This window comes from Hymenobacter saemangeumensis, from assembly GCF_039541835.1.
In the GTDB taxonomy this organism is placed as follows: Bacteria; Bacteroidota; Bacteroidia; order Cytophagales; family Hymenobacteraceae; genus Hymenobacter; species Hymenobacter saemangeumensis.
This window is the reverse complement of the sequence record NZ_BAABGZ010000013.1, coordinates 115,344-230,686: the sequence shown is the minus strand read 5'-3', so window position 1 is coordinate 230,686 and position 115,343 is coordinate 115,344. Positions and strand designations below refer to the sequence as shown.

General features: G+C 61.3%; 90 protein-coding genes and 1 tRNA gene (2 of these 91 cut by a window edge). 24 read left to right on the top strand and 67 right to left on the bottom strand.

Features of this window, described 5'->3' with window-relative positions; translation table 11 throughout:
- A protein-coding gene (locus tag ABD919_RS05370) for a thiolase family protein (RefSeq protein ID WP_345234505.1) crosses the window boundary here: on the bottom strand, nt 1-1,148 show its 5' portion. 55 nt of this gene lie to the left of the window's left edge; the window shows 1,148 of its 1,203 coding nt (coding positions 1-1,148); the start codon lies at nt 1,146-1,148; its stop codon lies beyond the left edge, outside the window.
- A gap of 90 nt (nt 1,149-1,238) precedes the next feature.
- On the opposite strand from ABD919_RS05370, the gene ABD919_RS05365 reads away from it, so the two are divergent.
- Nucleotides 1,239-1,712, top strand: a complete 474-nt coding sequence (locus tag ABD919_RS05365; protein WP_345234504.1) for a DUF4293 family protein — start codon at nt 1,239-1,241, stop codon at nt 1,710-1,712.
- Nucleotides 1,713-1,797: 85 nt separating this feature from the next.
- Here ABD919_RS05365 and ABD919_RS05360 read toward each other — a convergent pair whose 3' ends face one another.
- From ABD919_RS05360 to ABD919_RS05340, 5 genes are all read right to left on the bottom strand, one after another.
- A complete protein-coding gene (locus tag ABD919_RS05360; protein WP_345234503.1) occupies nt 1,798-2,616 on the bottom strand; it encodes a proline and serine-rich protein 1 family protein in 819 nt (272 codons plus the stop codon).
- Nucleotides 2,617-2,786: 170 nt separating this feature from the next.
- Nucleotides 2,787-4,712, bottom strand: a complete 1,926-nt coding sequence (locus tag ABD919_RS05355) for a CHU_0125 family OmpA-like outer membrane integrity protein (RefSeq protein ID WP_345234502.1) — start codon at nt 4,710-4,712, stop codon at nt 2,787-2,789.
- A 93-nt stretch (nt 4,713-4,805) separates the two neighbouring features.
- Nucleotides 4,806-5,306 carry a hypothetical protein gene (locus ABD919_RS05350; protein ID WP_345234500.1) on the bottom strand — a complete coding sequence of 167 codons (501 nt, stop codon included), beginning with the start codon at nt 5,304-5,306 and terminating at the stop codon, nt 4,806-4,808.
- A 216-nt stretch (nt 5,307-5,522) separates the two neighbouring features.
- Entirely contained in the window at nt 5,523-6,374 is an 852-nt protein-coding gene (locus ABD919_RS05345) for a (Fe-S)-binding protein (protein WP_345235194.1), read from the bottom strand.
- A gap of 155 nt (nt 6,375-6,529) precedes the next feature.
- Nucleotides 6,530-7,891: a 4Fe-4S dicluster domain-containing protein gene (locus ABD919_RS05340; RefSeq protein WP_345234498.1), complete on the bottom strand. Its 1,362-nt coding sequence runs from the start codon at nt 7,889-7,891 to the stop codon at nt 6,530-6,532.
- Nucleotides 7,892-8,059: 168 nt separating this feature from the next.
- Here ABD919_RS05340 and ABD919_RS05335 point away from each other — a divergent pair.
- Nucleotides 8,060-8,132 (top strand) — tRNA-Phe (locus tag ABD919_RS05335).
- Nucleotides 8,133-8,193: 61 nt separating this feature from the next.
- On the opposite strand, the gene ABD919_RS05330 is transcribed toward ABD919_RS05335, so the two are convergent.
- The gene (locus tag ABD919_RS05330; protein WP_345234496.1) at nt 8,194-9,153 is read right to left on the bottom strand and encodes an inorganic phosphate transporter; all 960 of its coding nucleotides are present in this window, start codon (nt 9,151-9,153) and stop codon (nt 8,194-8,196) included.
- A 201-nt stretch (nt 9,154-9,354) separates the two neighbouring features.
- On the opposite strand from ABD919_RS05330, the gene ABD919_RS05325 reads away from it, so the two are divergent.
- Nucleotides 9,355-9,927, top strand: a complete 573-nt coding sequence (locus ABD919_RS05325; RefSeq protein WP_345234494.1) for a fasciclin domain-containing protein — start codon at nt 9,355-9,357, stop codon at nt 9,925-9,927.
- 133 nt (nt 9,928-10,060) lie between these two features.
- On the opposite strand, the gene ABD919_RS05320 is transcribed toward ABD919_RS05325, so the two are convergent.
- Nucleotides 10,061-11,212 carry a J domain-containing protein gene (locus ABD919_RS05320; protein ID WP_345234492.1) on the bottom strand — a complete coding sequence of 384 codons (1,152 nt, stop codon included), beginning with the start codon at nt 11,210-11,212 and terminating at the stop codon, nt 10,061-10,063.
- A 151-nt stretch (nt 11,213-11,363) separates the two neighbouring features.
- Between ABD919_RS05320 and ABD919_RS05315 the strand changes: the two genes are divergently transcribed.
- From ABD919_RS05315 to ABD919_RS05300, 4 genes are all read left to right on the top strand, one after another.
- Nucleotides 11,364-11,741, top strand: coding sequence for a phage holin family protein (locus tag ABD919_RS05315; protein WP_345234490.1), 378 nt, complete (start codon nt 11,364-11,366; stop codon nt 11,739-11,741).
- A 6-nt stretch (nt 11,742-11,747) separates the two neighbouring features.
- Entirely contained in the window at nt 11,748-12,584 is an 837-nt protein-coding gene (locus ABD919_RS05310) for a hypothetical protein (protein ID WP_345234488.1), read from the top strand.
- Nucleotides 12,556-13,401, top strand: a complete 846-nt coding sequence (locus ABD919_RS05305) for a geranylgeranylglyceryl/heptaprenylglyceryl phosphate synthase (RefSeq protein ID WP_345234487.1) — start codon at nt 12,556-12,558, stop codon at nt 13,399-13,401. The genes ABD919_RS05310 and ABD919_RS05305 overlap by 29 nt, the downstream gene beginning before the upstream one ends.
- Nucleotides 13,402-13,680: 279 nt before the next feature.
- Entirely contained in the window at nt 13,681-14,229 is a 549-nt protein-coding gene (locus ABD919_RS05300) for a Riean_0653 family protein (protein WP_345234485.1), read from the top strand.
- Between the two features lie 179 nt (nt 14,230-14,408).
- On the opposite strand, the gene ABD919_RS05295 is transcribed toward ABD919_RS05300, so the two are convergent.
- Together ABD919_RS05295 and ABD919_RS05290 are read right to left on the bottom strand one after the other, a co-directional pair.
- Nucleotides 14,409-15,335: a helix-turn-helix domain-containing protein gene (locus tag ABD919_RS05295; RefSeq protein ID WP_345234483.1), complete on the bottom strand. Its 927-nt coding sequence runs from the start codon at nt 15,333-15,335 to the stop codon at nt 14,409-14,411.
- 157 nt (nt 15,336-15,492) lie between these two features.
- Nucleotides 15,493-16,653 (bottom strand): acyl-CoA dehydrogenase, encoded by a 1,161-nt coding sequence (locus tag ABD919_RS05290; protein WP_345234481.1) that lies wholly within the window; start codon nt 16,651-16,653, stop codon nt 15,493-15,495.
- A 162-nt stretch (nt 16,654-16,815) separates the two neighbouring features.
- On the opposite strand from ABD919_RS05290, the gene ABD919_RS05285 reads away from it, so the two are divergent.
- The 5 genes from ABD919_RS05285 (at nt 16,816) to ABD919_RS05265 (ending at nt 25,754) form a co-directional block, all read left to right on the top strand.
- Nucleotides 16,816-20,415, top strand: a complete 3,600-nt coding sequence (locus ABD919_RS05285; RefSeq protein WP_345234479.1) for a S8 family serine peptidase — start codon at nt 16,816-16,818, stop codon at nt 20,413-20,415.
- 178 nt (nt 20,416-20,593) lie between these two features.
- The gene (locus ABD919_RS05280) at nt 20,594-20,848 is read left to right on the top strand and encodes a hypothetical protein (protein WP_345234477.1); all 255 of its coding nucleotides are present in this window, start codon (nt 20,594-20,596) and stop codon (nt 20,846-20,848) included.
- Nucleotides 20,778-23,657 (top strand): RCC1 domain-containing protein, encoded by a 2,880-nt coding sequence (locus ABD919_RS05275; RefSeq protein WP_345234476.1) that lies wholly within the window; start codon nt 20,778-20,780, stop codon nt 23,655-23,657. The genes ABD919_RS05280 and ABD919_RS05275 overlap by 71 nt, the downstream gene beginning before the upstream one ends.
- Nucleotides 23,657-25,240 carry a hypothetical protein gene (locus tag ABD919_RS05270; RefSeq protein ID WP_345234474.1) on the top strand — a complete coding sequence of 528 codons (1,584 nt, stop codon included), beginning with the start codon at nt 23,657-23,659 and terminating at the stop codon, nt 25,238-25,240. Before ABD919_RS05275 ends, ABD919_RS05270 begins: the two co-directional genes overlap by 1 nt.
- A gap of 151 nt (nt 25,241-25,391) precedes the next feature.
- The gene (locus tag ABD919_RS05265) at nt 25,392-25,754 is read left to right on the top strand and encodes a DoxX family protein (protein ID WP_345234472.1); all 363 of its coding nucleotides are present in this window, start codon (nt 25,392-25,394) and stop codon (nt 25,752-25,754) included.
- A 235-nt stretch (nt 25,755-25,989) separates the two neighbouring features.
- Here the strand turns inward: ABD919_RS05265 and recJ are convergent, their stop codons facing one another.
- The 12 genes from recJ to pdhA form a co-directional block, all read right to left on the bottom strand.
- Nucleotides 25,990-27,726, bottom strand: coding sequence for a single-stranded-DNA-specific exonuclease RecJ (gene recJ, locus ABD919_RS05260; protein WP_345234470.1), 1,737 nt, complete (start codon nt 27,724-27,726; stop codon nt 25,990-25,992).
- A gap of 419 nt (nt 27,727-28,145) precedes the next feature.
- Complete coding sequence (locus ABD919_RS05255; RefSeq protein WP_345234468.1) at nt 28,146-29,966, bottom strand: tetratricopeptide repeat protein; 1,821 nt, start codon at nt 29,964-29,966, stop codon at nt 28,146-28,148.
- A 231-nt stretch (nt 29,967-30,197) separates the two neighbouring features.
- Complete coding sequence (locus ABD919_RS05250; RefSeq protein ID WP_345234466.1) at nt 30,198-32,324, bottom strand: peptidylprolyl isomerase; 2,127 nt, start codon at nt 32,322-32,324, stop codon at nt 30,198-30,200.
- A 235-nt stretch (nt 32,325-32,559) separates the two neighbouring features.
- On the bottom strand, nt 32,560-32,826 hold the full coding sequence (locus ABD919_RS05245; RefSeq protein ID WP_345234465.1) for a hypothetical protein: 267 nt from the start codon (nt 32,824-32,826) through the stop codon (nt 32,560-32,562).
- Nucleotides 32,827-32,943: 117 nt separating this feature from the next.
- On the bottom strand, nt 32,944-33,519 hold the full coding sequence (gene lptC, locus ABD919_RS05240) for an LPS export ABC transporter periplasmic protein LptC (protein WP_345234464.1): 576 nt from the start codon (nt 33,517-33,519) through the stop codon (nt 32,944-32,946).
- Between the two features lie 4 nt (nt 33,520-33,523).
- Entirely contained in the window at nt 33,524-34,840 is a 1,317-nt protein-coding gene (gene bamG, locus ABD919_RS05235) for a BamG family beta-barrel-assembly machinery protein (RefSeq protein WP_345234462.1), read from the bottom strand.
- Complete coding sequence (locus ABD919_RS05230) at nt 34,827-35,567, bottom strand: type III pantothenate kinase (protein ID WP_345234460.1); 741 nt, start codon at nt 35,565-35,567, stop codon at nt 34,827-34,829. Before ABD919_RS05230 ends, bamG begins: the two co-directional genes overlap by 14 nt.
- A gap of 86 nt (nt 35,568-35,653) precedes the next feature.
- Complete coding sequence (locus ABD919_RS05225) at nt 35,654-37,429, bottom strand: pseudouridine synthase (RefSeq protein ID WP_345234458.1); 1,776 nt, start codon at nt 37,427-37,429, stop codon at nt 35,654-35,656.
- Nucleotides 37,430-37,707: 278 nt separating this feature from the next.
- Complete coding sequence (locus ABD919_RS05220) at nt 37,708-38,091, bottom strand: TraR/DksA family transcriptional regulator (protein ID WP_345234457.1); 384 nt, start codon at nt 38,089-38,091, stop codon at nt 37,708-37,710.
- 184 nt (nt 38,092-38,275) lie between these two features.
- Nucleotides 38,276-38,752, bottom strand: coding sequence for a 6,7-dimethyl-8-ribityllumazine synthase (gene ribH / locus ABD919_RS05215; protein WP_345234455.1), 477 nt, complete (start codon nt 38,750-38,752; stop codon nt 38,276-38,278).
- Between the two features lie 119 nt (nt 38,753-38,871).
- Entirely contained in the window at nt 38,872-39,648 is a 777-nt protein-coding gene (locus ABD919_RS05210; protein ID WP_345234453.1) for a tetratricopeptide repeat protein, read from the bottom strand.
- Between the two features lie 106 nt (nt 39,649-39,754).
- Nucleotides 39,755-40,918 carry a pyruvate dehydrogenase (acetyl-transferring) E1 component subunit alpha gene (gene pdhA / locus ABD919_RS05205; RefSeq protein WP_345234451.1) on the bottom strand — a complete coding sequence of 388 codons (1,164 nt, stop codon included), beginning with the start codon at nt 40,916-40,918 and terminating at the stop codon, nt 39,755-39,757.
- 66 nt (nt 40,919-40,984) lie between these two features.
- Between pdhA and recF the strand changes: the two genes are divergently transcribed.
- Both recF and ABD919_RS05195 read left to right on the top strand, forming a co-directional pair.
- On the top strand, nt 40,985-42,097 hold the full coding sequence (recF, locus tag ABD919_RS05200) for a DNA replication/repair protein RecF (RefSeq protein ID WP_345234449.1): 1,113 nt from the start codon (nt 40,985-40,987) through the stop codon (nt 42,095-42,097).
- 125 nt (nt 42,098-42,222) lie between these two features.
- Nucleotides 42,223-42,540 (top strand): DciA family protein, encoded by a 318-nt coding sequence (locus tag ABD919_RS05195; RefSeq protein ID WP_345234447.1) that lies wholly within the window; start codon nt 42,223-42,225, stop codon nt 42,538-42,540.
- A 509-nt stretch (nt 42,541-43,049) separates the two neighbouring features.
- On the opposite strand, the gene ABD919_RS05190 is transcribed toward ABD919_RS05195, so the two are convergent.
- Complete coding sequence (locus ABD919_RS05190) at nt 43,050-43,436, bottom strand: helix-turn-helix domain-containing protein (RefSeq protein ID WP_345234445.1); 387 nt, start codon at nt 43,434-43,436, stop codon at nt 43,050-43,052.
- A gap of 312 nt (nt 43,437-43,748) precedes the next feature.
- Nucleotides 43,749-44,606: a glycerophosphodiester phosphodiesterase family protein gene (locus ABD919_RS05185; protein WP_345234443.1), complete on the bottom strand. Its 858-nt coding sequence runs from the start codon at nt 44,604-44,606 to the stop codon at nt 43,749-43,751.
- Nucleotides 44,607-45,209: 603 nt separating this feature from the next.
- Here ABD919_RS05185 and ABD919_RS05180 point away from each other — a divergent pair.
- Complete coding sequence (locus tag ABD919_RS05180) at nt 45,210-45,830, top strand: hypothetical protein (RefSeq protein WP_345234441.1); 621 nt, start codon at nt 45,210-45,212, stop codon at nt 45,828-45,830.
- A 78-nt stretch (nt 45,831-45,908) separates the two neighbouring features.
- Here ABD919_RS05180 and ABD919_RS05175 read toward each other — a convergent pair whose 3' ends face one another.
- The 11 genes from ABD919_RS05175 to ABD919_RS05125 form a co-directional block, all read right to left on the bottom strand.
- Nucleotides 45,909-46,184 carry a PLD nuclease N-terminal domain-containing protein gene (locus ABD919_RS05175; RefSeq protein ID WP_345234439.1) on the bottom strand — a complete coding sequence of 92 codons (276 nt, stop codon included), beginning with the start codon at nt 46,182-46,184 and terminating at the stop codon, nt 45,909-45,911.
- A 94-nt stretch (nt 46,185-46,278) separates the two neighbouring features.
- Nucleotides 46,279-46,935 carry a rhomboid family intramembrane serine protease gene (locus ABD919_RS05170; protein WP_345234437.1) on the bottom strand — a complete coding sequence of 219 codons (657 nt, stop codon included), beginning with the start codon at nt 46,933-46,935 and terminating at the stop codon, nt 46,279-46,281.
- Nucleotides 46,936-47,126: 191 nt separating this feature from the next.
- On the bottom strand, nt 47,127-48,098 hold the full coding sequence (locus ABD919_RS05165) for a polyprenyl synthetase family protein (RefSeq protein WP_345234436.1): 972 nt from the start codon (nt 48,096-48,098) through the stop codon (nt 47,127-47,129).
- A gap of 269 nt (nt 48,099-48,367) precedes the next feature.
- Nucleotides 48,368-50,857 carry a ribonuclease R gene (gene rnr, locus ABD919_RS05160; protein ID WP_345234435.1) on the bottom strand — a complete coding sequence of 830 codons (2,490 nt, stop codon included), beginning with the start codon at nt 50,855-50,857 and terminating at the stop codon, nt 48,368-48,370.
- A gap of 194 nt (nt 50,858-51,051) precedes the next feature.
- On the bottom strand, nt 51,052-52,998 hold the full coding sequence (locus ABD919_RS05155) for an ABC transporter ATP-binding protein (RefSeq protein WP_345234434.1): 1,947 nt from the start codon (nt 52,996-52,998) through the stop codon (nt 51,052-51,054).
- A 76-nt stretch (nt 52,999-53,074) separates the two neighbouring features.
- The gene (locus ABD919_RS05150; RefSeq protein ID WP_345234433.1) at nt 53,075-53,488 is read right to left on the bottom strand and encodes an Imm50 family immunity protein; all 414 of its coding nucleotides are present in this window, start codon (nt 53,486-53,488) and stop codon (nt 53,075-53,077) included.
- A 100-nt stretch (nt 53,489-53,588) separates the two neighbouring features.
- Nucleotides 53,589-54,284 carry a lipoprotein signal peptidase gene (locus ABD919_RS05145; protein WP_345234431.1) on the bottom strand — a complete coding sequence of 232 codons (696 nt, stop codon included), beginning with the start codon at nt 54,282-54,284 and terminating at the stop codon, nt 53,589-53,591.
- Between the two features lie 157 nt (nt 54,285-54,441).
- Nucleotides 54,442-57,849 (bottom strand): isoleucine--tRNA ligase, encoded by a 3,408-nt coding sequence (ileS, locus tag ABD919_RS05140; RefSeq protein WP_345234429.1) that lies wholly within the window; start codon nt 57,847-57,849, stop codon nt 54,442-54,444.
- A 135-nt stretch (nt 57,850-57,984) separates the two neighbouring features.
- Nucleotides 57,985-60,435: an efflux RND transporter permease subunit gene (locus tag ABD919_RS05135; protein ID WP_345234427.1), complete on the bottom strand. Its 2,451-nt coding sequence runs from the start codon at nt 60,433-60,435 to the stop codon at nt 57,985-57,987.
- Nucleotides 60,436-60,574: 139 nt separating this feature from the next.
- A complete protein-coding gene (locus tag ABD919_RS05130) occupies nt 60,575-64,036 on the bottom strand; it encodes a DUF7948 domain-containing protein (RefSeq protein ID WP_345234425.1) in 3,462 nt (1,153 codons plus the stop codon).
- Nucleotides 64,037-64,200: 164 nt separating this feature from the next.
- Nucleotides 64,201-65,703 carry a glycine--tRNA ligase gene (locus ABD919_RS05125; protein WP_345234423.1) on the bottom strand — a complete coding sequence of 501 codons (1,503 nt, stop codon included), beginning with the start codon at nt 65,701-65,703 and terminating at the stop codon, nt 64,201-64,203.
- A 284-nt stretch (nt 65,704-65,987) separates the two neighbouring features.
- Between ABD919_RS05125 and ABD919_RS05120 the strand changes: the two genes are divergently transcribed.
- Nucleotides 65,988-67,391, top strand: a complete 1,404-nt coding sequence (locus tag ABD919_RS05120) for an inorganic phosphate transporter (RefSeq protein WP_345234421.1) — start codon at nt 65,988-65,990, stop codon at nt 67,389-67,391.
- Nucleotides 67,392-67,578: 187 nt separating this feature from the next.
- On the opposite strand, the gene ABD919_RS05115 is transcribed toward ABD919_RS05120, so the two are convergent.
- The 6 genes from ABD919_RS05115 to mnmG all read right to left on the bottom strand — a co-directional run bounded on the left by ABD919_RS05115 (nt 67,579) and on the right by mnmG (nt 74,582).
- Entirely contained in the window at nt 67,579-68,064 is a 486-nt protein-coding gene (locus ABD919_RS05115) for a hypothetical protein (RefSeq protein ID WP_345234419.1), read from the bottom strand.
- A 66-nt stretch (nt 68,065-68,130) separates the two neighbouring features.
- Complete coding sequence (locus ABD919_RS05110; protein ID WP_345234416.1) at nt 68,131-68,625, bottom strand: DUF4385 domain-containing protein; 495 nt, start codon at nt 68,623-68,625, stop codon at nt 68,131-68,133.
- 1,085 nt (nt 68,626-69,710) lie between these two features.
- Nucleotides 69,711-71,351, bottom strand: coding sequence for an Ig-like domain-containing domain (locus ABD919_RS05105; protein WP_345234414.1), 1,641 nt, complete (start codon nt 71,349-71,351; stop codon nt 69,711-69,713).
- Nucleotides 71,335-71,601 carry a hypothetical protein gene (locus ABD919_RS05100; protein ID WP_345234412.1) on the bottom strand — a complete coding sequence of 89 codons (267 nt, stop codon included), beginning with the start codon at nt 71,599-71,601 and terminating at the stop codon, nt 71,335-71,337. The genes ABD919_RS05105 and ABD919_RS05100 overlap by 17 nt, the downstream gene beginning before the upstream one ends.
- Nucleotides 71,601-72,518 carry a class I SAM-dependent methyltransferase gene (locus tag ABD919_RS05095; protein WP_345234410.1) on the bottom strand — a complete coding sequence of 306 codons (918 nt, stop codon included), beginning with the start codon at nt 72,516-72,518 and terminating at the stop codon, nt 71,601-71,603. The genes ABD919_RS05100 and ABD919_RS05095 overlap by 1 nt, the downstream gene beginning before the upstream one ends.
- Before the next feature lie 195 nt (nt 72,519-72,713).
- Nucleotides 72,714-74,582 (bottom strand): tRNA uridine-5-carboxymethylaminomethyl(34) synthesis enzyme MnmG, encoded by a 1,869-nt coding sequence (mnmG, locus tag ABD919_RS05090; RefSeq protein WP_345234408.1) that lies wholly within the window; start codon nt 74,580-74,582, stop codon nt 72,714-72,716.
- Between the two features lie 440 nt (nt 74,583-75,022).
- Here mnmG and ABD919_RS05085 point away from each other — a divergent pair, with 440 nt between their 5' ends.
- From ABD919_RS05085 to ABD919_RS05075, 3 genes are all read left to right on the top strand, one after another.
- On the top strand, nt 75,023-75,880 hold the full coding sequence (locus tag ABD919_RS05085; RefSeq protein WP_345234406.1) for a helix-turn-helix transcriptional regulator: 858 nt from the start codon (nt 75,023-75,025) through the stop codon (nt 75,878-75,880).
- Nucleotides 75,881-75,980: 100 nt separating this feature from the next.
- The gene (locus tag ABD919_RS05080) at nt 75,981-76,349 is read left to right on the top strand and encodes a hypothetical protein (RefSeq protein ID WP_345234404.1); all 369 of its coding nucleotides are present in this window, start codon (nt 75,981-75,983) and stop codon (nt 76,347-76,349) included.
- A 116-nt stretch (nt 76,350-76,465) separates the two neighbouring features.
- Nucleotides 76,466-76,822, top strand: a complete 357-nt coding sequence (locus tag ABD919_RS05075) for a DUF6713 family protein (protein WP_345234401.1) — start codon at nt 76,466-76,468, stop codon at nt 76,820-76,822.
- Nucleotides 76,823-76,931: 109 nt separating this feature from the next.
- On the opposite strand, the gene ABD919_RS05070 is transcribed toward ABD919_RS05075, so the two are convergent.
- The 7 genes from ABD919_RS05070 to ABD919_RS05040 form a co-directional block, all read right to left on the bottom strand.
- Nucleotides 76,932-77,660 (bottom strand): GNAT family N-acetyltransferase, encoded by a 729-nt coding sequence (locus ABD919_RS05070; RefSeq protein ID WP_345234400.1) that lies wholly within the window; start codon nt 77,658-77,660, stop codon nt 76,932-76,934.
- A gap of 114 nt (nt 77,661-77,774) precedes the next feature.
- Nucleotides 77,775-78,272: an rRNA maturation RNase YbeY gene (gene ybeY / locus ABD919_RS05065; RefSeq protein WP_345234398.1), complete on the bottom strand. Its 498-nt coding sequence runs from the start codon at nt 78,270-78,272 to the stop codon at nt 77,775-77,777.
- A complete protein-coding gene (locus ABD919_RS05060) occupies nt 78,269-78,715 on the bottom strand; it encodes an ATP-binding protein (protein WP_345234396.1) in 447 nt (148 codons plus the stop codon). The genes ybeY and ABD919_RS05060 overlap by 4 nt, the downstream gene beginning before the upstream one ends.
- Before the next feature lie 133 nt (nt 78,716-78,848).
- A complete protein-coding gene (locus ABD919_RS05055; protein ID WP_345234394.1) occupies nt 78,849-82,331 on the bottom strand; it encodes a DUF4175 family protein in 3,483 nt (1,160 codons plus the stop codon).
- A 209-nt stretch (nt 82,332-82,540) separates the two neighbouring features.
- Nucleotides 82,541-83,308 (bottom strand): exodeoxyribonuclease III, encoded by a 768-nt coding sequence (locus ABD919_RS05050; protein ID WP_345234392.1) that lies wholly within the window; start codon nt 83,306-83,308, stop codon nt 82,541-82,543.
- Between the two features lie 129 nt (nt 83,309-83,437).
- Nucleotides 83,438-83,809: a hypothetical protein gene (locus ABD919_RS05045; protein WP_425556398.1), complete on the bottom strand. Its 372-nt coding sequence runs from the start codon at nt 83,807-83,809 to the stop codon at nt 83,438-83,440.
- Entirely contained in the window at nt 83,806-84,186 is a 381-nt protein-coding gene (locus ABD919_RS05040; RefSeq protein WP_345234390.1) for a carboxymuconolactone decarboxylase family protein, read from the bottom strand. Before ABD919_RS05040 ends, ABD919_RS05045 begins: the two co-directional genes overlap by 4 nt.
- A 171-nt stretch (nt 84,187-84,357) precedes the next feature.
- On the opposite strand from ABD919_RS05040, the gene ABD919_RS05035 reads away from it, so the two are divergent.
- Complete coding sequence (locus ABD919_RS05035; RefSeq protein ID WP_345234389.1) at nt 84,358-85,059, top strand: ComF family protein; 702 nt, start codon at nt 84,358-84,360, stop codon at nt 85,057-85,059.
- A 144-nt stretch (nt 85,060-85,203) separates the two neighbouring features.
- On the opposite strand, the gene ABD919_RS05030 is transcribed toward ABD919_RS05035, so the two are convergent.
- Nucleotides 85,204-86,487, bottom strand: coding sequence for an SUMF1/EgtB/PvdO family nonheme iron enzyme (locus tag ABD919_RS05030; protein WP_345234387.1), 1,284 nt, complete (start codon nt 86,485-86,487; stop codon nt 85,204-85,206).
- A gap of 69 nt (nt 86,488-86,556) precedes the next feature.
- Nucleotides 86,557-87,588, bottom strand: coding sequence for a PorP/SprF family type IX secretion system membrane protein (locus ABD919_RS05025; protein ID WP_345234385.1), 1,032 nt, complete (start codon nt 87,586-87,588; stop codon nt 86,557-86,559).
- Nucleotides 87,589-87,893: 305 nt separating this feature from the next.
- On the opposite strand from ABD919_RS05025, the gene ABD919_RS05020 reads away from it, so the two are divergent.
- Both ABD919_RS05020 and ABD919_RS05015 read left to right on the top strand, forming a co-directional pair.
- Nucleotides 87,894-90,947 (top strand): AsmA family protein, encoded by a 3,054-nt coding sequence (locus ABD919_RS05020; protein ID WP_345234383.1) that lies wholly within the window; start codon nt 87,894-87,896, stop codon nt 90,945-90,947.
- 99 nt (nt 90,948-91,046) lie between these two features.
- Nucleotides 91,047-91,847 carry a DUF4382 domain-containing protein gene (locus tag ABD919_RS05015; protein WP_345234381.1) on the top strand — a complete coding sequence of 267 codons (801 nt, stop codon included), beginning with the start codon at nt 91,047-91,049 and terminating at the stop codon, nt 91,845-91,847.
- 84 nt (nt 91,848-91,931) lie between these two features.
- On the opposite strand, the gene ABD919_RS05010 is transcribed toward ABD919_RS05015, so the two are convergent.
- The 15 genes from ABD919_RS05010 to fumC form a co-directional block, all read right to left on the bottom strand.
- On the bottom strand, nt 91,932-93,677 hold the full coding sequence (locus ABD919_RS05010; protein WP_345234379.1) for a T9SS type B sorting domain-containing protein: 1,746 nt from the start codon (nt 93,675-93,677) through the stop codon (nt 91,932-91,934).
- A gap of 64 nt (nt 93,678-93,741) precedes the next feature.
- Nucleotides 93,742-95,961 carry a hypothetical protein gene (locus ABD919_RS05005; protein WP_345234377.1) on the bottom strand — a complete coding sequence of 740 codons (2,220 nt, stop codon included), beginning with the start codon at nt 95,959-95,961 and terminating at the stop codon, nt 93,742-93,744.
- Nucleotides 95,962-96,242: 281 nt separating this feature from the next.
- Entirely contained in the window at nt 96,243-96,731 is a 489-nt protein-coding gene (locus tag ABD919_RS05000) for a DinB family protein (RefSeq protein ID WP_345234375.1), read from the bottom strand.
- A 98-nt stretch (nt 96,732-96,829) separates the two neighbouring features.
- Nucleotides 96,830-97,432 (bottom strand): DUF6970 domain-containing protein, encoded by a 603-nt coding sequence (locus ABD919_RS04995; RefSeq protein WP_345234374.1) that lies wholly within the window; start codon nt 97,430-97,432, stop codon nt 96,830-96,832.
- Between the two features lie 56 nt (nt 97,433-97,488).
- Nucleotides 97,489-97,881, bottom strand: a complete 393-nt coding sequence (locus ABD919_RS04990) for a diacylglycerol kinase family protein (protein WP_345234372.1) — start codon at nt 97,879-97,881, stop codon at nt 97,489-97,491.
- Nucleotides 97,874-98,467, bottom strand: coding sequence for a GNAT family N-acetyltransferase (locus ABD919_RS04985; protein ID WP_345234370.1), 594 nt, complete (start codon nt 98,465-98,467; stop codon nt 97,874-97,876). Before ABD919_RS04985 ends, ABD919_RS04990 begins: the two co-directional genes overlap by 8 nt.
- Before the next feature lie 148 nt (nt 98,468-98,615).
- Nucleotides 98,616-99,104, bottom strand: a complete 489-nt coding sequence (locus ABD919_RS04980) for a hypothetical protein (protein WP_345234369.1) — start codon at nt 99,102-99,104, stop codon at nt 98,616-98,618.
- 137 nt (nt 99,105-99,241) lie between these two features.
- On the bottom strand, nt 99,242-99,364 hold the full coding sequence (locus ABD919_RS04975; RefSeq protein WP_345234367.1) for a DUF1569 domain-containing protein: 123 nt from the start codon (nt 99,362-99,364) through the stop codon (nt 99,242-99,244).
- Nucleotides 99,365-99,442: 78 nt separating this feature from the next.
- Nucleotides 99,443-99,721: a hypothetical protein gene (locus ABD919_RS04970; protein WP_345234365.1), complete on the bottom strand. Its 279-nt coding sequence runs from the start codon at nt 99,719-99,721 to the stop codon at nt 99,443-99,445.
- 3 nt (nt 99,722-99,724) lie between these two features.
- Nucleotides 99,725-100,540: an SDR family oxidoreductase gene (locus ABD919_RS04965; RefSeq protein WP_345234363.1), complete on the bottom strand. Its 816-nt coding sequence runs from the start codon at nt 100,538-100,540 to the stop codon at nt 99,725-99,727.
- Nucleotides 100,541-100,724: 184 nt separating this feature from the next.
- Nucleotides 100,725-101,342 (bottom strand): TetR/AcrR family transcriptional regulator, encoded by a 618-nt coding sequence (locus ABD919_RS04960; protein ID WP_345234361.1) that lies wholly within the window; start codon nt 101,340-101,342, stop codon nt 100,725-100,727.
- Between the two features lie 739 nt (nt 101,343-102,081).
- Nucleotides 102,082-102,846 carry a LytR/AlgR family response regulator transcription factor gene (locus ABD919_RS04955; protein WP_345234359.1) on the bottom strand — a complete coding sequence of 255 codons (765 nt, stop codon included), beginning with the start codon at nt 102,844-102,846 and terminating at the stop codon, nt 102,082-102,084.
- 47 nt (nt 102,847-102,893) lie between these two features.
- Nucleotides 102,894-104,858, bottom strand: a complete 1,965-nt coding sequence (locus ABD919_RS04950; RefSeq protein ID WP_345234357.1) for a sensor histidine kinase — start codon at nt 104,856-104,858, stop codon at nt 102,894-102,896.
- Between the two features lie 517 nt (nt 104,859-105,375).
- The gene (locus ABD919_RS04945) at nt 105,376-108,843 is read right to left on the bottom strand and encodes a LamG-like jellyroll fold domain-containing protein (protein WP_345234355.1); all 3,468 of its coding nucleotides are present in this window, start codon (nt 108,841-108,843) and stop codon (nt 105,376-105,378) included.
- Between the two features lie 783 nt (nt 108,844-109,626).
- Nucleotides 109,627-111,027, bottom strand: a complete 1,401-nt coding sequence (fumC, locus tag ABD919_RS04940; RefSeq protein WP_345234353.1) for a class II fumarate hydratase — start codon at nt 111,025-111,027, stop codon at nt 109,627-109,629.
- 205 nt (nt 111,028-111,232) lie between these two features.
- Here fumC and ABD919_RS04935 point away from each other — a divergent pair, with 205 nt between their 5' ends.
- Nucleotides 111,233-111,631 carry a dodecin family protein gene (locus ABD919_RS04935; RefSeq protein ID WP_345234351.1) on the top strand — a complete coding sequence of 133 codons (399 nt, stop codon included), beginning with the start codon at nt 111,233-111,235 and terminating at the stop codon, nt 111,629-111,631.
- A gap of 128 nt (nt 111,632-111,759) precedes the next feature.
- Here ABD919_RS04935 and ABD919_RS04930 read toward each other — a convergent pair whose 3' ends face one another.
- Nucleotides 111,760-113,001 carry a S8 family serine peptidase gene (locus ABD919_RS04930; protein WP_345234349.1) on the bottom strand — a complete coding sequence of 414 codons (1,242 nt, stop codon included), beginning with the start codon at nt 112,999-113,001 and terminating at the stop codon, nt 111,760-111,762.
- A 300-nt stretch (nt 113,002-113,301) separates the two neighbouring features.
- On the opposite strand from ABD919_RS04930, the gene ABD919_RS04925 reads away from it, so the two are divergent.
- Nucleotides 113,302-114,366, top strand: a complete 1,065-nt coding sequence (locus ABD919_RS04925; RefSeq protein ID WP_345234347.1) for a proline iminopeptidase-family hydrolase — start codon at nt 113,302-113,304, stop codon at nt 114,364-114,366.
- Nucleotides 114,367-114,432: 66 nt separating this feature from the next.
- On the opposite strand, the gene ABD919_RS04920 is transcribed toward ABD919_RS04925, so the two are convergent.
- Nucleotides 114,433-115,343 carry the 3' portion of a S8 family peptidase gene (locus tag ABD919_RS04920; RefSeq protein WP_345234346.1) on the bottom strand. The gene runs 313 nt beyond the window's last position, so only the last 911 of its 1,224 coding nucleotides appear in the window; its start codon lies beyond the right edge, outside the window; its stop codon occupies nt 114,433-114,435.

Below are 115,343 nucleotides of genomic sequence, written 5' to 3'. Positions count from 1 at the left end.
GCCAGGCCGTAGCGCACGCTGTCGCGGCGCTGCATCTCGTGCAGCAGCGTAGCCGAGATGCGCGAGCCCGACGAGCCCAGTGGGTGGCCCAGGGCAATGGAGCCGCCGTTCACGTTTACCTTGGCCGGGTCCAGGTCCAGGTCGCGCATGCAGGCAATGGCCTGCGCGGCGAAGGCCTCGTTCAGCTCAATCAGGTCGATGTCGGCCAGCTTCAGGCCAGCCCGCTCCAGCACCTTGCGGGTAGCCGGAATCGGGCCCAGGCCCATCACCGAGGGGTCGACGCCCGCCACGGCCGAGGCCACCACCCGGGCCATGGGCTTGAGGTTGTAGCGCGAAAGGGCCTCCTCGCTTACCATGAGCACGGCCGCGGCGCCATCATTAATCCCGGCCGAGTTGCCGGCCGTAACGGTGCCGTCGGCGGGCTGGAAGGCGGGCTTGAGCGTGGCCAGCTTCTCCAGCGAAGAAAAGCGCGGCTGCTCGTCGGTATCAAACAAGGCCGTATCGCCCTTGGGCTGGGGAATAAACACCGGCACTATCTCCTTGCGGAAGCGGCCTTTCTCGAACGCCCGGGCGTACTTACGCTGGCTTTCGAACGCAAAGGCGTCCTGCTCCTGCCGGGTGATGCCGTACTGCCTGGCCACGTTCTCGGCCGTCTGCCCCATGGTGAAGGGGTGGTGCATCTTCGACAGGCGCGGGTTCACGAAGCGCCAGCCCAGGGTGGTGTCGTGGGCCGTGAAGTCGCGGGCAAACGCCGTTTCCGACTTGGCCATCACAAACGGCGCCCGGGTCATGCTCTCCGAGCCGCCGGCCAGGTACACGTCGCCCTCGCCCGACTTAATGGCGCGCGAAGCATCCATGATACTTTGCAGGCCCGAAGCACAAAGGCGGTTGACGGTGTTGCCGGCCACCGACAGGGGCAGGCCCGCCAGCAAAGCAGCCATGCGGGCCACGTTGCGGTTGTCTTCGCCGGCCTGGTTGGCTGCGCCCATAATAACATCTTCCACAGCGCTTTTATCCACCGAAGGGTTGCGGCGCATCAGCTCGCGAAGCACGTGGGCCGCGAGGTCGTCGGGGCGGACGCTGCTGAGCGCGCCCCCAAATTTTCCAATCGGGGTACGCACCGCGTCCACGATATAAGCAGTTAACATCTGGGCTATGTATAGCGGCGCAAGCGCCGGTTAAGGACTAAATTTGCAGCCCCGCCGCAATTCGGGCGGGGTTTTCATTTAACAACAAAGATGATACAAAGAATCCAAAGCGTGTTTTTGCTTTTGCTGGCGCTGGCCATGCTGAGCGTGCTGGCCCTGCCGCTGTGGCACAAAATCGACCCGCAGTCGGGCCAGGAAATTGCCCTCACGGCCTTTAGCCTGGCTCCCACCTCGGCCCAAAGCAGCGTGCCGGCTACCGGCACCTGGCTTATCGCGGCCCTGGCCATCGCATCGGCCGCAGTAGCCCTGATTGAGATTTCCCAGTACCGCAGCCGCCTGAGCCAGCTCAAGCTGGGCATGCTCAACGTGCTGCTCATTACGGCTACGCTGGGCGCTGCTTTCTTTTACGCCAGCAAGGGCGAGCAGCTGCTCAACGTGAAGCTCACGGGCACCTACCTTATTGGCTTCTACCTCCCTACCCTGGCGTTGCTGCTCAACCTGCTGGCCAACCGCTTTATTCGTCGCGACGAGCAGCTGGTGCGCAGCATGGACCGCCTGCGCTAGATTCAGCCTTAGCATTGCGGTTTTACCGATAAAAAAGGCGGCTCCCAACTAGGGAGCCGCCTTTTTTATTGAATGCACCTTACAGCTACTGCCCGCCGCCTACCGCCCGCTGCACTTCGCGCACACTGGCGTCGAAGTCGAAGCCTTCGTACACCCGGTAGAAATTCTGGGGGTCGTACACGTGGGAGTGGGCGTACTTGGCCAGCTCCACCCGCGACGACTCAAAGTCGAAGCTGCGCAGCAGGCGCTTCAAGTCAACCGCGCTAAGGCTGCTTTGGCTGAGGGCATCCTTGGCCAGGCTGAGCTTGGCAGACTCAAAGGGCCGCTGCCTTACGGCCTGAATCAGGGCATCTACATCTTGCGGGGCCATGGACCGGTAGCTACTCACTGCCGAGCCGGGGTAATAGCCCGCGCCCCCGTTGCTGTAGCCGCCGTTGTTGTCGTAGTCATCATCATACTGCCCACCCTGAGCGTAGCCGCCGTTGTTATAGCCGCCCTGCCCGTAGGGGCCGGCACCGTTGTGGTATCCCCCGCCTGGGTAAGCCCCCGGGCCGGGGCCATATAGTGCCAGAGCGCCTATCTGCCGCAGAAACGGGGGCCGGCCGGGGCGCATCTGCAGCAGGAAGTTGGTTTCCAGGCCCGGCTCCAGCCATACGCGGCTGCGGAAGCGCACCACGCCGCCCCGCGGCGCGGGAATCGTGAAGTCGGCCCAGTGCAGGCCCGGCACCAGGCGGTCGACGTATACTTCCCGGGCCAGGCCCCGGGTAAGGGGGCGGCCATCGAGAACCAGGGTAAAAGCCAGGCCTCTTTCGCCCGAAAAGCTGGCATTTGCCAGGGGAGCCGCCAGGCCGGGGCTTAACACCGCAAAAAACAGAGACAGCGCGAGTAAAAAAGCCTTATTCATGGTGCAGATAGAAGGAGGGAGCCGAGGGGTTTCGGCTCTGCCAGCGCCATTCCAAAAGCTGTGCCAGCCCAGCCCGCTTTCTTTCGGGCTTCGTCGAATAAAAGCAAGCAGAACAGCATAAAAAAAGCCCCCGCAGGCTATGCGGGGGCTTTTTATTAGAAGCGGAGTCGCTACTGACTTATTCGCGTCACCTTGAACTCGGTGCGGCGGTTGCGCTGGTGCTCTTCTTCGGTTTTGGCGTCCTTCACAATGGGCTTGGTTTCGCCGTAGCCCTTGGCCGTGATGCGCGACTTGCTGATGCCTTTGCTGATGATGTAAGCTACGGCCGACTCGGCGCGCATCTGCGACAGCTTCAGGTTGTAGGCGTCCTTACCGCGGGCGTCGGTGTGTGAGCTCAGCTCGATGCTGATTTTGGGGTTGTCCACCAGCGTCTGCACCAGGGTGTCGAGGCGAATGGCCGCATCAGGCCGGATGTTGGCCTTGTTGTAGTCGTAGAAAATGTCTTTGACTTCGATGGCCACGTTCTTGATGAGCTTGTTCATCGTCAGCGTTACCGGCAGACGGATGTCGTTCATCTGGCTGGGCAGCTGGTCCTGGCTGGGCTTGCGGCCCACGGTAGTCAGCGTACCACGGGCGGCAAAGTCGCCCTCGTGCTCGGCCATCAGGGTGTAGCTCGTTACCGAGTCCAGCTTGGCCGAGAACTTCCCATCGGGGCCGCTCACCACCGTCTGACGCTGGCCGTTGCTGCCTTCAAGGGTAACGTTGGCATTCGCCAGGGGCGTCGTGGCGTTGGTGCGCGTGTCGCGCTCCAGCACAATGCCGTCGGCGTAGAAGGTAACCTGCTTCAGCGGCTTCTTCGTGTACTTATAGATGTCGTCGGAGCCTTTGCCACCGGCGCGGTTCGAGCTGAACAGGCCGGTTTCGTTGCTCATGGGCAGCGGGGCGAAGTCGTCGGCCGAGCTGTTCACGTCGGCGCCCATGTTTACGGCTTTGCCCCCCTTCACCATGAAGATGTCGAGCTTGCCGTAGCCGGGGCGTCCGTCCGAAGAGAAGTACAGCGTGCCGTCGGGTGCTACGCCGGGGAAGTTGTCGTTGCCTACCGAGTTGATGGATTCACCGAGGTTCTCGGCGGGCGAGAAGCGGCCATTGGTACCCAGGGTAGCTTTGTAGAGGTCGACGCCGCCCAGGCTGCCGGTCTTGCGGCCCGAAGCGAAGTACAGCGTGGTACCGTCGGGGGCAAATACCGGTGAAAAGTCGTCGGCGCTGCGGTCGTTGATGTTGGCCAGAATTGGCTCGCTCCACACCCCGCCCTTGTTAAAGGAAATCCAGAGGTCGACGCTGAGCAGGCCTTTCTTGCTACCGTCGTTGGAACGGGCAAACACCATGGTTTTGCCATCGGGCGTGTAAGTAGCGCTGGCTTCGTGCTGCTTATCGGTATTGAACGGGCCTTCCAGCTTACGCACGGTGCCCCCGCTCATCGAAGCGGCATCATCAAACTTGATGGCATACAGGCTGTTGAAGTTCTCGCCGTTGCCAAGGTACTTTTTTCCTTCCCGGCCCGAAGCGAACACCAGCTCGCCGGTTCCCGGCATCATGGCGCCACCGAAGTCGGCAGCAGCCGAGTTGAGGGCTTCCAGAGGCGTTACATCGTACTTGCTGGCTATGGCCGCAACGTCTTTGCTGGCCTTGGCATTGCGGGCATCAACCTCAGCCCGGGCGGCGAGGGTGCGGTCGCCCCCGCTGCTGGCATAAGTCGTGAACTGGGCTGCCGCCTCGTCGAACTTTCCGTTTGCTCTCAGTGCCTCTGCGTACCGGTAGCCGGCATCGCTCTTCTTCACATTCCCGTCTAGCGCTGCTTTGTAATACTGCTCGCTCTGCTCAATGCGGTTTGAGCGACGATAAGCTTCCCCAATCTGGTAGTTGGAGATGGCTGCGTTTTTGCCCTTGACAACGTCGGCTTTGTACAGTTCGATGGCAGGCTCGTATTCGCCGCGGGCGAAACGTTTATCGCCTTTACTCATGCCGCCCGAAGTGGCGCAGCCGCTTAGCAGCGCAGCAGAGCCAGCCGCGGCGCAAACGAATAATAGGTTCCTCATAGGTGGATTGGGGTGGAGGGGAGCGGGAAAATCCCGGTTAGGCGGTTTTGGGTTAGCAATAATACTAAGTTTAGCTAGGATTCACCTAAGAGGCTATTTTTTTTCTTGCCCCGTGAAGTAGCGCGCCAACCATGTTTTTTCCACCGGTGCCGGCCATTTTTCCGCCAGCTCACCCTTGGTAGCCACGGTGTTATCGAAATAGAAAGTGTCGGGCTGCACCCGGCCATCGGCAATGGCCGCCCGCAGCTCGCGGCGGTCTAAAAGCCATACTTTGCCTTCGTGCAGGAAACCTAAGTGTGACTTTTCCAGTAGTTGCGCCCCCAGCTGCTGTTCCAGCTGCCGGACGAAGTGCACCGAGGAATCGATAGAGCAGCCACTGGCTCCAGCCAGGCTTTCATCGAGCCCAATCACCAGAAACTGCCGGTGCAAAAACTCGGCCGAGGCCCGCAGGTGGCGCCCGTGGCTGGTCCACTCCTCGGCAAACTGTGCCAGCTGCGGCAGCACGGCAATCAGCTCCTCAGCCGCTAGCGGCCGGCTGGCCTGGTATATCCACACGCGGGCCTGGTCGGGCAGCTGGTCGAAGGCAACGTACATAAATCGCTGATTTGAATTGATTAACTTGATTTTGCTGATTGCAGCGGTCTGCCCCGGCTGACACTTTCGTGCTCACCGGGCCGCCAGAACCTTGTTCTCACACCCTACGGACTGCAAGAAAAACCAAAGGTTGCCCCTGAAGCCGGCTCCGACCAAGAGACGGTGCTTCTGCCGGCCGGAATCAGCTAAATCAATAAAATCAGCAGCAGTCAGCGCTTAGGCGTTGATTCCTTCGGCGGAAGCAATCAGCTCGGCCAGGTCAAACACCTGCACGGCGTGCTCCTGCTCCTTGTTTTTCACGCCGTCGTGCATCATGGTCATGCAGAAGGGGCAGGCCACGGCAATGATGCTGCCGTTGAGGTCGTGCCGGCCCGGGGCGGGGCGGTCGTTTTCTACGGCCAGCAGGCCTTCCAGGGCTTCGCCGCTGCCGCTCAGGGTAGCCAGGGCTTCTTCAGCGCGCTCCACGTTGATGTCCTTGCGGCCGGGCTCGGGCTCTTTCCACATCTGGGCACCGCCGGCGCCGCAGCACAGGCCATTGGCGCGGCTGCGCTTCATCTCCACCAGGTCGGCGTCGAGGGCCGCCAGCACTTCACGCGGCGCTTCGTAGATGTTGTTGGCGCGTCCCAGGTAGCAGGAGTCGTGGAAGGTAATGCGGCGCCCCTTGAAGCTTTCGCCCCCGGCTACGCCCACTTTGCCGTCGTTGATGAGCTGCTGCAGGTAGGTGCTGTGGTGAATGACTTCGTACTCGCCGCCCAGGGCCGGGTACTCGTTCTTAATGGTATTGAAGCAGTGCGGGCAGGCCGTCACGATTTTCTTGATGCCGTAGCCATTCAGCGTGGTGATGTTCTGCATGGCCTGCATCTGAAACAGAAACTCGTTGCCGGCGCGCTTGGCCGGGTCGCCGGTGCAGGACTCTTCCAGCCCCAGCACGGCGTACTTCACGCCCACATGGTCGAGGATGCGCACAAAGGCGCGGGTTACGCGCTTGTACCGGTCGTCGAAGGCGCCGGCGCAGCCTACCCAAAACAGAATTTCGGGCGACTCCTCGCGGGCAGCGAGGTCGGCCATAACGGGAACGGTGATGGGGCGCTTGGCAGTTTGGTCAGCCATGGTTTTTTAGTTGTCAGTTGTCAGTTGTTCGTTGTCAGTTGCCAGCTTTTCTAATTTATCATCTTTATCAGAACAACCTGACAACTGACAACGAACAACTGACAACTAAAAGGCTAGGCTTTCTCAGCTACATACAGCTCATCGGCCCAGTTGAACCGGTCGGAGGGCGAGAAGGCCCAGGGCGCGCCGTTGTTTTCGATGTTGGAGAACATCACGTTCAGCGAGTTGGGGGCGGCCGATTCTTCCAATACCAGGAAGCGGCGCATCTCGATGATGCTTTCCAGGGGGTTGATGTTGACCGGGCAGCTTTCCACACAGGCGTTGCAGGTAGTGCAGGCCCAGAGCTCTTCGGGCGTCACCTTGCCGCGCAGCAGGGTTTGCTCCTCGTCTACCTTCACGCGCTCGGTTTCGGGGTCGGTGCGGTAGTTATTGGGGCGGAAGATGAGCGGCGACTCGTACTTCTCCTCCATGCGGTCGCGCGTGTCCATGATGATTTTGCGCGGCGAGAGCAGCTTGCCGGTGATGTTGGCCGGGCACACCGAGGTGCAGCGGCCGCACTCGGTGCAGGAGTAAGCGTTCAGCAGGTTGGTCCAGGCCAGGTCTTCCACGTCCTTGGCGCCGAAGGAGGTAGGCGCGGCGGCCGAGCCGTCGGGGCCCACGGCCGGCTCGGGCACCTGGTAGCTGGGGTCCATCATGGCCTTCACCTCGTGGGTGATGCTGTCGATGTTGGAAAACTGGCCCTGGGGCACCAGGCGCGAGTACCACACGTTGGGGAAAGCCAGGATGATGTGGAAGTGCTTGGAGCTGGGCAGGTAGTTCAGGAAGAGGAAGATACCCACGATGTGCGCCCACCAGCCGGCCCGCTCCAGGAGATGCAGGGCTGAGGGGCTCTCGGGCAGCAGCCCGGTGAGGTGGGAGCTGATGGGGAAAGCCCCGGGCAGCGCATCGCCGTGCAGCTTCTGGTCGGCGGCGTTCATAATGAACAGGGCCGTCATCAGAATCAGCTCGATGTAGAGGATGACGTCGGCGTCCATGCGGGGCCAGGCGCGCATCTCCACGCCCTGGAAGCGGCGCACCTTTTTCACGTTGCGGCGCCAGAGCAGGGCAATGACGGCTACCACCACCAGCGCGCCCAGGACTTCGTTGGTGCCGGTGAGGGACGCGTACAGCGGCCCCATGAAGCCCAGCGCCCGGTGGGTGCCGAAGATGCCGTCAATCAGAATTTCGATTACCTCAATGTTGATGACGATGAAGCCCACGTACACCACCAGGTGCAGCAGCGCGGGAATCATGCGCTTGAACATTTTCTGCTGCCCGAAGGCCACGAGCAGGGTTTTGCGCAGCCGCTCGCTGGCGTGCCCGCTCATGTCGCGGTCGCGGCCTACGAGGATGTTGCGACGAACTTTGCGCACCTGCCACGCAAACAGGCCAAAGGCGGCCACGGCCACCAACAGGAAGAATAGTTGCTCCAACATGCGGGTAAAGGTAAGGAGGCGGGAACGTTTGCGGCTGCAATATACTCGGCATGCCGAATAGTTTTAAATCAAATAACAGCCCTCGCCAATTTTTTTTACTTGAAATCTTGCGACATGGTTTTGCTTTCTTACCTTTGCAGTCCCTTAGCCACCCGGCGAAAGGGAGCTGGCAACATAGCTCAGTTGGTAGAGCACAGCACTGAAAATGCTGGTGTCGTTGGTTCGATTCCAACTGTTGCCACGAAAAAGGCCCTAGCAGCATGCTGGGGCCTTTTTTATTTTCTCCTCTTTGGTGGAGTCCGTTATTGAAGCTGGCTTAGCAGAAAATACAGGACGGCGCTCGCTGCGGCTGCGATGGGCAGGGTTAGCACCCAGGAAAGCAAAATATTGCGAAACACCTTGGCATCCACTTTTCTGTTGGCCGCCGCAATTCCGAAAAGGGAGCCCACCGAGACGTGGGTGGTGGAAACCGGCAAGCCGCTGATACTGGCCGTGCTCACCAGCAGAGAGGTAATAAGGTTGGCGGTGAGGCCTTGCCCGTGGGTGAGCGGAGTTATTTTCCGGCTCATGGTTTCGGCAATCTTTTGGGAGTTGAGCCAGCCGCCCAGGGCCATGGCCAGGCCCACGGCTACAAAGCCCAGGCGCAGGTCGAGGGCCTGAATCAACACCAGCAGCCCCACAATCTTGGGCGCATCGTTCAGGGCGCGGGCAAAGCAGACGGCGCCGCCGCTGAGGATGTGCACGCTATTGGCTACCGGGCCCGGGCTGCTTTCTTCGGTAGTGAAGCGCCTGGCCCCGGAGTAAACGAGAAAAGCAGCTGCCGCCGACAGCAGGGGGCTGGCCAGCAGCGGCAGGAAAAACGATTTTCCAAGCTTATCCAGGTTGAGCTGCTCGCCTACGGCAATCAAACCCGCTCCTACCAGGGCGCCTACCAGGCCATGGGTGGTGGAAACCGGCATGCCGATGCGCGTAGCCAGCAGCACCGTGAGGGCAGCACCACCGGCCACGGCAATGGCAAAGGCGGGCTGCTGCAGCAAAGCATCCGGAACGAGGCCCTTGCCCGAGAAATTTTTTACCAGGGCCCCGGCCAGGAGTAAGGCAGCCAGGGCTCCGGCCAGGGTAGCGCCCGTCGACAGGTACACCGCTTGCCGGTAGCTGAGGGCACCGCTGCCGTAGAGCGTGGCCACCCCTTTGAAGTTGTCATTGGCTCCGTTGGAGTAAGCCAGGAAAAGGGTGGCAGCGAATATCAGCAGGTACAGCATGCGGGACAGGAAAGCGCGGAGGTTAACCGAGACAAACTAACGAGCCTTATCGCAGCTCAGATGCTTGCCGCCAAAACTCTTCTCATTCTTAAAGAGCCTTTCCCGGAGAGTCAATAAAAAAGTGAAAAGTAAAAATCCACTTGCCAATGCCGGGGCGTAGGTGGGTCATACTTTACAACATTCTTCCATTTCTCTATTAACATGAAAAAGTCTTTGTTCTCCCTCGGTCTGATTGCCCTGCTGGGCGTAACTGCCACCACCGCTTCGGCCCAGGCCTCGATGACGCCCGGCACCGTAATGGTGGGCGGTGAAGCCATGTTCCCGGCCAAAAACATTGTGGCCAACGCCGTCAACTCCAAGGACCACACCACGCTGGTAGCCGCGGTAAAAGCAGCCGGCCTCGTCGAAACCCTGCAGGGCAAAGGCCCCTTCACCGTGTTCGCCCCGGTAAATGACGCCTTCGAAAACCTGCCGGCCGGCACCGTCGAAACCCTGCTCAAGCCCGAAAACAAGGGCACCCTTACCAAGGTACTGACCTACCACGTAGTAGCCGGCAACATGACCGCCGAGAAAATCATGGCCGCCATCAAAGCCGGCAAGGGCAAGGCTACGCTGAAGACCGTAAGCGGCGGCACCCTCACCGCCATGATGAACGGCCCCCACAACGTGGTGCTTACGGATGAGTCGGGCAACACCTCGTCCATCTCCACCTACGACGTGACGCAGAGCAACGGCGTTATTCACGTAATCGACAAGGTGATGCTGCCCAAGTAAAGGTTTGACTCCCGCCTCCTAAAAAAGCAGCGCCCCGGACCATGGTCCGGGGCGCTGCTTTGCGTTCTGGCATCAGTTAAAAGTTAAAACCAGGACGCGCTTTTACCTTTTAACTCTCACCTTTTAACTCCTTTTACTGCCCCTCGCAGTGCTCCGTCCAGGAAGCAGCGGCGTACTCGTAGCCCAGCAGCAGGGCGCGGCGGATGAATTCGCAGGCCGCGGCGGAGTCGCCGGTGTGCTGGGCCAGGCGGCCCAGCAGGAAGTGGGTGCGGCCATCGCGGGGGTAAGCCTGCAGCACGCGGCGGTATTCATCACGGGCTTCATCGTAGCGCTCCAGAGCCGTGAGCGCCACACCCCGTACCTGCACAAAGTGCCAGGGTATTCCCCGGCCGGCCCGCCGCAGCTGAGTTAGCCCGTGGTTGAGGTCGGCCAGGGCCGGGGTGGGCTGGTGCAGGTCGAGCAGGCGGCCCTTGCCGCGGGCCAGGTAGGCCATGCTCAGGGCCGAGTCCAGCAGCAGCGCCCGGCAGTAGCTGAGCTCGGCCTGGGCGGGGCGGCCCAGCAAGGCTTCGCAGCGCCCCAGGCGATAGAGAATGTCGGCCGTGACACGGCGCGACTCCGGCTTCTGCAGCAGGGCTGCCTGGAAGTCGGCCCGCGCCGCCTCGGGGTCGTGGTTGATGTGCAGCTCCAGCTCGCCGCGGCGGCGCAGGGCGGGGCCGTAGTCGGGCCGGAAGTGCAGGCTTTCCTCAAAGTAGCTGTAGGCGGCGGCCCACTGGCCCCGGGCATAGGCTTTGAGGCCATCCTCGTAGGTGCTGCCGGCCGTGATGCGGTCCATGGTCACCTTCACGGCAAAGCTGAACAGCAGAATGCCCAGGAAAATCAGCAGCGTAAGGCCCCAGTCGCGGCGGTTGAAGCGCACGCGCTGGCGGGGTATGGTCTGGTAGTGCCGCTCGCGGCTGCCGGCGGGCCGGCGGGTGCGCAGGGGCTCGGGCGGGGGCATGGGCACGCCGTACACGTGCTGGCTGGCGGGGCGGTACTGCTGCTGGCGGCGGGCTTCCTCGGCCCGGCGCTCGGCCTGGCTTAGCTGGAAGTCGTAGGAAGCCCGGCGGCCGGGGTCGCTCAGCACGCGGTAGGCGGCGGCAATGGCTTTAAACTGTTCCTCGTAGCGGGGGTCGCCGCCGTGCTTGTCGGGGTGGTAGCGTACGACCAGCTTGCGGTAGGCCCGCTTGATTTCGGCCGCCGGGGCATTGGCGGCTACCCCGAGCACCTGGTAATGATTCTGGCTCACGCGATGGATACAAACACAAAGGACTGCACAAAAGTCAGACCTGCAACGGAAATTTTCGTAGAGACGGGGCAGCCCTGCGCCTATATATTTTTTGAAGGCAATGAGCTGTTCCTTTCCAACACCATTTTACGTCACCCAATTCCCGCGCCGTATGGTTACCGACGACGACACCTCCAAAACGCCCCGCAACGACAATCTTATCAGCAACCTCACCGGCTACCTCGATACCCGCATCGACCTGGTACGGCTGGAGCTGCAGGAAAAGGTTAAATCCATTCTCGTCAGCACGGTGCACGGCGTTATGCTGGCGCTGCTGGGGCTGTTCTTTCTCATCTTTCTAAGCATCTTTGCCGGCCTGGCTCTGAACGATGCGCTCGACAGCCATTTCTGGGGCTTCGGCATTGTGGCCGGGTTCTACCTGCTGCTGCTCGTGCTCGTGCTGCTGGGCGTCGACAAAGCCGCCTTCCAGGGCGTTGCCAACAACCTGATGAAAGACACCATCTACAAATCGGACAAACGCCAAGCCTAGCCTGTTATGACTGAGTTGCACAACCCCTTGTTTGAAGACGAAAAAGAGTTTCTGGAGCGTAAAAAGCTGGAGTACGAGCGCGCCCTGCGCGGCGACGTCGAGCACATCAAAGACCAGTCGGTGATGGTGGGCAAGGTGGCGCTGGTAGGTGCCGGCCTGGCCGGTGGCATCTGGCTTATCACCAAAGCCTTCAGCGGCAAGAAGCGCAAGCGCCGCTTTGCGGCGGAAGATGACGACGAGCTGGACGACGACTACGGGCAGTACTACACCAGCGGCCAGGGCAAGCGCTACCGCAGCAAGGTGTACCACCCCACGGCTCAGGACTCGGCCGCTGTGTTCATGGCTTCCTCCGAGGGCGACGTCGACGACTTTGGCTTTGGCGCCAGTGCCCCCACGCCGGAAGAATACACCGGCGACCTGTTTGCCGACACCACCCCCCATGGCTCGGCTTCGGCCTACAGCACAGCCGGGGAGGAGGAAGAGGACCCTTTCCAGGACCTGCCCTACGACGACAGCCGCCGCCTGCCTACTTCCCATGCCTTCGACGAGGACGGCTACGACCAGGCCCACGGCCAGATGAACGGCCAGGCACACCCCTCTACGACGAGCACGGTACTGAAAAGCTTTTTGCAGTCGGATACCGGCAAGGTTATCGTGGCCCAGGTGGCGGCGGTGGCGCTGGCTTTCGTGACGAAAAAGCTGAACGAGTTTTTCCCGGCCGCTAAAAATTCCGACCTTGCGACTTCCCCCGGCTATGGCCCGTCCGAAACCGGCTTTTCCCCCGTCGCTACGTCTGATTCCCTTGCTTCCCCGGATGCGTCCTTCTACCCCCAGCCTTCATGATGATTTGCAGGCCCGCCAACAGCAGGGGCGCAAGTCGTTGGCGGTATTGCTCGACCCCGACAACCTGACTGAGTCCGGCTTGTTGCAGCTGCTGCGCCTAAGCCAGCAGCATCCGGTGGATTACTTTTTCGTGGGGGGCAGCCTGGTGCTTGGTGCACAGCAGGCTGCCCTCATCACGTTAATCAAAGCCCACTCCCCGGTGCCGGTGCTGCTCTTTCCCAGCCATAGCCTGCACCTCGACGGCCCCGCCGACGGCATGCTGCTGCTCTCGCTTATCTCGGGCCGCAACCCTGACTTTCTTATTGGCCAGCACGTAGTGGCAGCCCCGCGCCTGCGGGCCAGCGGCCTGCAGCTGCTGCCCACCGGCTACATGCTGGTCGACTCGGGCCGGCAAACCACGGCCTCCTACGTGAGCGGCACCACGCCCCTGCCCCACGACAAGCCCAGCATCGCGGCTGCTACGGCCATGGCCGGCGAGCAGCTGGGCCTGAAGCTCATGTACCTCGACGGCGGCAGCGGCGCCCAGAACCCGGTGTCGGCCGCGATGATTAGCGCCGTGCGGCAAGCTGTGGACACGCCCATCATCGTGGGTGGCGGCCTGAACACTGCGGCGAAGCTGCAGGCTGCTCTGGCCGCCGGCGCCGACGTGGTGGTGGTAGGCAACCAGATTGAGGACGAGCCCGGCTTTCTGGCCGAGGCGGTAGCAGCTGTGCGGAACGCCACGCCGCTCCAGCAGCATTCAGCCGTCGACTCCTCCCCTGCCGTGGCACGCATGGTGAAGCAGCCCAAGGAAGGGCTGCCCCAGAAGATGCTATAGCTTCTGTTTACCGTTTTTGAAAGGGCCACTCACTGCAAGAGGAGTGGCCCTTTCGTTTTCAAAGGGAGAAAATCAGGGCAAAAGCAGCTCATCGGGTAGAGAGGCCATCGGTAGGAAATATCCTTTTCTTGCGGGACAAAACCCAGCTTGGAGAAGCTTTAGGCATGATTTGATGAGAAGCCAGGGTTGGCTGAAAAGTCTGAATGAGCTGAGTTTTGGTTTTTGGAGAACTAAAGGGAGCTATACTTTCGTCCCAAACTACTCTCCTATTCTACCATTATGAAACAGCTCCTACCTGCCCTGCTTGTGCTCACCCTACTAGCCGGCTGCAAGAAAGACGACCCCGAGGCCGATTTGCCACCTCCTACCCACGCCGGCCTTAATACAGGCGGTTGTCTGATTGACGGCAAGCGTTTCGTGGCCAAAACCTATGGTGGGAACTTGCTTTCAAGTCCCATCCAAGGTGTTAATGGTGGCTTTTACTTCGATAGCCTGTACTACCTGACCCTTAATGGCGGGCCCGGGGAGGGTACCGTGTCGCTGTTTTTACGCCGTCCCTCACCCCGCACCTACCTGCTCAACCAAACCACGCTGTACTACCCGCAGGGTGACCCGTTGTACTTACTGGACCATGCAATGGTCACTTATCCCGGTGGCCGGGGCGAAGTATACGTGACCGACGCCCAGCATCCCGGCTCGGTAACCCTGACCCATGCTGACATCAGAACATTGATATCGGCTGGCACTTTCGAGTTTACGGCAGTAAGCACCTTCGACCCAAGCAAGACAGTTCGCGTGACTAAGGGGCGTTTTGACAGCAAGCAGTAGGTACTCAGCGTATCAGTCAGAAACCAAACAGCCCCGCTGCTTCAGGCAACGGGGCTGTTTTATGCGATGTGAGTCATCCATTTAAATGTTCATCACTGACGGCGCTGGCGCGCGTCACAGACGCGGGGCCAGGAAGCACTCATCAGAGACGCGCGCTAGCACATTGGCAACCACTCAACCTAGATATTCATCGCCGACTCTCTCCGACGCATCTTGCCGGCGGGGATGCCGAACATCATCTTAAAGCGGCGGCAGAAGTAGGCGGTGTCTTTGTAGCCCACCTCTTTGCCGATGTCGCGGATGCTTTTCTTGGTGGTGCGCAGCAGGAACACGGCGCGCTCCATGCGCTGGTACTCGATGTAGTCCTGGGGGTTGATGTTGGTCAGCATCTTGAAGTACTGGCCAACGTAGTCTTCGCTGACGTTGGCCACGCCGCTCAGCACTTTGTTCGAGAGGTCGCCGCCCAGGTTTTCCTTGATGTAGTTGAACAGGTCAATCAGACGCGGGTCTTTGAAGTAGGTGCTGTTGGTGGCCAGCTGCTCCACAAACATGTTGTTGCGCAGCACGTAGCGCACCACTTCCACCACGATGTTCTCGGTGTAGATGGCGATGAGGCGCTCGCGGCCGGGCAGGTCCTGCAGGCTTTCCTCCACCACTTTAATCACCAGGTTGGCCAGCTTGCTTTGGCCGCTGATGAGGAAAGCCGGCACGTCGAGCGAGGCGAAGAAGTTCACCGAGTCGAACACCTTGGCTTCGAAGCTGATGAAGCTGTGGCTTTCCTCGGCCTCGCCGATGAGGTCCAGGTTTTCGTTGGAGGTAAAGTACTTGTCCTTGTTGGCAATCAGGTCGTCGTTGGAGATGACGCGGGGCTTGGGGTCGTCGCCATACGTTACGCGGGTGGCACGGCCGCCGGGGATGAACAGCATCTCGCCTTCTTCCACCACCATTTCTTCCTCGCCAAACGCAATGCGGCCCTTGTGCAGCAGAATGAGGTTGTTGCCGACGTCGTAAGAATTGCGTACCGTGAAGGGCTGATGCAAAACCAGGTTTTTGGCTTTGATGTAGCGCACCCCGAGTGACTCAATTACTTTGTTGTAATCTTCCATATTCCGTGGTCGGAGCCGACCATGTTTGTACTAGGTAAAGTTGAATTGTTAGCTACCGTAATGCAATACAACATAATAAAATTCACAAAAACTAAAAACCCAGCCAAAATTTGGCTGGGTTTTGTCCAAGCATTCTGAATTTAGGGCAATTCTGCCTCTATTTCAGGATTTCCCGAGAAATCACAATTTTTTGAATCTCCGAGGTGCCCTCGTAAATCTGGGTAATCTTGGCGTCGCGCATCAGGCGTTCCACGTGGTACTCTTTCACGAAGCCGTAGCCGCCGTGAATCTGCACGGCTTCCACGGCGCTGTCCATGGCCACTTTCGAGGCGAAGAGCTTGGCCATGGCGCCCGACTTGGCATAGTCGGCGTGGTTGTCTTTATCGGCGGCAGCCTGCAGGCAGAGCAGGCGGGCGGCGTCGATGTTGGTGGCCATGTCGGCCAGCTTGAACTGAATGGCCTGGTGCTGAGCGATGGGCACGCCGAAGGCCTTGCGCTCCTTGGCATACTTCAGGCTGAGCTCCAGCGAGCCGGAGGCAATGCCCAGGGCCTGGGCGGCAATGCCGATGCGGCCGCCGGCCAGCACCTGCATGGCGAACTTAAAGCCGAAGCCGTCCTCGCCGATGCGGTTTTCCTTGGGCACCTTCACGTCGTTGAACATCAGCGAGCAGGTGTCGGAGCCGCGGATGCCCAGCTTGTTTTCTTTGGGGCCCTGCACGAAGCCGTCCATGCCCTTTTCCACAATCAGCACGTTGATGCCGCGGTGCTTGAGCTCGGGGTTGGTTTGGGCTATCACCAGGTACACGCCGGCCGTGGTGCCGTTGGTAATCCAGTTCTTGGTGCCGTTCAGCAGGTAGTAGTCGCCTTTGTCTTCGGCGGTAGTGCGCTGGCTGGTGGCGTCGGAGCCGGCTTCGGGCTCGCTCAGGGCAAAGGCGCCAATCATCTCGCCGGAAGTGAGCTTGGGCAGGTACTTGCGCTTCTGCTCCTCGGAGCCGTACTTCTCGAGGCCCCAGCACACCAGGGAGTTGTTCACGGACATGATAACCGAGCAGGAAGCATCGACCTTGGAGATTTCCTCCATGGCCAGCACGTAGCTGACGGTGTCCATGCCGCCGCCGCCGTACTCGGGGCTCACCATCATGCCGAGGAAGCCCAGCTCGCCCATCTTCTTGATTTGCTCGGTGGGAAATTTCTGGTGCTCGTCGCGCTCGATGACGCCGGCCCACAATTCGTTCTGGGCAAAGTCGCGGGCGGCATCGCGCACGGCCAGCTGCTCTTCGGTCAGCTGATAGATATTAGAGGAAGTGGCAGTTAGCATGGGTGGGATATGGTCTTAAAGTGGGATAGCAAAAGTACGCCCCAGGCCGGGAGCGGGCAAGGCGGGCCGGTTTTAGCCAAAGGTAATCTGAGGCAGAATTGTTTAGCAGTGCCAGAAAGGCCGTATCTTTTAGCACTAATTCCCAACACTTTTTCATTTTCTATGAACAAATTGTACCGCTTGGGTCTGGCTGTGGCGTTGAGTTTACCTGTTCTGGACGCCGCAGCGCAGCCTATTGCCCCGGCAGCCAGCCCTTACTCCCTGCGCCTGGCTGTGGGCGACGTGACGCCGCCGGCCAACATTTCGGCCTGGCTGCGTGAGCCGGTCGGCGCGCCCGATGCCTGGCAGGGCCGGGTGTACCGGCTGCTGCAGTTCGACCGCCTGCCGACTGAGGCCCAAAAAGCCACGCTGCGCCGCCACGGAGTGGTACTCTACGACTACCTGCCGCTGAACGCCTGGACCGCCAGCCTGCCGGCCAGCCTGCCCCACGACCGGCTGGCCGGGCTGGGCCTGCGCAGCGTAACGGCCGTTCCCGCCCGCTGGAAGCTGGCCGGGCAGCTGGCCCAGGGAACGGTGCCGGCCCACGCCCGGCGCGCGGGCGGCCAGGTAGAAGTGGCGCTGAACTACTACTCCAGCCTCACCCCGGCCCAGGCCGCTGCGGCGCTGCAGAGCGCCGAGTTCCGCCTGACGGGCCAGGACGCCTTCTCGCACCAGCTGACCGTGACGCTGCCCGAAGCCGACATACCCCGCCTGGCCGGGCTGCCCTGGGTGAGCGCCGTGGAAGCCGTATCGGCCCCCGGCGTGCCCGAAAACAGCCGCGACCGCAGCACCCAGCGTGCCAACGCCATTGCCACCGACTATGGCGCCGGCCGCCACTACGACGGCCGCGGCGTGACCGTGGGCCACGGCGACGACGGCAGCATCGGGCCCCACATCGACTTCCAGGGCCGGGTGGACGTGAGCACCGCCGGCCCCAGCCAGGGCAACCACGGCGACCACGTAGCCGGCATCATCATGGGCGCCGGCAACATGGACCCGCGGGTGCGCGGCCAGGCCACCGGGGCGTTCAACTTTTACCAGAGCTACCCCAACAACTGGACGCAGGCCCCGGCCAACTACACCAATGCCACCCGCCGCGTGCGGGTAACCAACTCCAGCTACGGCGACGGCAACAACACGGGCTACACCACTAACACCCGCACCGTAGACCAGCAGATGCGCCAGCTGCCTTACCTGGTGCACGTCTTTTCGTCCGGCAACTCGGGCACCTCCAACTTCAACTACGGCGCCGGTGCCGGCTGGGGCAACATCACCGGCGGCCACAAGATGGGCAAAAACGTGCTGACCGTGGGCAACGTGCTTTACACCGACGCCCTGGCCGGCAGCAGCAGCCGCGGCCCGGCCACCGACGGCCGCATCAAGCCTGATGTGTGCGCTGTGGGCACCAACGTGAACTCGACCGTAGACCCCCATACCTATGCCGTATTCACCGGCACCAGCATGGCCTGCCCCGGCGTGGCCGGCGTAACGGCCCAGCTGGTAGGCGCCTACCGCAGCCTCAACAACAACGCCGAAGCACCCGGCGCCCTGCTCAAGGCCATTCTCATGAATACGGCCGAAGACCTGGGCAACCCCGGCCCCGACTTTAAGTTCGGCTACGGCCGCATCAATGCCCTGCGGGCCGTGCGTACGCTGGAAGGCCGGCACTACTTCCGCGACACCATCACCCAGGGCCAGAGCCGCACCTTTACCGTGCCGGCTACCACTGGGAAAAAGCAGCTGCGCGTACTGCTGCACTGGGCCGACTACGAGGCGGCCGTGAACGCCCGCCCGGCCCTGGTGAACGACCTGGAGCTGCGCGGCGCCAGCCTGGCGCAACCTGCTTCGCCGGTGCTGATGCCCTGGATTCTGGACCACCGCCCCACCGTAGCCCAGCTCGATGCCAACGCCGTGCGGGGCCGGGACTCCATCAACAACACCGAGCAGATTACCATCGACAACCCCAACTCGGCCTTGGGCTACACCTTCACGGTGAGCGGCCGCGCCGTGCCCCAGGGCCGCCAGGGCTTCTGGCTCACGTATAGCTTTATTGAGGACGGCGTGGAGCTGACCTACCCGCTGGGCGGCGAAGGCTTGGTGCCGGGCGAAATCGAGGTTATCCGCTGGGATGCGCCCGACAACACCCTGCCCTTCACGGTGGAGTACACCAGCGACGGCCGCATCTACACCCCTATTGCCACCAACGTACCCGGCACCCAGCGCTACTTCGAGTGGACCGTACCCGCCGGCATCAGCTCGGGCCGGGTGAAGGTGCGCGTGACGCGGGGCACTGCGCAGAGCGAGTCGCCGGCTAATCTCACCATTGCCCCCCTGCCCACCGCCCTGCGCGTGGAGTACACCTGCCCCACCGAAACCAAGCTTACCTGGACGGCCTCGGCCGGCGCTACCAGCTACACCGTGTACAAGCTGGGCACCATGTACATGGACTCGATAACGACCGTGACCACCACGTTTGCCGTGCTGCCCGGCGTGGGCAGCGGCTCCGAGCATTGGTTTAGCGTGTGCGCCCGGGGCGGCAACAACCTGCGCTCGCGCCGTACCCGGGCCCTGTACCGCGCCCCCGGCGTGCGCGACTGCCCCGGCCCCCCGCAGGTGGCCTTTACCGCCAATCAGTCCATCACCTGCGCCGGCGGTATTGTTACCCTGGGCGACAGCAGCCAGTCGTACCCCACCAGCTGGCAGTGGGCCATCTCGCCCAGCGCCGGCGTCACCTTCGTGAATGGCACCTCGGCTACTTCCCAGCACCCGCAGGTGCAGTTCAGCAGCACCGGCAGCTACTCGGTAAGCCTCACGGCGACGAATACCTACGGCCCGGCTACCGTTACGCAGGCCAACTTCGTAACCGTTACCAACGGCCTGCCACTGGCTTTCAGCGAAGACTTCAACGCCACGGCGCCGGCTTTCCCGCCGCCGGGCTGGCGCATCGAAAACCCCAGCTCCAACTGGACCTGGCAGCTGAGCACGGCCACGGTGATGGGCCCGGATAACGTACGCCGCCGCCTGCCCATGGTCAACAACTTCGACGACCAGCTGCGTGGGGCCGAGGACTACCTCATCACCCCGCCCCTGAACCTGGCCGGCAGCACCAGCCCTGAGCTGACCTTTGCCGTGGCCTACCAGCCCTACAGCGCCAACGAGCAGGACGGCCTGCGGGTGGATATCTCCACCGACTGCGGCCGCACCTTCCAGCCCACCAGCTACCTGAAGCGGGGCATTGGCCTGGCTACCGTGTCGACTTTCACCACGGCCCGCTTTGCTCCCGCGTCGGTGGCCCAGTGGCGCCAGGAGACCCTGGACATGCGCCCTTATTTGGTAGCGGGTGCTCCCGCCACCCAGCCCCAGACGGTGGTGCTGCGCTTCGCCAACCTCAACGACTACGGCAACAACGTGTACCTGTCCAACATCCGCCTGGCCGAGCGCACGGTGTCGGCTACGACGCGGGGCACTAACGCCAGCATCCTGCTCACGGCCATGCCCGTGCCCTTCGGCCCCCGCCTGCACGTGGGCCTGAACAGCAGTACCACTGGCCCCGCCACTCTGACCCTGACCGACGCCCTGGGCCGGCAGGTGCTGCAGCAGGCCCTGAGCCTGCGCGGCGGTGCCCAGCAGCTGGAGCTCAACACCGAGGCCCTGTCCAGCGGCGTGTACGTGCTGCGCCTGGCTACCAGCACCGGCAGCCAGCAGGTAAAGGTGGTGAAGTAAAACACCCGCTTGCGTTACTTGACAAAGCCCCGGCCAGACCTTCTGGCCGGGGCTTTTTGATTGGTGTTTTTTGGAGTTGGAGTTAGCTGAACATGTTATTTTTTAGGTTGGACGGGCGTCAAATTGGGTTTACCATATTTTATTCTCACCTTATCGACTCACTTCACTTATCCAGCATATGAAACGAGCTTTTACCATTCTCAAAGCCAGCTACCTGGTCAGCGCCTGCCTGCTAGCCCAGCCCGCCCGGGCGCAAACGGCTACGCCCGCACCATTAGGGGAGGCGGCCGACCCGCAGGGTGGCACCAGCGGTCACGAATTAGTACTGTGTACAGACGGCTCCGTAATGGGCTGGGGCTATAATGGGGGGGCAACTGGCCAGTCCTACGGCTGGCAGCACGATTGCCACACCTACTCAGATTTTATTGGCTAACCCAACGAGCGTGGTGCGGGTGGCTACAACTCATGGCTGCAGCTTCGCCATTGGAGCAGATGGGAGCCTCTGGGCCTGGGGTGACAACAGCTACGGCCAACTAGGGGTAGGAAGCAGTATTACTTCCACTTCCACCCCTACCCAGGTTTCGGGAATTACAAACGTCATAGCCGTAGCCGGTGGGTTTTTTCACTCCCTGGCCCTGTGCTCCGATGGCACGGTTTGGAGCTGGGGGCAGCGCAGTGGTGGTGCTCTGGGTACTGGCAGCACGGGCGCAGCTAATGTGTACGTCCCTCAGCAAGTAACGGGCCTGCCTGCTATTCGGGCCATTTCCAGTGGCGACCAGTTCAGCATGGCGCTGGATGCGAATGGCCGCATTTGGTCTTGGGGTGGTAATACCCAGGGTGAGCTTGGGACAGGTGCCCCGCAAAGTGCGGCTCAAATTCTGTATATACCTGTCATGATTACCGCCCTGAACAATGTGCGCCAGATAGACGCCGGCAACGTGCGGGCAGCCGCACTGCTTACCAATGGCACGGTTTACAACTGGGGCGCTAATACTGGGGGGCAGCTAGGCCTGGGTCATAACAATTACACCAGTTCTCCGGCGCAGGTTGGGGCCGGGGTGCTGACTGATATTGTCGGCCTGGCACTGAATACGGGGGCGACGATTGCCGTGCACCCCGACGGCACTACACATGTGTGGGGCAACAATAGCTACGGCGAGTTGGGCATCCCCTCTCCTAGCTATGCCTCTACCCCCACCCCCGGCCCAGCCTTCTCGGCGGGGGTACAAATCTCGGGGCAGCATTTTCAGTTCCTAAGCATTGAGCGCACCGGCACCATAAAAACCTGGGGTAGCCAGCCGTTGGGCTACACGCCGTCTTCTCCTACCCAATTTGGCGGCTCTTCCGTGCCCACTACTCCTGGTGGCGTATGCCAGGGGGTACCGAATGCCGACTTTCCGGCCTGCGGCCCCCAACGGGCCTACTTCCAGCGTCCAGGCGCTACCTACGTAGCGGCCCGGCACGGCTTCACCGTGTCGCCGGCCGAAATTGGCACCTATGGCACTACCACCACCATCGACGCCAGCCAGGCCCCTTACAATGGCGCGGTTATATTCGATGGCATCTATCACCTGCGGGGCAATGTGCGCTTTATTGGCGGGTCGTTTACCCTGGCACCCTTTACTCGGTTGTATGTCGATGGCGCCAGTGGGCAGGCGGGAAACTTCACTTCGTACAACCAGACAACCATCGAAGTCCAGAATGCCACGCTGACCCTGCGGGCAACCACGCTGCAGGCCAGCTGCCCGGCGCAGTGGGGCGGCATCGTGCTTAATGGTCAGGCCAGCATTTATACCTATGCGCAAGGCCAGCGCCAGCAGAACCGCTCGGTAATTCGCGATGCCTACCGCGGCATCGACAGCTACACACCAAATTTGAACTTCCCCAACACCAACCGCTACTACCTTACTTACACGGACTTTATCAACAACGGCACCGGTTTGTACGACTACGTAAAGGGCACCGCGCTGACGGGCGAGGGCGCCCGCTACTGCTCGTTCCGAGATGGGGAGATAGGCATCAATGTCGACCCGGCCGACAGCAGCCCCGGCAATGTATTCGGTGGCAACTACAGCAGCGCCCTGTTCGAGTTCAATACCTTCGACAACCTAAAGTGGGGCATGATAGGCGTACTAGGGCAAGGGCGCATCAACAATAATACGTTTACCAACAACTACTACTGTGCCCTGGCTACCGGGAGCACATCGGGCGGGCCCCTGGAAATTCGCAACAATACCATTACGGTGCCTTCGGTATGGCCGGCCGCCGTGCTGGCTACGCTGCCCAGTGGATACCCACCTACTTCTTATGGGATTCAGGGGGAACGGCTGGTGAGCATCAAAACCAACACCATTGCCGGGGCCAACCCCAATCCGACGGCTACCAACGTGGTGCAGATTGGCCTGGACTGGCCAGGCAGCTGCTCGGTCAGCGACGGGAACATCTTCCGCTACCTGGACCAGGCCATTAACATGTCGACCGACGCGTATAATGGCTCGACTCATTCCATTCTGAACAACACCTTCGCCGACAACGTGACCGGCCTGAGCTTCCTGCCGAGCTCAACGCTGACCGGGGCCCCGGTCAGCGTCACGCTGCGCTGCAATACGTTCAGCTCCACCGTGCCCGGCGCCGTCGGCGTCTGGGTCCAGGCCAACGCTATGTTTCCCAACCAACTGGGCAGCGCCAGCCAGCCCAACGGCAACAACTTCAGCGGCATTGCCACGGCAAACAAGCGCTTTGTCTATGATGGCAGCACTCTATTGACCTACTTCAGATATGCTTCTCCCCAAGAGGGTTTAGGTGGCCCAAACGGCAATACCATCTATAACATGGCTGGCAATAGTTCTACGGGTAGCGGTTCTAATCCCCTTGGCACTTCGGGGCTGAATGCCTGCGGCACTTCTTCGACTACGCCGGGGGTATATGCCCGCCCAACAGGTGGCGGCCAGCTGGGTGAGCCAATGCTGGGCCCAGCAACGGGCGACGCTGTACTGCGTGCCGCCTACCCCAACCCGGCCAGCGAAGCCGTAGGCTTCGCCTATATGCTGCCGGCAACCTGCCAGGGCGGCCGGCTGGTGCTACGCGACCTGCTGGGCCGTGCCGTTGCGACAGCCGTGCTGACCAGCCTTGAGGGCGAGGCCAGCGTACCGGTGCGCCACTTGCCGGCAGGCTTCTACACCGGCATGCTGGAAGCAGACGGCCGCGTCGTGGCTACTCAAAAACTAAGCGTGAAGCACTGATGCGCTCCACTCCCTTATTCTACCTAAGCATCCTTTTGCTGGGCTTTGGCTTTACAGCCCGGGCCCAGCAACTGGTCTGCGAGCGGGAGCTGCGAACGTTAGGTCCTGCCAGTATACGGCCATCCACCCTGTTGCGTCTGCAGCCCGATTCGCTACGTTTGCTGAGCGACTACAATCCTTCCGGCCCGAACCAGTTGCAGGTGCGCCTGCTCCGGGTGGGGGTCGGCCAGTGCGATACATTGACCACGCGCACGGCCACGCTGGGCATCAATGGCCCCAGCGACCTTATTACCCTGACGGCCACCAACCGGCGCGGGCAGGTGCTGCTTACGCAAAGCTTATTCCGGCCACAGGCGGCGGGGGCCTTTGACAGCATCCGGATTGTATTGCAGCTGCTGGACCGGGACGGCCGCCTGCGCTGGCGACGAGTTTTGACGCCCCAAGCACCCAGAGAGGGTATATCCGGTGTATTGGAAGCTCCCACTAATGGTTTTTTTCTGGTTGGTTCTGACTCCTCTCCCGGCCCAACCGGCCCCCCTATTAGCTATGACTTTGTCCTAAGAATCGACAGCACGGGCCGCGAACTTTGGCGCCGCCGCTACCGCCAGCTACCCAATGTGGGCCTCATAAACCCCGCTTATACCCTTAGCGGCCATTTCGTGTGCATCTCTGACTACTTTGCCCCGGGGCAGTTCCAAAGAATGACGATAAGGGAGTTCAATCAGCGCGGCGACTCGCTCAGTACCCGGCATATAATTATCCTGCCGCAACAATTGACGCGAGTACCTTTCTACAATGTCCCTAATTCCCTGATTCCGTTACGTGATGGCGGCTTTGCCTTGGTGGGCCAGGTTGATTCGGCCAACACCAGCTATTACCGACCCTTTCTATCCCGGCTTAGCCCTCAAGGCGCGGTGGTGTGGAGCTACGTGTATCGCCCCCAGGCCACGCAGTTCCTGCGGTTCGCCCAACCCCAGGAGCTAGCCGACGGCTCACTGGTAGTAGTAGCCAGCAACCAGCAAAGCGGGCGGGGCTACCCCTTTTGGTTATTTCGCTTCTCGGCCACGGGCACCCTGCAGCAGCGCTACCCCTTCGTCTCGCAGGTGCTTACTGCCAACACCAACGGCGGGCGCAACGGCTTCTTCGGCGTGGCCCAGGGCTTACAACCCCTCTCCGACTCCACGTTTATCGTCGCCGCCGGCAGCGCCGACAACATCTCTTCGCGCATTTACCTGGCCCATCTGCGCGTGCCGGGCCTGCCCCGCGTCATCGACTCGCACTACGTGCCCGCCGCCGACCCGCTCACCACGCGCGCCCCGGTTACGGCCTGGCCCGGCGCGGCGGCCTACCCCAACCCGGCCACCGACCAGCTTACCCTGCCCTACCGCCTGCCCCCCGGCGCCCGCACCGCCCGCCTGCTGGTACACGACGCGCTGGGCCGGGCCGTGCACGCCCAGGCCCTGGACCCGCGCCAGCCCCAGGCCGTGCTGCCCCTGGCCGGCTGGCCCCCCGGCCTCTACCTTTTCTCCCTGCTCGTCGACGGGCAGGTGCGCGGCCGCCAGCGCGTGGCCGTGGCCCACTAACCACTGGTCAGCTGAAGGTGGTGAAATAACCCCCTCTGGAGTTACTTGATAAATCCCCGGCCAGACCATCTGGCCGGGGATTTTTGCTTTCCCGGCCAGCCGTAACAGGTAGCATCTTTTGCTACCGGCCCGGCTTTTCCGTTTAATGTTCATGCTGCCGCTGCTCCGTCACTTGTCTCTCTACCTGTTGGCTATGCTGTTCGTGGGCGCAGGACTGCTGCACTTTCTGCGGCCCGGCATTTACCTGCGCATTATGCCGCCCACGCTGCCGGCCCCACTGGCGCTAGTGTACATCAGCGGTTTTTGCGAGGTTTTGGGCGGTCTGGGTCTGCTTTGGCCCCGCAGCCGGCGCTGGGCCGTCTGGGGGCTGCTGGCGCTGCTGGTGGCCGTATTTCCGGCCAATATCTACATGGCTTTGATTCACGAGCAGCTGGGCATCCCCGGCTGGCTGGCCTGGGGCCGGCTGCCGCTGCAAGGGGTGCTGCTGTGGTGGGTGTGGAAGGTGAGGAGGTGATGAGGTGATTTTTGGGTGATGAGGTGATGAGGTGATGAGGTGATGAGGATGGGAGGAAGTAAAAGAACGTCATGCTGAGCGAAGCGTAGCGCAGCCGAAGCATCTTGCCAGGGGAAGTAATTCCAATCAAAAGGATTTACTCTCGTGGTAAAGATGCTTAGCCTACGGCTGCGCCTCCGCTCAGCATGACGTTCTTCTTTTTACTTCCACACTCCATCACCTCATCACCCAAAAATCACCACTTCACGTCCAGCACCCGCAGCTGCACGTTGCGCTGGCCGCGGTACTCGTTTATCTCCACGGTGTAGCACACGCTGAAGGGCTGGCCTTCGCTGATGCGGGGCAGGTACTCGGCCAGGCCGAAGCCGATAGCATCGACGGCGGGGCCGCTTTCCTCGGCCGAGGCCAGGCGCAGCTTGAGGTGGCCCTGGCCCACGATGCGGGCGCTGCCGGGCACGGCCACCACGCGGTGGGAGGCGAATACCGGGTTGGGGTTGCCGGGGCCGAAAGGCTCCATGCGGCGGAGCTCGGCAAAAAATTCCTGCGTGACGCGGCTCAGGGGCAGCACCAGGGCAATGTCGACGGGCCGCACCAGGTGCTCGGAGGTAAGGGTATCGGCCACCACTTCCTCGAAGCGCCGCTGGAAGGCAGCTACGTTTTCCACTTTCAGGGTGAGGCCGGCCGCGGCGCGGTGCCCGCCAAACTGGTCGAGCAGCGGGGCGCAGGCTTCCAGGGCCTCGTGCACGTCGAATCCCGCCACCGAGCGGGCCGAGCCGGTGGCTTTGCCGTCGCGCTGCGTCAGGATGACGGTGGGGCGGTAGTACTGGTCGAGGCAGCGCGAGGCCACGATGCCGAGCACGCCCTGGTGCCAGTCGGGCTTGTACAGCACCGTAGCCCGGGCTTCGCGCAGGGTGGGGCTGCTGGCAATCATGTCCAGCGCCTCCTGAGTGGTTTGCTGGTCGGAGCCGCGGCGCTGCTGGTTCATCTGGTCTACTACCTCGGCGGTGTAGCGGGCTTCCTGCTGGTCGGGGGCCAGCAGCATGGCCACGGCGCGGCGGGCGTCGCCCATGCGGCCGGCCGCGTTGATGCGGGGCGCAAACCCAAAAATCAGGCTGCTGATGCCCAGCGGACCTTCCCGCAGGGTGGCCAGCTCGCGCAGAGCCGCCAGCCCCGGCCGCAGGTGGGCGCCGTCCTCGTTGAAGCAGCGCAGCCCGTAGGCCGCCAGCACCCGGTTTTCGCCGGTGATGGGCACGATGTCGGCCGCGATGCTCACGGTCACCAAATCGAGCAAGTCGTACAGCGGGGCATCATCCAGGCCTAAGTGCTGGCCTAGGGCCTGCATAAGCTTGAAGCCCACGCCGCAGCCCGACAGCTCCTTGTAGGGATAAGGGCAGTCGGGCCGCTTGGGGTCGAGCACGGCCACGGCCGCCGGCAGCTCTTCGCCGGGCAGGTGGTGGTCGCAGATAATAAAGTCAACGTTCTTGCTGGCTGCGTAGGCCACCTGCTCCACGGCTTTCACGCCGCAGTCGAGGGCGATGATGAGCGCAAAGCCGTTGGCAGCCGCAAAGTCGATGGCGGTGGGCGAGATGCCGTAGCCTTCGGTGTAGCGGTCAGGGATGTAGTCGCGCAGGCGCTCGGCGCCGAACAGCGGCTCGAGGTAGCTCATCACCATGGCTACGGAGGTGATGCCGTCCACGTCGTAGTCGCCCAACACCAGCACCTTCTCCCCCTCGTGCAGGGCCCGGGCCAGCCGGGCCACGGCCTGGTCCATGTCGCGCATAAGCAGGGGGTTGGGCAGGCGCCGCAGGTCGGGGTGGAAGAAGGCTGCGGCCGCTTCCGGGGTATCCACGCCACGCTGCACCAGCAAAGCCGCTACCTCCGCGCCGATAGGCAGCGCCTCAGTCAGCGCCCATACCCGGGATGGGTCGGCAGGGGGCAGTAAGTTCCAGCGCTTGGCCGCGGGTAATGACATTGAATTTCGACGGGAGTAGCCTCAAAAGTACGCATCAAACGCCGCGCCACCGCGCTTAGCGTACCTTTACAGGGTATTTTACTTACACGCTGACCTATGCGCAAGCTCCGGGAATTTTACCGCCGGTACCGGCAGTACATCCTCTCCGATGGGCTGATGTACGTGGTGTTTATCCTTGCGCTGGGCCTGATGTTCGTGTTTTTCGGGGATTAAGAAGGGATGGCCTAGAACGGCTGGCGTGGTGGCAGGGGAACGACGTGGTGCGACGAATTCCGCGTAGCGGTTCGTGGTACCACTAACAGGCGAACGAGGTGGTTGAACAAAACAGGCGTCATCGTTCAGGAATTAGTGGTACCACGAAGCCCTGCGGGCAATTCGTGGCACCACTACCAGCAGGCTTCGCGGAATAAAATTTCGCACTACTGCACGCCGTCGCCGCGCAGCTTGCGGAAGCGCTTGCGGGCTTCGGCCACGTAGATGCTGCCGGGGTACTTGGTCAGCACCTGGTTGTAGAGCTCCTGGGCTTTGGCTTTGTCCTTCACGTCTTCCTCCTGAATGCGGGCCAGCAGGAACAGGGCATCATCGCTGAGCACGTCGTACTTGGGGTTGAGGGTGATGCGCTCCAGGGTGGCGATGGCACCGGCGTGGTCGCCCATGCGGCGCTGCAGCTGGGCCTTGAGGTAGTAGCTGTCGTCGGACAGGGAGTGGCCGGGAAACTTCAGCAGCAGGGCATCGAGGCCGGTGATGGCTTCCTTAATCTTGTTCTGAAACACGAGCTGCTCCACGGCGGCAAAAGCCTTCAGGCCCAGGCCCAGGGTGTCTTCCACGGTGTTGTCCTGAATCAGCAGCGAGAGCTGCATGGCGTCGTTGCTGATTTCGCGGGTCGTGGCTTCCTTCAGAATGTCGAGGTGGCTCTGGGCCAGCTTGAAGTCGCCGGCGAAGTAGCTCAGGCGGGCGTTGCGCAGCTTGGCCTCGTAGCCCAGCGGGGCTTCCTTGTGCGACTTCTCCACCTGCGAGTACAGCAGCGTAGCCTCCCAGGGCTCGGCTTTCAGCAGGTACAGGTCGCCGAGGGTGATTTTGGCTTCGTCCACCACCTCGGCGCTGGCGCGGGGCATGGCCGTCACTTCTTCCAGCAGGCTCATGGCCTTGGGCTTGTCGTCGAGCTGAAAGGCGTAGAGGTTGGCCAGGTTGCGCAGCACCGGCGCCGTGTCGGGCGTGCGGCCCAGCTCGGCCAGCAGCTGCTCGTACTCCCCTACCAGGGCCCGCACCTTGGCCAGGTCCACGGGGTAGGTGTCGCGCACCTGGGCCTCGCGGGTCTGCAGGCGGCGCTGCCGGGCGGTGTTGTAGTAGGGGCCGCCGCGGTATTCCTTCATCACGTACTCGTAGCCCTCAATGGCGCTTTCGTAGTCTTTGTTCTGCTGGGCAATGGCGGCCAGGTCCATTACCCGGCTGCCCTGGCTGCGGCCGCGCCGGTCCAGGGCCCGGGCCTGAATCAGGGCGCCGGCGAAGTCGCGGCGCTGCACCTGCAGCCAGAGCAGCAGCTCGCTGTAGGCGGCCTGCTCGGGGTGCTGCTGGGTGGCGGCAATCAGCAGCTTCTCCAGGGCATCGAAGTCCTTTTCTTCCTGGAGCGCGTTCTGCAGCATGTTGCGCACAAAGGGCAGCTGCTTCTCATCCTGCTGCACCAGGCGCAGGGTTTCGGCCAGCAGCTTTTCCTGGTTCTGGGTCTGGGTGTAATGCTGAATCAGCTGGGGCGCATATTCGGTGTCGTTTTTGGCCAGCTCGCGGCCGCGCAGATAGGTGCGCTCCGTCCAGGCCGGCAGCTCGCGCCGGCTGAACTCGCTGGCCACGGCCTGCACCTGGGCCGGGGTAAGCTGACTCAGGAGCCTGGCCCACTGCTTTTCAGCGGCGGGCAGGTCGCCGGCGGCCTGGTACACGCCGCCCAGCGTTACGCCGTAGCCGCCCTCCTCGGGGTGCTGGCGAACGGCCTTTTTCGCCAGCTTTTCGGCTTCCTTATAGCGCTTCAGGGCCTGCAGCGAGGCTATGTAGTCCGGAAACACCACGGGGGCCGTCTGCTCATCGTTTTTGAGGCGCCCAAACAGGAACACGGCCTTTTCGTGCTCGCCGCGCCGGGCGTAGTCCCGGGCCAGGGTAGCGCCCTCCACCGGCACCCATTGCTTGGGAGCCTGGGCCTGGGCAGGAAGGGTGAAGGATAGGGCAGCGAGAAGCAATAACTGACGCATAAGACGCTTATTCAATTGGCAATAGATAGAACGCTGCAATGGCGGGGCTTTGTTCAATAGCCCTGGTCCAGTAGCGAAGCAGGCTCGTTCGACGTAGGCTCCCGCAGAAGACGCAGAGGCTTGCGCCGAGGACGCAGCGCGCGAAAGCCCAAACAAAAATCAGCTGCAGAAATCCACAAAAAAAGGGCCGCCCCCGAAGGTACGGCCCTTTTCTAGCTCGGTGCTTCTGGCTTAGAAGAATTTCGAGCGGTTGTCTTTCACGTTGGCGTGGGCTTTCACGGCCTCGTAAATCTTGCCGTCCTGCTGGCCGCTGCGCTGCTGGGTGAGCTGCTGGCGCACGGCTTTCAGGTCCACGGCGGCGTTGTCGGCCGGCACGATGGCCGTGGGCTCAATCACGAGAACGCCCTGCTCACCCTGGATGAGGCCCGACTTCTGGCCCGGCTTCAAGGCAAAGGCTTTGCCTACGGCCAGCGGCTCGAAGCCGATGTTGGGGATGCTGCCCTGGCCCAGCACGATGTTCTCGGCCGTGCCCACGATGGCCGTGGGGCCGTACTTGGCTGCCATTTCCTCCAGCGTGCCACCCTTGGGCAGCTTGGCCATGATTTGCTTGGCTTTCTCCTCGTTGCGCACCTGGGCACTCAGCTCCTGCTTGAGGCTGGCCACGTTGGCCGTGCCCTTGGTACGCTCCTCGGTGAGGGCGGCAATGACGTACTGGTCGCCCATCTCATACACTTCCGAGATGTCGCCAATCTTGGTCTCGCCGCCGTTGGGGTTCACCCCGTAGGCCCAGCGCACCAGGTCGCGGGCGTTCTGCAGGTTGTTTACGCTGCGGGCCGTGCGGTCGATGTTTTTGGCTTCCTGCTTCTGCAAGGTCTTGTCTTTGGTGGTGAGGGCGCGGAAGCTTTCCAGGCTGGTGGCGTCGCCCTTCAGCTGCTGGGCGCGGGCATACGCTGCTTCGCGGGTGGCGTCGCTGGGCGTAATGCTCTTCTTCACCTCGGCCACCTGGTAGGTCTGGTTGGTTTTGGGGGCCGTGATTTTGATGATGTGGTAGCCAAACGAGGTTTCCACCAGGTTGGGCAGTACGCCGGCCGAGCTGGCGCCGAACACGGCTTTCTCGAACTCGGGCACCATGCGGCCCTGGCCAAACCAGCCGAGGTCGCCACCCTGGTCCTTGGTGCCGTCGGTTCCAAACTGCCGGGCCATGGCCGCGAAGTCAGCCCCGCCCTTGATTTTGTTCAGCAGGTCCTGAGCTTTGGCCTTGGCAGCAGCCTTGGCTTCCGGCGTGGTGCCTTCGGGCTTGATGAGGATGTGGCTGGCGCGGGCTGCGCTCTGGGTGCCGGCCTTGGTGCCGGTTACTTTGTAGAGCGAGTAGGTGCCGCCTTCGGCAAAGGGGCCATACACGCGGCCGGCCGACAGGGGCAGCTGCTTGCGCAGCTCCTCGGGCAGGTCGGCGGGGCTGCGGAAGGCCCCGTTGTAGGGCTGGTCGGAGTTGAGCTTCACAAACAGCGAGTCCACGGGGGCCGAGGCAAACTGCGTAGCCAGGGTGCCCATGGTTTCGCGCACGGCGGCGCTGTCTTCCTGCGAGGCTACTACCGGGATGGAGATGTACTCGATGGAGCGGCCGTCTTCTACCTTGTACTTGCCCTTGTTGTTGTTGAGGTAAGCCTGCAGCTGGTCGTCGGTCACTTTCACGGCCGAGTCCGAAATCGTGCTGTAGGGCACGAACAGGTAGCGCAGGTTGAGCTTGGTGTTCTGGTTTTCGTTGTAGCGCTTGGCTTCGGCCGTGGTCACGTACACCGAGTTTTTCAGCAGGGCGTTGTACTTGTTGCCAAGACGCTCGAAGGGCAGGTTGGCTTCGAAGTTCTGCCAGGCCGCCTGGTTTTCGGGGGGCAGCTTGTCGAGGTTTTTCAGGTACTCAATGAGGCGGGCTTTGTCGAACTGACCGGTGGTCTTGTCGGTAAAAGCCTGCTTGAGGCCGGGGTTGATGTTCTCACCCTGCACCATGTCCACCAGCTCTTCGTCCGATACGGTCAGGCCCAGCTTGTCCCACTCTTTCTGGAAGGCCACCCGGAACATGGTCTGGTTCCAGGCCTGGTCGCGCAGGTAGCCCATGGTCTGCTCGTCGGGCTGGCGCTGCTGCTGAGCCACGAAAGCCTGCTTGGCTTGCTCCAGTGCGGCGTTGTAGGTGGGCAGGTCGATTTTCTCGCCCGCAACCTCGCCAACTACCTGGTCGTCGCCCCGGAACAGGTTGTTCTTGCCGCCAATCAGGTCGCCGCCCACGATAAACAGCAGCATACCGATGGCCACGGTACCTACCGCCCAGCCAGATTTTTCTCGAATCGTGTTAATTAAAGCCATCTATTAGGAAAAGAGTTGTCAATTGTTCGTGGTCAGTTGCCAGGGCCCGGGTGTCGCCTTCATCAGAAAGGTCTGAGAATCGACAATGAACCGCTGACAACCAGTCTATCTGGTCAAATGAGGCGCAAAATAACCAGAATTTAGCGGGTAATCAAAGTATTGGCGCCGTTTAAATGACTGATACACCTGCTAAAGCCCGGCTGGCAGCGAAATTTCGTTGGCAAAGCCCAGGGGCTTAGCGCCGCTTTTTCGACTGGCCAGCTGCTTTGCCGGGCTTGGCAGCAGCCTTGGCGGCTTTGGCCTTCTGCTCTTCAATTTTAGCCGCCAGCATCTCCTGCTGCCGCCAGTACAGCAGGGGCATCCAGCAGGTCATGGCCACCATGAAAAGCCAGTAGTTGCGGGCGATGTCGTTGTAGAAGATGGTCTGGTAGATGCCAATCACAACGGCCACCACGCCCACCGAAAACGGCACCGTGCGAAGCAGGGATTTGTCGAAAGTCATAATTCTGAATTGATGGGCTTGTTGGTAGTTGTCAGTTGCTAGTTGTCAGTTGTCAGTATCGTTCTACTGGCAGCTTCAGTAGAACGATACTGACAACGAACAACTGACAACTGACAACTAGAATCCCCCATTGCCTTTATCCGGCGGGGCAAAGCTGCCGGTGGGGTGTGCCAGCCGGTAGTAGGAAAAGTCCTGGTTAGCGGTAAAGCCGGTGCCGGTCAGCATCTCGAAGGGCGTGATAACCCGCACCTGCATTTCCGGCTTGGTATAAATTTTCTGCTTGGTTTTGTCGAAGAACAGCTCTTCGGTAAACATTTTCTGCTGCTTGGGCTCGTTCACCACGCGTACGTCGCCACGCATGATGTAGAGGCTGGTGGCTTTTTCCACCTTGCCGTATTTGGCGGTGAGCGTGTTCACTACCGTCTTGCCGTCGCGGTCATAAAACGTTACGACCATGCCCTTGGGGTAGAGCACGTCGCCGTTTTCGAATTGCTGCTCCAGCGGAGCCGTTAGCTTCAGCTTCAGCCGCGCCGAGTCGCTGAACAAGGTCAGCACGTTGGTGGTCTCCATCAGGGGGCCGGTATAAACCAGCTTGGGTCCCGTGCCGCTTTTCTTATCGCAGCTGGCCAGCAGCAATACCGCTGCCACCACTCCCATGCCTGACCTTGCCTTGCCCATACCGCTGCCAGCCACCTGATTATTGCAAGCGCCGCTTGATAAACCAGCGGTTGTTCAGCGTCACCCCCAGCTGCCCTTTGATGTAGGTTTCCTGCACGTTGCTGCTCCCGCTGCTCAGCCGGTCGGTGTTGCCGCGGATGCCATACGTAAAGGCCAGGCTGAGCGTGGTGGCCTCCAGCGGTGAGCCGGTAGGCAGGGGAAAGCCAAAGCCCCAGCTTACTGCGCGGTCGTACAGGGTTTGCCCGCCGGGGCGGTAGGGCAGCTGGGCCATGCTGATGCCGGCCCGGTAGCTTACCCGCCGGAAGTAATGCTCTACCGAGCCCGGGTCGGGCACTATCTCCGTGCCCAGGCCGGCGCGGAAGGTGTTGTCCAAGGCAAAATCACGGGCTCCAAAGCTTTGAAACTTCGACCACTCCTGCCGGGCCACATCCAGGCTGACACTCACGTTGCGGCCATTGTCGATGCTCAGGCCGGCCTGCCACAGCGACGGCAGCACGCTGCTGCCGGGGCCATTCACCGTTTCGATGGGCTGCCCCAGAATGGCGCCGTTTATATCCTGCCGCTCCTGGGTGGTGCGGCGGTCGCCGCGCAGATTTGTACCAAAAGAGTACACCCCGGCCGCATTCACGAACAGCTTTTCGTTGACCTTTTGGCGATAATGCGCCGCCGCCCGAAATGCGAAATCGGAGTAGCGCGTGTGGTCGCGCTCTACCACCTTGGTGCTCGTGCTGCCGCTGCCGGTCTGAATGGCCGTGCCCGTGGTTTCGTCAACGGTGCCAAAGATGTAGGACGCCGTGCCCCCAATGGCCAGGCTTTTGGTCAGCTGTATGCCCTGGGCAAAGTAGGCCTCCGACACGCCGCCAGTACCCTGGTACTGCTTCAGCACCTGGGCACCATCGGTGGCTCCTACCACCGCCTGCACCACGTTCGACTCGTAGTCGACGGCACTCAGGGGCTTCAGGCCAACCACGGCACCCCATTTTGTGCTCAGCGGCACGGCCAGGGCCATATACCCCAGGGTAGCACTGCCGGTCCGGTTCTGGGAAGAAGCGTTTTTCACGGTCTTATACTGCCCCGTATAGCCGGCTTCAAAACTCGTACGGCTGGTGAAGTACAGCATTGCCGGGTTCAACTCGTTCACATTCGTCGAGTTGGGGGCAGCCAGGCCAACGCCGCCCATGCCCATTTGGCGCACGCCGCCGGTGTTGGCATTGAACTCGCCCAGGCCCAAACGCGAGTAGGGTGAGTTGCCCAGGCCCTGGGCCTGCACGCCGCCTGCCAGCAGGCTGGAAACCGCCAGCAGCAGCACGCCTTTCACTTCCTTATTCTTCAACATTATACGCTAAAATCCGATTTAGCCCAAGCAGCACAAGCTCGGGAACGACAAAGATACGAGCCGACAGCCGGGGAGCCAGAAACCCGGCGTCGCCGCCGGTCAGCAGCACGCCCAGGCCGGGCTGCTGCCGGCGGTAGCTGGCCAGCAGGCCTTGGATTTCGGCCACGGCGCCGTTAACCACCCCGCTCAGCATGGCTCCCTGAGTGGAGTCGCCGGTAAGGGAAACCGTTGCATGGGGCGCCGGCAGCTCCAGCATCGGCAGGCGGCCCGTGAAATGATGCAGGGCCTTCAGCCGCAGCTGCAGGCCGGGCGCAATGCTGCCGCCGCGAAAGGTGCCGTCGGCGCTTACCAGGTCCAGCTTCAGGGCCGTGCCCGCATCCACGATAACCGTTGCCCGCCCCGGCCGCAGGTACCAGGCCCCTACCGCAGCGGCCAGCCGGTCGGCTCCCAGCGTGTGGGGCGTGGCGTAGGCATTTTGCAGCGGCAGGGCCGTGGTAGCTGGGTTAAAGGCCAGGATTCGGCCCGGCACCAGGGCCTGCAGCTCCTGCACCGTGAGTGCCGCCTCCTGCGCAACCGACGACACCACGACGTGCCTGGGCTGCCAATGCCTCACCAGGTCTACTACCTCGGCACCCGACAGCCCCGCTGCCATCTTCCGCAGGTGCGGGCCATCGAAGCAGCCGGCTTTTACGGCTGTATTCCCAATATCCAGGGCCAGGGTATGCATGCTTGCATTGATAAAGGCGAAAAGACGAATGAGGAATGAATACCTGCTGTGGCAGCTTTCATTCCTCATTCGTCTTTTTTCGCTCCCTACATGAAGTACTTCAGGCGAATTACCTCCTGCTCGGTCAGGAAGCGCCACTTGCCGCGGGGCAGGTCTTTCTTCGTGATGCCGGCGTACTGCACCCGGTCCAGGGCCACTACTTCGTAGCCCAGGTGCTCGAAGATGCGGCGCACAATGCGGTTGCGGCCAATGTGAATCTCAATGCCCACGAAGTGCGGGTTACCGGCCACTACGGCTACGTCGTCCACAACCGCCTTGCCGTCTTCCAGCTCCAGGCCCTCAGCAATCTGACGCAGGTGGTCTTCCGTGAGGGGCTTGCTGAGCTCCACCTGGTAGATTTTCTTGTTCATATGCGAAGGGTGCGACAGCTTCTGCGCCACTTCCCCATCGTTGGTGAACAGCAGCAGGCCGGTGGTGTTGCGGTCGAGGCGGCCCACCGGGAAGATGCGCTCCTTGGAAGCACCCGCCACCAGGTCCATCACCGTGCGGCGCCCTTCCGGGTCTTCGGTGGTGGTGATGAAGTCCTTGGGCTTGTTCAGCAGCACGTACACCAGCTTCTCACGGTTGAGGTTGGTTTTGCCGTACTGCACGGTGTCGGTGGGCTGCACTTTGTAGCCCATCTCGGTCACCACTTCGCCATTTACCCGGATTTCCCCGGCGGCAATCAGCGCGTCGGCTTCCCGGCGCGAGCAGATGCCCGCGTTGGCAATGTAGCGGTTCAGGCGCAGCTCGTCGCCGCCAAAATCGGCATCTTCCCGGCGGCGCTTGTTGCCGCGGGTTTTGTCGTTTTCGTAGTGCTTGAGGTTTTTGTAGTCGGGCGCCTCACCGGGTACCTCGCCGTAGCGGGGCTTGTCGGCGCGGTTGCTTTGCACCGGCGCTTTGTCGCGGGTGCCGCTGCCGTAGGCGGTGCCGGAGCGGCGCACGCTGCGCTCCTGGGCTTTCATGGCCTCCCGGCGCTCGGCAAAGCTGCCGGGAGCCGGCCGCTCGCGAGAGGTACGGCCGGTAGGCCGGTCCTCGCGGCTGCGGGGGTTGAAGCTTTCGCGCTTGCCAAAGGCCCCCGGCGTAAACTTGTGGCCGAAGGCCTCACGGTCTTCCTGGTCATCGCGGTTGAATCCACGACGCTCTTCGCGCGGCTGGGGCGGCTCGGCCGAGAACGGGCGTGCCGGGCGGATGGGCCGGCCGGGGCCGGTTTCGTCGCGGCGCTGGTAGTCGTTGGCCTCGCGGGGCGTGCTGCGGCCAAAGCCGTCGCCACCGCGGCTGCCAGTGCTTTCGTTGCGCTCGTTGGGGTTCTGCTTTTGAAACTTGCGGTTGCGCTCGCCCGGGTTGCCGCGCGGCACGGCCTTCTCGCCCTCGCGGCGGTACGGCTGGCCGGGCCAGTTTTCCTTGGGCTGGTACTCGCGGATGGGGCGCTCGTCGCGGGGCTCGAAGCTGCGACGCTCCGGCTGGCTGGTGCTACGGCCGTAGCTGGTACCCGTGCGCTGCTCCTTGCCTGGGCGGGGCCGGTCGTCGCGCCGCTCGTACGGGCGCTCAAACGAGCGGCCACCGCCTTGTTCACGGCCAGCGTAGCCGTCGGGGCGGGGGCCGCTAAAGCTGCGTTTCTCTCCCTGGCTTCCAAACTTCTTCCCGCCGCCATAGGGCCCGCTGGGCCGGCCGAAGGCGCCGTTGGTAGCCGGGCGTCCGGCTTCGGGCCGGGAGCCCGAGTAGCTGCCCCGGTCATTGTCGCGCCCAAAGCTGCCGGGGCCACCGGCGTTGCGACCGCCGCGACGGTCCGATTTATTATCTGAGAAATGCTTCTTGCCCATGGGGAGAGATGTTGCGTGCCGTATCGCTACGGTACTGGTGTTGGTTCTTGCTTGTTAAACTAGTAAGGGTGCGGCTGATGTAGCCAGTCCAGCTTGCGCCGAGAAAGTGATGGAGGCCTGCAAGCTAGCCGGCGATACAGCCCGGAGTGCTGGCCTCCTGTTTACACGCCGGCAGCCACTTTGGTTCTCGGCAGCCCGAAGAAACCAAAAGCCCGAACCCACCAGCCGGCTACCAAGGTGCCAGCCCGCAGGTTCGGGCTCCGAATCAGCCAGGGCGACTAGTCGCGACGAGCCATCTTGGCTTCGATGGAGTGCTGGGTGTGGGGCACGGCCCGCAGGCGCTCCTTGGGAATGAGCTTGCCCGTGCCGATGCACACGCCGTAGGTGCCGTTTTTGATGCGCACCTGAGCGTTTTCCAGCTGCTGGATAAACTTCATCTGGCGCGAGGCCAGCTGGTTCATGCTTTCCTTCTCGGCCGTATCGGCGCCATCTTCCAGCACCTTAGCCGACGAGGCAGTGGTGTCGGTACCCGACTCGCCGCTGCGGTTCAAGGTTTCTTTGATGAACGCCAGCTCCTTGCGGGCCGCCGCCAGTTTCTCCTGAATAATCTGGTCGAACTCGTTAAGGTCCTCCCGGGAATAGCGTACGTTTTCGTCGTTCATTGGATGGTGGGATACGTTAGTTGCGTTGAAGGGCGGCCGGCTGTCTCCAAAGAGTTGGGTAGCAATTTCTTCCCTGGAGCTTGCCTGCACAAAGGCAAATCAGGCTTTATCTGACTAAATCAGCCGGCTGCATGATTTTGCGGCCACAAAGTTAAGCCTTTTGGCGCGCTTTCGCCACTCTGTCTTAAAAGCCCAGCATTTGGATGGCCGCCACCGCCGCTTCCACGCCTTTGTTGCCGTGCTTGCCGCCGGCCCGGTCCCAGGCCTGCTCCAGGGTGTTGGTGGTCACCAGCCCAAAAATAACCGGCTTGTTATACTTCAGGCCCACCTGGGTGATGCCCTGCGCCACGGCGTGGCAGATGTAGTCGTCGTGCTTGGTTTCGCCCTGAATCACGACACCCAGGCAGATGACGGCGTCCATCTCCTCGTGCTGGGCCAGCAGCTGCGCCCCCAGCGTGAGCTCGAAGCTGCCGGGCACGGTGTTGCGGTAAATGTTTTTCTCTACTGCCCCGTGCTTTATCAGGGTCTCGTAGGCTCCCTGGCTCAGCACATCGGTTATCTCGCGGTTCCACTCGGCCACTACCAGGCCAAAGCGCTTGTCGCTGATGTCAATAAAGTTGGAGGAGTCGTAGTCGCTCAGGTTTTGCAGGGCAGTTGCCATGGATTGTGGTAAAAAGCATCATCCCGAGCAAAACGAAGGACCTTACCGCAATCGAACGTCGCTCGTTCTTTCGTGATAAGGTCCTTCGCTGGGCTCGGGATGACAAGTTGGAAACGTAATTACTTGCTGCCTTCGAGGCGGGCTTTAAACTGGCGGGCTTCGCCTACTTCCTGGGCCAGCGGATACTCCTCAATGATGCGGTTGTATGCTTTCAGGGCACCTTCGCTGTCTTTGGCCAGCTCGCGGGCCGTGGCTTCCTTCAGCAGGTAGCCCGGCGAGAAATACTCGTTGGCATTGTGGTCGGCGGCCTTGGCGTAGAGGTCGGCGGCTTCCTTGGGCTTGTTCAGCTCCAGCTGGGCGTCACCCATCAGGGCGTAGGCGCGGCTTTGCACCAGGTAGTCGTTGGAGCTAAAGTCTTCGAGGTAGTCGAGGGCCTCTTTGAAGTTGCCTTGCTTGAGGGCTGCCACGCCGGCGTAGAAGTTGGCCAGATTGGCCGCCTTGGTGCCGCTGTAGTCATTGGCGATGGTGGTGAGGCCGGGGGCCTTGCCATCGCCCTTCACGGCCTGCTTCAGCGAGTCAGCTTCCCAGTAGTTTACGGCCTGGAACATGGCCGCCTGGGCTTTCGTGTCCTGCTGGTTGCGCCAGGTGTAGTAGCCGAAGCCCCCTACAATAGCCAGCACCAGCACTGCCAGTGCTCCCAGCAGCAGGTTGCGGTTCTTGCGCACAAACTCCTCCGACTCGGCCAGGCGGGCAGCCAGCGCGTCCGGGTCTTCGAGCAGCGGGTTTTCGGCCGGAAGGTTCTCGGCGGGTGCCAGCGGGTCGGCGGGAACCTGCTGAACGGTCTGTTGCCCCTGGCGGGCCTGCTGGCTTTTGCCAGTGTAGGGAATCTTAGACATTATGTTTTAGAAGCTTGAAGCGAAGGGTGGGGAGCGGGAATTCTGAGGTCGTGAAACAGGTGGACTTCTTTTTTAGGTCCCTGCTTCGTGCTCCCGGCATATGTTTTTAGTCGTGGATATAAGGATAGTCGCCCTGCACGTACACGTCCTTGTACAGCTCGTCGGGCGTGGGATAAGGCGAGCTCTCGGCAAACTCCACCGACTCCGCTACCTGGGCCTTGATGCGCTCATCAATGGCGGCCAGGTCTTCCTCGGTCGCCATCTGGTTGCTCAGGATGGTGTGGCGCACGGCCTCGATGGAGTCCTGGTTGCGGTACTCTTCCAGCTCTTCCTTGGTGCGGTACTTGGCCGGGTCGCTCATGGAGTGGCCCTTGTAGCGGTAGGTTTTGAACTCCAGCAGCGTGGGGCCTTCGCCGCTGCGGGCGCGCTCGGCGGCGCGGGCCACGGCCTCGTGCACGTCTTCCACGCGCATGGCATTCACGGGCTCCGAGGGCATGTCGTAGCTTTCGCCCAGGGTGTACAGCTCCGTCACGTTGGAGGTGCGCTGTACCGAGGTACCCATGGCGTAGCCGTTGTTTTCAATTACGAAGATGACCGGCAGCTTCCACAGCATGGCCATGTTGAAGGCCTCGTGCAGGGCGCCCTGGCGCACGGCGCCGTCGCCCATGTAGCAGATGCAGAGCTTGCCGGTTTTGTTGTACTTCTCGGCAAAGGCGATGCCGGCACCCAAAGGCACCTGCCCGCCCACGATGCCGTGGCCGCCGATGAAGTTTACGCTCTTGTCGAAGATGTGCATGGAGCCGCCCTTGCCTTTCGAGCAGCCGGTGGCTTTGGCAAACAGCTCGGCCATGATGGCATTGGGCGACGTGCCCAAGGCCAGCGGGTGGGCGTGGTCGCGGTAGGCGGTGATGTACTTGTCGCCTTCTTCCAGCGCCGACACGGCTCCGGCCACGCAGGCTTCCTGCCCGATGTAGAGGTGGCAGAAACCTTTAATCTTCTGCTGTCCGTACAGCTGCCCGGCTTTGTCCTCAAACTTGCGCATGAGCTGCATCTGCTCATACCAACGCAGGTAGGTTTCCTTGGGGAAGGTCGGGTTGGCGGTGGGGGTTGCCTTGGCACCCACCGGGGCGGCGGCCTGCGGCTGGTCGGTACCGGGCAGCACGGGGTCGGGCTGGGTCACGGTTTCTACACCGGTAGCCTGGTTTTTCTTGCCTTTGCCCTTGGATGGAGCCGGTGTATTAGAAGCAGCTTTTACTTTCGTATCCGCCATAGCACTGAATTGGATTTCGCGTTGGGAGGGCGAAATTACGTAAAACTGCTGGCAATACCGAACCTCATGACGCTCGACTCCCTTCAGTTGCTGTTTTTTAAGAATTACGACGAGGCCTCCTTGCGCCTGTCTCCCGGCATCAACTGCTTTATCGGCGACAATGGCAGTGGGAAAACCAACCTACTCGACGCCATTCACTATTTGTCGCTGACTAAGAGCGCATTCACCACTTCGGACAGTCAAAGCATTAAGCAAGGCGCTGATTTTTTTGTAGTTAAGGGAAAATTTACCTCCGAATTAGCCCCTGCCGGGGAAACTATTCAGGTTAGCCTGCGCAGCGGGCAGAAAAAGGCACTTACCCACGACAAGCAGCCCTACGAGCGCATGGCCGACCACATCGGCCGCTACCCGGCGGTGCTGATTTCTCCCTACGACACCGACCTGATTCGGCAGGGGAGCGAAGAACGTCGCAAGTACTTCGACAGCCTCATGGCCCAGCTCGACCACGAGTTCCTGGAGCTGCTCATCATGTACAACGCCTTGCTCCGGCAGCGCAACGCCGTACTCAAGCAGGCCGGCGACCGTAGCCACGGTTTCGACCGCGACTACCTGCTGGCCCTCGACGAGCAGCTGGCTCCCCTGGGGCAGCAGCTGTCCGAGCTGCGCGCCACCTTCCTGGTCGACTTTGCCCCGGTGTTCCGGCGTCATTACGAGCAGCTGGCCGATGGGCGGGAGCAGGTACTGGTAAGCTACAAAAGCCAGTTGCCGGGGGCCGACTTTGCCCAGCTGCTGCGGGCCAATGAGCGGCGCGACTTTGCCCTGCAACGCAGCACCACCGGCCCCCACCGCGACGACTTTGTGTTTCTGATGGATGAGCTGCCCGTGAAGAGCTATGCTTCCCAGGGCCAGCAGAAGTCCTTTGCCATTGCCCTTAAGCTGGCCCAGTTTGAGCTGCTCGCTTCCCGGCAGCAGCACAAGCCCCTGCTCCTGCTCGACGACATCTTCGACCGGCTCGACGACAAGCGCATTGCCCGCTTGCTGGAGCTGGTGGCCAACGACACCTTTGGCCAGGTGTTTCTTACCGATACCAACCTGCAGCGAACCGACCAAGCCCTGGCCCGCGTAAGCAGCGACATCCTGCGCTTCCGGGTGCAACAGGGCAGCGTAGCGCCGGTTTAAGCCCCGCCTCTGGCTACCTTTGCAACAGGAAAACACCTCCATTTCGCACGGGTCTTTTTCCTATTCCTGAAACCTTTGCTCCTGCCGGGCAGTTGGCCCTACGCGCATTATTTTACCGCATCTCCGTGAAAAAACCCTCCTCCCCCATTGCTTCCCGACAGGGCGATATCATACCGCTGAAGGAAGGATTGGAGGCCCTGGTAAAAGCCTACCGCCTCCGGGGCAAGCTCAATGAGGTAACAGTGGTGAGCAGCTGGGAGCGGGTAATGGGCAAGGCAGTTGCCCTCAAAACCCAGGAAGTATATGTCAACCAAGGCCGGCTTTTTGTGCGCCTCAGCTCAGCCCCGCTAAAGCACGAGCTGGTGATGGCCAAGACCCGCGTAGCCGAGCTTATCAATGCCGAGGTGGGTGAAGTGGTAGTGAAGGAAGTCATCTTTCTGTAGCCTCCTCCCCTTTCCAGCCCCCGCCCGCCTTTACCTGCTTTTTGTCCTTTCCGGCCTTCTTGTGCCTGGCTTCAATTGAAGCCGGCGAGCTTGTGCATCTTCAGCTAGCTTCGCTTTGCCCTGGGATTGTTGAGCTGGCAAGCATGTTGGAAGCTCACCACCTCTAGCTGGAGACATCCTTTATGGGCAGCTTTTTCAGCTGTGGATTATCCGGACTTTTGAAAGGCCTTGGCTTGCCTACCACTGCCTTACTTCGCCTGCTTTCCCGGAATCAGCCAGCAATTTAACCAGGGTTGCTTGTCGACGGTACCGCCTCATGTCTGGCTGCTGGGCCTACCTACGCCTCCCTTGTCAAGCTCCCCTCTGCTGTGGTGACTTACTTCCAGAGCACCTCTCTTAATTCTGAAAGCCCCCTACTTATTGCCCTTCTGAATCATTCCCGACTGCCTTGTTACAGGCATCTCGACTCACGTAAAGCGGACAAAAATGTTTCACGTGGAACATTTTTGTTACCTCGGCCCATACACTTTCAACAGTAGCTCATTGTAGGCCTCCAGCAGGGCAATGTACTTCGTCTGAAGGGCCATCAGCTGCTTAGAAAGGTCCATATCAGCAGCTTGCGGAGATGTTACACGCGGTGTTACAGGATGTGTAACAGTACTTTTTTGTACAGGTGTTACGAACGGAAGAGTGGATTGTTGTACAGTTGTAAAGTCCTGTGAAAAGTCGTGTCCGATAATATCACCGATACGCTTTACGAAATTGTAGTCAATTGTATCTTCTTTGAATTTACGATAAATAGTCGGACGTGTAATACCCATCTCCTCCACGATACGCGTGATGGAAATACCGCTGTTTTTGATGGCTTCCTGCAGGATTTCGCCCTGATGTGGCATGAATACGGTGTTACGGGTAGGGAGGACAAAGATGTATCATGTAAGCGAACAAAACAAATTTGTTCGTGAAAAAACAGTTACAATTACACTTTGTAACGCGTGTTACAAACATTCCTTTTACATCAAAGTTACAGTTACACCTTATTACAAAACGCCGTCCTGTTACGTAAAGACCAGAATACGTAAAGCACAGTTACGTAACACACAGAAAGCAGTGCAAGCAGGCAGCAGGGGCCAAAAAGAAATCCCCTCCCCTACCCCGCGGTAGAAAGAGGGAATGATGCGACAAGCACGAAGTGTACAGAAGGTGAATCAACCAGCGAGTAGCCGTAAGAGCCGGTCGGGGTAGTCGGTTGTAATACCCTCCACGCCCCAGCCCAGGACGCGCTGTAAATCCTCTGCTTCGTTTACAGTCCAGGGCACCACGCTTACTGTGGGATGCAGCGCCCGAAGCTCGGCAATGGCTGCCGGGCTGGCCAGGGTGAAGTCGGGGCCGAGCACGGCCGGCACAAAGCCCAGGCGCTGTATGGTGCGCGGCCAGGGCTCAGCAGTTTCGGTGAGCAGGCAGGTAGGCAGCGAGGGCGACAGCAGCTGCGAGAGCTGCAGGATGCGCAGGTCGAAGGAGAGCAGGGTACTGCGCGCCATTACCTGCGCGGCCTGCAGCTCGACCAGTACCAGGGGCAGGAACACGGTCGGCTCGGGCTGAAAGACGTTGTCGAACTCCGGGGCGCTTTTCACCTCCACCGAATAGGCTACCGGCGGGCGGCCCAGCTGCTGGGCGGCGGCTTCCACGCTCGCCAGCACCTCGCGCAACAAGGGCTTGTAAGCCGGCTGCGCTTGCTGCTGAGGAAAGCCCGGGTGCTGCAGCTGCCCACAGTCGTAGCGGCGAATGACGTCGTAGCTGAGCTGGTACAGGTTGTGCTGCTGCTCCTGGCCCGGGGCAATGCGCTCACCGGCCGGGGTAAGGCAGAAAGCGGCCGAAAACCAGGGCTCGTGCGAAACCACCACCTGCCCGTCGGCCGACAGCACTACGTCGAGCTCCAGGACGTCGACGCCCAGCTGCAGCGCGTGCAGAAAGGCCGGCAGGGTATTTTCGGGACGCAGGCCGCGGCAGCCGCGGTGCCCGTGCACCAAAGGGCGGGAAGGCGGAAACGTAGGATTAGATGCCATAGGAGCAGGTGAGAAGGCCCAGGTTGACTATTTGAATGAGATATACGGGGCCAGGACGCAAGGAATAGCACCAGGCCCGTTTGAGTTGCCTTAAAACAAAGGAGTGCGTGGCCCTGATGCGAAGCAATGGAGCAAAGCCGAGGCTCATGTTGCAGAATCGGCAGCGGCCTCCCTGGGAGGGGCCTTGCCAGCTTAGCAGCACTTACAAAAAAGAATAACCACTGCCCGTAAATTAACTGCTTGCTATTCCTGACCTAGAACCTGTTCAGGAAGCCATTAGAACGTCATGCTGAGCGCAGCCGAAGCATCTTGCCCGCGGCAGTAATTCCATATTGATTGGATTTACTCTCGTGGTAGAGATGCTTCGGCTGCGCTCAGCATGACGGCCTGTAGGTAAATTTTAGACTTCCTAAACAGCTGCCCAGCCTCATTACGGAGGTGGCTGGCTAAGCCTGGAATGATGGACAAACAGGGCCGGTATTCAGCGAAGGCTTATCCGCCGCTTTGTCTGAAGAGAGCTGGCAAAGCCGAACTATGGGCGAGAATGAGTGAAGCCGACAGATTAGGGTATTTTTGCCGCACATCTTTTTTGTACAAGCCCACATGAAAAAATTATTGCTTCTCGTGCTGCTGCTGGCCCTGGCTGCCGGCGGTTATTACTACTACCAAAGCTTGAAGAATGGCCCTAGTGGAGCCCTTGCTCAGGCTGCAGCTGCAGTACAGACGCACGACATGGCCACCTTCGAGAAATACGTGGATGTGACCAGCGTCACAAACAACCTCGTGAACGACATTGCCGGCCAGGGCTCGGCCATAACCTCGCTCATTCCTGGCGGGCAGCTGGCCGTGGCCGGTACCCTCAAGCTGCTCAAGCCTACCCTGGCCAAGGCGGCCCACAAGGAGGTGCAGCGCTACGTGGAAACCGGCTCCCTGCAGGCCGCTGCCGAGGCTGCGCCCAAGCGCCTGGTGAACATCTCCCTGACTGGGCTGGCTAGCAAAGTAGTGAACCCCGACAGTGAATTCAAGGGCATCAAGTACACCCGGGAGGAGGGCGACAATGCTTTTGTAGGCATCGAAGTATCGCAGCCCAAGTACGACACCACCATGGTAGTAGAGGTGAAGATGCGCCGCCGCGGCGACCACTGGCAGATGACGCAGGTAACCAATGCCGGCGAGCTGCTGAGCCAGGCCGTTCGCCTGGAAAAGCGCCGGCTGCTTAACTAAGCCGAAGCTTACGAGGCCCGAAAACGAAAAGCCCCGACCAGTAGCTGGTCGGGGCTTTTCGTTTGAATGCAAGCGGAATTACTTCCTTCCGGAGAACATGAAGTAGATAATGGAGCCAATGAAGGGAAAGAACCAGATGATAAGGCCCCAGATTATTTTCTTACCGATAGACCAGTCTTGCTTGATAAGGCTGATAACGGCCGCAATGGCAACAATCAGATAAAGAACGCCGAAGATGGTAAGCGAGCCGTCGTTGCGGCGGCCAGAGCAGGCCGTAAGGAAGAGGGCGGTGCAGGCACTCAGCAGTAGCGAAAGCGAAGGCAAACGCGTGAGAAAGGTGGGAAGGCGGTACATGATGTTGGAAAGGAGAAGGTGTGAAAGATGTCTGCTCCTTTACGCAAAATCATTTAAAATGATAATATATTTAGTATAATTCGTTGTTTTTCAGTTAGTTAAACTTGTACCCCTGCACCCCTGCCAGGAATACCGGCAGCACGTTGGGCTGCAGCAGCAGGGTAATGAGCACGCCAAACAGCGCCCCGTAGAAGTGCGCGTCGTGGTTGATATTGTCGCCACCGCGCCGGCCCTGGTAATAGGAGTAGATGAGGTAGAGGAAGCCAAAAATGAAGGCGGGAATGCCCACCGGGATAAACATCAGGTAGATTTTGCTGGTGGGGGCAAACAGCGTTCCGGCAAACAGCACGGCCGCTACCCCGCCCGAGGCCCCCAGGCTGCCGTAGTGCCGGTCGTCGCGGTGGCGGAAGTAGCTGGGTATGCTCGACACGATGATGCCGCCGAGGTAGAGCAGCAGAAAGCGCCACACGCCCCCGCTGCTGCCAAAGCCTTCGACCTCTGTCCCTGGCAGGCCAAAGCAGTAGGCCCGCAGCACCAGGCTGCCAAACGAGAAAAAGGCAATCATGTTAAAAAGCAGGTGCATCCAGTCGGCGTGCAGAAAGCCGCAGGTCAGGAAGCGGTACCACTGGCTTTGGTCGCGGGCCATGCGGTAGGGCCGCAGAATCCAGGAGTCCATCAGCTGCTGATTCGACCAGGCGTAGACGGAGATGGCGACCGTGAGGCCGATAAGAACAAGAACGGGATTGAGCACGAAGCAGAGATTTGGAGGAGGAAAGTGAAAAGTACGGAGCCAGGAAAGCTGGGCCGGCAAGCAGCTGCCGGGCAGCACACGGTGCGCGGCTTACTCAGCGGCAAACGAAATCGGGGGATGAATGCTGCAACTTTTGCCCACCCACTCAGCCGCTGCCTGCCACTGCCCTCGGGCTGCGCGCCCCGGCCAGCCTAGCTTTCGCGCTCCATCAGCTGCAGGGCCAGCTGCCGCAGCGGCTCCTTGCGCGCTGGCAGGGCCGCCACGCGCTCCAGGTGCTGCAAAGCATCCTGGAAGTAGCCGTTGATAAGAGCCTCCGTCTGGGGGCGAATATGAAGCTCGTCGTAGATGGCGCGCACGGCCTGCACCTTGGCTTCCGCATCGGGCACGGGCTGGCCGATGTGCTGGCGCAGGATGAGCTGCTGGCTGGGGCTGGCCTGGGCCTGGGCGGTGAGCAGCAGAAAGGTCTTCTTGTCGGATACGATGTCGCCCCCTACCCGCTTGCCGAAGGTGGCAGCGTCGCCGTACACGTCGAGCAGGTCGTCGCGCAGCTGAAAGGCCAGGCCAATGTCAGTGCCGAACTGCCGCAGGTGCTCGGCATCTTCCTCGGAGGCGCCGGCCACGCGGGCGCCCAGCTCCAGGCAGAAGCCCAGCAGCACGGCTGTTTTCAGACGAATCATGTCGAGGTAGCGCGGAATGCTGACCTCGGCGTCTTTCTCGAAGTTCATGTCCCACTGCTGGCCTTCGCACACCTCGGCGGCCGTCTGGCTGAAGCGGCGCAGCACGGTAGGCAGCAGGGCGGGGCTCAGGTCGAAGAACAGCTCGTAGGCCCGCACCAGCATCACGTCGCCGCTAAGGATGGCCACGTTGGCGTTCCACTTCTCGTGCACCGTGGGCTGGCCGCGCCGCAGCGGGGCCTGGTCCATGATGTCGTCGTGCAGCAGGGTGAAGTTGTGGAATACTTCGGTGGCCAGCGCGGGCTTGATGGCCGGGCCCAGGTCGTCGGTGAAAAGGTGGGCGCCGAGCAGGGTAAGCAGGGGCCGGATGCGCTTGCCGCCCAGGCCCATGATGTAGCGAATGGGTTCGTAGAGCTCGGTGGGCGACTGTCCATAGTCGAGCTTGGCGAGAGCGGCGGAAATAAGCGGGGAGAATTCAGCAGGGGTCATTTCGGGCGGCAAGGTACGGCGGGTATTCAGTGAACAGTTAGCAGTGAGCAGTGAGCAATTGTTCTGACAGGCGTAAAAAGACGTGTCATTGCGAGGAATAAGCACGAAGCAATCCGTCCTCTAGCACTCAGAAGACAATGAGAGATGATGAATAAAAAAGCCCCAATGCCATTACTGGCGTTGGGGCTTTTCACATCTTTAAGCTGGTCGCTGAGAACAGGACGGATTGCTTCGCTCCGCTCGCAATGACAGGCTTTGCCAGCTGTCTTCTACCGGCGCTTGGGCTTACCGCCGCCACGCTCCGACTTGCCACCGCGCTCGGGGCGGCCGCCTTTTTCCTGACCGGGCCGGTAGCCGCGGGGCTCGTCGCGGCGGGCGCGTTTCTCCTCGGCTTCGCGGCGCTTCACGTGGTCGGGGCGGTTGTCGACGAGGTCGAAGTCGATGGTGCGGTCGAGCAGGTTGGCCGACTTCACCACCACTTCCATCACGTCGCCAAACTGGATGATGCGCTTGGTGCCGCGGCCCACGATGCGGTAGTTGTCCTTGTCGAGCTCGAAGGTGTCGCCGGGAATGTCGCTCAGCCGCACCATGCCTTCGCACTTGTTTTCCTCGATTTCGATGTACATGCCGCGCTCGTTGAAGCCCGACACCACGCCCTTGAAGGTGTTGCCGATTTCGTCGGTCATGAACTCCACCTGCTTGTACTTGATGCTGGCCCGCTCGGCGTTGGCCGCGAGCTTTTCGCGGGCCGAGGAGTGCTTGCACTCTTCTTCCACGGGGTCGGGGTCCACGTTTTTGCCGCCGTTGAGGTAGTGCTCCAGCAGGCGGTGGGCCATCATGTCGGGGTAGCGGCGGATGGGCGATGTGAAGTGGGAGTAGTGGTCGAAGGCCAGGCCGAAGTGGCCCAGGGGCTCGGTGGTGTAGATGGCCTTGGCCATGGTGCGGATGGCCAGGCCCTGAATCACGTTCTGCTCGGGCTTGCCCACCACGGCCTCGCTGAGGTCGTTGAGCTCGGTGCTGAGCTTTTTCGGGTTGTTCAGGTTGAGGTTGTAGCCGAACTTCTTGGCGAAGATGGCGAAGTTCTCCAGGCGGTCGGCCTCGGGCGCGTCGTGGGTGCGGTACACCATGGTTAGGCGGGGCTTCACCTTCTTCTTGTGGAACACAAACTCGGCCACCTTGCGGTTGGCCAGCAGCATGAATTCCTCAATCATGCGGTGGGCATCCTTGCGCTCCTTCACGTACACGCCGAGCGGCTTGCCATTCTCGTCGAGCTTGAACTTCACCTCCTGGGTTTCGAAGCTGATGGCGCCGTTGCGGAAACGGGCGGCGCAAATCTTCTTGGCCATGTCGTTAAGAAGGTTGACTTCCTCGGCATAGTCGCCCTCCTTGGTTTCGATACGCTCCTGGGCTTCCTCGTAGGCAAAGCGGCGGTCGGAGTGAATGATGGTTTTGCCAAACCAGGAGTCGTAGAGCTTGCCTTCCTCGTCCAGCTCAAACACGGCCGAGAAGGTCAGCTTGTCTTCGTGGGGGCGCAGCGAGCACAGGCCATTCGACAGGCGCTCGGGCAGCATCGGAATCACGCGGTCGACGAGGTAAACCGACGTTGCGCGGTGCTTGCCCTCGCGCTCCAGCTCGGTGCCGAGGCGCACGTAGTGGGTGACGTCGGCGATGTGCACGCCCACCTCCCAGTGCCCGTTGTCGAGCTTGCGCACGGACAGGGCATCGTCGAAGTCCTTGGCATCGGCTGGGTCGATGGTGAAGGTGGTGATGGGGCGGAAGTCGCGGCGCCTGGCAATCTCCTCTTCGGAGATGACGTCGGGAATAGCTTCCGACTCCTGCTCCACCGCTTCGGGAAACTCGAAGGGCAGGCCGAACTCGGCCATGATGGCGTTTATCTCGGCTTCATGCCCACCGGCGGGGCCGAAGTTGCGGATGACCTCGCCCTCCGGCTGCCGGCCGAAGTCGTCCGGAAACTCGGTAATCTTCACCAGCACCTTATCGCCATCGCGGGACTCGTTCAGGTTGTGCGGCGCCACAAACACATCGAAGTACACTTTGCGGTTGTCGGCTTTCACGAAGCCCACGGAGCCGTGCACCTGCAGGCGGCCGACGATTTCGGGCCGCTGGCGCTTGAGCACTTCCACCACATCGCCGACGGGGCGGCCGTCGCGCACGCCGCGCATCTTCACCCGCACTACGTCGCCCTGCAGGGCAAACTTCAGCTGGTCGGTGAATACGCGCACATCGTCGCCCCCACCCTCGGGCACCACGAAGGCGAAGTTGGGCGTAGCCAGGTCGACGGTACCGATGAAGGTGTTGCCGCTGCTACGGGGCCGGGAGTCGTCGCCGGGATGGTCGAAGCCAGCCGAGCGGCGGCGGTGTACGATAGGGCCTTGCCCAAACTCAGTCTCAATAGGCCGGGCATTGGGACGGGCGCCCGGAGAAGCGGCGTTTCGGCCCGTTTTTCGGCTGCTGGCGGGCGTTGTAGCCAGCTGCAGGGCTGTGGGGTCGGTCAGGCGGTATTCGTCGTTCTGAAGCAGCGTAATGACGCCGGTACCACGTAGGGTCTTGAGGTGACTGAACACTTCCTCGCGCTGCTGCTTGGTGGTGACACCCAGGCGGCGGGAAAGCTGGCGGTAAGCCAGCACTTTGGTGGGATTCTCGGAAAAGACGCGGAAGACCTGGTCTTTGGTTAGGGGTTCTGGTTCGGGCCGTTCGCGCTTGGCGCGGGCAGGCTTGGGTTGGTTAGGGGTATTCATGTACTAGGTGTGCCGCCGATAAGTGAATTGTCGCGGGCGGCGGGCGGAAAATGTTGAGTACCGGCAGGCCGGTATCGCTCATAGAAACGATAGGCAGGCCGGGAGGTTGTAGCGCGGACTCGGCGAGTCCGCGCGGATGAACGATATGGCCGTCGTTCTTAATAGCGCGGACTCACAGAGTCCACGCTACAGCGTTAGGCCCGGCTGGCAACGGCGGCCTCGATGTCGGCGAGGCTGTCTTTGGGAATGGCAGCCAGCAGGCCTTGGGTGTATTCGTGCTGCGGATTAGCATAAATCTCCGCTGCGGGGCCGCTTTCCACGATGCGGCCCTGGTGCATGACCAGCAGCCGGTCGCTCATAAACCGGGCCACGGAAAGGTCGTGCGTGATGAAAAGGTAGGTGATGCCGAACTCGCGCTTGAGGTCGTTGAGCAGGTTCAGCACCTGGGCCTGCACCGACACGTCGAGGGCCGACACCGACTCGTCGCACACAATCAGCTTGGGCTGCAGGGCCAGCGCCCGCGCAATGCAGATGCGCTGCCGCTGCCCCCCGCTGAACTCGTGCGGGTAGCGCTGAAAATGCTCCTCGCGCAAACCCACCGTGCGCAGCAGCTCCAGCACCCGGGCCTTTTGCTCGGTGCGGCTGCCACCCACGTTGTGCACGCGCATGGGTTCCCAGATGGCCTCGCCCACCGTCAGCATGGGGTTGAGGGCCGCGTAGGGGTCCTGGAATACCAGCTGCAGCTCGCGCCGACGGCGGCGCAGGTCAGAGGCCGGCAGCCTGGCCAGGTCGGTTCCCTCGAACAGGATGCGGCCCCCGGTTGGTTCCGTCAGGCGCAGCAGGGCCCGGCCCAGGGTAGTTTTACCGCAGCCCGACTCCCCCACCAGCCCGATGGTTTCGCCGGGATAAAGCGTGAAGCTGACGTCGTCGACGGCCTTCACGTATTCCTTGGCCCGCAGGAAAAAGCCCTTGCGGATGGGGAAATGAACTTGGAGGTTCTGGACTTCGAGCAGCGCACCAGCCCCACCCCCCGGCCCCCTCCCCTGCAGGGAGGGGGAGCCTGACGTGAGAACTTCCGGGAGTGGCTCCCCTCCCTTCAGGGGAGGGGCCGGGGGTGGGGCTGGGGGTGGGGTTTGATGTTCCACGCCATGTTCCACGGGGAACCTTTTGGTGGTTTCGCCAAAATTATGTAACTGCAGATTCTCCACATCGGGCGAGGATTCTGCAACTGCTTCATTTGGCAGGGGTAGCGTGGGCTCGGGCTGGGCCAGCAGCTGGCCGCCGACGTCTTCCCGCATGAAATCGGCTACTACTGGGAGGCGTTTTTTGCCTACGGAAAGGCGCGGGCGGCAGGCCAGCAGGCCTTTGGTGTAGGGATGCTGGGGATTGGAGAAAATATCCAGCACCTTGCCCTGCTCCACTACCTTACCGCGGTACATCACCAGAATGCGGTCGGCCACCTCGGCCACTACGCCCAGGTCGTGGGTGATGAAGAGCACGGCGGTGTTGTGCTGCCGGCGCAAATCATCAATCAGGCGCAGCATGCGGGCCTGCACGGTTACGTCGAGGGCCGTGGTGGGCTCGTCGGCAATGAGCAGAGCCGGACGGCAGGCCATGGCCATGGCAATCATGACGCGCTGCTTCTGCCCGCCGCTGATTTCGTGGGGGTAGCTGGTAAAAATGCTTTCCGGCCGCGGAAGCTGGGCTTCGGTGAACAGCTCGATGGTGCGGGCTTTGGCTTCCTTTTCGCTGAGCGCGGTGTGCAGGCGCAGGGCCTCCACCACTTGGCTGCCGCAGGTGTGCACCGGATTCAGCGAGGTCATGGGCTCCTGGAAAATCATGCTGATGTCGTTGCCGCGCACCTTGCGCAGGTCCTTTTCCGTCAGCTTCAGCAAGTCGACTTCGCCCAGCAGCTCGCTTTGAAACCGGGCCTGCCCGCTGGCCAGCTGCCCGGGCGGCATGGGAATGAGGCCCAGCAAGGCCAGGGAAGTCACCGATTTTCCCGAGCCCGACTCCCCTACTATCGCCAGCGTCTCGCCCCGGTTCAGCTCAAACGAGATGCCGTCCACGGCGCGGGTATTGCCGCGGTGGGAAGCAAAGTCGATGGTGAGGTTTTGAACTGAGAGAAGCGGGTGGGACACGGGAAGCAGTTAAGCCAGGAAATAGAGCAGGTTTGGAGTACGCAAGAACGTCATGCTGAGCGAAGTCGAAGCATCTCTACCGCTTCGTAGGGGTCAAGCTTAATACAAATACCTCTTCAGCAATTATTGCAGCCTCCAATCCATTTGAAGAGCTAAGTCGGCACTCAATGCTGTCTCCGCTTTCTTCAAATACTAAATCGAAAATGACGTTTTGAAAGCTAAACCCCTCAAAATTTAAGCTTTGGATGCCTATAAATTGGAGCTCGACAGTACAATGCTTACTTAACTTGTAGTAGCCTCTTTCATCAATCTCCTTTGTCATTTCAAAAGCATCTATGAGAAAGGCGATTGAATACCTTCCTGTTGGATGCGTCTCAAAAATGACTTTCGTGATTTCAGCATCATGAAAATCCGGCCAATAACCAAAATGCTGAAGGATAATCTCATGATTAATTATCCGGCTAATTGCAGGGCTTTCATTCTCTGGCATGATTCGCAATTAGCGTTTATTCAATATTCTCAGCCGATCTGATGAAGCGGTAGAGATGCTTCGACTGCGCTCAGCATGACGTTCTGGTTTAGAGGCTTTATCAGGCCAGCTTCTCAGAATCGGGCCCTTCCAGCGCCGGCGACTCCAGCGAAGTAGACTCCACGGGAGCCGGCATAGTAGCTTTCTTCTCTTCCTCGTGCTGGAAAAACTTGCTCTGATTAAGCAGAATAAGCACCACGCCGATGAAAATGGAGGAGTCGGCGATGTTGAAGATGGGCCACAGCGACACGTACTTCCCTCCTACCAGCGGCCAGTTGTGGGGCAGAAAGCCTTCGTAGAGGTCGAGGTAAAGCATGTCAATCACCTGGCCGTGAAACCAGGGCGTGGGCGCACCAAACGGGGCGTTACGGTAGATAATGCCGTAGAAAATCGAGTCGATGAGGTTGCCCACGGCGCCGCCCAGAATCAGGGCCACGCACCAGATGAGGCCGGTAGGCGAGTGCTGGCGCCAGAGCTTCACGATGTAGTAGCCGATGCCGAACATGGCCAGCAGGCGAAAGCTGGTCAGAATGATTTTGCCGTAGGGCGCGGGCAGCTCCACGCCGAAGGCCATGCCGGGGTTGAGCGTGTAGTGCAGCTTGGCCCAGTCGCCGATAAGGTGAATCTCCCCCGCCAGGCCGGGCTGCATGTAGGTGTGCACGGCCCACTTCGAGAGCTGGTCGATGAGAATGACAAACAGCGCGAGAAGGAAGAATTTGACTGGCGAGGAGACCTGGGTGCGGTGGGCGTCGAGCATTAGAATTTAGGCGAGCGGCACAACCGTTGAATAGCCCGGTTTTGTACCTTTTATTACTGAACAGCAGGTCTTTTGAACAAATAAAGACGAGCTTAAATAAGGTTTGTGCGACCATGTGCCCGGCGAAGATTTTAGGTCTTCGCCGGGCCATTTAGAATCAGGCAGTTGCGACTTCCAGGCGAACAGGCACCGAATAGTCATCAAATTCGAGCACGGAGCCGCCGCTTACATCGGCCGCGAAATCCAGGGCCAGGGCCTGCGTTTCGGTGCGGATATAGTCGCCGAACGCGGCCACGGCGGCCGTCAACTCGGGCTGCTGGTCGGCCAGCGTGACGCGGATTTTGTCCTGTACTTCGAGGCCGGAGTCCTTGCGCAGGTTCTGCAGGCGGTTCACCAGCTCGCGGGCCAGGCCTTCCTGGCGCAGCTCCTCGGTCAGGGTCACGTCGAGGGCCACGGTGAGGGGGCCGTCGGTGGCTACGAGCCAGCCGGGCAGGTCGTCGGTGCGGATTTCCACGTCGTCGGGCCACAGGGTAATGGGCTCGCCGTCTACGAGTACGTCCAGGCTGCCCTGCTTTTCGAGCTGGCTGATTTCCTCGGCCGTCATCTGCTGGATGCGGGCACCCACGGCCTTCAGGCGCGGGCCGTACTGCTGGCCGAGGCGCTTGAAGTTGGGCTTCACCGACTTCACCAGCACCCCGCTCTCATCGTCGAGGAATTCGACGTGCTTCACGTTGATTTCGGCGCAGATAAGGTCTTCCACGAGGCCTACCTGCTGCTTGGTGCTGTCGTTCAGCACCGGCACCAGGATGCGCTGCAAAGGCTGCCGCACTTTCAGCACCGACTTTTTGCGCAGCGAGTGCGCCAGGGAGCTGATGCGCTGGGCCAGGTCCATACGCTCTTCCAGGGCGGCGTCGATGCGGGAAGCGGTAGGCTCCACCATCAGCGTCAGATGCACCGATTCCGGGGCCAGGGGCGTGTTCTTGGCTATTGCCTCGGCCCGCATACCGTTGGTCATGTTTTGGTACAGCCACTCGCCAAAAAACGGGGCAATCGGGGCCATCAGCTGGGCTACCACCACCAGGCATTCCTGCAGGGTCTCGAAGGCCGCGCGCTTGTCGGTGGTGAGCTCGCCTTTCCAGAAGCGGCGGCGCGAGAGGCGCACGTACCAGTTCGAAAGCTGGTCGGTCACGAAATCCTGCACAGCGCGGGCGGCCTTGGTGGGGTCGTAGGCGTCGTAGTGCCCGCGCACCTCCCCTATCAGCGAGTGCAGCTTGCTTAGCACCCAGCGGTCCAGCTCGCTGAGCTCGGCGTAGGGCACGCGGTCGAACTCGCGGGTCTGAAACTCGTCGAGGTTGGCGTAGAGGGCGTAGAACGAGTAGGTGTTGAACAGCGTGCCGAAGAAGCGGCGCTGCACCTCCGTCACGCCGGCGGGGTCAAACTTGAGGTTGTCCCACGGCGGGGCGTTGGCAATCATGTACCAGCGGGTGGCATCGGGCCCGAACTGCTTGATGGTGGCAAAGGGGTCCACGGCGTTGCCGAGGCGCTTGCTCATCTTGTTGCCGTTCTTGTCGAGCACCAGGCCGTTGGCAATCACGTTCTTGAACGCCACCGAGTCCTCCAGCATCACGGCCAGCGCGTGCAGGGTGAAAAACCAGCCACGGGTCTGGTCCACGCCCTCGGCGATGAAGTCGGCGGGGAAGTTCTTCTGGAATTTCTCGCCGTTTTCCAGCGGGTAGTGCCACTGCGCGTAGGGCATGGCGCCGGAGTCGAACCACACGTCAATGAGGTCCGTCTCGCGGTACATGGGCTGTCCGCTGGGAGATACCAGAAAGATGTCGTCGACGTAGGGGCGGTGCAAATCCACCTTTTCGCCGTTGGCGTAGGGGTTGTGGGTCATGATGTCGGCCGCTACGGCTTTGTCAATCTCCTGCTTGAGCTGCTCCACCGAGCCGATGCAGATTTCCTCGTCGCCGCCCTGGGTGCGCCAGATGGGCAGGGGCGTGCCCCAGTAGCGCGAGCGGCTCAGGTTCCAGTCCACCAGGTTTTCCAGCCAGTTGCCGAAGCGGCCCGAGCCGGTGCTTTCCGGCTTCCAGTTGATGGTTTTGTTAAGCTCGATAAGCCGGTCCTTCACCGCCGTGGTTTTGATAAACCACGAATCCAGCGGGTAGTAGAGCACGGGCTTGTCGGTGCGCCAGCAGTGCGGGTAGGTGTGCTCGTACTTCTCCACCTTGAAGGCGCGGTTGCGCTCCTTGAGGCGCACGCTGATGTCGACGTCGAGGGTGCGGTAGTCGGCGGCCGACTCGTCGTGGCCGTCGTAGTTTTTCACCCAGCGGCCGCCGAACTCGCCCATCTGGGGCACGTAGCGGCCGGTGCGGTCCACGATGGGGCCGAGCTTGCCCTCGGCGTCGGCTACCAGCAGGGCCGGCACGCCGGCCTGCTGGGCGGCCCGGAAGTCGTCGGCGCCGAAGGTGGGCGAGATGTGCACAATGCCAGTGCCGTCCTCGGTGGTCACGAAGTCGCCGGGGATGACGCGGAAGCCGTTTTCCTCGCCCTCAAAGGCTGGGAAACCGGCGTCCTGCCCAAACAGCCGCTCGTACTTGATGCCCACCAGGTCGGCGCCGCTGAACTCGGCTTCCTGGCGCCAGGGCAGCACTTTGTCGCCCAGCTTGTATTCTTCCAGCGCGGCCTCGGCGCCTTTCTCCGAGAAGTGGCGGCTCAGCAACGCTTTGGCCAGCACCACCCGGATGGGCTGGCCGGTGTAGGCGTTGAAGGTGCGCACCAGCACGTAGGGAATGTTCTTGCCCACAGCCAGGGCAGTATTGGCGGGCAGGGTCCAGGGCGTGGTTGTCCAGGCCAGGATGAAGGTTTCGGCCTCTCCTTCCGCGTCGGCGAACAGCTTCTCCGATGCCTCATCGCGCAACACCTTGAACTGGGCCACGATGGTCGTGTCCTTCACGTCGCGGTAGGTGCCGGGCTGGTTCAGCTCGTGGGAGCTGAGGCCGGTGCCGGCGGCCGGCGAATAGGGCTGAATGGTGTAGCCCTTGTACAGCAAGCCCTTGTCGTAAAGCTTTTTGAGCAGGGCCCAGCAGCTCTCGATGTATTCCGGCTCGAAGGTCACGTAAGGGTCGTTGAGGTCGACCCAGTAGCCCATTTTCTCGGTCAGGTCGTCCCACTGCGCCTTGAAGCGCATGACCGTCTCCCGACAGCGCTGGTTGTAGTCCTCAATGCTGATTTTCTTGCCGATGTCCTCCTTGGTGATGCCCAGCTCCTTTTCCACCTGCAGCTCGATGGGCAGGCCGTGGGTATCCCAGCCGCCCTTGCGGGATACCTGCTTGCCCAGCAAAGTCTGGTAGCGGCAGAAGATGTCCTTCACCGTGCGGGCCATCACGTGGTGAATGCCCGGCGTGCCGTTGGCCGAGGGCGGGCCCTCGTAGAACACGAAGGTGGGCTGGCCTTCGCGGCTGCTCACGCTCTTCTCGAAGATGCCGTGCGCCTTCCACCAGGCGAGGATGTCCTCGCCTACTTTGGCGTAATCGAGCGGCTGCTTGTATTCGGGGTATTTCATTGTTGGTTCGGTCAGTCTTTATTTCCGAATGGCCGTCATGCTGAGCGTAGGCTAAGCATCTTGCCAGGGGGAGTAATCCTTTTGATTGGGTTTACTCTCGTGGTAGAGATGCTTCGACAAGCTCAGCATGACGTTCTATTTAGTTTCAGCATTTATTCCACCCACTTGTCCTTTGTTGAGCTTCATGCGTTCCAGATTCAGCTCCAGGTCGTCGTCTTCTTCGTGGTAGGATTCGTCGTAGTGGTGTACCAGGGCTTTGCGGTTGATGGTGTTGTCTTTGCCATGCTCGAAGGTGATGAGCATGGCGGGCAACAGAATCAGGTTGGAAAAGTTGGTAATCAGCAGGGAAGCCGACATGAGCAGGCCCAGGGCCTTGGTACCGCCAAACTCGCTAAAGGCGAAGATGCTGAAGCCCACCAGCAGCACGATGCTGGTGTATATCATGCTGGTGCCGGCTTCGCGCAGCGACGCGGCTACGGCCTCGCGCACCCGGTCGCCATTGGCGGCCATCTCCTGCCGGAACTTGGCCAGCAGGTGAATGGAGTTGTCGCCGTCAATACCCAGAGCAATAACGAAAATCAGGGCCGTGCCCGGCTTGAGCGGCAGGCCGAAGTAGCCCATCACGCCGGCCGTGATTATCAGCGTCACTGCGTTCGGAATCAGGGCAAACAGCACGGTGCGGGCCGAGCGGAACAGCAGCAGCACCACCAGGCCCACCAGGCCGAAGGCAATGAGCAGGCTTTCACCCAGCTGATTGATAATGTACTCGTTGCCCTTGGTAAAAATGATAGTAGTGCCCGTGGGCCGCACGTCCATGCCCGTGCCGTTGAAGATGCGGCGCATCTCGGGCAGAATCTTCTGGTTCATCAGCGTGTCGAGGTTGCGCGAGCCGATGTCGGCAATCTGGAGCTTGATGCGGGCCTGCTGCCCGGTGCTGTCGGTAAAGGAGCGCAGCAGCTTGCTGTCCATGCCCGCGCCGCTGCCCTTGGAGCCGGCCAGGGCGCTCAGGATGAAGTTTTTCTCGGAGTTGTCGGGCAGGCGGTAGAACTGCGGGTCACCGTTGTAGTACGCCTGCGTAGTGGCCTTGAGGAAGGTAACGATGCTGATGGGCGAGGTCAGCTCGGGCTGGGTGCGCAGGTAGTTCTCGAACTGGTTGATTTTCTCCAGGTTCTTGAGCTTGAGCAGGCCGCGCTTCTTGTGGGTGTCGACTACGAATTCCAGGGGCATTACCCCGTTGAAGTGGCGCTCGAAGAAGGTCAGGTCGGAGTTGACGGTGCTTTTCTTGGGCAGGTCGTCGACCATAAACGACACGGCCTCGATGCGGCGCACGCCAATCAGGGCCAGCAGCACCAGGGCGGCGGCCGTCACGTACACCGTAGGGCGGCGGTGCAGCACCACGTACTCAAAGAACTCCAGCAGCTTGGTAAGCGGGGCCGCGTCGAGGTGCTCTAGCTGCTTGGGCGTGGGCGGGGGCAGGTAAGTAAAGACCGCCGGAATCAGAATCAGGCTGATGAAGAAGGCCACGAAGATGTTGATGGTGGCCACCAGCCCGAACTGGTAGAGAATGGCAATGTCGGTGAGGCAGAACACGAAAAAGCCGATGGCCGTGGTCGTGTTGTTCATCAAGGTCACCAGCCCGATTTTGCGGATTACCCGCGTCATGGCCAGCACCTGGTTGCCCGACTTGCGGAAGTCGTAGTGGTAGCGCGACAGCAGGTAGGTGCAGTTCGGAATGCCAATCACCACGATGATACTGGGAATCAAGCCCGTGAGCAGGTTGATTTTAAAGCCCAGCAGCACAATGGAGCCCACGCACCAGATAACCACCACGCTCACCACCAGCAGCGGAAACACCACGGCGGCCCAGGTGCGGAAGAAAGCCAGCAGCGTGAGCCCGGTTACGGCCAGGGCCAGCAAGGTGAACAGCTTCATCTCCGAAGCCACCTTGCTGGTCATGGTGGAGCGCACGTAGGGCAGGCCGGCGTAGTGCAGGCGAATGCCGGTTTTCTGCTCGAAGGCGTGGGTGTGCGTCAGAATGTTCTGCATCACGGCCTGCCGGCGCGAGGAGTTCAGGTAGGCCGGGTCCATGGTCAGGGCCAGCAGCGTGGCGCCGGTGCGCGGCGAAATCAGCTGGCCCTTGTAGAACTCCACCCGGTTTACCACCCGCATCAGGCTGTCGAGCTCCTGCTGCGAGCGGGGGAAGGTTTTGAAGATGGGCGTGGCCTGGAACTGGTTGCTGGCCGTGTCGCGCTGCAGCTGCAGCAGCTTGGTCACGCTCAGCACGCCGTTCACGCCGGGTACTTTGGCCAGGGTGTCGGTGAGGCTGCGCAGCTCGTTGAAGTTGCCCAGCCGGTACACCGAGCTGTCCTGCAGGCCCACCACCAGCACGTTGCCGTCTTCGCCGAACATCTTTTTGAAGCCCTGGAAATACACCATCTCCGGGTCCTGCGGGCTCACCACCTGGGTAAACTCGTAGGTCATCTCCACGTCTTTGGCTTTCCAGGCCATGAACACGGTGATGAGGGCCAGCACCCCAATGAGTGTGCGGCGGAACCGGATAATGAATAAGGCGAGTTGTGCCCACATAAACCCTGCAAAAAGGCAAAGTTACGCAAGGGGCGGGCGGGGCAGTCATGTGCTGCCCGCCACTCCCCCGGCCGGAAAAAAGAAGCAGCCCCCGGCTTGGTGCCGGGGGCTGCTTGCAAGAGGGTAAAGTAGGCGGTGCTTATCGTACCAGCTCCAGCCAGCCTTTCCAGGTTTCGCCGTTGGCCGCCACAATGCGGTAGTAGTACATGCCTGCCGCTTCGTTGTTGCTGCCCCAGCCATCGACGTAGTTCTTTTGCTCGAATACCTTGCGGCCCCAGCGGTTAAAAATCTCGATATCAACCAGCTGGTTGCTTACGAAGGGACGGAACGTGTCGTTGAGCTGGTCGCTGTTGGGGGTAATGACGTTGGGCAGGTCGAAGGCGCGCACGGGCACCGGCAGCGTGATGCTTTCCTCGCAGCTGGGGCCGTAGATGGCCGTCAGGCGGGCCTGGAAGGTGGTGGCGCGGTTGGTCACGTAGGTATGCGTGGGGTTCACCTCGGTGCTCACGGGGGAGTTGTCGCCGAATTCCCAGCGGTAGCTGGTGGCGCCGGTGGTGGTGTTCACAAACGTGACGGGCTTACCCGACAGGTTGGGCGAACTCACGGTAGCCGCCAGGTTGGGGCGGGCCGGTACGCGCACGGTTACCGTGGCCTGGCCGGTGCAGCCGTTGGCATCGGTAGCCTGCACGGTGTAGGTGGTGGTAGTGGCCGGATTGGCACTTACCGAGCGGGTGCTGGTAGAGCTCAGGCCGGTGGCGGGCGACCAGCTGTACACCGTGCCAGTGCCAAAGTCCGGCGCGGTGAGGGTGGTAGCGGTGCCGCCGCAGATGTCGCGGTCAGGCCCCGCGGAAACGGCCAGGTTGGGGCGCACGTTCACCACCACGGTGTCGGCGGCCGTACAGTTTACGGTACCGGGAATGTTTACCCGCACGATATACTGCGTGGTCACCGTCGGAGTCGCAATTACGGTGCGGCCCGTAGTGGTATTCAGACCGGTAGCCGGGCTCCAGGTGTAGGTGGCACGTGTTCCGGCATCGGCCACGGTAATGGTGGCGCTTACGCCCGGGCACACCGTTTTGTCGGGGCCCGCGGCAGCCCGGGGCAGCCCGAGCACCTTCACCGTATCCACGAAAGAAACGCTCTGCAGGCAGCTGTTGGGGTCAAATACGGTCAGGCGGACGGCGTAGCGGCCGGGGTTGTTGTACACCACGCTCACGGTGTTTTGCTGGGTAGAAGTCTGGCCATTGCCGAAATCCCACTGCGCGGCCGTACCGGCTACCGACGGACGGTTGAAGTAGAAGCGGGCCGGGGCGCACTGCTCCCGCTGCGTAAACAGGGGGTTATTGGTGGGAATGGGCGAGGGGAAGAAGTTGGCATCGAGCTGCAGCACGTCGATTTTAAAGGCGGCGTTGTTGTAGCCAGCACCACTTCCTATCGATGACGACCAGGCATTGCTAGTAATGGGCAAAGAACCCGAGCCACTTCCTACGCACATCGACTGGTAGATAATACCCTTTTTATCGAAGCGGGAGGTACCGCCGTCCACGTGGCTGTTACCATTACCGAAGTAAGTGCCATACACCAGCTGCTGGGCATTGCCCGAAAGCTGGGCAATGTAGAAATAAGCCGCGAAGCTGGTAGAAGTAGTCCCGCTGCCCCCCGTGCTCTGAATGGCATTAGGCGTCACGGGCATGTTTCCCTGCGCCGTCCAGCCCGACAGCAGAATCTGTCCGCAGTTGTCGACCAGGAAGGCCGTAGGCGACAGGTTGACATCGGTCCCGGGCCCGTTGCCAATCACCGTCGAGAAAATGCCATTGGTGAGGCGGGCGTTTAGCTTTTGAATAAACTGCCGGCTGCCCGGATTGGAGTACAAACCAGCGGTAACCGGGTAGTTGCCCAGGGTCTGGCCATAGGCGTATACTTCGCCTTGGCGGTTGAGCTGCACAAAATAGGCCTGGTCGTAGGCCGTGGTACCCAGATACGTGGACTGCACCAAATCGTCGCCAGCGGCGGTGATGCGTGCAATAAAGCCATCGGCGGTGCCCCCCTGGTAATTGGAGCGGAAGCCACCCGCCCGCCCGGGGAAGTCGCCGCTGGTGGTGCCACCGCTCACAAATACGTTATTCACGCTGTCTACCTGCATGGAATAACCGGTGTCATCGCCGGAGCCGCCCAGCAGAGTGCTCCACACCAGGGCCGTCAGGCCGGGGTTAAACTTCACCACTACGGCATCGCGGGCCCCGCTCCGGGTACTCTGTATGCCGCCTTGAATGGGGAAATTGCTGGACTCAGTTACCGAGGTCAGCAGGATGTTGTTCTGACGGTCCACAATAACGTCGCCCCGATACTCGTCGCCATAGTTTTTCCATAGTATGCTTGCTCTAACCAGCTGTCCGTCGGTGCCGGTGCCGCCCAGGAAGGTGCTGCCTACCAGGGCCGAGCCGGCAGCATTCAGCTTGGTTACCACAATGTCGGTGCCGTTCAGGGTACGGTCATAGGCATTCAGCGTGGTTGGGTAATCGGTCGAGCCCGTCGAGCCCAGGATAACTAGGTTATTGTTGCGGTCTACCACCATGCTGTGCGGGTGGTCGGCCTGGGCACCACCGATGTAGGTAGCGTACACCCGAGAGGCAGCCCCTATGGTTGCGTAGGGGTTAAACTTGATAATGCCCATGTCCTGTGAGCCGGCATAGCTCACGTCGTAAGCGCCCATCGTAACCGGGAAGCCGGTCGAAAACACCACCCCACCGGCGTACAGGTTCCCCAGGGAGTCGTAAGTAGCCGTGTAGCCGTAGTTGCCGGCCGTGGAGCCGCTGTAAGTCGAATACACCAGCACGGGGTCAATAACCAGGGGCTTGCTGTGGTCGTAGCCGGCCGGCAGGCGGAAGGTCACGGTGTTGTTATCAGCAAGCGCGTACTCGCAGCGCACGCGCTTTTTCACTTGCCCAATCAGCTGGTAGGCGTACGGGCGCTGCTCCACAACCTTGCCCACCGAGGTGCGGATGTGCAGGGCGCCGTCGACGATGCGCAGGCCCTGCTGCCCGCGGTAGCGCAGGCGAATGCGGCCGGCATCGGCCCCGGCAGCCAGCTCGAAGTCGTACTCCAGCGTGCGGTCGCGGGTATAAAAGCGCAGGTCGGTGCCGGGGTAGAGCTTCTGGTAGCGCACGGCGGCATAGGCCGGCACGTTGGTAGCCCAGCGGCTTTCATCATTGCCCAGGAAGTAGTTGTTTACTTCCCCGGTGGCTTCCTCGCCACGCACGGCAGCCCCCAGGTCGGCGCCCTCAAACGACACGGAGTAGGCGTGGGCCCGCACACGGGCGTCGGATGCCGGGCTGTGGTGGTGCAGCTCGTCGAGCTGCCTGGTATCGTAGAGCGCCTGCGTCAGCTTGCCGCGCTCCAGAAACAGGCGGCCGCCGGGCACGTCGGCCGCAAACAGCACCGGCTTTTCCCACTGCTTCTGGTTGGGAATAAAGCGCGGCCCCGAGTCGGGAGCAGGGCCCACGGGCCGGGGCGAGCTGGCCGCGGCTACGGTAGCGACTAAAGACAGCCCCACTACTGCCAGCTTTTTACCCCTTAACAGACTTGTAAACGTGTGCATCATTGCAGACAAAAAAAAGAGTGGATAGATATTCAGAAATCAAAAACCGCTGCTTTCGGTAAGCAAATAGCTTACCGAAAGCAGCGGTTTTTTGAGCCAGAAGGAACTTTTTTCGAGCAGCGGGAATCCCTCGCCCTATGCGTCTGAAGTGGCTGTGAAGGCCTTAATTACAGCAGCTCGAACACGCGGCGGAAGCTCACGGCCTCACCGATGTAGCCGCGCAGGGCCGATATGGGCATGCGGGTCTGCTCGCGGGAGTCGCGGTGGCGCACGGTCACGGTGTCGTCTTCCAGGGTCTGGTGGTCGACGGCGATGCAGAACGGCGTGCCGATAAGGTCCTGGCGGGTGTAGCGCTTGCCAATGGCGTCGCGCTCCTCCATCACCACGCGGAAGTCGAAGCGCAGCTCGTTGAAGATTTGCTCGGCTTTCTCGGGCAGGCCGTCTTTGCGCACCAGCGGGAAAATGGCGGCCTTCACCGGGGCCACGGCCGGGTGCAGGCGCAGCAGGGTGCGGGTTTTGGTTTGCTGGGCCTCGCCCTCGCCTTCCGTGATGGTTTCCTCCTGGTAGGCCTGGCAGAGCGTGGCCAGGAACAGGCGGTCGGCGCCCACCGAGGTTTCCACCACATAGGGCACGTAGTTGCCGTAGGGCTTGCCCGTGGCCTCGTCGATGTCGTTGTCGAAGTACTGCTGCTTTTTGCGGCTCAGGGCCTGGTGCTGGCCCAGGTCGAAATCGGTGCGCGAGTGAATGCCCTCGATTTCCTTGAAGCCGAAGGGGAATTCGTACTCAATGTCGACGGCGGCATTGGCGTAGTGGGCCAGCTTGTCGTGGTCGTGAAAGCGCAGCTTGGCGGCGGGCAGGCCCAGGGCCTCGTGGAAGCGGCGGCGCGAAGCCTTCCAGGTCTGGTACCACTCCATCTCGGTGCCGGGGCGCACGAAGAACTGCATCTCCATCTGCTCAAACTCCCGCATGCGGAAGATGAACTGCCGGGCCACAATCTCGTTCCGGAAGGCTTTGCCGATTTGGGCAATGCCGAAGGGAATCTTCATGCGGGCCGACTTCTGCACGTTCAGGAAGTTGACGAAGATGCCCTGGGCGGTTTCGGGGCGCAGGTACACCGGCGGCGCGTCGGAGTCGACGGCCGAGCCCTGGGTCGAGAACATCAGGTTGAACTGCCGCACCTCGGTCCAGTTGCCGGTCTTGGATACGGGGCAGAGAATCTTCTCGTCGATGATAAGCTGGCGCACGCCGGCCAGGTCGTTTTCGGTGAGCAGGCGGCCCATCTCGGCGGTGAGGGCGGCGCCGCGGGCGGGGTCGCCGGCGTTTTCGTACTCGGCGGCTTTCTCTTCCAGCAGCACGTCGGCCCGGTAGCGCTTTTTCGAGTCGAGGTTGTCCACCATGGGGTCGTTAAACCCGTCGATGTGGCCCGAGGCTTTCCAGGTGAGCGGGTGCATGAAGATGGCGGCGTCGATGCCCACCACGTTGCCGTGCAGCTGGGTCATGGCCTCCCACCACAGGCGCTTGAGATTGTTCTTCAGCTCCACCCCATTCGGGCCGTAGTCGTACACGGCCTGCAAACCGTCGTAGATTTCCGATGACTGGAATACGAAGCCGTATTCCTTGGCGTGGGCCACGATATCCTTAAGCTGAGTTGTTTCGATTGCTGGGTTCATGGCGGCAAAGATAGACCGCAGATTTTAACGGATTTCACGAAAAATAACGGTTTACTTCCAAACCATACAGCACATAATCAAACACTTGCAAACAATTCCGCTTGCCTGCATTCTCGCAATGGCAAGCGCCGGAAAATGCCGGGTGGGCCGAAATTCAGCTGAATCCGTTCTTATCCGGCAAATTCGTCAAAAGCTGCGGTCACAATTCCGTAACACGACCAAGCCCCCGGGCGGCTTTACCTTTGAACTCCCATGAAAAACAAAGTATCACCAACCCGCTCTTTATGTTTGGTTTAGAGCCGCACGTACTCCTGTTATTAGGAATCTGCCTGCTGGCAGCCTGTGCCTTTGAATTCGTCAACGGCTTTCACGACACGGCCAACGCCGTGGCCACGGTTATCTACACCAACACCCTGCGGCCCTGGGCGGCCGTGGTCTGGTCGGCTTTCTGGAACTTCATCGGGGTGTTCTCCGGTGGCATTGCCGTGGCCATGGGCATCGTGTACCTGCTACCCGTCGAAAGCCTCATCGACCAGAACGTGTACCACGGCATCGCCATGGTGGGGGCCCTCATCGTGGGCGCCATTATCTGGAACGTGGGCACCTGGTACTATGGCCTGCCGTCGTCGTCGTCGCATGCCCTAATCGGCTCTATCCTGGGGGTGGGCATTGCGTTTTCGCTGCTGCCCAACGGGCAGGGCGCGGCCGTGAACTGGGGCAAAGCCGGCGAAACGGGCATTGCCCTGCTCGTAGGCCCCCTGCTGGGCTTTTCGCTTACCATCGGCATGATGTTCATGCTGAAGCGCTTCGTGAAGTCCAAAACGATTTTCAAGGAGCCTCACAAGCGCAAGCCCCCGCCCCTGTGGATTCGCCTTATCCTGATTGTGACCTGCACCCTGGTGAGTTTCTTCCACGGCTCCAACGACGGACAGAAAGGTGTGGGCCTGATTATGCTGATTCTGATTGGCATTGTGCCCACCTACTTTGCCCTCGACCAGAAGAAGAACCCCCTGGACCTGCGTGACTCCCTGAATAAGGTGGAGTATGTGATGAGCCGCGTGAATGCCGCCGAGCTCAGCCCCGCCGACCAGAAGCTGCTGACCGAAGTGAAGGCCCAGACCGATGACCTGGACCGCATTTTCGCTGGCAAAACCCGGGTGGAAGAGCTGCCCCAGCAGACCCGCTTCGAAATTCGTCGCGACATTCTGCTGCTTTCCAACCGTGCCAAGAAGCTGCTCGGCTCCGACAAGGTTAGCCTCAGCACCGAAGACCGCAGCGTGTACGACAAGTCCATTACCAACATGAAGTCGTTTACCGACTATGCACCTTTCTGGGTGTTGCTCATCGTGTCGCTCTCGCTGGGCCTGGGCACCATGATTGGCTGGCAGCGCATCGTGACAACCATTGGCGAGCGTATCGGCAAGGAGCACCTCACCTACGCCCAGGGCGCCTCCTCCGAGCTGGTGGCCGCTTCCATGATTGGCATCAGCACGGGCTTTGGCCTGCCCAGCAGTACCACGCACGTGCTGTCATCGGCCATTGCCGGCAGCATGGTGGCCAACCGCGGCGTGAAGAACCTCAACCCGCAGATGGTGCGCAACATTGCCCTGGCCTGGGTGCTCACCCTGCCGGTTACCATGTGCCTGTCGGGCGGCCTGTTCCTGCTCTTCCGCGCCTTGATGGACTAGCAAGCTCGTCCAGGCAAAACACAAAAAAGGCCGTCTGCATGCAGACGGCCTTTTTCATTTGCTAAGGATTGGTTAGCAAGCACACTTAACTCGCTAAAGTGGGCTTAGTAACCGGTAAAAGGGGCGATTCGCTCGGTTTATCCACTTATCCACACAAAAAAGCGCTGTCTTTGTGGATAACCAGCCCTTACTTAGGCCACTGCACTTCCAGCTCGTCGTTGATGAATACGCCGAAGTTGATGAACTGCAGCTCGCCCTCTTCGAAGTAAAGGTCAATCATGGCTTTCTCGTAGGACAGGCGCACGGCACCTTCTTCCATGGTTTCGAGCTCGGCCTCGGGCAGGTTGTTGCGCTGCATGAGCTCGCGCACCTGGTCGACGCTCCAGCCGTAGATGGCCTGGTCGAACAGGCGCATGTTGGGGTTGTCGGTTTCGATGCAGCTCAGGCGGAAGTCGTCTTCCCGGTCGAAGTACAGCGACAGCAGGTAGTCGTCTTCGTGGTAGTTCCAGGCCTGGTGCTCGAACTCGTCGTCGTCTTCCGACTCTTCTATCTCCTCCGGTTCACCCACCAGGGTGCGCACCTCGTCCATGGTGGCGCCGAAGCGCAGCGGCCCCATGCCGGTGCCCAGAATGATTTCGTTTTCGTCGATGCTGGAAGGTTGGTTGGGTGTCATTGTCTTGATTGATGAAGGGTAGTGAGCAAAGGTAGGTAGCTGCTGGCACAAGGCCGGGTAAATACTCTACTTGCCGTAGCGGGCTATGAACGCGGCTTTCTGGCGCTGGTACTCGGGGTGGGCTTTGGCCTCGTCCCACTTCTGCTTGAAGATGGCGGCGGCTTCCACCTTGTCGGGGTCGGGCGTGCTGGTGCGGGGCAGCTCGGCACGGCCGTGGGCCCCGCTCTGGCCTTTCTTATCGGCCGGCACCGGGCCGTCGTACTTCTTGCCCCCGCGGTGGTTGGCGTAGCGCCGGGCCCGGGTAAAGCCCATCTGCAGAAACTTGCGGGCCATGTCGGCGCCCACAAAATCTTCGGATGCTAAATACTGCTCAAACAGCGCGTAGATGGCCCGCGACGACTCCTGGGCTGCGGCGGCGTCTTTGAAGCGCCAGAAGGGCAGGATTTCGCCCTTATACGGCTGCACCAGCAGCACGCCCTGCTCGCCCACGCCCACCCGGTACAGCTCGGGCCGGGCCCGGAAGTCGATGCTGTGGAAATCGAGGGTGTAATCGAAGGGCACGATGATACGCGCTACTGGTTGCTGCCTGCTCTACGGGAATTGGCGCCCGGTGGATAACTGCGCCCAGGCGGGCTTGAGTGCGGGCTGAAAAACCGGGCGGGGGTGAAAAACCTGGTTGAGCTGAAAAACCTGACGGGCTGAAAAACCTGACCGGGTCGAAAAACCTGGCGGGCTGAAAAACCTTGATTCGGAAGAAAACCCTTGATGCGGGTTTTTCCCCAAACTTAAATTTTTGTTAAAATCTTTTTTTAAAAAGTCTTTTTATTTCCACTCACTAGGTCGGTTGATAAGTGGACAAGCTCAAAAGGTTATCCACGTGGCGGATAACTTGGGGGTAACCGCTGGCTTATACACGGTGTATCCACAGCCATTGTGGAAAATATTGTCCAATAAATCAACACTTTACCTCGTTTTTCAACATCTCCACGCGCTATCCACAAATCCACAATTCACACGTTTTCCCCAATGTGAATGGTGGGGTTGAGGCCCCCCGAGTTATCCACGCTTATCCACGTGGATATTCCCCTGCCAAGGGGGGGAAAGCACCAAAAAAACTTTTGCCCTACTTATCCCCGTCTTAAGCCGGCGTTTCCCCCAGGTTATCCCCCAAGTTGTCCCCGCTGGGAAAAGGCTGTGGAAAAGCGAGTGGAAAAAGCGAGGATTCTCTTCAAAAAATGGCCTCAGTAACTGGATTCACACAAAAGTTATCCACTAAACGCGGTGAGCACAGAAGTTTTGCACCCGCATAATATTAATAAATTATATAAATTAAATTTTACATTTAAACAAGCCATTCGGCTTAGGCGGCCTATGTCAGCGTGTGAATCTCACCTGACAAGCGCCTGGTCTTCTTCCTTGCTCCTCTCCTACGCTTTGTTGGTTGCTACTCATCCGGCGGGTTTAGCGGGATAAGAACCCACCGAGCTCCGAAGCACTACGAGTTCATGACACCAGGTTCTACTAGGCGGCGGAGCCCTGTTGGGGTGCTCACAGCGTAGCCTTTTCCAATGCCGGCTACTGCGGCGGAATATGCAAAAAAAAGCCCCTGTACGTAGCGTACAGGGGCCAGCTCTTTCACCGCGCTTTTAGAAGCTGAGCTTCTCCTCTACCTCCCAGTTGGCCCGCAGCTGCAGGGATTTTGAGTGCAGGTAAACCGGTTCGGGCGGCAGCAGCAGGTTGGAATCGCCGCCGTTCCAACGGCCGTCGCCGTTGCGGTCAATCAAGGCCCGCAGGCGGTAGGTGCCGGGGGCGATGTTGTCGAAGCGGTAGCTGCCCTTGGGCGAGGCCAGGCTTTGCACAACCTGCAGCTTCTCATCGAGCAGCTGCAGCTCGAAGCGGGGCTCCTGGGTGGTGATGGTGCCGCTGAGCGTGCCGGTGGGCGCTTCCTCCGTGAGGGAAAGGCGCAGGGGGCGCAGCTGCAGCGACTGGCCGGTAACGGCCGTGACGGCGGTGCTGTCGAGCAGCACGTCGACCCGGCTCTTCGCCCGGGTATCCAGCCGCACCGTCAGCAGGGTACGGTCGGGGCTCAGCGTGCCATTGGCCGGCAGCGCCAGGGGCTTGCGGCGGGTGGAATCTTCGACCAGCGTACCAAAGGGGCGGCCCGGGGCGATGCGCACCGGCACCTGAAACCGGAACACTACCTGCCCCTGCCGGTACACGCTGCGGGGCGTTCCTTCTACCGCATAAAGCGGCGTGGCTGCGGCTTTGCGGGCCGTGGCGGCCGGAACCGAAAAACGCACATTGAGTGTATCGCGGGAGGCGTTGCCGGTACTGTCGGTAGCCGTCAGCAGGTAGCGGCCTTCGGCAAGGGCCGGCGTTTTAAAGACGAGCAGCGTACGGCCTTTCTCCGTTAGCAGCAGGGCCTCGCTGGCCGACTGAGCGGCGGCCGGCGTGGTAGTAGGCAAGGGAGCCAATGCCGCCGCGCGCAGGCCTTCGTTGAAGTTCAGCCGCAGGGACGTGGGGCCGGGCTGCTGGCTGGCCAGCAACGGCCCGCGCCGGTCGGGCTGGGTGAGCTGCAGCGCAATGGGCTCGGCCAGCTTCCCTCCTACCGTGATGGGCTCGGCGAGGTAGGCTATTTTCTCTCCTTCCTGGTAGCGGCCGTCCTGGTTTTTATCAGCCAGGGCGTAAATACGGTAGCGGCCGGCTTTCAGGAAGCTCAGGGCAAACTGCCCCTGCTTGTCGGTACGGGTAAGATAATAGGGCTTGGCACGCCGCACGCTGGCCGTGTCGCTTGCGCGGTAGAGGCCAATAACCGCGTCGGCCACGGGCTGGGTGGTCAGCACATCTGCTACGGAGCCGCGCACCGCACCCGAGTCGAGCACCGCCCCGGTGCTGAAGCTGAGCACGGCATTGCGGGCCGGCAGGCTTTCCGTTGCGTCTACTACGGCGTCGCGGAAGTTGAAGGAGTAGGTGGTGTTTTCATCCAGCGGCTTGTCGAACAGCAGCGTCACGGCGTTGCGCTCCTCGCGCAGCTTGTAGGGGTTGTCGGCCGGCAGCTGGGGCGTGATGAGCAGGTTTTTGCTGAGCTCTTTCAGCTGAATGGCTTCCGAAAACACCAGGCGCACGTAGCGCTGCTTCACGTTGCGGGCGGCGCTGTCGGGCGAGCTGGAGATGAGCCGGGGCGGCACGGTGTCGCGCGGCCCGCCCTGGGGCGGGGCCACGGCGGCACAGCCTTCGAGCAAGGCGGCAAAAGCAAGCAAAGCCAGCAGGTCAGCGCGAACGGACATTGTAGAGAATAAGCGTAGAAAGCGTGAGCAGCACAATGGCCGCCGTGATGCGAATAGCCAGGGGCCGGGTCACCTTGTCGCTGGGCTCGTTCGTTGGGGTAACGACGTTGGCCGTGCGGCTCGTATCGACGGAAAAAGTAGGGGCCGGCCGCAGGCTGTCGGCCGGAGCCGGGGGGGCGGCTTGCGCCAGGGCCAGAGCGGGCAGCAGCCCGGCCAGCAGCAACAGCCGACGTACGCCCGCCCCCCGCATCAGCTGGCTGGGGTGGTGGCGGGGCGCCGCCGGGCTACGTACAGCAGGCTGCTGTACTGCCCGCCGTGCTCGGCCGCGTACTGGTTCGACTTGTAGCCCGTTTTCAGCACCGACAGCAGCCCGCCGCGGCGCTCGGCCAGGTGCCGCTCGCTGAGCATGCTCACGTAGTAGGCGTCCAGGGGCATGGGCAGGGTGTGGCTGATGGCCATTTTGTGCTTTTTGAGCAGCTGGGCCATGGTTTTGGGGGCGAAGTGGTAGAGGTGGCGCGGTACGTCGTAGGCCGCCCAGTGCTCGCGGTAGTGCTGGGCGTCGAGGCTTTCCACGTTGGGCACGGCAATGAGCAGCACGCCATCGGGCTTGAGCAGGGCGATGAGCTGGGCCAGGGTTTCGTTCAGGGTGTGCACGTGCTCGAGCACGTGCCAGAGCGTGATGGCGTCGAAGCTGCCCTGCTCAAACTGCACCAGGCTTTCCTGGCTGATGGCAATGCCGCCCAGGCGGCTGGTGGCTTCCTCACGGGCCCGGGCGTTGGGTTCCAGGCCGGCCACCTTCCAGCCGGCACTCTTGGCGGCAGCCAGGAAGTGCCCCGTGCCGCAGCCGTAGTCGAGCAGCTTGCCCCGGCGGGCAGCCAGCTTGTTCAGCAATGCCACCTTGCGGCGCATGGTGAAGAAGCGGGCCACCTTGTAGGCCTGGTTGATGAAGCCGGCAGCGGCGCTGTTGTGCGACACGTAGGCATCGGACTCGTAGTAGCGCCCAATGTCGGCCACGCCGGGCCGGGGGTTGGTAAACTGAAAGCTGCAGGCCTCGCACTGCACAATGGCGAAGCTTTCGCGGCTCACCGTCTTATCCTCCACTACCAGCTTGTTGCGAAACTCGGTTTTGCCACAAACCGGGCACTTATCTAATCGTTCGTACCCCACAATCGCTGATTATCGCTGATTTTACTGATTGCGCTGATTCGACTGGCGCAAAATCTGGTTGTTTTATTCTATTGGGCAAAGTTCGCAAATTCCTTTGGCCTGCGCTTCACTTGTTTTTGTGCCGCTCACAGCCGGGAGTGAAGCCGCCTAAACCGCGCGAAATCCCATCAGCGAAATCAAAATAATCAGCGGCAATCAGCGATTAAGGTATACCATCAGCACCGACACGTCGGCCGGGGAGATACCGCTGATGCGCGAGGCCTGCCCAATGGTTTCGGGCTGAATGCGCAGCAGCTTTTCGCGGGCCTCGTGGCTGAGGGCGGGCATGGCCCGGTAGTCGAGCCGCCCCTGAATCACGAAGTTTTCCAGCTCCTGCATGCGGTCGGCCTGCTGCTTTTCCTTCACCAGGTAGGTTTCGTACTTGATGTTGATGACGGCCTGCTCCAGAGCTTCGGCATTGTAGCCGGCCAGGGCCTCGCCCAAGGCGGGCAGGGCCCGGCACAGGTCGGCCAGCTCCACGTTGGGCCGGCGCAGCAGGTTTACGGCGCGGGTCTTCTCATGTATCTCGGCCGAGCCCAGCTCCGCGAGGAAGGGGTTGATGTCGGCTATCTCGACGGGGAAGCTTTTCAGCAGCTCGGTAGCTTCGGCCGCCTGCTGCTCTTTCTGCTGCACCCGGGCCAGACGCTCGTCGGAGGCCAGGCCCAGGGCGTGGCCCAGGGGCGTGAGGCGCAGGTCGGCGTTGTCCTGCCGCAGCAGGATGCGGTGCTCGGCGCGGCTTGTAAACATGCGGTAGGGTTCGTCGGTGCCTTTGTTCACCAGGTCGTCGATGAGCACGCCGATGTATGCTTCGCTGCGCTTGAGCACGAAGGGCTGCTTGCCGTGCACCTTGTTGTGGGCGTTGATGCCCGCCATGAGGCCCTGGCAGGCGGCTTCCTCGTAGCCCGTGGTGCCGTTAATCTGGCCCGCGAAGTAGAGGTTGGCCACGCGCTTGGTCTCCAGCGTCAGGCTCAGCTGGGTGGGCGGGAAGAAGTCGTACTCGATGGCGTAGCCGGGGCGGAACATCTTGGCGTTTTCGAAGCCGGCGATTTCGCGCAGGGCGCGGTACTGCACATCCTCGGGCAGCGACGAGCTGAAGCCGTTCACGTAGCACTCCACCGTGCTCCAACCCTCGGGCTCCACGAAAATCTGGTGACGGTCCTTGTCGGCAAAGCGGTTGATTTTGTCTTCCACGCTCGGGCAGTAGCGCGGCCCCAGGCCCTTGATGCGGCCCTGGAACATGGGCGACTTTTCAAAACCCTCGCGCAGGATGTCGTGCACCCGCTCGTTGGTGTAGGTGATGTAGCAGGGGCGCTGCCGGGTAAGCGGCGGCGTGTCGAGGTAGGAAAACTTGCTGGGCACGGCGTCGCCGCCCTGCTCCTCCATCTTGGAGTAGTCGAGGCTGCGGCCATCTACCCGGGGCGGGGTGCCGGTTTTCATGCGGCCGGCTTCGAAGCCCAGCTCTACCAGCTGCTCGGTGATGCCGCGGCTGCCTTTCTCGGCGGCGCGGCCGCCCCCAAAGTTTTTCTCACCGATGTGGATGAGGCCGTTCAGGAAAGTGCCGTTGGTGAGCACCACGGCCTTGCCGCGGAACTCGATACCAAGCTGGGTTTTGACGCCTACCACGGTATCGTTTTCCACCACGAGGCCCGTCACAGCTTCCTGCCAGAAGTCGACGTTGGCAATGCCTTCCAGGGTCAGGCGCCACTCCTCGGCAAAGCGCATGCGGTCGCTCTGGGCGCGGGGGCTCCACATGGCCGGCCCTTTGGACCGGTTCAGCATGCGGAACTGAATCATGGTGCGGTCGGTGATGAGGCCCGACTGCCCGCCCAGGGCATCCACCTCGCGCACAATCTGCCCCTTGGCTACCCCGCCCATGGCCGGGTTGCACGACATCTGCGCGATGGTGTTCATGTTCATCGTTACCAGCAGCACCTTGGAGCCCAGCTTGGCGGCGGCGGCGGCGGCTTCGCAGCCGGCGTGCCCGGCTCCTACTACAATGACGTCGTATTCGGTGGATTGAAACATGGTATAGGGTTGCTTGGAAGAAGGCAACAGATAAGTAGGGGTGAATTGTGCCCAGCGGCCCGGTATTTGGCAAACGGAGCAGAAGCGCCGATAATTTTTAAGTCAGGTTTTGCCGCTTGGCTAGCACTTTGCTTCGGCTAAGCAGCCAGGGAGAAAGTCAAAACAATTCTCTGCTAAGAATTTGCGAGCTGGTTTTTCCCCGGCACAAAATTACGAAATCAAAAACGGGCAGCCAGTTTCACGTGAAACGACTTGCGGGGGCAGGTTTTTGGGTGTAAGCACGACCGTTAGCCCCAACTGATGGGCCTTGAAAACGAGACCAGTTGCCCCGCGGCAGTAAAACCAGCCGTTGAACAATGCAGGCAAACGTGCCAGCAGACCGGGGTGCTGAGGTCAGCCAGCCCGGCGCCTATCTTAGCCCGCTAACCTTGGTTTGCCGCATGATTCCCATTCACAACCTGCAGCAGGTACCCGGCGAGCTGACAGCGCGCAATGGGTTTCAGCTGTTTTCGCAGCTCGATATGCCGCCAGACCTGCCGCCGGTGCTCATCATGCAATACGCCTTTGGCATAACGCTCAGCGGCACGGTGCGGGAAACCATCGGCCTGCACAGCTACGAGCTGCAGCCGCACACCGCGGTGTGCACCTTCCCCGGGCAGATTATCAGCTACTCGAACCCGTCCCCCGACCTGGAGTTTGTGTACTGCGTCTTCACCGACGACTTCCTGAGCAGCCCGCACCTGAACCGTACCCTGCTCGATGGCTTCGGCTTCTTTCAGCCCGCCGGGCTTCCGGTGTTTGGGCTCTCGGCGGCCGCCGGGCAGCAGGCGCAGGCGCTCTTTGCCAAAATGCAGGCCGAGTGCGTCGGGCAGCAGGCCGACCACGTGCTGCTGCTGCGCCTGTACCTGCTGGAGCTGTTGGTGCTCGTCAACCGGGAGTATGCGCCCGCCGTAACCGCACTAAGCGGCAGCACGCTCACGCGGGGGCAGCAAATCAGCCGGGAGTTCAAGGAGCTGGTAGGCCAGCACTTTCGCCGCCTCAAACAAGTGCAGAACTATGCCAACCTGCTCTGCATCACCCCACGCCACCTAAGCCAGATGGTGACGGCCGACACCGGCCGCTCGCCCAGCCAATGGCTGCGCACCATGGAAATGCTCGAAGCCCGCTACCAGCTGCGCTACACCACGGCCCCCGTAGCCGCCATTGCCGCCGAGCTGGGCTACGAAGACCCGGCTTACTTCAGCAAAGTGTTCCGCCAGGCCGCTGGCTGCTCGCCGCAGCAGTACCGGCAGGGCTGATTCCTCCTTTTTTACCAGCTTTTCCCACGTTTGCCCCTCACGGCCCGGGCGATGAAGCGGCTTCCTTTGCCCCTGTCACTCATCAAGCCCTTTGGTTGTTATGAACACCCGCAAACTCCTGCTTTCTCTGCTGCTGGGAATCGTATTCTGGCTGTTGGCAGCCTTATTTGTGCGCTACGCCGGCCGGTACTTTTTCACCGGGCACCCGGTACGGCTGCTGGTGCTGTTCGCGGCCACGCTGCCGCTGAGCGGGCTGTTTATTCTCATTGCAAAGGGGCTGCTGCGCTTGTCGCCGCCCGAGCTGTACGACTCCGCCGTGGTGATGACGGGCATTGCCACCCTGCTCGATGGGCTGGCTCTCACGTTTCGGCAATCCCTGTATGGCGAATCCTCTGGCGTAGTGCTGCTCGGCGCCGCCTGGATACTGTGGGGGGGGGCTGCGGCCTGGCGCTGGCGTATGGCCTGCTGAGGTGGCAAAAGCTGCCGGCCGACCAGCTGCAGTACGAAGCGCTGATACCGGCCCGGTAGCCCGCCTGAAAATCATTTCCGCCTGATGGCACCCGACGCCTTAAAAACATACCGAGTATGACCGAACACCCGGCTTTTTATCTGGGGCTTTCGCTGCTGCTTATGCACGAGATGGATGCCGTGCGGTGCCGGGAATGGCGCATTTTCCCCGGCATGTCGCTGTTAAGCGACGAGTGGGGAAAGCGCGTGTTTTTCCTGGCGCATGTTCCGCTCTTCTATGCGATACTAGCAGCAGTGGCCGGCCAGACAAGCCACCCGGATTTTATAAGCGGGATGAGCCTGTTTATGGTTGTGCACGCCGGGCTGCACCTGGTGTTTCTGCGGCACCCGCGCAATGAGTTTACCGACTGGCTTTCCTGGAGCATCATCGGGGGAGCTGCTGCTGCCGGCGCGCTGGAGCTTGGCTTGGGTTAAAATGACTCGCAGTACGACGGCGGGTGCAGCGTTGCCAAAGCCAACTGAAGCTGCCGACCGGTAGAGTGTCAGCAGCCCTGCCAGGTTGCGCGGGATGGCCGCTTAGCCCCTACTGCGAATATTTTTCTCGCAGCTCTTCGGGTAGCCACTCAGCTAGCAGCTCGGCTGAGTGCGCCGCTACCGTAGCCCAGGCAAAGGGCAGCCACCGGCCCCGGACGCTGTCGTACACCTCCGCCGCTTCCAGGCTGGGAAAGAGCTTGTAGTCGAACTTGGGGTAGTCGTGCAGCACGTAGCCTGGGTAGTAATAGTCAAGGGCCAGCTGCCGGGCGTGCTCAATTTTCAGCAGCATCAGGTATTTTCCCAGGCTATGGCGCCGGTAGGCCGGGTCGTAGAAGTTGACGATGCCGGCCAGGGTACGGGCACCGTAGTCAAAAATGCCGGCGGCAATAAGCTTCGGGCCCTCGTACACCTCCATCACCTGGGTGTTAAACGCGTTGTGCTCCTCCCCACCCAGCAGCACCTCCTCCACGGTTGGGGAGGCGTCGAACGAAATGCTTTGCCGGTAGCGGGCGTACAGCTCTTCATAGCCAGCATTGGGGCGGAAGGGTCGGATTACCGTCGTCAGGTGGGCATTGCGGCGCAAAAGCCGGCGCTGCTCGGCTCCCCACCCTACCCCGGCTACGTTCAGGCGCAGCCAGTGCGCGGTGTACACCCTGCCATCGAAGGGCACAAAGTCGCAGGTGAACAGGTTCTGCTGCATGCGGTAGTAACCCCGGCTCAGGTAAAAATCCAGGGCTTCGCCCCGTATCATGGGGAGGGCTGAAGGAGCAGCAGGCATAAGGCGAGGGCAGACATGGATGCCACGAATGGAAAGTGGCCGGGTAAGGGATAAAAAAACGGACGCCCGCATAAAGCGGGCGTCGGTCAAAATTACAAGAAAACGGCAGCGGCACTAGAAGTTGCGCAGCGACAGGCAGTAGTCTTCCTTCTTGCGCATGGCCGTCTGGGCCAGCAGGTCTTTGTCGTGGTAGCCGAGCAGGTGCAGCACGCCGTGAATCATCACGCGGTGCAGCTCGTCGCGGAAGGAGTGGCCCAGCTCCTGGGCGTTGTCGCGCACCCGCTCCACGCTGATGAAGATGTCGCCTTCCAGGATGTCGGCGTCGTCGGCGTTGTCGAAGGTGATAACGTCGGTAAGCGTGTCGTGCCCGAGGTACTCCACGTTGAGCTTGTGCAGGTACTCGTCGGAGCAGAAGATGTAGGTGAGCTGCACGATGCGGTGCTCGTGTACAGCCGCAATGCGCTCAACCCAGGCAATGAGGTCTTCGGCATCGGTGAGGGCAAAATCCGGCACATCCTCCACCATAAACTCGATGCCGGGGGCTTCGTGGTGCAGGCCTTCGGGCGGGAAGGCGTCGTGGTGAGGCGGGTCTACCGGAGTCTGGTCTCTCATGCCGCGATATGGTCAGCCGTGGAGTTTTCGTCGGCCGGGGTGGGCGTGAGCTGGAACGTCAGCTCTACCCGGCGGCCTTCTTTGCTGAATTCCACCTCATCGGCCAGGTGGCGGATGAGGAAGATGCCGCGACCACCCGGGTTTTCCAGGTTTTCGGGCGCCGTGGGGTCGTCCAGGTTGTCGTAATTGAAGCCGGCACCCTCATCTTCAATCTCGAATTTGAGTTGCTGGGGCTCCACGTACAGCGACAAGTACACGTTTTTGTCCTTGTCGAACTTATTGCCGTGGCGGATGGCGTTGTTCACCGCTTCGGTCACGGCTACCATGATGTTGCCGTAGATATCGTCCTCAATCTGAAACGTATCCTTGGAGTTGTCGATAAAGCTCTCGACAACCCGGATATTCTCAACGAGCGACGGAATCTGGATTTTTACCTGCTTCATAAGGCGGTTTGATAGGTAGGGCAGCAACTAGTTCGGGGCGGCAAAAATAGGAATTTCAGAGTCATTCCGAATGAAATAAAGAATTCATTGGCGAGTTTACCTCGTCAGTTCCTTGTTTCGTCGGTACAGATACTTATTTCATTTTCTGAAAATACTCGCCTACCTCGCGCTGGTAGTACGGTGTAAGGGTTGGCGGTGTAGTACGTAACAGTTCAGTCTGACGTTCTTTCGAGGCCTTGTATTTGTCGAATGCCGGCGGAAAAACCGGGGCTTTAAACTGGGCCGCCTGCGCTTCGCGCTTGGTATCCTGGTCACGCTCCCGGGCCGATTTCTCAACTTCCAGGAGGCGGGTCAGGATTTGCTGCTGGCGCATGATAGTTTCTTCCGTCAGCCGCTTATTTACGAGGTCGGTTTCGGTTTGTTCCATCATTTTTTTCAGCTCGCCGGTGCCTCCGCCGCCCTGCTCGCCTTTGCCGTCCTTGCCGCCTTCTTTCCCCCCCTCTTTGCCGTCTTTCCCTTCCTTGCCGCCGGGCTTGCCACCCTGCTGCATCTTGTCGAGCTGCTGCATGGCCTGACGCAGCATCTGCTGCTGCCCGGCTAGCTTGGCCAGCTCCTGGCTCATGGCCCGGCCGGTTTTGCCGCTCTGCGAAAGCTGCTGAATCTGCTCGTTGAGCTGCTTCTGCATCTTGCCTAAGTCGCCGGGCCCGGGGCTGTTGCCCTTGCCTTTGCCTTTGCCCTTGCCCTTTTTCTTGCCCGATTTGCCCTGCCCGTCCTGGGGCTGGCCTTTGCCCTCCTGGGCTTCCTGCTGCATCTGCTGCAGGGAGCTTTGCAGCATCAGGGCCAGGTTGTTCATGCTCGTCATGGCCTGCTGCTGGCTGGCCGTGGCCCGGGCCACGTCGCGCTGCTTGATGTTGGTCATGGCTTCTTCCATGCGGCCGTTCATCTCGCCTACCTCGCGGGTCACGAAGCTTTGGATTTTGGGCTCCTTCTTGGCCAGGGCGTAGAGGGAGTCCTGAATAATCTGGGCATCGTCGCGCAGCTTGCGCTGGGTCTGGCCCAGCTGCACGAAGCGCGGGTCGGTCTGGTCTACCTTGCGGAAGTCCTTCATCAGGCCTTCCTGGTCGAAGCTCAGGGTAAGCAGGTTTTCCAGGATGTCGCGCAGGTCGTCGATGTTCTGCTGGGCCTGGTCGCTTTCCTGCTCGCTCATCTGGTCGCGCATTTTCTTGGCCATCTGCTTCATGCGCGAGGCTGCGCTTTTCTGCTTGGCGCTGGCCTTTTTGTTCTGGTTTTTGCCCAGCTGCTCCTGGCTTTCCTCCATGTCCTGGTCGGTCTGCTCCTGCTCGGGCTTCTGCTCGTCCACGCCGTTGGGGCTGTCGAGCTCCTTGTCGAGCTTTTTCATGTCGGCCAGGTCCTTTTTCAGCTGCTCAAACTCCTTCTGCAGCTCGGCCTGCTGCTGCTTCAGCTCTTCGTTTTTGGCTTTCTGCTCCTGGTTGCTGAGCTTATTGTCGGGGTTCTGCTTGTCGTTCTGCTCGGTTTTGTCGGCCAGCTTCTCTTCCTGCTGGGCCAGCTCGTCGAGCTTGTTGGCGGCCGCTTCGGCTTTCTGCTCCAGCTGCATCTGCTTGAACATCTCCAGGGCGCGGTCCAGCTCTTTCTGCAGGGTGTTTTCCTTGTTTTCGAGCTGCTGCAGCAGCTTTTGCATCTCCACGTCGGGCTGCTTCTGCTCTTCCAGCAGCTTGCGCAGCTTTTCGTAGAGCTTCTTGGTTTCGGGGTCGAGGATGTCGTTCATGAGCTTTTTCAGCTCCTCGGCTTTCTTGGCCAGCTCTTCGCTCTTGGGGTCGAGCTGGTTCTGCTTGTCCTGCAGCTGCTCAAACATCTTCTGCATCTGCTGCACCTGCTGGTCGAGCTGGGCTTTCTGCTCCAGCATGTTTTCCAGCTGCTTGCGGTCTTGGAAGCTCATCTCCCGCTTGGTTTTCATCTTTTCCTGGGCCTTGGCCAGCTCGCGCTCCAGCTTTTCGCTTTGCTTGGCGGCCTGGCTCATCTGGCTGGCCACCGATTCGGCCTGGGCGTTCAGCTCCTGGCGCAGCTCGCGGCGGCTGGGCAGGCGGAACTCGGCCGGGCGGGTGCGGGTGCTTTTGGGGCCGTGCACGCCGTCGTTGTCCCAGGCCTCCACAAAGTACTCCAGCCGGTCGCCGGGGCGCAGGCTCAGCGCCGCCAGGTTCCAGGTGTAGCTGTAGGTGCCGTCGGAGCCGGTGGGCAGGGCCAGGGGTTTCTGGCTGCTGGAAGCCAGCTTTTTGCCACGATAAACGCTGTAGTGCAGCTGCAGGCGGGTCAGGCCGTAGTCGTCGCGCACGGTGCCGCCCAGGGCCAGGTAGCGCAGGGAAGTAGTATCGGAAAACGACTCCAGCGTGAGGGCGGGAGCCAGGTCGGGCACGGCCGTGAGCTGGTAGGAAATGGGGTCGCGGTTGAGGCTGGCCTCGTTTTTCAGGCGCAGCAGGTAGGGCTGGGTGCGCAGCACGCGGCGGCTGGCCACAAAGGTGCCGTCGCCGCCGGTGGCCGCCAGCACCTCGTCGGGGTTCTGAAACACCAGGGCCAGCTCGTCGGTAGCTGCCGTGGCAAACTCCCAGCGCACGGTGCTGCCCTCGGGCACGGTCAGGTTGCCGCCGTTCTCGATGGTTTCGCTGCGCTTGCCCGTGTAGGCCGGGTAGGTAATCTGTACCTTGAAGTCGCGCAGGTCGGGCCGCTCCAGCACGGTGAGGCGGTACTCCGGCGAGTTGAAGCCGGCGCCCTTGAGCTGAAAGGTGACGTCGTTCTGGGGCTGCTCGAAGGTGTAGCGGAACTGGTCGCCGCGCCCGGCCACCTTGCGCAGGCGCCGCTCGCCCTCGTCAAATATGATGCTGACCTCGGCGGGCAGGGCCGCGCCGGCCACGGCCACGTCGAGGGTAAAGTCTTCGCCGCGGAAAGCTTTCAGCTCCCGGTTCTTTATCTGAAACTGAAACGGTGCCGGGGGCGAGTAGGCGCGGCGGTAGTGCCAGATGCGCTCGGTGCCCTGCACCAGGAAGCTGGGGTACACGGCCAGCAGCAGCAGCAGGATGGCGGCCGGAATGGCCGCATACTTCCACAGCGGCCGGCTTTCCTGCTTGATGTCGATGCCTTGGGCAAAGGAAATCTTGCCCAGCTGAGCGGCGCGCTGCTCCAGGCTGGCGGCAATCAGGGCGTTGTCGCGGGCCTGGCCCTGCAGCTGCAGGGCGTTCAGCAGCCGGTCCTGCACGTCGGGAAACAGCTCCCCTACCCTGCGGGCGGCCTGCTCGTCGCTCAGCAGCCGGCGCAGGTTGGTGAGGGCAGCCAGGGGCTGCCAAATCCAGCGCGCAAAGCTGTACACCATCAGGCCCAGAAAGCCAAACAGCAGCCCGCCCCGCACCCAGGTGGGCAGGTACAGAAAATACTCCAGCAGGTTCACCACCAGGAACAGGCTGAGCAGCAGCCCGGCGGCTACCAGCCCGCCCCGCACCAGCAGGTTCAGGTAAAACTTACGCTTGAAGGCTTCCAGCTCGGTGCGCACCCGCGCCAGGGCGGGGTATTCCGTCGCCGAAGCCTGTCGCTCCATCACAACAGCCATAAATCAGGTCTTATTCTGGAAAGATACATAAACCGGCCGGCCTTGGTTCTGTCAGAGATGTGCTGATTTCTTGATGTGCTGATGTGCTGGTATATAAACCCAGAGATAATAGAAAAGCAGTGAGCAACAGACAGAACAGCTTCGACCCTGTTCTTTATTGAATTGACTATGCTAGCAATAGCACATCAGCACATCAAAAAATCAATCCATCAGCGCAGTTCCACCCAGGCCGGGCAATGGTCGGAGTGTACCACGTCGGGCAAAAGACCAGCCCCGGCCAGCCGCGGTTGCAGGCGGGCGTCGGCCAGCCAGTGGTCGAGGCGCCAGCCTACGTTGCGCTGCCGGGAGCCGGCGCGGTAGCTCCACCAGGAGTAGTGGCCGGTGGCCTCGCCGTGCTGGTGGCGGAAGGTGTCGGTGAAGCCGTCGGCCAGGAAGTCGGCAAACCACTGCCGCTCCTCGGGCGTGAAGCCGGGGCTGTTCTGGTTGGCCTTGGGGTTGTGCAGGTCGATGGCCGTGGGGCAGCAGTTGAAGTCGCCGCCAATCAGCAGCTGCAGCCCTTTCTCCGACTTCAGCTCCGCTACATAGCGGCGAAAGAAGTGCAGCCACTCCACCTTGAAGGCCTGGCGCTCGGGGCCGCTGGTGCCGGAGGGCATGTAGGTGTTCAGCACCGACACGTCGTCGAAGTCCAGCCGCAGCACGCGGCCCTCGTCGTCGTAGCAGCTCTGGCCGCAGCCTTCCACTACGGCCTTGGGCGTGATGCGCGAAAACGTAGCCACGCCGCTGTAGCCCGGCTTGCGCGCCGGATGCAGGTAGGCCCGGTAGCCCAGATGCTCAAAGCCCGACACATCCAGCGGGGCGTTCCCCGCCTTAATCTCCTGCAGGCAGAGCACGTCGGGCTGGGCCACGGCCAGCCAGTCCAGCAGCCCCTTGCTCAGGGCCGAGCGCAGGCCGTTGACGTTGTAGGAAATGACTTTCATTTAGTTAGTTGTCAGTTGTCAGTTGTCAGTTGTCAGTTGTTGGTTGTCAGTTGTTAGTTCGTTCTGACGGCTGCTTTGCTAGAAGGACCTGACAACTGACAACCAACAACTGACAACTAAAAAACCACCTTAATCCTCCTGCGCGAAATACTCCAGCACGTGCCACTTCAGCATGCGCTCCTGCTCCTTGAGGTTGGCAAAAGGCACGGGGCGCAGCAGCTTGTAGTGGGGCCAGCCGTCCTCATCCACGCGCTCCAGCTCGTAGTGACCGCTCAGGCTGAACAGCTTGCAGGTGGCGATGTGCATCAGGTCCTGCTTCTGCTCCTTGGTGAACGTGGTGACGCCCTGACCCAGCTCCTGCACGCCGATGAGCAGCAGCAGGGCGTTCAGGTCGGGGCGCTTGCCGAAGCGGGCCTGCATCTCGGCCATCAGGGCTTCCCAGCGGGCTTCGAAGTCGGCCTCGGTTTCGGGGTGCTCTTCGGGGGTGGGGTACTCGCTCATTGGGCGTGCTCGGCGTGGGGGGCGGCCGGGGCGGCGGCTTCGGTTTTCAGCTCTTCCCAGTACTCCACGGCGCGGCGAAAGTGGGGAATGACGATGCTGCCGCCGATGATGTTGGCAATAGCAAACACCTCATAGATTTCCTCGTCGTTGATTTTCTCCTCGTAGCACTTGCCGAGGTGGTACTTGATGCAGTCGTCGCAGCGCAGCACCATGGAGCAGGCCAGGCCCAGCATCTCCTTGGTTTTGACGTCGAGCGCGCCGGCGGCGTAGGTGTTGGTGTCGAGGTTGAAAAAGCGCTTTATAACCTTGTTGTCGGCCGCCATGATTTTCTCATTCATGCGCTGGCGGTAGTCGTTGAATTCCGTGACCTGGGACATCTGGGAGGGAATTAAGAATTATAAATTATGAGTTATGAATTATTCGTTGTTAGTTGTCGGCGCCAAGGCGAACGGCTTTTTTCAGCCACGCCGGGTGCTGACCGGAACAACCTGCAACGGTAATTCTTCAGCCAAAATTACCCGCTCGTTTCTCCCCCACCCTTCTACCCCATGTGGCACTCGCTGTTCAACGACTTTCTGGGCCTGATTTACCCCAATGTATGCCTGGCCTGCCGCGAGCCCATGGTGCGGGGCGAGAAGCATTTATGCACGCGCTGCCGCGCCGAGTTGCCTTATACCGACTTCCACCTGCTGCCGCCGGAAGAAAACCCGCTGGGCCGCCGTTTCTGGGGCAAGCTGCCCCTGCAGCACGCCCTGAGCTACGTGCGCTTTCTGCGGCACGGCCGCATTCAGCAGCTGCTGCACCAGCTCAAGTACAAGGGGCAGCGCGAAGTGGGCACGGTACTGGGCCAGCTCTACGGGGCCGAGCTGCAGGCCGCTGGCCTGAATACCGAGTTCGACCTCATCGTGCCCGTGCCGCTGCACCCGCGCAAGCTCAGTAAGCGGGGCTACAACCAGGCCGCCGTATTTGCCGAGGGGCTCTCCAAAGGCCTGCAGCTGCCCTGGAGTGCCCTGGCCCTGCGCCGCACCCGCTTCACCAGCACCCAAACCCGGAAAAACCGCACCCAACGCTGGGAGAACGTGGCCACCGTATTCGAAGTGGGCCTGCCCGAAGCCATTGCCGGACAGCGCGTGCTCTTGGTAGATGATGTGCTCACCACCGGGGCTACCCTGGAAGCCTGCGGCGCCGTGCTTCTGGCGGGCGGCGCGGCCAGTATCAGCATCGCCACCATTGCCTGCGCCGACCGGTAATCACTGATTACCGCTGATTATTCTGATTACACAGATTGTTTCGTTTTCTTGTTGAAAGGAGTAGAAAGCAAAAGAAGCTGCCCGTTAAGGGCAGCTTCTTTTTTGGGCATCAGTGAAATCAGAATAATCAGCGGTAATCAGTGATTACTTGTTCGAGCCGGCGTTAATCATGGCGCAGCGGAAGCCGATGGTGGCGGTAGCCGAGTCCTCTGCCATGAAGCGGCGGGTGCCGGGCGAGAGGTAGTAGGCTACGTCGCGCCACGAGCCGCCTTTATAAACGCGCACGTGGTCGTCGATGAGCGACTGGTAGCCGCCTTTGCCGTTCACAGGGTTTTTGTCGTACTTGTCGGCGGGGTCGAGCACGCCGTTACGACGGAAGGGGTTGAGGTCTTCTACGTCCTGGTACGACAGCGGGCGGTATACGTCCTGCACCCACTCGTTCACGTTGCCGGCCATGTTGTAGAGGCCGTAGTCGTTCGGCGGGTAGGCATACACGTACTCGGTAATCATGGCGCCGTCGTTCAGGCTACCGGCGATACCGGCGTAGTCGCCGCGGCCCCGCTTGAAGTTAGCCAGGAACTGGCCCTGCTTCTTGCCGTAGGCGTTGCGGGTGGTGCGGCCATCCCAGGGGTAGATGCGCTTTTCTTCCTGGTTTTCGTTGCCCACTTCCTGGGTTCCGATGAGGGCCTGGGCGGCGTACTCCCACTCTGCCTCGGTGGGCAGGCGGTAGTTGGGCAGGGTGTTGCCGTTTTCGATGGACGTGGTGCTCTTGCCATCACCCATGGCGCCTGCCTTGCCGGCTGCGCCTTCAGCACCGCCTTCAGCAACTGCGTCGTCGCCTTTTTTCTTCTTCTTGCTTTTTTTGCTGCCCGAAGAGGCGCCGGTAGCAAGGTTCTCGTTCACCTTGGCCGTACGCCAGGTGCAATAGTCGTCGGCCTGCAGCCAGCTTACGCCTACCACTGGGAAGTAGCGGAAGCCGGGATAACGGAGATAATAAGTAACATAGGGGTCGTTGAACGACAGGTCGCGGGCCCACACCATGGTGTCGGGCAGGGCCGACTTGTAGAACTCCTCAGCCGAGTCGGTCCGGATGAAGTGCAGGTATTCGAGCCAGTGGATGTTGGCCACTTCGGCTTCGTCCATATAGAACGAGGCGATGGTAACGGTACGCTCGATGTTGTCGTGCGTCATCGTTACATCTTCTTCCTGCGAGCCCAGCACTGTGCGGCCACCTTCAATAAATACAAGACCCGGGCCTTCGGGCGGGCTCTTGTAGCTAGCTACCGTCATGCCCTTTTCGGTGTTGTATTCAACACCAGTAGTAGAGGAATACTTGCCAGGCTTAGCAGCGGTGGGCGGTCCGCTTTTGCAGCTGGCGAGGGCGCCAAGGCCAAGCACGGCCAGACACAGATAATTGGAGAATTTCATAACGGGGCTAAAAAGGCCGAGAGGGATGGGGAGTTAGCTAGGGCAATTTGCTTGCAATGTTACAAAAAATTAGAATGCCGGACAAGGGGCAAGCGGGTAATTTCGCCTTTTTAGTCGGCGATAGGCATTTTCCAGCCGGTCGAAGCTGCAGAGGGAAAGCGTTACTTCGTGGGCCCCACCCAGCTCCTGGCTTAAAGGGCTAAGGCCTATGTCGTAGCTGTAGCCAAGGCGCAACGGGCCAGCCGCAATGCCCGCTATGGCAGCCAGCACCTGCTGAGGCTCAACGGTGCTGCCCAGGGAAATATTGCGGAATACCGCTCCCAGCGTAACGGGCGAAGCCATGGCGTACACCCCGGTCTCGATGCGATGGGAGCCGCCTTGTAAAGTGAAAGAAGCTGTGGGTGTGAAGCTTATCTCTTGAGTAGGCTTGCCGGGGCCTGGCTTGAGCAGGTAAAACTTATAGCCACCGGACAGGTTCAACAACATGGGCAGCTTGCTTTGCTGGCGAAATCCCAGGCTGGGCTGGTTGAGGTGCTGCCCGGCCAGACTAAGCCAGGCTTGTTCGGAGTAAAGTACAAACCCGGTGCCCAGGCTCAGGTAGTTGACGGCAGGGAAAGTGAGGGGCTCGGCCGAGGGTCCGGAAACGGTTCCGTCTTCCGAAATCTGGTCGCCAAATAAAAAGTTTCCGTACGAAATCTGCTGGCGGCCGTAGCTGGCGCGCAGGCCGCCGCTCAGGGCAAACTGCCGGGTGAGGCGGGTGTGGTAGGCGTAAATGGCCCCGGCTTCAAACCGGGTGTAGCTCAGGCTGCCGGTTCGGTCGTGGTTGATGAGCAGGCCCAGGGCGTGGTGCTGTCCGGGCCGGTCGAGGCGTAAGTCGGCTGCTGCCTGAGTAGTTCGGAACGCCCCGGCCAGGAAAGGGTACTGGTTGCGGTAGCTGAACGTGGCGCTGTAGTCGTCGAGCAAGCCCGTAAAGGCCGGGTTGGTGTGCAGCCGGGTAGCAAATGGCTGCGAGAAGTACACATCCTGGGCCTGGGCAGCGGGCATACCGGCGGCAAGCAGCAGGCCAGCTAAGAGATAGCATGTTCTCGAAAAACGCAGCATGAAGGCAGCACGGTGGGGAGACGGGGCAACGCAGCGCGCCGGCATTTTAGTGCAGACGCGGCTGCGAAAGTAGTGCCTGGCTACCGGACGCGGGCGGGGCAACGCAAGCCACCCGGGTATTGGTCTGCTATCCGGGCCCGTTGGTCGATTAGCAGGAAAGCAACCTGAACGTTTGAACGCCGTGTTCTGCTTAAGGGAAAGGTAAGCTGTGCATTGGCACCGGCTGCTGGCTACAAATCGGGCAGGCAGGTGTATCCTGGAGGTAGACTTTTACATTTGCCTGATAAACTCATTTGCTCACTGCTATGCGGAAAATTCTGATTGGGGTATTGCTTTTTCTTGTAGTGCTGGTGGCCGCCGCAGCCCTTGTGCCTCTGCTGTTTAAAGACAAGCTGCGGGCCCTGGCCGACAAGCAGCTGGCCGAGCGGGTACGGGCCCGGGTGCTCTACGACCCGGCCAACATCGACGTGAGCCTGCTGCGCACCTTCCCCGACCTGACGCTGAACCTGAAGGAGCTGCGCGTGATTGGCCTCGACTCGTTCCGGCGCGACACCCTGGCTTACCTGCCCGCCCTGCGCGTGGGCCTGGACGTGATGAGCGTGGTGCGGGGCGGTCAAATCAAGGTGAAAACCGTGGAGCTGGACCGGCCCGACCTCAGCCTGCGGGTGCTGAAAAGCGGGCGGGCCAACTGGGACATCATGATTTCGGACTCGGCCGCTGCGGCCCAGGGCCAGGACACCACGCAGGTGAGCCTGGCCATTCAGGGCTGGAAGCTGAACGATGCGCGCCTGCGCTACGAAGACCTGACCCTGCCCTTCCGCATGGAGGCCCGCGGCATGAACCACAGCGGCGCCGGCGACTTCGAGCGCAACGTGTTCGACATGACCTCACAGACAACCGTTACGGACCTGGATATGGCTTACGGCGGGGTGAATTACCTGACCGACAAGCAGGTGAACGCCGACGTGACCATGGCCATGGACCTGGACAAGATGCTGTTTACCTTCAAAGACAACAAGGTGAAGCTGAACGACTTTCCCTTCAGCTTTGCGGGTGCCATCGGCCTGCCAAATGCCACGGACATTACCTATGACCTGACGTTCAAAGCCCTGGAAACCGACTTTAAGAACATCCTGAGCCTGGTGCCGGGCGTGTACACCGACAAGTTCAAGAACATTGAAACCAGCGGCAAGGTGGCCTTCGACGGCTACTACAAGGGCACGCAAAGCGCCGTGCGCATGCCCGGCTATGGCCTGAACCTGCAGGTGAGCAACGGGCAGTTTCATTACCCCGACCTGCCGCAGGCGGCCCGCAACATCAACCTGAAGATGAACGTGGACAACCCGTCGGGCTTTACCAACAACGTGAAAGTCAACATCCCGCAATTTCACCTGGACCTGGGCAAAAACCCCATCGACGGCAACGTCCTGATTGACGGGCTGGAGCCCATGAAGCTGGATGGCCGCGTGAAGGCCAACGTGGACCTGGCCGAGATGCTGAAGGTGTACCCCGTGAAGGACCTGGCCATGCGCGGGCAGTTCTTCGTGGATGCTACCGGCAAGGGCATCTACTCCAAAACGCAGATGCCGGTGGTGAATGCGGCCATCCGGCTGACGAACGGCTACGTGAAATCGGCCCAGTTTCCGGCCCCGATTGAGCAGATTAACCTCAACGGCACCGTGGTGAACACCACCGGGCAGGTAAACGACACCCAGATTAACCTGCCGCAGTTCCGCATGGTGCTGGAGGGCGAGCCGCTGGAGGGCCGGCTGGCCGCGCAAAACATAGCCAAGCCGGTGTTCGACGCCGACGTGCGCGGCACCGTGGACCTGACCAAAATCACCAAGATTTTCCCGTTGGAGGGCATGACGGTAACCGGCCGCGTGAAGGGCAACATCGCTGCGAAAGGCAACATGGCCGACGTGGAGGCCGGCCGCTACCAGAACGTGGTGGCCAGTGGCAACGTGCAGGCCAGCAACATCACCTACCAGAGCAAAGACCTGCCCCAGGGCGTGAAAATCAGCAGCGCCAACGCTACCTTCAACAACAACCAGATTGCCGTGCAGAGCCTGGCGGGCACGACCGGCAGCTCCGACTTCAATGCCTCGGGCACGGTGAGCAACTACATGGGCTACCTGTTTGTGCCGGGCCAGTCGCTACTCGCCACCATGACGGTGAACTCGCGCAACTTCAACGTGAACGAGTGGATGGTAGACGAGGTGACGGCCAAGCCCACGGCCGCCGCCAAGCCCGGCGCGGCCCCCGCCAAGGCCCAGGGCGTGGTGCAGATTCCCAAGTTCTTCGACCTGGTGCTGAACAGCAGCGTGGGCAACGTGACCTACGACAACCTGAAGCTGACTAACCTGAAGGGTACGGTGCTGGTGAAAGACCAGACGGCCACCCTGCAGAACCTCACCTTCAACACCCTGGGCGGTGAGTTTGCCACCACGGGCAGCTACACCAGCAAGGACCTGGCCCACCCGAAGTTCAACTTCGGGCTGAACATCAAAAACCTGAGCTTCCAGAATGCCTTCTCGGCTTTCAACACCATCAAGACGCTGGTGCCGCTGGCCAGCCAGGTGGAGGGCATCTTCGGCACCAACTTCAACGTGAGCGGGGAGATGGGGCCCGACATGATGCCCAACCTGGCCAGCCTGAGCGGCAAAGGTCTGTTCGACGTGGTGCGGGCGGCGGTGAACCGCTCGGAGGTGATGACCAAAATTGCCTCGCTGACTACGCTGCCGGAGCTAAAGGAAATTCTGGTGGTGAACAAGCGCATCGATGCCCAGATTGTGAACGGCAACCTCATTGTGCAGCCCTTCGACCTGACGGTGGGCGACGTAAAGATGACCCTGGGCGGCTCCAACAGCCTGGCGGGTATTCTGGAGTACGCCGCGGCCCTGAATGTGCCCACCGGCAAGCTTGGCAGCGCCCTGAGCAGCAAGGTGACGCAGCTGACCGGCGTGAAGGACTTGCAGGGCACCGACCGCGTGACGCTGGGCCTCAACATCGGCGGCACCGTGACCAACCCCAGCGTGAAGCTGACCAGCGGCAGCGTGAAAGACCAGGCCAAGACCATGGTGACCAGCGTGGTGAAAACCAAGGCAGCCGATGCCCTGAACAACCTGGCCGCGAAAAACAAGTTCCTCAAGGACAGCACCCTGCGGGTGGAAGAGCTGAACCGGCAGGCCCTGGAAGCCCGCGCCAAGCAGGAAGTAGAAAAGCGCAAGCTGGAAGCCGAAGCCAAAGCCAAAAACGAGGTGGGCCGGCAGCTGAACAACCTGTTTGGCAAGCCCAAGCCCAAGCCAGCTCCCACCCCCACGCCGGAGCCAGCCGACACCACCAAGAAGGGAGGCTAATGCTTTTTAGCCGGCTTTGGCAATGTTGTTGAGAAGCGGCCCGGCAACCCAGCGGTTGGCCGGGCCGTTTCAGCTTCGATTTTCCATTTATTCTTTGTTATGAACATCAACCGTATTCTGCCCCTGGCGCTGGCCGCCCTGCTGGGCCTGGCCAGCTGCTCCAAATCCGACGATTCCAAAGGCATGTCCCGCTTTGAAGTGCGCCTGACCGATGCGCCTGGCGACTATGAGCAGGTAAACCTCGACGTGCAACGCGTAGAGGTGCACGTAAGCAACGAAGACAGCCCCGACCCCAACGGCTGGCAGAACCTGCCGCTCGTACGCCCGGGCATCTACAACGTGATGGACTACACCAATGGCAACTCGGCTCTTATTGCCGGGGCTGACTGGCCCGCCGGCCGCATCTCCCAGATTCGCCTCATCCTGGGCAACAACAACACCCTGAAGCTGCGCGGCAGCAACAGCCTGATTCCACTTACTACGCCCAGCGGGCAGCAGTCGGGCGTGAAGCTCAAGGTTAACGCCGACCTGCAGAAGGACGTGACCTACCAGCTGCTGCTGGACTTCGACGTGGCCCGGTCCATCGTGGCCCGCGGCAACGGCTCCTACAACCTCAAGCCGGTTATCCGCACCATTACCACGGCCATTGCCGGCGGCATCCGGGGCACGGTGACGCCCGCGGTGGCGCGTCCAATGGTGCTGGCCATCCGCACCTCGGCCACGCCCAACGACACCATGAGCACCACGGCCGACACCAACGGCGGCTTCCTCATTCGCAGCATGCCCGCCGGCTCCTACCGCGTGGAGTTCCAGGCCGACGGCTACCGCAACGAAACGCGCACCGCTACCGTGAGCAACGACCGGATTACCGACATGGGTCCCATCGGGATGCAACGGTAATTGGGATTTGCCCTAATCTAAAAAGGCCGCTTGCTACGCAGCAAGCGGCCTTTTTGACTTTTAAGCGTGACGGGAGTTTTGGCTTCAAGGCATTACTTCCAGCCAGCCACGGTAGCTACGCTGGTAGCGGGTATCGGTAAGCAGGTAATAGTAGAGACCGGCAGCGGGCGGGCGCTGGGGCCAGTCGTTGCGGTACTGGTCGGCGCGGTATACTTCCCGGCCCCAGCGGTCGAACACGCGCAGCACGAGCGGGCGTTCGGTGGCCGCCCGCACCTGGAAGTAGTCGTTTAGGCCGTCGCCGTTGGGACTGATGATGTTGGGCAGGGGAAAGAGCGGGGCACAGTCCTGCACGCGCACGCGCACGGTGGCGGTGCTGGCCAGGCAGCGGTTGCGTACGGTGAGGGTATAGGTACCAGCTGCTGCTACGGGCAGGGCCGTAGCCGTGGCGCCGGGCGCGCTCCACTCGTAGCGCAGGCCGGCGGCGGGCGGGGGCGGCACCGGCAGGCGTAAGGGAAGGGCATCGGCGCAGAGCAGCGTATCGGCCGGCAGCCGGGGGGCGGAGGGCGGGGCCAGGGCCGTAATCAGCACGCTGTCCTGCACCAGGCAGCCATCGGCGGTGCGGGCCGAGAGGCGGTAGCGGCCAGGCTGGGTAAGCGTGCGTACCGGGCCGGTAGGGCCATCGGCCCACTGGTACTGCTGGAAGCCGGCGCGGGCACTTATGCTTACGCTCTCACCCGGACAAAGGGGGGCCGGGGGTGCGGCCAGGCCCAGCAGCGGCGTGCGGGCGGGGTCGAAGCGGCGCACCTCTACGCTGTCTTTTACCACACCGCAGCCAAAATCCGCCGTAACCACATAACGACCGGGCTGGCTCACGCTGATGCTGGCCGTGGTTTGGCCGGTGTTCCAGCGGTAGCTCTGGAAGCCGGGGCCGGCCGCGATAGTAGTAGCGGCATTGGCACAGCTGCCCAGCCATAGGTCGGGGCCCAGGTTGAGGGCCAGGCCAGGCGGTGGCACGGCTTCTACCGACACGTCGTCGATGGCGTAGCGGGAGGCGCCGCCGAAGCGGGAGCTATGCCAGAGCTGGCGGGTGGTGGTGGCCGCGTCGGGCCGGAAGTTGCCCAGGGTGAGGAACCGCTCATTGCCCTGGGCCACGAATGTGCCGCTCACGCGGGTATAGCCCACCGTGTCGGTAATCAGCACGCCCGGCGGGCTGCTCACCTGGGGCTGGGCTATGATGAAGGGTGCCGCCGGGCTCTGAATGATGGGCTGGTCCGAGAAGTAGGCCCCCAGGTTGTCGGTGGCTATGGGCGGCGCTATGTGAGTAGTAAACTCTAGGCCCCAGGCCAGGCGGGCGTAGAACGTAACACGGTAGGTACACCCCGCCCGTAAGGGAGCCGCAAGCTCGGCCTGCAGGTACGTGCGGGCAGCGTCGTGAAAAGCCAACGGCCCCACTTCCGAGTTGTAGCGGGTATGGATAAGGGCATACGCCTGCCCGTTTCGGGGCAGGTACCAGGAACTGTCGTAGGTGAAACTATTAAGGGCTAAGGCTTGAACGGGCAGGAAAACACCTTTATTGCACGCCAGTACATGCTTGGAGGGCTGCGTTGGGCTGCTATTGGAGAAAAGCGTGGGCGAATACCACCCCAACGCCCCGGTGCCAAACGAGGGAAGCCCGGTGAGGTGGGACCAGTTAAACCAGAACTGAGCGCGATACAGGCTGTTATCACGGCAATAGCGGTACTGCTCAAAGCCGGGGTTTAGCACCAGGTTTTGCGTCCGGGCTGCCTGCGTACAGATAAGTAAGGAAACGAGTAGGATAAGGCGTCTCATAGCAACACAAAACGTAAAAAGGCCCCGGTCAGTATTGACCGGGGCCTGATACACTACAAAATACTTACCGCGCTTGTAGGATGCGGCCGGTTTGGGTGTCGGTGTCGGCCACGAACCGGTAGATATAAACGCCTTGCGGAAGGCTGGAACCATCGAATTTAAGCGTATGCGTACCGGCACTGTATGCGCTGTTTTGCAGCAGCACCAGCCGCTCGCACCCAGTTAGGGCATCCACGATAGCCAAGCTTACCCGCTGAGTGGTGGGCAGGGTAAAGGTAAACTGGCCGGGACCCCGCTGTAGCGGGTTGGGGTACACGCTTACGCTAGACCCGGTCGGGCCGGGCGCCGGGCGGCAATTGGGGTTAGAAGGCCGGAAGTGGCCTTGCAAAGTAACAGCACCGCATTGGTTCGATACCGTGACCGTAATGCGGAAAATCTTGTTGTTTCCACCGCCGCCGGGCGCGAAATAGCCAGTGCCCAGGTCGGCCTGGTTGGCCAGGAGCGATAACGCTATGGTGGTAGGGTTGGTGCCACTGGTGTTAGTGCCATACACCGTCAGGCCCCGCGCCACGTACGTACCCGAGGCGGGCAGGTACTCTTCAAAATCTACCTGGTAATTGGTATAGGTACCTGCGCCGAAGGCAACGTCGATGCCTCCCCCGTACATGCCCACTTCGGCCGGCTGGGCCGCGCTGGTGCTGCTGGCGAGGATGCCCATACCAGTACAGGGATTAAACTGCAAGCTGACGGAGGCCGGAACCAGGGAATTTAGAAAGTACCGGCCAGATTGCTGCACTACGGTGCCACATACGCTGCGGCCTTCCAGCTTTACTACATAATACTGCCCGGCATTGGCAGGGTTGGCCAGGTAAGAAGAGCAGGCGGTCTTGACGGTGGCCGGCAGGGCACGTACCCAGGGCTCGGCGCAAATAAGGGCCCCAACGGCACCCGCGCTGTTGCTGGCATAGAGACTTAGGCGCACCTCTTCCACCCCTAGCAGTGAGGCCTGAAGGGCCAGGGGATTGCAGGTGTAGAGATTACGGGTGGTGCCCATCGTGAAGAATTGGTTGTCGATACGGGCCGAGTTGACGTAAGGAGCCGCCGTGTTCGGAACGTATTGATAATTTTCACCGTCCAACTGGTCGGGCAGCAGATACATTGAGCCCCAGAACTTCGCCGTTTTATCAAGTGTCGTTGTAACGGGCGAAGTGGCGATGATCAGGTCGCAGGGGTTAATTGTTTTCAGTCTGCCGCTGGTATTCACATAATAAATCAAACCGTCGTAAGCCAGCTCCATTTGGGTTTCGCTGGCATCGGCACCGCCGACCACAGTTGCCAATGCCGGCACGGCCATCGCGTAATCCAGTACCCGAATACTACCCGGCGCGGATACAAACAGCTTTTGGCTATTGCCGGAAAACTCTACTCCCAGCGCCCCGGATGCCGAATACTCAGCAATAGTGCCTGGGCTACCGGCTGCGTCAATGGTAGCCACGAACAGCTTATTCACAGGACCGCTCATCGTCCAGGCCAATTTGCTTCCATCCGGGGCCAAGTCCAGCTCCCATTGGGCATCCATAACACCCGCCACGCCTGGAATTGGAACTGATGGAAGCGCGGAAAAGCCGCCGCCCATGTTGATGGTAAAAGAACGAATGCCTACATCGGATACATCGTACAAAATACGGCTGCCATTAGGGCGGGGCTTCGATACCGCTATAAGGGTACGGGAGCGGTATGTCAGGTCCAGAATGGTCGAATTTGTGGCGATAACGGGTGCACTGCCCACCGGACACTGAATGCGGGCGTAGCATACAGCCCCCCCATTGGGGCCGCCCAGCGTGTAGATGAGGTAGTATTCGCGGCACACCCCCGGTACAGGTACTACTATCATCTCTGTCATTGCTCCTGCATAGGTGTCAGACCCTGGGGTTGATACGGCATTGAGATTACCAATTGCAACATGATTTGGGCCGTAAACGGTATATGGAGCGTTGGAGCGCACCACGTAAAACTGCAGGCTATTCTGGTCATCATAGGCAGCGGCAGTTATTTCAGTCGTTGCCGGGGTTCCATTGCCGTTGCTGTAGGGGGCTCCAGTTACAGTAGTCGCAGCCGGAGTACCAGAGCTAAAGTCAACACGGTGAGGTGAGAAAAACCAGCTCCGCATTTGCTGGTTGGCTGGCAATGAACAGCGTTGGGCATGGGCTTGGCTAACAACGCCAAGTAGCGAGCCTAGGGTTAGGGCTGCGGCAAGCAGCCCATTTCGGAAAGTTTGTTTCATTAGATCGAAAATATTGAGGGTAGAAATTTCCGGCTAAACTAGGTATTGCCCTCGATTAAATCATGTTTTTACTAGTTAAAAATTTAAATTTAACATTAAGCTAATGCTGGTACAATAAAAAATGAAAATAATTCAAAATAACAAAATAGACTTTATTTGTATAATATAGATTAAAGCCATTTATGAAAAAAGCAACAGCCCCCAGGCTACCTTGCCTGGGGGCTGTTGCATAAATGAAATTCGAGACTGCGCCTTGAACAGGACCTTACCGGCACAGCGCCTTACAGCTGCGGCTCGGCCTGGCCCATCTGCTCGCGGCAGTAGGTCACGAAGTCGGTGTTGACGGGCTCTATGCCGGCTTCGCGCAGGCGGGTGGCTACCTGCCCGCGGTGGTAGCTGGCGTGCACCACGGCGTGGGTGAGGATGTCCTGCACCGGGGTGCTATAGGCCTGGCCCAGCGAGTTGGTGTATTCCACCAGGCGGTTGAGCTCGGCCTCGTCGGTGGTGGCGCAGAGCGAAGCCAGACGGGCGGATGTATGCTCGTGCAGTACGTGCAGGCCGTCGAGGTCGTGCTCCTGCCACACTTTCACGCCGCAGCCTTCGTTCACGACGCGGCACAGCCAAATGGATTGAGCATTCAGTACGTGGCTGAACAGGCGCAGGGCATTGGCAGGCAGCTCTTTGCCAGCCGCAACCGAGCTGTCGAGGCGGCGCAGCAGGGTTTCATTGGCCCAGACGTTGAAAATTCCTAGTTTTTCGAGGGTATTCATAGAGGTTAATTAAAAATTAAAAATTATAAATTAAAAATTGGGTTCGGCCGTGGCTCGGTAGACAATTTATAATTCATAATTTATAATTCATCATTGGTTTAGCGCGGGTCTTGCCATACCAGCTTTTCGTTGGTTTTGTTTTTGTCGAAGTCCGGGCACTTGCCGTCGCCTTTGCCAGTGATGCCGCCGTCGGGGTTGCAAAGTACGCGGCCCTTGCTGTCGAACACCGTGGAATATTGGTCGCAGCAGGGTGCTGACTGATAGTACACGGTCTGGCCTTTGTAGTCATAACGCATAATGCGGATGATGGGCGTGCGCTTACGCTCACTCAGCACGTTGGCGATGCGCTCCTGCAGCCACTGGGGGCGGTGGGTGGTATCGGGCGGGGCCAGGCGGGCCGGCACGGGGTCCACGGTGTTGGCGCTGGTGGGCGCGGGCGTGGGCGACGCCGGGTTGCTCACGAAGCCGGTGTCGGGCGGCGTGGTAGGCGTTTCTACCGTTACCTGGTTGGTGGCGCAGGCCGTGGCCAGAAAGCAGGAGGCGGCGATAAAGGCAATTTTCATGTTCTTATCCTGGCAAGGTGTGGTAGCCACGGGCAGGGCTGCTCTTTTCTTTCTGCTTACGCCCTGGTTGGGGAAGGGTTTGGCCAGGGCCGAAGGTAGCGTTGAATGGTAACGGTTGTCGTGCGACTGTTTTTTCACCGCAGAAGCCGCAGAAGGGACGCGGAAGAAGTCGCAGAGGGAAGGTTGGTTGAGGATTAGATGAAATGGGGGCCGAACACCAGCAGGCCCACGGCCAGGGCGCCCAGGGCGGCCAGCAGCACGGCGCCGGCGGCTACGTCCTTGGCTTTGCCGGCCAGGGGGTGGTAGTCGGGCGAAGCCAGGTCGGTGATGGCTTCGATGGCGGTGTTCATGAGCTCGGCGGCCCACACGCCGGCAATGGCCAGGGCCACCAGGGCCCACTCCAGGCGGCTGATGCCGCAGTACAGGCCCAGGCCTATTGCTACCACCGTCGCCAGGGCGTGAAAGCGCAGGTGTACTTCCGAGCGCAGGGCGGCCCACACGCCGCGCACGGCGTGGCCGAAGCTGGCGATGCGCCGGCGCCACATTCCCTGGGGCGGGCGCAGCCGGTCGGCGTCGGGCTTAGCCACGGGCGTCGAACTCCTTGAATACCGACTGGCGCAGGCTGTCCCACTCGGGCTTCAGAATGCTGAAGATGACGGTGTCGCGCCGGCGGCCGCCCTGGGTGATGCGGTGGCTGCGCAGGATGCCTTCCTCGGTGGCACCCATGCGGGCCATGGCCTCGCGCGACTTCCAGTTGCGGGCGTCAGTCTCCAGCTCTACCCGCTCGCAGCCCAGGTGACCAAAGGCGTGGTTAAGCAGCAGGTGCTTACAGGCCCGGTTGAGGCCGCTGCGCTGAAACTCCTTGCCCACCCAGGTGTAACTAATGCTCATGCGGCACTCGTCGGGGGCTGAGTTGTAGTAGCTGGTGCTGCCGGCGATGCGGCCGGTAAGGCGGTCGACAATGACGAAGGGGTAGCGCAGGCCTTTCTCGCGGCCCTGCAGGGCTTGCTGCAGGTAAGCGGCCAGCTCCATGGGCGTGTGGCAGGTGGTGAGCGTGTACTTCCACAGCTCGGGGTCGAAAGCCACGGGCTTAAGGGCGGCAAAGTCGCTGGCTTCGAGCGGGCGCAGGCGGGCGCGGCTGTTTTCCAGTACGACGTGGGCGGAGAAATCCATGCAGGCGTTGAAGAGGAACGGGCCGCAAAGATGCCGCAAAAATGAAAAGCAGGTGGGATTTAGACGTTAGACGTTAGACATTAGACATTAGAATCGTTCTGACAGAAGAACTTTCTAACGTCTCATGTCTAACGTCTCATGTCTACTCTTACCCTTGCCGGGCTACGAAGGCCGTGTACACATCGGCCCGCCGCTCGGCGAAGATGTCGGCGGCCAGCATCACGGTGCCCTGCAGCAGCATGCCCAGGCCCAGGCCCAGCCAGAAGTCGTGCTGCTGGCGGAAGTAAATCAGGCCCGTGCCGATGAGGATAAAGGCAATTTCCACCAGCTTGTACAGGTCGAAGCTGGCGTTTACCTGCTGCATGCGCGGCATCTCCTGGGCGGCGAATTGCGCGGGTGCGCGGGCATAAACAGCTTCCAGCTCAGCCTGCTGCCGGTCGGTGCGCAGGTACACCGAGCCGCCCACCGTTAGCTGAGTCAGGCCAATAAGGAGCAGGGGAATGGCCAGGCCCGTGCTGAGGGCCGTGCGCTGGCCCAGGAGCAGCCAGGCCGCCAGGGTAACGGCCACCACGCCGGCTCCGACAAAAACCAGGCTTTCGGCTTTCTCGGCCCGGAAATAGAGCTCAATGGGATGCATGGGCAAGCTAAGGAGTAGGTAAGAGGAAGATGACGCTGGAAGACGTGGCAATTGTGCTCCGTGGAACGCAGCAATTGGTCGGGAATGCCAGCAGGGGCAGCAGAAGGCATTGTTTTCGGAGCCTGGAGATGCCTGCCCTACAGGCCAAACTGCCGCAGATGGTGGTCGAGGTGCAGGTAGATGAAGCGGCCGTACTGGGTGCGGCTCAGCGGGCCATAGCCGGGGTGGGGTGCCAGGGGCTGGCTTGCCGGGCGCTGCACGAAGTCGGCCAGCGCCTGCTGCAGCAGCTGCTTGTCGTGGGCCAGCGTGGTAGGCGCCGTTCCCCGCCCGGCACCGCCCTACAGCATGTCGAGGGGCGTGGCCAGGTTGCGCAGCGGAATGCGGGGCAGGGCCAGCGCCAGCCGGATGGCAATGGTGCGGTTAAACCACGAAGCCGTTTCGGTGGCGGGCTTCTGGCCCAGGGCCAGGCGCAGCTGGTCGGCGCAGTGGCAGAGCATCTGGCCGGGGCTCATGCGGCCCCAGCGGCGGGGGCTGTGCTCCTGCACGCCGGCAATGCGCCGGAGCAGCTGCTGGTACACCTCCGGTTGCAGCACGGTGTTGGGGACCTGGGTTGGCATAGGCTACAGGCCGTAGCTGGACTTCACCACTTTGCGGAACACCCCGTCGGAGGTGATGCGGCGCAGGGGCAGCAGCACGTTGGCCGGGTAGGCAATGGGGTAGCGCAGCTTGGCCTTGCCGTCGGTGGCGGCGCGGAAGATGGTTTCGGCTACCACTTCGGGGCCCACGGCCTTGGCGCCGGCGTCCATGCTTACTTTTTCGACCTTGCTCACAAATTCGCCATAGGCCGGGCGCAGGTCGTCGCGCATCACAAACTCGCGGCTGCGGTCGTAGAAGTCGGTTTTGATGGCACCGGGCTCCACAATCTTCACCTGAATGCCCAGGGGCTCCAGCTCGTACTGCAGGCTTTCGGAAAAGCCTTCCACGGCCCACTTGGTGGCGTGGTAGATGCTGTAGAGCGGAAAAGTGACGCGGCCGCCCACCGAGGCAATCTGGATAATGCAGCCCCTCCCCTGCTGGCGGAAGTGCGGAATCACGGCGCGGGTGCAGCGCATCAGCCCCAACACGTTGGTGTCGAACTGCCGGGCAATGGTTTCATCAGTCATGGCCTCAAACACGCCGTCCACGCCGTAGCCGGCGTTGTTTACCAGGGCATCGAGGCCGCCAAAGTCGCGCAGCACGCCCTGCACCGCCGCCTCAATGGAAGCCGGGTCGGTTACGTCGAGGGCGTAGAGCCGCACGTTGGGCAGCTTACCCAGCTCGGTTTCCTTGGCAGGCGTGCGCATGGTGGCGGCTACCTGCCAGCCGCGCTGGGCAAAAAGGCGCGCAGCCGCCTTGCCGATGCCCGAGCTGGCACCGGTGATGAGAATGGTTTTCATGGGAAAACAGTGAAGTGAAAGAAGTGACGGGTTTAGTTGTCAGTTGATAGTTGTCAGTTGATAGTTGTCAGTTGATAGTTGTCAGTTGTTAGTTGTCAGTTGTCAGTTGTCAGTTGTCAGGATTGTTCTGGCATCAGCTTTATCAGAACGACCTGACAACTGACAACTATCAACTGACAACTACTCAGGACGAGGCGGCAATGCCGGCCAGCACGAGGTCGGTGAGCAGCAGGGTGTCGGCTTCGGCGGCGCTGAAGTCGGGCAGGGCGTTCAGCTGCTGGGTCTGGCCCTGGCGCACGGTTTCGTGCTTGAGCGCATCGGCCGCGCTGAGCAGCAGGCGGGCCAGGTGCCGGGGCTCGGGCAGGGCGTCGGGGCGGGCTTTGCCGGCCAGCAGGGGGCTTAGCAGCTCGGCCAGAAAAGCAATTTCACGCTCCAGCACTTCGGCATAAAGCTGGTCGAAGCGCGGCTCCAGCACCTGCAGGGCGTCGAGCGAAAGCTGGTGCTGGGTGAGCACCTGCCGGTAGTAGCGCAGGCGTTCGGCAAGGTAGTGGCGCACCTGGGCGGCCGGGGTAGAAAGGTGGCGCACCTGTTCGGCCAGGGCCTCCATAAAGGCCGCGCTTTCCTGCAGCACCACGGCAATAAACAGCTCGTCTTTGCCGGGGAAGTAGTAGTACAGCGAGGCTTTGTTGAGCTGAGCGGCGCGGCCAATGTCTTCCAGCGTGGTCTTGGCGTAGCCAAAACGGGCAAAGCACGCCGAGGCGGCGCTGAGAATCTGAAGACGGCGGTCGGTTCGTTTGGCCATTGCAGTAGAATCGGTTGCAAAGGTAATTGAAATTTTCAAACAAAATAGTAAAATGTTTGAAAAAGCGCTGACGCTTGCACCTTGGTTAAAATAAGCCTTTGAAGGAATGTGTTTTAAGAATATTGAACACGTTAATCTTACCCCACCTTTCTCGCAGCTATGAGAAGTATAGTGAGCTTCCTCCCTATGTCGCGCGGGCGGTGGTCTAAAGAGTGGTGTTACGACTTTTTGGTCGTGCCACCACTAAATCATAAAACGAGCTTAGAACTGTCGTTCTAGGTTATTAGTGGTACCACGAACCGCTGCGCGGAATCCGTGGCACCACCACGCTTTTGACCATTGCTGTCGCGCGCTATCAGCGGGTATCCTGCCTCAGGTAAGCCATTAATGGACCCAACAAGGGCCCCAGGCGCACCATCGGCACGAGCTAGTGCCCAAGGAAGGCAGGCGCTCAGCTAGCGGCTTACAGCCTGTTGGAAAAGCCAAAAGAGCGTCCTGCTCATCTGGCGTCCACGGTGGCCAAGCATCGCTACCAGAAGCGTAAATCCTTTCGATTGGATTACTGCCGCGGGCAAGATGCTTCATCCCTGCTTTATGCGCAGAATGTTCAACATGACATTCTATTAGATAACTAACTGGCAGGTCAAAACCCTGCCAGGCAGGCTGGCAAACCACAGGTGCCTGCTGGCGGAGAATACGAGCAGGCTGAGCAGTGCGGGCTGGCCGAGCACCCCAGGTCTTACACCTGCTGCAGCCGTTGCAGCAGGTGCTCGCGGTAGGTTTGCCCCAGTGGCAGCACCTGCTCGCCCACCTGCACCAGGTTGCGCACGGTGTCGAGGCGCTCGATGCAGGCTGCATTGACGACGTAGCGCCGGTGAATCTGGACAAAGTCGCTGCCCGGCAGGCGGCTGGTTAGCTCCCGTAGGGGCTGGCGCACCGACAGCACCCGCCCGGTCAGGTTCAGCAGGCATTGCTTATCGGCCGCTTCTATTGAACAGATGTCGGCCAGGCGCACCTTTACCAGCAAGCCGTCTTCTTTTACAAACAGCGCATCGGGCAGCAGTATTGCCGATGCGGCATTAAATACAGAATGCTCCTCGTCCGGTTCTGCGTGCCCGGTCGAGGAGTTGGCAACCGCCAGCTCCAGCGCGCGCTGCAGGGCATCGGCCGGCGCGGGCTTGACGAGGTAGGCCGCCGGGCCCACGGCGCGGGCCAGGCTAAACGCTTCGGCGCCGGAGAGGGCCGTGAGAAATACCAGGGGCAGGGGGCGCCGGGCCTGCAGCTCCCGGGCCAGGTCGATACCACTGCGGGAGCCGGCCAGGGTAATATCGAGCACGGCCACATCGGGCCAGGTTTCCTGACACAGCGCCAGGGCCGTATCCGCATCCGGAGCTGGTCCCAGCACGGTGTAGCCCAGGGCTTCGAGGGTGACGTGTAAGTGTTCAGCCAGTAGCTCTTCGTCCTCAACTACGAGTACGCGGAGCGGAGTAGCGGGGAGGCTCATAAAACAGAGGCTATAAAGTGGTTACTTAACAACATGATGGTTTGTCACTATTCCTGACACAGGGGCAAGGACAGCTCGGCCACGGCGCCGCCGTCGGCCGCGTTGCGTAAGGCCAGCTGTCCCCCCTGCGCCTTAGCAAAGTCGAGGCTGAGGCGCAGGCCCAGGCCCGCCCTGTCGAGGCCAGTGCCGGTGCGGGGAGCTGCCGGCCGCAACAGCTGGTCGGGGCCAAAGCCCGGGCCCGTATCGCGTACAGTCAGGGTAAGCTGCCCCCCTGGGGCCGGGCAGGCGCCCAGGCTGACGCTGCCGCCGCTGGGCGTTACTTTCAGGGCGTTACCTACCAGGTTGCGGAGGATGGTGCGGGTCATGTGCGGGTCGGCCCACAGATGCAGGTCAGCAGCGGGGATGCCCGCTTGCTGCAGCGTGACGCCGGCTGCTTCGGCTGCCGCCTGATACAGCGCGAGGGTGTCGGTAAGCAGGGGCGCTACCGGCACGGCGGCCGGCGTTGCCCGCAGCTCGCCGCGCTGCTGCAAGGCCCAGCTCAGCAGGTTGTCGAGCAGGCCGCGCAGCTGCTCGGCAGCCTGCTGCACGCGGCTGCCGAGCCCGGCCAGGCGGGCGGTATCCTGACGGCTCACGTAGAGCGTGAGCAAGTCGGCCAGGCCCTGGAAGGCTGCCACGGGCGAGCGTAAGTCGTGGGCCACCAGGGCGTAGAGCCGGTCCTGGGTGGCGCGGGTCTGGGCCAGCTCCTCGTTTTGTGCGGCCAGCGCGGCGCGGCTGCGGCGCAGGCGCAGGGCCAGCACGGCCGTGGTAGCCAGGCCGGCCAGCACCACCAGCAGCACTGCCCCCAGGGTCCACAGCTCGCGCCGGCGGCGCGCGGCCTCCGCCAGCTGTCCGTTGCGCTCACTGGTTAGCTCCCGGATGCGGGCTTCGCGGCGCTCAGCCTCGAAGCTGGCCCTCACTTTTGCCAGCTCGCTACGGCGCTCCTCCGCCCGAATGCTGTTGTTGAGGCGGTAGGCCGCCAGCTGACTGGTGTAGGCGCCGGGGCCATCGCCTAGCTGGGCCTGAGCGCGGGCCAGTAGGGTAAGGGCATCCATCTGCTCCTTGAGCTTGCCGCTGGAGCGGTAGGAGCCCAGAGCCTTTCGGAGCAGGGCGGCCGCCTGGGGCCAGCGCTGCTCCTGGGCGGCCAGCTGCGCCTGCAGGTGCCAGGCGTCGCCCTGGCTGTTGACGTCGCCCTCCGGTATCAGGGTTTGGAGGCGCTGCAGGTAGAACCGGGCAGAGTCGGGCTGCCGCTGCCGCAAGTAGCTCTGGGCCAGCAGCCGGTGGGCATACACCAGGAACGACGCGTTATACTCGGGCTCGTCCTTGGCCAGGGCGATAAGGCGCCGGGAGTGGGCGCGGCTTTGGCGAAGGTAGCGGGCGGTGTCGGGGCCGCCCATGTCCACCCGTTCCCAGAGGTGGCCGGCCCAGCTGGCTTCCAGCCCAATTAAGTCGGCTAGCCGGGGGCGTCGCTCCAGCAGCACAGTATGGGCCTCTTCGTAGTAGCGGCGGGCTACGGTAGTATCGAGCTGTTCGTGGGCGATATCGCCCAGGTATTTCAGAAAAGAGCAGCGCAGCTGGAAGGCCCGCGTCAGGGTGTCGTTGGCGAGCAGGCGCAGGCCCTGGCGGAAGTAGCCGGTGGCCTCTGCGTGTTTGTCGTCGGTCATGGCCAGGATGCCCAGCACCCGCAGGCTGTTGGCTTCCCCCACCCGGTAGCTGCCCCGGCGGGCGGCGCTCAGCCCCTCGCGGGCCCAGCACTTGGCGGCGGCCGGGTCGGTGTCAATGTTCTGAAACGCCAGGCCGTTGAGCGCTGTCACGCGCTTCTCGACGGCAATGCCGGGCCGTGTCAGAATGCGCTGCAGGCTGTCAACTACCTCCGGTTGGGCGTGCGCGACGGGGGCTGATAAGCTGCTCCAGCCAAGTACAGCTAGAAGCCCGACCCAGCCGCGGGGGCTACTGAAAGTAAAACGCCGTTCCATTCAACTTCTAAGCCCGTTTATTAAGCTAAAACACAAATATGCTCCTTGCACAGTACTATTCAAATAAAACCACAGCAGGTGAATTAAAAATAAAGCGGCAGGCAACGCCCTGCGCTGCTACTGGGCCCCAAAGCGTGCTCTGCTGGATGGAGCTGCGCCGTATTCGGGACGGATACCCTCCCTGCTGCAATGGTCGTTGGGAGCCGCAATGCAGGCTTTAGAGAGGTTACGCCGTTCAGTGTACGCCGCTAAGTAGCGCGAACTTTTAGTCCGAGAGCTCACCAAGTTGGGCGCACTCGCGGACTACAAGTCCGCGCTACGTACCGCAGCCGCGAAGCGGCTCTGAGCATGCAGCCAGCAGCACAGGAGCAGTGGCGCGACCCCGGGCAGCCTTGCAGGACGGGCTGAGCGCTCCGGGTGCCCGCCTGCTTGTGCCTGGCCAGGCCGGTGGAGGCCACAAGCAAGAAGCCCTGACCGCGGGGGCGGCCAGGGCTTCGGGGTAAGTAGCAGAACCAGCTTACTCAACCACAACGCGGCGGAACACGAGCTGGCCGTCGGCCAGGGGCACGCGCAGCGAGTACACCCCGGCGGCCAGGCCGGTCAGGTCTACGCGGGCTTCGGTTTGGGTGGCTGTGAGCTTCACCGTGCGCAGCACCTGGCCCAGGCTGTTGAGCAGGGTAGCGGTAGCATTGGTGGCGCCGGCAAGCGGCCGCGTGAGGGTCAGCTGCTGGTGAGCCGGGTTGGGGAACACCGTCACCTGCTGAGCCAGCAGCTGGGCCGAGGTAGCCAGGGCGCCAGCGCCGCGCAGCTCCAGGGCGAAGCGCCCGGTAGCCGTGGTGCCGCTCAGCGAGAAGCGGAAGGCAGTGCCGGGTGCCAGCAGGGTGCTGGTGCCAGCCAGGCCGTCGCGCAGGTACACCCGAGTGCCGGCCGGTAGGTTCGGGAGCTCGGCTGCCTCGAAGGTGTAGGTGCCGGCGGCGGGTACCTGCACCGTCAGCGGCACGAGGGCGCTGCTGAAGGAGGGCAGGCCCTGGATGGCCAGCTGCTGGCCCGAGGAAGCCAGGGCCGACAGGTTCAGGCCCGTGGTATTGGGGAGCTTCACGGCGTCAAACTCGCTGTCGGCCCCGGTGGTCGCGCCAGCTTCGGCGTACACCGTCAGCTCGTCGCTGGGCACCCCTTGTCCGCTGAGTGTGAGCTTGAGCTGCGGGCGCTGGTCGGCCGCGCCGCGGCTGAAGGCGGTGGCATTGGGGCTGGTCAGGCGCTGGCTGTTGCGGAAGGTGAGCGTGCCGCTGGTCTGTCCCTGGCTTACCCGCACCCAGAAGCCCTGACCCGAGGGCAGCACGGGGTTGCCGCCAATGCCGTTGACGTAGCTGCGGTACATGCCGCCGTACTGGCTGCTGCTCTCGAACACGTAGATGGCGCCGTCGAGGTTGTTGCGGTCGGCCAGGGTCACGAGCGAGTAGTCGAGCGGGGCCGGGTAGGGGTTGCCTACGTGGTGCCAGCCGGCCTCCGCGGCGGTGGCACCGGTGTTGCGGCTCAGGTTCAGCGTCAGGTTGCCCGTGTTCAGCGTACCGGTGAAGTCGACCTTCTCACCAGCGCCGATGTTGACTGAATAGCCGCGGCCAGGCACCAGCGCGTCGGTAAGAGCGGTGGGCGATACCCAACCCTTGGAGAACAGGTCCAGGTTGTTGGTAGCCGACGCCAGGCGGACCTGGTCGTAGCCAAACACGGTGGGGAAGGGCGTCACGCTGGCCGGGGCGGCCGCACTGTTGAAGGCCGGGTTCACCACGGGCATGAAGCCCGTCGTGGTCAGGTCGGCCACCGTGGAGCCCGTTACCGGGGCGCTGTAATGGCGGTAGCCCGGGCCGGGGTTGGTGCTGGGGTTGATGTAGCGCTGCACGCTGGCCGTGCCACCCACGACTACGCCGGAACCGCTGTTGACCACCAGTGCCGAGCCGGCCGCGTCGGAGAGCAGCATAAGCGCCTGGCCGTTCAGGTTCAGGTTGCCACTGCCGCCCACCGTCAGCACCTGAGCCACGCTCAGGGGCTGCGAGAGGGTAACGGGGCTGCTGTTGGTCGTGCTCAGGCTGCGTACCTGGCTGGGCAGGCCCGCGCCGGTTACCTGGGCGGCCGTGCCGTTGTACACGTAGCTGGCATCGGTGCTGAAGCTGCGCGTGCCGCTCACCTGAACGGCGCCGCTGGCACCGCTGCTGCTGATGCCGGCCGGGTCGCAGATACGGAGCGTAGCGCCAGCCTGCAGGGCAAAGGCGCCGACGCCACCGACGGTCTGGCAGTTCGTGTTGAGCGAGCCGCCGCTCTGCACCGTCAGCGTGCCGTTCACCGTCAGGCTGCCGTTGAGCGTGGCCACACCCGTGCCGGTGATGGTGACGTTGTTATAGTTGCCGCTGATGCTCTGGGCGGCACTTACCGTCAGGTCGGGCACAACAACGGTGAAGCTCACCCCATTGCTGATGCCGCTGGGCGAGGTAACGCGCACCACGCCCGAGGTGGCGCCAGCAGGCACGGTGGCCGTAATGCTCGTAGCCGAGTTCACCGTGTAGCTCGTAGCCGCCGTGCCGTTGAACGTCACGCTGGTGGCCCCGGTGAAGTTGGTGCCGGTCAGCGTCACGCTGGTGCCCACCGGGCCGCTCGTGGGCGACAGGCTGCTGAGCGTGGTGAAGCTGCCTACCCAGTTGCTGCTGGTGCCGCTTAGGGTGAAGCCCTGCAAGGTGCCGGGGTTGCTGCCGCTGGCCAGGTTGGGCAGCGAGGTCAAACCCGCGTTGTTGCCGCCCGGGGTTCCCTGGTTGAAGTCGTAGTACGAAGCCAGGCTGCCGGGCACCGAGCTGGTGTTGGTGTTCATGTCGGCCTGCACCTGGGCCTGGGTCAGGGCCGTGGAGTAAACGCGCACTTCATCGATGGCGCCGTTAAAAATCTCGCCGTTGTTCGTCGAGCCAATGCGTGCGTTCGCGACGGCGAAGCTGCGCCCCGCAGTACCGGGAGTGTCCGACCCTACCACGTTGCCGTTCAGGTACATGGTGCGGGCAGTGCCGTTATACGTCACGGCCACGTGGTGCCAGCTGCCGCTGAGGTTGCCAACGTTCACCACCAGGTCGTTGCCCCACCAGTAGTTGATAAGCTGACCGCCGTTGGAACCGTCGAGCCGGAAAGCATTTACCTGGTTGAAGGTGCCGTAGTTTCCCCAGCCAATGATGCCGCACCCACCCATGGCATTGGGCCGTATCCAGGCCTCAATGGTGTAGGCCGAGGTGTTGACCGGCAGTGGCGTGGTGCTGGGCAGGGCAACAAAGTTCTGGGGCGAGTTGGCCGGGTTGAACGCCAGCGCGTTGTTCGGCGCCGTCACGGTGAACGTGCTGGTGCTGAAGGTCTGGAAAGAGTTGTTGTTGAGGGGGGTGAAGGTGCCCAGGGCCACGCCGTTAACCCGCACGAGAACCCCCTGGTTGGCCGGCTGCGTGTTGCGTTGGGCGGCCCGCAGCCGAACAAAGTAAGTACCCGGGGCTAAGGTGCCGAGCGTCTGGCTGAAGGAAGGGATGAGCGGTTGCCCCTCCCAGCTTTGCAGGATGGCGGTGCGGGAGCCGTCGGCATTGGTTGTGGGGACGCTATAAGCACCGGGGATGGAGCCTATGCCTGAGCGTCCGGAAAAGGCCCAGCTGGCGCCGCTGGGGGCAAAATCGAAGGTCCCGTTGATGGTTCCGCTTTCGAAGCTTGGGTTAGCGACTACCCCCGCCACCGCCGCATTGGTGCTGGCGTTGACGATTTCCACCATGTCGACAAAGGCGGTCACGTCGACGCCCGGGGCCGAGGCAACGGTACCCGAAAACTGCAGCACCGGCGCCTGGGCCAGGGCCAGCAGGGGCAGCCAGGCCAGGGCCGCCGCTATACCTACCCGGCTGGCCGGGCGGCCGGCACCCTCAACCTTGCTTCGGCGCATTGCCTTCCTCCACAGCCGCAGCAGGAGTGATGGACTCATTTCCCGGGGAATGGCCCGCCGGGTGATGAAAGAGAGAGAAGAAAGATGTACCATAATTAGAATAGGTTGAAATGAGGTGCTTATCGCGCCAACAGTGGCTTTTCTGAAAAGCTTGATAGCGGTTAAGTACAAAAGTCAAGCAACCCATTGATTTAACCTATGAACAAAACCAGTTGAGTCGCCAACTGCTAATTTTCCGGCGCCAACTGGAAAAAAAGCGCCGCCAACCGGACTGAATTTGGAAAGCCAGGTAGATGTTTTAGCTTTTTGGAGCCATTATGTGTTGGATTTCACACTCATCTATAGCGCCCGGCTGTGGGCCCAGTGTCCTCGCTGCCTCCTGAAATGGCTCCATTGGCGGCCGTCGCCGGGCCCCGGCTGTCGAAATTCTCACGGAATGCCTGATATGGCATTTTGTTTTTTCGGTGAATAATACAATAATGCCAAAAGAGTTTTTTGTAGGCTGGGCTCACAGCCTATCCTTGGCTGGCCCCCTGCGGCGGCGGGCCATCAGGCTACGAAAGCACCGGCTCGGGGCCTTAAAAGATGTGGTGGTTTAGGGCGCACTTTCGGTGCACCTGATAAGGTGATGCTACGCAGGGCGGGTAAGGCCCCGCACCATCACCATTGCTGCCAGCGCCATGGCCAGGGGTACCCTTTTGGCCGGGTGAGTACGCCAGGTAAACTAAAAAGGGACTGTTGCCTGAGCAACAGTCCCTTTTTTAGCTGCCAAGCTCCCAGCTCCCGTCAGGCATTTCGCGGGGCCGGGAGTGAGGTTGTAGCTTAGTTTATCTCCCCTACCATCTCCTCGGGCTTCAGCCACTGGTCGAACTCTTCCTCGGTGAGGTAGCCCAGCTGCAGGGCGGTTTCCTTCAGGGTCGAGCCGTTTTTGTGGGCCGTCTGGGCAATTTCGGCGGCTTTGTAGTAGCCGATGTGGGGGTTGAGGGCCGTCACCAGCATCAGGCTGCTGTCGACGTGCTTCTTGATGTTTTTCTCCAGGGGCTTGATGCCCACGGCGCACTTCTCGGTGAAGCTCACGCACACGTCGGCGATGAGGCGGGCCGAGTGCAGGAAGTTGTAAATCATCAGGGGCTTGAACACGTTCAGCTCGAAGTGGCCCATGGAGCCGCCCACGGTGATGGCCACGTCGTTGCCCATTACCTGGGCGGCCACCATGGTCATGGCTTCGCACTGGGTGGGGTTCACCTTGCCGGGCATGATGCTGGAGCCGGGCTCGTTGTCGGGAATGTCGATTTCGCCGATGCCGGCGCGGGGGCCGGAGCTGAGCATGCGGATGTCGTTGGCGATTTTCATCAAACTCACGGCCACGGTTTTGAGGGCGCCGTGGGCTTCCACGATGGCGTCGTGGGCGGCCAGGGCCTCAAACTTGTTTTCGGCCGTCACGAAGGGCAGGCCCGTAAGCTGGGCAATGTGCTTGGCTACGCTCACGGCGTACTTGGGCGGGGTGTTGATGCCCGTGCCCACGGCGGTGCCGCCCAGGGCCAGCTCGCTCAGGTGAGCCAGCGTGTTCTTGATGGCGCGCAGGCCGTGGTCGAGCTGCGACACGTAGCCGGAAAACTCCTGGCCCAGGGTGAGCGGCGTGGCGTCCATGAAGTGGGTGCGGCCGATTTTCACGATGTGCATAAACTCCTCCGACTTGGCCTTGAGGGCGTCGCGCAGGGTTTCGATGCCGGGAATGGTCTTCTCCACCAGAATCTTGTAGGCCGCGATGTGCATGGCCGTGGGAAAGGTGTCGTTCGAGCTCTGGCTTTTGTTGACGTCGTCGTTGGGCGCCAGGGCCTTTTTCTCGTCTTCAAGCTTGCCGCCGTTCAGCACGTGGCCGCGGTAGGCAATCACCTCGTTCACGTTCATGTTGCTCTGGGTGCCCGAGCCGGTTTGCCACACCACCAGCGGGAAGGCCTCGTCGAGCTTGCCGGCCAGAATCTCGTCGCACACCTTGCCGATGAGCTCGGCCTTCTCGGCCGGCAGAATGCCCGCGTCGCGGTTGGTCAGGGCCGCGGCTTTCTTGAGGTAGGCAAAGGCCCGGATAATTTCCAGGGGCATGCGGTTGATGTCCTGGGCAATGGGGAAGTTCTCGATGGAGCGCTGGGTTTGAGCGCCCCAGTAAGCGGCAGCGGGTACCTGCACGGTGCCCATGGTATCCTTTTCGGTGCGGAAAGCCATGTGATGGGTTGAGGTGATGAAGTAAGAAGGTGATGAGGTGATGTAGACCACGCGCAGCACAAAAGTACGGTGCCGGAGCGCCCGCGCTTTTCCCCGCGGCTCAAATAGCTGCCCGGAAGCTTTCCACGTACACGAAGCCGGACCATTGGCACAGAACGCCACGCCATCCCTTATCACCCCATCACCTTCTTACTTCATCACCTCTATGAGCACCATCAAAAAAGTTATTGAGGTTCTGGCCTCGTCGGAGAAAAGCTTTGAGGACGCCCTGCAGCGGGCCCTGGACGAAGCCAGCACCACCCTGCGCGGCATCAAGTCCATCTACGTGAAAGACCAGAGCTGCCGCGTGCGCGACAACAAGATTGTGGAGTACCGCATCACGGCCAAAATCACCTTTGAAGTAATGCACAAGTGGGACCCCACCTACCAGGGTGCGCCCGACGAGCTCAAGCAGGTTACCACCGACGAGGGCCCTATCGGCACGGGCAGCGGCGGCCCCGACTACAGCAACGTCGACATCAACGCCAAGCCCCAGCTGCCGCGCGACGTGGAGCCCGGCGGCAGCGCCACCTCGCCCGAAAGCGGCGGGGGCTACAGCAACTAGTCGGAACGGGGCCTTCCCCGGCAAGAGTAGTAGCCGCCTAATGCCGGCTATATAACACAAAAAGGCAGCCCAGGAGGCTGCCTTTTTGTGTTGAAAGTTGTTAGACGCTGGCTGAAGAAAGCGCCTGCTTACAGGTGAGCAATGGGGTCGGCAACACCATCGGGGTCGTTGCGAACCGCGCCGCTGGTGGTGAAGCTGCGGCCGCGCAGCAGGAGCACGCCGGCCATGTGCGGGGTAGCCATGGAAGTGCCGCTGATGGTATTGTAAGTGCCCGACAACCAGGTAGAGTTGATGTTGACGCCGGGCATGCAGTAGTCAACGGGCGGGTTGCCGAAGTTGGAGAAGCTGGCCCAGGTGTCGTTGCTGTCCATGGCCGAGATGGTGTAGATGTTGGCCCCGTTGACGCGGGCCGGCGAGCTCTGAGCTGCGTTGATGGCGCTGTTGCCAGCCGCGAGAGCAAACAGAATACCGGTTTGGGAAGCACGCAGCACGGCATCGTCGAGGGCTTGGGAGGCCCCGCCGCCCAGGCTCATGTTGGCTACATCGCCGGCGCGGCCGTTGGCGCCCACGTAGTCGATGCCGGCAATCACGCCCGAGCTGGTGCCGCTGCCGCTGGCGTCGAGCACCCGCACGGCCACTACGGTGGCATTGGCCGCTACTCCTACCACGCCAACGGTGTTGTTTTTGGCGGCGATGGTGCCGGCTACGTGGGTGCCGTGGCCGTTGCCATCAGCGGGCGAGGTGTAGTTGGCGCCGCTGGTAAGAAAAGAGCGGCTGCGGTTGGCATCTACGTTCAGGTCGGGGTGAGTCAAGTCGATTCCGGAGTCGATAACCCAGGCGGTTTTGCCGGTGCCATCGCCGTAGCCTACGCGGGTGATGCCATAGGGAATAGTCTGAGTAGAGGGAGGAGGCGGGGTGCTGCCCCCGTTCTTGATGGGCTTACCCAGCGAGATAATACGGTCTGCCTCAACGTAGGCTACCCGGGAGTCGAGGGCGAGGGCAGCGGCTTCGGCCGCGCTCATGCTGGCCGAAAAGCCTTTGATAACGTGCCCATAGGCATGGCCAACAGTTTCGGCGCGCAGGCCGCGGCCGCGCAGCAGGCCCTGGGCAGCGGCCTTTACTTTGTTTACCTTCTCAGTGTAGGTATCGGTAGCAGTGGTGGCTACCGCCTCACTCTTAAGCACCACGATGTACTGGCCTGGCAGCACGTCGTTTACCCGTGAGTCATCGTTCGCGCTGGTCGACATGGGCGCCGAGCTGGACGGTGCTACTTCTTCCCGCGAGCAGGCCATAAAGGTGGTGGAGGCTGCCAGCAGCGAGCCGGTGACCATCCAGGAAGCGAAGCGGGAGTTCAGGTTAGATTTCTGCATTATACCGGGAGGGGTAAAGAGTGGAAAGGAAAGCCTGGAAGACGAAGGCCGTGAGTCGAAGCAGGTAGCTGCTATTTCACGTTCGTGTTGCTGACTAAACCAGCTTATGGTTGAGAAAATTCAAAATATTGAACACTTAACGGGGGTATTTATGAAAAATTTTCAATAATTGCACTTTGCCGTTAATTTATTTTAGTCAACGGGGACTTGCTGCCAGCCTTGGTATACACTGGCGCAGCACCCTCGCACGATAATTTTCGCTTACTCCTACCTTCGCCTCATTCACAGGTAACCCGCATAATGAAAACCTGCCCTTTTCCCCTGCTTCCCTTTCTGCTCTTAGCCGCCCTGTTTGCTGGATGCGATACTCCGCAGTCCCAGCGCCAGAGCGGCGGCGCAGCCGCCTATTTCACGTCCGAAGAAGCCGGCGTGCGCGACGGCGGCGTGCAGCTGCTGCCTATTTCCACGCCCAAGGGCGAGTTTAAGGTCTGGACCAAGCGCTTCGGCAACAACCCCAAGGTGAAGGTGCTGCTGCTTAATGGCGGCCCGGGTGCTACGCACGAGTACTTCGAGTGCATGGAAAGCTTTATGCCCGCCGAAGGCATTGAGTTTATCTACTACGACCAGCTGGGCTGCGGCAACTCCGACAACCCCCAGGACACCGCCATGTGGAGCCTGCCGCGCTACGTAGAAGAAGTAGAGCAGGTGCGCAAAGCCTTAAACCTGAGCAAAGACAACTTCTACCTGCTGGGCCACTCCTGGGGCGGCATCCTGGCTGCCGAGTATGCCTTCAAGTACCAGCAACACCTGAAAGGCCTCATCATCTCCAACATGATGATGAGCTGCCCGGCTTATGGGCGCTACGCCCAGGAAGTGCTGGCCAAGCAGATGAAACCGGAAGTGCTGGCCGAAATCCGGCAGATTGAGGCGAAGAAGGATTTCCAGAACCCGCGCTACATGGAGCTGCTGATGCCCAACTTCTACACCCAGCACATCCTGCGCCTGCCCCTGGAGCAGTGGCCCGAGCCCGTGAACCGCTCCTTCGCTAAAATGAACCAGTCGCTGTACGTGACCATGCAGGGCCCCAGCGAGTTTGGCATTGCCGGCAAGCTGGCCAACTGGGACCGCACCCCCGACCTGCCCCAGCTCACGGTGCCGGTGCTTTCCATCGGTGGGCAGCACGATACCATGGACCCCGAGCATATGCGGCAGATAGCCAAGCAGGTGAAAAACGGCGCCGCGCTCATTTGCCCCCAGGGCAGCCACATGAGCTTGTACGACGACCAGCCGACCTACTTCCCCGGCCTGATAAAATTCCTGAAGGCCGTGGACGATGGCTCCTTCAAAGCCGGCATGGCGCTGTAAGCCCACGCCAACAAAAAAAGGCAGCCTTGCGGGGCTGCCTTTTTTATTTCCGTAAAGAGCTGGTCCTTAGATGTGGGCAATGCGGTCGGGGGTGCTGTCGCGGTCGCCTTTCACGGTGCCGCTCAGGTTGAAGTGCTTGCCGCGCACCAGCAGCACGCCGGCCATGTGGGGCGTGGCCATGGAGGTGCCGCTCATGGTAGCGTAGCGGCCGCCAATGTAGGTGGAGTTGATGTTCACGCCGGGCATGCAGAAGTCAACCGGCGGGTTGCCGAAGCAGGAGAAAGAGGCAAAGGTGTCGGTGTTGTCCATGGCCGATACCGTGAAGACATTGGCGTGGTTGACGCGGGCCGGCGAGTGCTGGGTTGCCGAGATGGCGTCGTTGCCGGCCGCTACGGCGAAGAGAATGCCTTTGTTGGCGGCACGTACCACCGCGTCGTCCAGAGCCTGCGAGATGCCGCCGCCCAGGCTCATGTTGGCTACTTCCCCGACGCGGGCATAAGCGCCTACATAGTCTACACCGGCAATTACGCCCGAGCTGGTGCCGCTGCCGTTGGCATCGAGAACGCGCACGGCTACCAGGGTGGCATTGGCGGCTACACCGACTACGCCGATGCTGTTGTACTTGGCGCCGATAGTGCCGGCGACGTGGGTGCCGTGGCCGTTGCCATCGGTGGGCGAGCTTACATTGGGTACGAAGGAGCGGCTGCGGGCGGCGTCCACGGTCAGGTCGGGGTGGTTGAGCTCAATGCCCGTGTCGATAACCCAGGCCGTGCGGCCAGTGGCGTCGGCCGCCCCCACGCGGTTGATGCCGTAGGGTATGGTTTGGGCCGGCTGGGTGGTCGTGGTGGTGGTAGAAGTCTGGCTGATGCTCATTACCTGGTCAGCCTCTACATAAGCTACTTCGGGGTCGAGGGCCAGGGCCGCAGCCTCCTGGGCCGTGAGCTGGGCTGCAAAGCCCTTAAGCACGTTGCCGTAGG

Excerpts from the sequence above, each read along its gene's own strand:
- ABD919_RS05365 (WP_345234504.1), top strand. The coding sequence starts at position 1,239 with ATGATACAAAGAATCCAAAGCGTGTTTTTGCTTTTGCTGGCGCTGGCC.
- ABD919_RS05360 (WP_345234503.1), bottom strand. The coding sequence starts at position 2,616 with ATGAATAAGGCTTTTTTACTCGCGCTGTCTCTGTTTTTTGCGGTGTTA.
- ABD919_RS05355 (WP_345234502.1), bottom strand. The coding sequence starts at position 4,712 with ATGAGGAACCTATTATTCGTTTGCGCCGCGGCTGGCTCTGCTGCGCTG.
- ABD919_RS05350 (WP_345234500.1), bottom strand. The coding sequence starts at position 5,306 with ATGTACGTTGCCTTCGACCAGCTGCCCGACCAGGCCCGCGTGTGGATA.
- ABD919_RS05345 (WP_345235194.1), bottom strand. The coding sequence starts at position 6,374 with ATGGCCGACCTCGCTGCCCGCGAGGAGTCGCCCGAAATTCTGTTTTGG.
- ABD919_RS05340 (WP_345234498.1), bottom strand. The coding sequence starts at position 7,891 with ATGTTGGAGCAACTATTCTTCCTGTTGGTGGCCGTGGCCGCCTTTGGC.
- ABD919_RS05330 (WP_345234496.1), bottom strand. The coding sequence starts at position 9,153 with ATGCTGTACCTGCTGATATTCGCTGCCACCCTTTTCCTGGCTTACTCC.
- ABD919_RS05325 (WP_345234494.1), top strand. The coding sequence starts at position 9,355 with ATGAAAAAGTCTTTGTTCTCCCTCGGTCTGATTGCCCTGCTGGGCGTA.
- ABD919_RS05315 (WP_345234490.1), top strand. The coding sequence starts at position 11,364 with ATGGTTACCGACGACGACACCTCCAAAACGCCCCGCAACGACAATCTT.
- ABD919_RS05310 (WP_345234488.1), top strand. The coding sequence starts at position 11,748 with ATGACTGAGTTGCACAACCCCTTGTTTGAAGACGAAAAAGAGTTTCTG.
- ABD919_RS05305 (WP_345234487.1), top strand. The coding sequence starts at position 12,556 with ATGCGTCCTTCTACCCCCAGCCTTCATGATGATTTGCAGGCCCGCCAA.
- ABD919_RS05300 (WP_345234485.1), top strand. The coding sequence starts at position 13,681 with ATGAAACAGCTCCTACCTGCCCTGCTTGTGCTCACCCTACTAGCCGGC.
- ABD919_RS05295 (WP_345234483.1), bottom strand. The coding sequence starts at position 15,335 with ATGGAAGATTACAACAAAGTAATTGAGTCACTCGGGGTGCGCTACATC.
- ABD919_RS05290 (WP_345234481.1), bottom strand. The coding sequence starts at position 16,653 with ATGCTAACTGCCACTTCCTCTAATATCTATCAGCTGACCGAAGAGCAG.
- ABD919_RS05285 (WP_345234479.1), top strand. The coding sequence starts at position 16,816 with ATGAACAAATTGTACCGCTTGGGTCTGGCTGTGGCGTTGAGTTTACCT.
- ABD919_RS05280 (WP_345234477.1), top strand. The coding sequence starts at position 20,594 with ATGAAACGAGCTTTTACCATTCTCAAAGCCAGCTACCTGGTCAGCGCC.
- ABD919_RS05275 (WP_345234476.1), top strand. The coding sequence starts at position 20,778 with ATGGGGGGGCAACTGGCCAGTCCTACGGCTGGCAGCACGATTGCCACA.
- ABD919_RS05270 (WP_345234474.1), top strand. The coding sequence starts at position 23,657 with ATGCGCTCCACTCCCTTATTCTACCTAAGCATCCTTTTGCTGGGCTTT.
- ABD919_RS05265 (WP_345234472.1), top strand. The coding sequence starts at position 25,392 with ATGCTGCCGCTGCTCCGTCACTTGTCTCTCTACCTGTTGGCTATGCTG.
- recJ (WP_345234470.1), bottom strand. The coding sequence starts at position 27,726 with ATGTCATTACCCGCGGCCAAGCGCTGGAACTTACTGCCCCCTGCCGAC.
- ABD919_RS05255 (WP_345234468.1), bottom strand. The coding sequence starts at position 29,966 with ATGCGTCAGTTATTGCTTCTCGCTGCCCTATCCTTCACCCTTCCTGCC.
- ABD919_RS05250 (WP_345234466.1), bottom strand. The coding sequence starts at position 32,324 with ATGGCTTTAATTAACACGATTCGAGAAAAATCTGGCTGGGCGGTAGGT.
- ABD919_RS05245 (WP_345234465.1), bottom strand. The coding sequence starts at position 32,826 with ATGACTTTCGACAAATCCCTGCTTCGCACGGTGCCGTTTTCGGTGGGC.
- bamG (WP_345234462.1), bottom strand. The coding sequence starts at position 34,840 with ATGTTGAAGAATAAGGAAGTGAAAGGCGTGCTGCTGCTGGCGGTTTCC.
- ABD919_RS05230 (WP_345234460.1), bottom strand. The coding sequence starts at position 35,567 with ATGCATACCCTGGCCCTGGATATTGGGAATACAGCCGTAAAAGCCGGC.
- ABD919_RS05225 (WP_345234458.1), bottom strand. The coding sequence starts at position 37,429 with ATGGGCAAGAAGCATTTCTCAGATAATAAATCGGACCGTCGCGGCGGT.
- ABD919_RS05220 (WP_345234457.1), bottom strand. The coding sequence starts at position 38,091 with ATGAACGACGAAAACGTACGCTATTCCCGGGAGGACCTTAACGAGTTC.
- ribH (WP_345234455.1), bottom strand. The coding sequence starts at position 38,752 with ATGGCAACTGCCCTGCAAAACCTGAGCGACTACGACTCCTCCAACTTT.
- ABD919_RS05210 (WP_345234453.1), bottom strand. The coding sequence starts at position 39,648 with ATGTCTAAGATTCCCTACACTGGCAAAAGCCAGCAGGCCCGCCAGGGG.
- pdhA (WP_345234451.1), bottom strand. The coding sequence starts at position 40,918 with ATGGCGGATACGAAAGTAAAAGCTGCTTCTAATACACCGGCTCCATCC.
- recF (WP_345234449.1), top strand. The coding sequence starts at position 40,985 with ATGACGCTCGACTCCCTTCAGTTGCTGTTTTTTAAGAATTACGACGAG.
- ABD919_RS05190 (WP_345234445.1), bottom strand. The coding sequence starts at position 43,436 with ATGCCACATCAGGGCGAAATCCTGCAGGAAGCCATCAAAAACAGCGGT.
- ABD919_RS05185 (WP_345234443.1), bottom strand. The coding sequence starts at position 44,606 with ATGGCATCTAATCCTACGTTTCCGCCTTCCCGCCCTTTGGTGCACGGG.
- ABD919_RS05180 (WP_345234441.1), top strand. The coding sequence starts at position 45,210 with ATGAAAAAATTATTGCTTCTCGTGCTGCTGCTGGCCCTGGCTGCCGGC.
- ABD919_RS05175 (WP_345234439.1), bottom strand. The coding sequence starts at position 46,184 with ATGTACCGCCTTCCCACCTTTCTCACGCGTTTGCCTTCGCTTTCGCTA.
- ABD919_RS05165 (WP_345234436.1), bottom strand. The coding sequence starts at position 48,098 with ATGACCCCTGCTGAATTCTCCCCGCTTATTTCCGCCGCTCTCGCCAAG.
- rnr (WP_345234435.1), bottom strand. The coding sequence starts at position 50,857 with ATGAATACCCCTAACCAACCCAAGCCTGCCCGCGCCAAGCGCGAACGG.
- ABD919_RS05150 (WP_345234433.1), bottom strand. The coding sequence starts at position 53,488 with ATGCCAGAGAATGAAAGCCCTGCAATTAGCCGGATAATTAATCATGAG.
- ABD919_RS05145 (WP_345234431.1), bottom strand. The coding sequence starts at position 54,284 with ATGCTCGACGCCCACCGCACCCAGGTCTCCTCGCCAGTCAAATTCTTC.
- ileS (WP_345234429.1), bottom strand. The coding sequence starts at position 57,849 with ATGAAATACCCCGAATACAAGCAGCCGCTCGATTACGCCAAAGTAGGC.
- ABD919_RS05135 (WP_345234427.1), bottom strand. The coding sequence starts at position 60,435 with ATGTGGGCACAACTCGCCTTATTCATTATCCGGTTCCGCCGCACACTC.
- ABD919_RS05130 (WP_345234425.1), bottom strand. The coding sequence starts at position 64,036 with ATGATGCACACGTTTACAAGTCTGTTAAGGGGTAAAAAGCTGGCAGTA.
- ABD919_RS05125 (WP_345234423.1), bottom strand. The coding sequence starts at position 65,703 with ATGAACCCAGCAATCGAAACAACTCAGCTTAAGGATATCGTGGCCCAC.
- ABD919_RS05120 (WP_345234421.1), top strand. The coding sequence starts at position 65,988 with ATGTTTGGTTTAGAGCCGCACGTACTCCTGTTATTAGGAATCTGCCTG.
- ABD919_RS05115 (WP_345234419.1), bottom strand. The coding sequence starts at position 68,064 with ATGACACCCAACCAACCTTCCAGCATCGACGAAAACGAAATCATTCTG.
- ABD919_RS05105 (WP_345234414.1), bottom strand. The coding sequence starts at position 71,351 with ATGTCCGTTCGCGCTGACCTGCTGGCTTTGCTTGCTTTTGCCGCCTTG.
- ABD919_RS05100 (WP_345234412.1), bottom strand. The coding sequence starts at position 71,601 with ATGCGGGGGGCGGGCGTACGTCGGCTGTTGCTGCTGGCCGGGCTGCTG.
- mnmG (WP_345234408.1), bottom strand. The coding sequence starts at position 74,582 with ATGTTTCAATCCACCGAATACGACGTCATTGTAGTAGGAGCCGGGCAC.
- ABD919_RS05085 (WP_345234406.1), top strand. The coding sequence starts at position 75,023 with ATGATTCCCATTCACAACCTGCAGCAGGTACCCGGCGAGCTGACAGCG.
- ABD919_RS05080 (WP_345234404.1), top strand. The coding sequence starts at position 75,981 with ATGAACACCCGCAAACTCCTGCTTTCTCTGCTGCTGGGAATCGTATTC.
- ABD919_RS05075 (WP_345234401.1), top strand. The coding sequence starts at position 76,466 with ATGACCGAACACCCGGCTTTTTATCTGGGGCTTTCGCTGCTGCTTATG.
- ABD919_RS05070 (WP_345234400.1), bottom strand. The coding sequence starts at position 77,660 with ATGCCTGCTGCTCCTTCAGCCCTCCCCATGATACGGGGCGAAGCCCTG.
- ybeY (WP_345234398.1), bottom strand. The coding sequence starts at position 78,272 with ATGAGAGACCAGACTCCGGTAGACCCGCCTCACCACGACGCCTTCCCG.
- ABD919_RS05060 (WP_345234396.1), bottom strand. The coding sequence starts at position 78,715 with ATGAAGCAGGTAAAAATCCAGATTCCGTCGCTCGTTGAGAATATCCGG.
- ABD919_RS05055 (WP_345234394.1), bottom strand. The coding sequence starts at position 82,331 with ATGGCTGTTGTGATGGAGCGACAGGCTTCGGCGACGGAATACCCCGCC.
- ABD919_RS05050 (WP_345234392.1), bottom strand. The coding sequence starts at position 83,308 with ATGAAAGTCATTTCCTACAACGTCAACGGCCTGCGCTCGGCCCTGAGC.
- ABD919_RS05045 (WP_425556398.1), bottom strand. The coding sequence starts at position 83,809 with ATGAGCGAGTACCCCACCCCCGAAGAGCACCCCGAAACCGAGGCCGAC.
- ABD919_RS05040 (WP_345234390.1), bottom strand. The coding sequence starts at position 84,186 with ATGTCCCAGGTCACGGAATTCAACGACTACCGCCAGCGCATGAATGAG.
- ABD919_RS05035 (WP_345234389.1), top strand. The coding sequence starts at position 84,358 with ATGTGGCACTCGCTGTTCAACGACTTTCTGGGCCTGATTTACCCCAAT.
- ABD919_RS05030 (WP_345234387.1), bottom strand. The coding sequence starts at position 86,487 with ATGAAATTCTCCAATTATCTGTGTCTGGCCGTGCTTGGCCTTGGCGCC.
- ABD919_RS05025 (WP_345234385.1), bottom strand. The coding sequence starts at position 87,588 with ATGCTGCGTTTTTCGAGAACATGCTATCTCTTAGCTGGCCTGCTGCTT.
- ABD919_RS05020 (WP_345234383.1), top strand. The coding sequence starts at position 87,894 with ATGCGGAAAATTCTGATTGGGGTATTGCTTTTTCTTGTAGTGCTGGTG.
- ABD919_RS05015 (WP_345234381.1), top strand. The coding sequence starts at position 91,047 with ATGAACATCAACCGTATTCTGCCCCTGGCGCTGGCCGCCCTGCTGGGC.
- ABD919_RS05010 (WP_345234379.1), bottom strand. The coding sequence starts at position 93,677 with ATGAGACGCCTTATCCTACTCGTTTCCTTACTTATCTGTACGCAGGCA.
- ABD919_RS05005 (WP_345234377.1), bottom strand. The coding sequence starts at position 95,961 with ATGAAACAAACTTTCCGAAATGGGCTGCTTGCCGCAGCCCTAACCCTA.
- ABD919_RS05000 (WP_345234375.1), bottom strand. The coding sequence starts at position 96,731 with ATGAATACCCTCGAAAAACTAGGAATTTTCAACGTCTGGGCCAATGAA.
- ABD919_RS04985 (WP_345234370.1), bottom strand. The coding sequence starts at position 98,467 with ATGGATTTCTCCGCCCACGTCGTACTGGAAAACAGCCGCGCCCGCCTG.
- ABD919_RS04980 (WP_345234369.1), bottom strand. The coding sequence starts at position 99,104 with ATGCATCCCATTGAGCTCTATTTCCGGGCCGAGAAAGCCGAAAGCCTG.
- ABD919_RS04970 (WP_345234365.1), bottom strand. The coding sequence starts at position 99,721 with ATGCCAACCCAGGTCCCCAACACCGTGCTGCAACCGGAGGTGTACCAG.
- ABD919_RS04965 (WP_345234363.1), bottom strand. The coding sequence starts at position 100,540 with ATGAAAACCATTCTCATCACCGGTGCCAGCTCGGGCATCGGCAAGGCG.
- ABD919_RS04960 (WP_345234361.1), bottom strand. The coding sequence starts at position 101,342 with ATGGCCAAACGAACCGACCGCCGTCTTCAGATTCTCAGCGCCGCCTCG.
- ABD919_RS04955 (WP_345234359.1), bottom strand. The coding sequence starts at position 102,846 with ATGAGCCTCCCCGCTACTCCGCTCCGCGTACTCGTAGTTGAGGACGAA.
- ABD919_RS04950 (WP_345234357.1), bottom strand. The coding sequence starts at position 104,858 with ATGGAACGGCGTTTTACTTTCAGTAGCCCCCGCGGCTGGGTCGGGCTT.
- ABD919_RS04945 (WP_345234355.1), bottom strand. The coding sequence starts at position 108,843 with ATGAGTCCATCACTCCTGCTGCGGCTGTGGAGGAAGGCAATGCGCCGA.
- fumC (WP_345234353.1), bottom strand. The coding sequence starts at position 111,027 with ATGGCTTTCCGCACCGAAAAGGATACCATGGGCACCGTGCAGGTACCC.
- ABD919_RS04935 (WP_345234351.1), top strand. The coding sequence starts at position 111,233 with ATGAGCACCATCAAAAAAGTTATTGAGGTTCTGGCCTCGTCGGAGAAA.
- ABD919_RS04930 (WP_345234349.1), bottom strand. The coding sequence starts at position 113,001 with ATGCAGAAATCTAACCTGAACTCCCGCTTCGCTTCCTGGATGGTCACC.
- ABD919_RS04925 (WP_345234347.1), top strand. The coding sequence starts at position 113,302 with ATGAAAACCTGCCCTTTTCCCCTGCTTCCCTTTCTGCTCTTAGCCGCC.